The sequence below is a fragment of the Terasakiella sediminum genome (assembly GCF_033100395.1).
Classification (GTDB): Bacteria; Pseudomonadota; Alphaproteobacteria; order Rhodospirillales; family Terasakiellaceae; genus Terasakiella.
Genome location: NZ_JAWLVJ010000012.1, coordinates 1 through 115,343 on the forward strand (window position 1 = coordinate 1; position 115,343 = coordinate 115,343).

112 protein-coding genes (1 of these 112 running past the window's edge) are annotated in these 115,343 nt (G+C 49.9%); 67 read left to right on the top strand and 45 right to left on the bottom strand.

Translation table 11 applies throughout. The features are described from left to right. Positions 1-69 precede the first annotated feature (69 nt). Together RYZ26_RS10785 and RYZ26_RS10790 are read right to left on the bottom strand one after the other, a co-directional pair. The gene (locus RYZ26_RS10785; RefSeq protein ID WP_317683214.1) at positions 70-774 is read right to left on the bottom strand and encodes a fumarylacetoacetate hydrolase family protein; all 705 of its coding nucleotides are present in this window, start codon (positions 772-774) and stop codon (positions 70-72) included. 2 nt (positions 775-776) lie between these two features. Further along, positions 777-1,520 carry a dienelactone hydrolase family protein gene (locus RYZ26_RS10790; protein ID WP_317683215.1) on the bottom strand — a complete coding sequence of 248 codons (744 nt, stop codon included), beginning with the start codon at positions 1,518-1,520 and terminating at the stop codon, positions 777-779. 230 nt (positions 1,521-1,750) lie between these two features. Here RYZ26_RS10790 and RYZ26_RS10795 point away from each other — a divergent pair, with 230 nt between their 5' ends. The 4 genes from RYZ26_RS10795 to RYZ26_RS10810 all read left to right on the top strand — a co-directional run bounded on the left by RYZ26_RS10795 (position 1,751) and on the right by RYZ26_RS10810 (position 4,571). After that, entirely contained in the window at positions 1,751-2,533 is a 783-nt protein-coding gene (locus RYZ26_RS10795) for a LytTR family DNA-binding domain-containing protein (RefSeq protein WP_317683216.1), read from the top strand. 140 nt (positions 2,534-2,673) lie between these two features. After that, positions 2,674-3,120, top strand: coding sequence for a cupredoxin domain-containing protein (locus RYZ26_RS10800; RefSeq protein ID WP_317683217.1), 447 nt, complete (start codon positions 2,674-2,676; stop codon positions 3,118-3,120). A gap of 114 nt (positions 3,121-3,234) precedes the next feature. Next, entirely contained in the window at positions 3,235-3,909 is a 675-nt protein-coding gene (locus tag RYZ26_RS10805; protein ID WP_317683218.1) for a hypothetical protein, read from the top strand. 275 nt (positions 3,910-4,184) lie between these two features. Then, positions 4,185-4,571: a hypothetical protein gene (locus tag RYZ26_RS10810; RefSeq protein ID WP_317683219.1), complete on the top strand. Its 387-nt coding sequence runs from the start codon at positions 4,185-4,187 to the stop codon at positions 4,569-4,571. On the opposite strand, the gene modA is transcribed toward RYZ26_RS10810, so the two are convergent. From modA to RYZ26_RS10825, 3 genes are all read right to left on the bottom strand, one after another. Next, positions 4,568-5,314, bottom strand: a complete 747-nt coding sequence (modA, locus tag RYZ26_RS10815) for a molybdate ABC transporter substrate-binding protein (RefSeq protein ID WP_317683220.1) — start codon at positions 5,312-5,314, stop codon at positions 4,568-4,570. The genes RYZ26_RS10810 and modA overlap by 4 nt on opposite strands. After that, positions 5,314-5,979 (bottom strand): DNA-3-methyladenine glycosylase I, encoded by a 666-nt coding sequence (locus tag RYZ26_RS10820; protein WP_317683221.1) that lies wholly within the window; start codon positions 5,977-5,979, stop codon positions 5,314-5,316. Before RYZ26_RS10820 ends, modA begins: the two co-directional genes overlap by 1 nt. 76 nt (positions 5,980-6,055) lie before the next feature. Further along, positions 6,056-6,991 (bottom strand): response regulator, encoded by a 936-nt coding sequence (locus RYZ26_RS10825; protein ID WP_317683222.1) that lies wholly within the window; start codon positions 6,989-6,991, stop codon positions 6,056-6,058. Positions 6,992-7,246: 255 nt separating this feature from the next. Here RYZ26_RS10825 and RYZ26_RS10830 point away from each other — a divergent pair, with 255 nt between their 5' ends. The 3 genes from RYZ26_RS10830 (at position 7,247) to RYZ26_RS10840 (ending at position 10,767) form a co-directional block, all read left to right on the top strand. Further along, positions 7,247-9,478 (top strand): HAMP domain-containing methyl-accepting chemotaxis protein, encoded by a 2,232-nt coding sequence (locus RYZ26_RS10830; RefSeq protein ID WP_317683223.1) that lies wholly within the window; start codon positions 7,247-7,249, stop codon positions 9,476-9,478. A 234-nt stretch (positions 9,479-9,712) separates the two neighbouring features. Beyond that, positions 9,713-10,489 carry an Hpt domain-containing protein gene (locus RYZ26_RS10835; protein WP_317683224.1) on the top strand — a complete coding sequence of 259 codons (777 nt, stop codon included), beginning with the start codon at positions 9,713-9,715 and terminating at the stop codon, positions 10,487-10,489. A 131-nt stretch (positions 10,490-10,620) separates the two neighbouring features. Continuing rightward, positions 10,621-10,767, top strand: a complete 147-nt coding sequence (locus tag RYZ26_RS10840) for a hypothetical protein (RefSeq protein WP_317683225.1) — start codon at positions 10,621-10,623, stop codon at positions 10,765-10,767. An 87-nt stretch (positions 10,768-10,854) separates the two neighbouring features. On the opposite strand, the gene RYZ26_RS10845 is transcribed toward RYZ26_RS10840, so the two are convergent. Both RYZ26_RS10845 and RYZ26_RS10850 read right to left on the bottom strand, forming a co-directional pair. Then, positions 10,855-11,370 (bottom strand): KdsC family phosphatase, encoded by a 516-nt coding sequence (locus RYZ26_RS10845; RefSeq protein ID WP_317683226.1) that lies wholly within the window; start codon positions 11,368-11,370, stop codon positions 10,855-10,857. A gap of 37 nt (positions 11,371-11,407) precedes the next feature. Further along, complete coding sequence (locus tag RYZ26_RS10850; protein WP_317683227.1) at positions 11,408-14,875, bottom strand: sensor domain-containing protein; 3,468 nt, start codon at positions 14,873-14,875, stop codon at positions 11,408-11,410. Between the two features lie 153 nt (positions 14,876-15,028). On the opposite strand from RYZ26_RS10850, the gene RYZ26_RS10855 reads away from it, so the two are divergent. Next, positions 15,029-15,604 carry a helix-turn-helix domain-containing protein gene (locus RYZ26_RS10855; RefSeq protein ID WP_317683228.1) on the top strand — a complete coding sequence of 192 codons (576 nt, stop codon included), beginning with the start codon at positions 15,029-15,031 and terminating at the stop codon, positions 15,602-15,604. On the opposite strand, the gene RYZ26_RS10860 is transcribed toward RYZ26_RS10855, so the two are convergent. The 3 genes from RYZ26_RS10860 to RYZ26_RS10870 form a co-directional block, all read right to left on the bottom strand. Continuing rightward, positions 15,601-16,710 carry a threonine aldolase family protein gene (locus tag RYZ26_RS10860; protein WP_317683229.1) on the bottom strand — a complete coding sequence of 370 codons (1,110 nt, stop codon included), beginning with the start codon at positions 16,708-16,710 and terminating at the stop codon, positions 15,601-15,603. The genes RYZ26_RS10855 and RYZ26_RS10860 overlap by 4 nt on opposite strands. 80 nt (positions 16,711-16,790) lie before the next feature. Next, positions 16,791-17,231 carry an Rrf2 family transcriptional regulator gene (locus tag RYZ26_RS10865; protein WP_317683230.1) on the bottom strand — a complete coding sequence of 147 codons (441 nt, stop codon included), beginning with the start codon at positions 17,229-17,231 and terminating at the stop codon, positions 16,791-16,793. Positions 17,232-17,242: 11 nt separating this feature from the next. Further along, positions 17,243-17,710 carry a GNAT family N-acetyltransferase gene (locus tag RYZ26_RS10870; protein ID WP_317683231.1) on the bottom strand — a complete coding sequence of 156 codons (468 nt, stop codon included), beginning with the start codon at positions 17,708-17,710 and terminating at the stop codon, positions 17,243-17,245. A gap of 139 nt (positions 17,711-17,849) precedes the next feature. Between RYZ26_RS10870 and RYZ26_RS10875 the strand changes: the two genes are divergently transcribed. The 6 genes from RYZ26_RS10875 (at position 17,850) to RYZ26_RS10900 (ending at position 25,280) form a co-directional block, all read left to right on the top strand. Further along, entirely contained in the window at positions 17,850-19,049 is a 1,200-nt protein-coding gene (locus RYZ26_RS10875) for an adenylate/guanylate cyclase domain-containing protein (protein WP_317683232.1), read from the top strand. 135 nt (positions 19,050-19,184) lie between these two features. Beyond that, on the top strand, positions 19,185-20,336 hold the full coding sequence (locus RYZ26_RS10880) for an efflux RND transporter periplasmic adaptor subunit (protein ID WP_317683233.1): 1,152 nt from the start codon (positions 19,185-19,187) through the stop codon (positions 20,334-20,336). 3 nt (positions 20,337-20,339) lie between these two features. Then, positions 20,340-23,486: an efflux RND transporter permease subunit gene (locus RYZ26_RS10885; protein WP_317683234.1), complete on the top strand. Its 3,147-nt coding sequence runs from the start codon at positions 20,340-20,342 to the stop codon at positions 23,484-23,486. A 227-nt stretch (positions 23,487-23,713) separates the two neighbouring features. Continuing rightward, positions 23,714-24,265: a hypothetical protein gene (locus RYZ26_RS10890; RefSeq protein WP_317683235.1), complete on the top strand. Its 552-nt coding sequence runs from the start codon at positions 23,714-23,716 to the stop codon at positions 24,263-24,265. A gap of 173 nt (positions 24,266-24,438) precedes the next feature. Continuing rightward, complete coding sequence (locus RYZ26_RS10895; RefSeq protein WP_317683236.1) at positions 24,439-24,804, top strand: hypothetical protein; 366 nt, start codon at positions 24,439-24,441, stop codon at positions 24,802-24,804. 41 nt (positions 24,805-24,845) lie between these two features. Beyond that, positions 24,846-25,280, top strand: a complete 435-nt coding sequence (locus RYZ26_RS10900) for a DUF1465 family protein (RefSeq protein ID WP_317683237.1) — start codon at positions 24,846-24,848, stop codon at positions 25,278-25,280. Here the strand turns inward: RYZ26_RS10900 and RYZ26_RS10905 are convergent. After that, complete coding sequence (locus RYZ26_RS10905) at positions 25,277-26,437, bottom strand: M20 aminoacylase family protein (RefSeq protein ID WP_317683238.1); 1,161 nt, start codon at positions 26,435-26,437, stop codon at positions 25,277-25,279. The genes RYZ26_RS10900 and RYZ26_RS10905 overlap by 4 nt on opposite strands. 96 nt (positions 26,438-26,533) lie before the next feature. On the opposite strand from RYZ26_RS10905, the gene RYZ26_RS10910 reads away from it, so the two are divergent. Both RYZ26_RS10910 and RYZ26_RS10915 read left to right on the top strand, forming a co-directional pair. Next, complete coding sequence (locus RYZ26_RS10910) at positions 26,534-28,270, top strand: PHA/PHB synthase family protein (RefSeq protein ID WP_317683239.1); 1,737 nt, start codon at positions 26,534-26,536, stop codon at positions 28,268-28,270. Between the two features lie 383 nt (positions 28,271-28,653). Further along, positions 28,654-29,427 (top strand): hypothetical protein, encoded by a 774-nt coding sequence (locus tag RYZ26_RS10915; RefSeq protein ID WP_317683240.1) that lies wholly within the window; start codon positions 28,654-28,656, stop codon positions 29,425-29,427. Positions 29,428-29,601: 174 nt separating this feature from the next. On the opposite strand, the gene RYZ26_RS10920 is transcribed toward RYZ26_RS10915, so the two are convergent. Together RYZ26_RS10920 and RYZ26_RS10925 are read right to left on the bottom strand one after the other, a co-directional pair. Beyond that, entirely contained in the window at positions 29,602-32,787 is a 3,186-nt protein-coding gene (locus RYZ26_RS10920; protein WP_317683241.1) for an efflux RND transporter permease subunit, read from the bottom strand. Between the two features lie 13 nt (positions 32,788-32,800). Next, complete coding sequence (locus tag RYZ26_RS10925) at positions 32,801-33,775, bottom strand: efflux RND transporter periplasmic adaptor subunit (RefSeq protein ID WP_317683242.1); 975 nt, start codon at positions 33,773-33,775, stop codon at positions 32,801-32,803. 63 nt (positions 33,776-33,838) lie between these two features. Between RYZ26_RS10925 and RYZ26_RS10930 the strand changes: the two genes are divergently transcribed. Then, entirely contained in the window at positions 33,839-34,150 is a 312-nt protein-coding gene (locus RYZ26_RS10930; protein WP_317683243.1) for an ArsR/SmtB family transcription factor, read from the top strand. A 3-nt stretch (positions 34,151-34,153) separates the two neighbouring features. Continuing rightward, positions 34,154-34,357 carry a YgaP family membrane protein gene (locus RYZ26_RS10935; protein ID WP_317683244.1) on the top strand — a complete coding sequence of 68 codons (204 nt, stop codon included), beginning with the start codon at positions 34,154-34,156 and terminating at the stop codon, positions 34,355-34,357. 56 nt (positions 34,358-34,413) lie between these two features. Here the strand turns inward: RYZ26_RS10935 and RYZ26_RS10940 are convergent, their stop codons facing one another. Continuing rightward, positions 34,414-35,367: a cation diffusion facilitator family transporter gene (locus RYZ26_RS10940; RefSeq protein ID WP_317683245.1), complete on the bottom strand. Its 954-nt coding sequence runs from the start codon at positions 35,365-35,367 to the stop codon at positions 34,414-34,416. A gap of 31 nt (positions 35,368-35,398) precedes the next feature. After that, the gene (gene pdxH, locus RYZ26_RS10945) at positions 35,399-35,983 is read right to left on the bottom strand and encodes a pyridoxamine 5'-phosphate oxidase (RefSeq protein WP_317683246.1); all 585 of its coding nucleotides are present in this window, start codon (positions 35,981-35,983) and stop codon (positions 35,399-35,401) included. A gap of 78 nt (positions 35,984-36,061) precedes the next feature. On the opposite strand from pdxH, the gene RYZ26_RS10950 reads away from it, so the two are divergent. The 4 genes from RYZ26_RS10950 (at position 36,062) to RYZ26_RS10965 (ending at position 38,919) form a co-directional block, all read left to right on the top strand. Then, the gene (locus tag RYZ26_RS10950) at positions 36,062-36,544 is read left to right on the top strand and encodes an RT0821/Lpp0805 family surface protein (RefSeq protein ID WP_317683247.1); all 483 of its coding nucleotides are present in this window, start codon (positions 36,062-36,064) and stop codon (positions 36,542-36,544) included. A 70-nt stretch (positions 36,545-36,614) separates the two neighbouring features. After that, positions 36,615-37,589, top strand: coding sequence for a DnaJ C-terminal domain-containing protein (locus RYZ26_RS10955; RefSeq protein WP_317683248.1), 975 nt, complete (start codon positions 36,615-36,617; stop codon positions 37,587-37,589). A gap of 71 nt (positions 37,590-37,660) precedes the next feature. After that, positions 37,661-38,461, top strand: coding sequence for a PDZ domain-containing protein (locus RYZ26_RS10960; RefSeq protein ID WP_317683249.1), 801 nt, complete (start codon positions 37,661-37,663; stop codon positions 38,459-38,461). A gap of 11 nt (positions 38,462-38,472) precedes the next feature. Further along, positions 38,473-38,919, top strand: a complete 447-nt coding sequence (locus RYZ26_RS10965; RefSeq protein ID WP_317683250.1) for a YaiI/YqxD family protein — start codon at positions 38,473-38,475, stop codon at positions 38,917-38,919. A 206-nt stretch (positions 38,920-39,125) separates the two neighbouring features. On the opposite strand, the gene RYZ26_RS10970 is transcribed toward RYZ26_RS10965, so the two are convergent. Continuing rightward, on the bottom strand, positions 39,126-40,346 hold the full coding sequence (locus tag RYZ26_RS10970) for a YihY family inner membrane protein (protein ID WP_317683251.1): 1,221 nt from the start codon (positions 40,344-40,346) through the stop codon (positions 39,126-39,128). A 169-nt stretch (positions 40,347-40,515) separates the two neighbouring features. Here RYZ26_RS10970 and fabI point away from each other — a divergent pair, with 169 nt between their 5' ends. The 6 genes from fabI (at position 40,516) to RYZ26_RS11000 (ending at position 45,186) form a co-directional block, all read left to right on the top strand. Beyond that, complete coding sequence (gene fabI, locus RYZ26_RS10975; protein ID WP_317683252.1) at positions 40,516-41,325, top strand: enoyl-ACP reductase FabI; 810 nt, start codon at positions 40,516-40,518, stop codon at positions 41,323-41,325. Positions 41,326-41,358: 33 nt separating this feature from the next. Further along, the gene (gene aroC, locus RYZ26_RS10980; protein ID WP_317683253.1) at positions 41,359-42,432 is read left to right on the top strand and encodes a chorismate synthase; all 1,074 of its coding nucleotides are present in this window, start codon (positions 41,359-41,361) and stop codon (positions 42,430-42,432) included. A gap of 63 nt (positions 42,433-42,495) precedes the next feature. Next, positions 42,496-42,765 carry a hypothetical protein gene (locus RYZ26_RS10985; RefSeq protein WP_317683254.1) on the top strand — a complete coding sequence of 90 codons (270 nt, stop codon included), beginning with the start codon at positions 42,496-42,498 and terminating at the stop codon, positions 42,763-42,765. Positions 42,766-42,831: 66 nt separating this feature from the next. Further along, positions 42,832-43,260 carry an Sbal_3080 family lipoprotein gene (locus RYZ26_RS10990; protein WP_317683255.1) on the top strand — a complete coding sequence of 143 codons (429 nt, stop codon included), beginning with the start codon at positions 42,832-42,834 and terminating at the stop codon, positions 43,258-43,260. 121 nt (positions 43,261-43,381) lie between these two features. Next, entirely contained in the window at positions 43,382-43,954 is a 573-nt protein-coding gene (locus tag RYZ26_RS10995; protein ID WP_317683256.1) for a peroxidase-related enzyme, read from the top strand. Positions 43,955-44,247: 293 nt separating this feature from the next. Continuing rightward, positions 44,248-45,186, top strand: a complete 939-nt coding sequence (locus tag RYZ26_RS11000) for a nucleoside recognition domain-containing protein (protein ID WP_317683257.1) — start codon at positions 44,248-44,250, stop codon at positions 45,184-45,186. Here the strand turns inward: RYZ26_RS11000 and RYZ26_RS11005 are convergent. Both RYZ26_RS11005 and RYZ26_RS11010 read right to left on the bottom strand, forming a co-directional pair. Continuing rightward, positions 45,183-46,169, bottom strand: coding sequence for a substrate-binding domain-containing protein (locus tag RYZ26_RS11005; RefSeq protein ID WP_317683258.1), 987 nt, complete (start codon positions 46,167-46,169; stop codon positions 45,183-45,185). The genes RYZ26_RS11000 and RYZ26_RS11005 overlap by 4 nt on opposite strands. A 73-nt stretch (positions 46,170-46,242) precedes the next feature. Continuing rightward, entirely contained in the window at positions 46,243-46,827 is a 585-nt protein-coding gene (locus RYZ26_RS11010) for a LysE family translocator (protein WP_317683259.1), read from the bottom strand. 95 nt (positions 46,828-46,922) lie between these two features. Between RYZ26_RS11010 and RYZ26_RS11015 the strand changes: the two genes are divergently transcribed. Further along, positions 46,923-47,798 carry a LysR family transcriptional regulator gene (locus RYZ26_RS11015; RefSeq protein WP_317683260.1) on the top strand — a complete coding sequence of 292 codons (876 nt, stop codon included), beginning with the start codon at positions 46,923-46,925 and terminating at the stop codon, positions 47,796-47,798. Here RYZ26_RS11015 and RYZ26_RS11020 read toward each other — a convergent pair. From RYZ26_RS11020 to RYZ26_RS11040, 5 genes are all read right to left on the bottom strand, one after another. Continuing rightward, positions 47,795-48,562 carry a TlyA family RNA methyltransferase gene (locus RYZ26_RS11020; RefSeq protein ID WP_317683261.1) on the bottom strand — a complete coding sequence of 256 codons (768 nt, stop codon included), beginning with the start codon at positions 48,560-48,562 and terminating at the stop codon, positions 47,795-47,797. The genes RYZ26_RS11015 and RYZ26_RS11020 overlap by 4 nt on opposite strands. After that, positions 48,546-50,459: a 1-deoxy-D-xylulose-5-phosphate synthase gene (gene dxs / locus RYZ26_RS11025; protein ID WP_317683262.1), complete on the bottom strand. Its 1,914-nt coding sequence runs from the start codon at positions 50,457-50,459 to the stop codon at positions 48,546-48,548. The genes RYZ26_RS11020 and dxs overlap by 17 nt, the downstream gene beginning before the upstream one ends. A 28-nt stretch (positions 50,460-50,487) precedes the next feature. Continuing rightward, positions 50,488-51,375 carry a polyprenyl synthetase family protein gene (locus RYZ26_RS11030; protein WP_317683263.1) on the bottom strand — a complete coding sequence of 296 codons (888 nt, stop codon included), beginning with the start codon at positions 51,373-51,375 and terminating at the stop codon, positions 50,488-50,490. Positions 51,376-51,389: 14 nt separating this feature from the next. Beyond that, the gene (locus RYZ26_RS11035) at positions 51,390-51,629 is read right to left on the bottom strand and encodes an exodeoxyribonuclease VII small subunit (protein WP_317683264.1); all 240 of its coding nucleotides are present in this window, start codon (positions 51,627-51,629) and stop codon (positions 51,390-51,392) included. Between the two features lie 66 nt (positions 51,630-51,695). Continuing rightward, complete coding sequence (locus tag RYZ26_RS11040) at positions 51,696-52,634, bottom strand: histone deacetylase family protein (RefSeq protein WP_317683265.1); 939 nt, start codon at positions 52,632-52,634, stop codon at positions 51,696-51,698. A gap of 154 nt (positions 52,635-52,788) precedes the next feature. Between RYZ26_RS11040 and RYZ26_RS11045 the strand changes: the two genes are divergently transcribed. Next, entirely contained in the window at positions 52,789-53,913 is a 1,125-nt protein-coding gene (locus tag RYZ26_RS11045) for an efflux RND transporter periplasmic adaptor subunit (protein WP_317683266.1), read from the top strand. Further along, positions 53,910-57,083 carry an efflux RND transporter permease subunit gene (locus tag RYZ26_RS11050; protein ID WP_317683267.1) on the top strand — a complete coding sequence of 1,058 codons (3,174 nt, stop codon included), beginning with the start codon at positions 53,910-53,912 and terminating at the stop codon, positions 57,081-57,083. Before RYZ26_RS11045 ends, RYZ26_RS11050 begins: the two co-directional genes overlap by 4 nt. On the opposite strand, the gene RYZ26_RS11055 is transcribed toward RYZ26_RS11050, so the two are convergent. Then, a complete protein-coding gene (locus tag RYZ26_RS11055) occupies positions 57,070-57,297 on the bottom strand; it encodes a sulfurtransferase TusA family protein (protein WP_317683268.1) in 228 nt (75 codons plus the stop codon). The genes RYZ26_RS11050 and RYZ26_RS11055 overlap by 14 nt on opposite strands. A gap of 243 nt (positions 57,298-57,540) precedes the next feature. Here RYZ26_RS11055 and RYZ26_RS11060 point away from each other — a divergent pair, with 243 nt between their 5' ends. Then, complete coding sequence (locus RYZ26_RS11060) at positions 57,541-57,864, top strand: ArsR/SmtB family transcription factor (RefSeq protein WP_317683269.1); 324 nt, start codon at positions 57,541-57,543, stop codon at positions 57,862-57,864. A gap of 86 nt (positions 57,865-57,950) precedes the next feature. Beyond that, entirely contained in the window at positions 57,951-58,808 is an 858-nt protein-coding gene (locus RYZ26_RS11065; RefSeq protein ID WP_317683270.1) for a methyltransferase domain-containing protein, read from the top strand. Here RYZ26_RS11065 and RYZ26_RS11070 read toward each other — a convergent pair. After that, positions 58,805-59,014, bottom strand: coding sequence for a DUF2798 domain-containing protein (locus RYZ26_RS11070; protein ID WP_317683271.1), 210 nt, complete (start codon positions 59,012-59,014; stop codon positions 58,805-58,807). The two genes, RYZ26_RS11065 and RYZ26_RS11070, sit on opposite strands and share 4 nt — an antisense overlap. A 1-nt stretch (position 59,015) precedes the next feature. Beyond that, positions 59,016-59,297, bottom strand: coding sequence for a putative quinol monooxygenase (locus RYZ26_RS11075; protein WP_317683272.1), 282 nt, complete (start codon positions 59,295-59,297; stop codon positions 59,016-59,018). Between the two features lie 109 nt (positions 59,298-59,406). On the opposite strand from RYZ26_RS11075, the gene RYZ26_RS11080 reads away from it, so the two are divergent. After that, positions 59,407-60,297 (top strand): LysR family transcriptional regulator, encoded by an 891-nt coding sequence (locus RYZ26_RS11080; protein WP_317683273.1) that lies wholly within the window; start codon positions 59,407-59,409, stop codon positions 60,295-60,297. Here RYZ26_RS11080 and RYZ26_RS11085 read toward each other — a convergent pair. Both RYZ26_RS11085 and RYZ26_RS11090 read right to left on the bottom strand, forming a co-directional pair. Beyond that, on the bottom strand, positions 60,284-61,309 hold the full coding sequence (locus RYZ26_RS11085) for an MBL fold metallo-hydrolase (protein ID WP_317683274.1): 1,026 nt from the start codon (positions 61,307-61,309) through the stop codon (positions 60,284-60,286). The genes RYZ26_RS11080 and RYZ26_RS11085 overlap by 14 nt on opposite strands. 30 nt (positions 61,310-61,339) lie before the next feature. Next, the gene (locus RYZ26_RS11090; protein ID WP_317683275.1) at positions 61,340-62,104 is read right to left on the bottom strand and encodes a hypothetical protein; all 765 of its coding nucleotides are present in this window, start codon (positions 62,102-62,104) and stop codon (positions 61,340-61,342) included. 188 nt (positions 62,105-62,292) lie between these two features. Here RYZ26_RS11090 and RYZ26_RS11095 point away from each other — a divergent pair, with 188 nt between their 5' ends. The 3 genes from RYZ26_RS11095 to RYZ26_RS11105 all read left to right on the top strand — a co-directional run bounded on the left by RYZ26_RS11095 (position 62,293) and on the right by RYZ26_RS11105 (position 65,993). Next, entirely contained in the window at positions 62,293-63,180 is an 888-nt protein-coding gene (locus RYZ26_RS11095; protein WP_317683276.1) for an ROK family protein, read from the top strand. Between the two features lie 93 nt (positions 63,181-63,273). Continuing rightward, positions 63,274-64,656, top strand: coding sequence for a hypothetical protein (locus tag RYZ26_RS11100; protein WP_317683277.1), 1,383 nt, complete (start codon positions 63,274-63,276; stop codon positions 64,654-64,656). A 59-nt stretch (positions 64,657-64,715) separates the two neighbouring features. Continuing rightward, positions 64,716-65,993, top strand: coding sequence for a DNA polymerase IV (locus RYZ26_RS11105; RefSeq protein ID WP_317683278.1), 1,278 nt, complete (start codon positions 64,716-64,718; stop codon positions 65,991-65,993). On the opposite strand, the gene RYZ26_RS11110 is transcribed toward RYZ26_RS11105, so the two are convergent. Both RYZ26_RS11110 and RYZ26_RS11115 read right to left on the bottom strand, forming a co-directional pair. Beyond that, the gene (locus RYZ26_RS11110) at positions 65,988-67,076 is read right to left on the bottom strand and encodes a transporter substrate-binding domain-containing protein (protein ID WP_317683279.1); all 1,089 of its coding nucleotides are present in this window, start codon (positions 67,074-67,076) and stop codon (positions 65,988-65,990) included. The two genes, RYZ26_RS11105 and RYZ26_RS11110, sit on opposite strands and share 6 nt — an antisense overlap. Positions 67,077-67,088: 12 nt before the next feature. Then, the gene (locus RYZ26_RS11115; protein WP_317683280.1) at positions 67,089-67,886 is read right to left on the bottom strand and encodes an EipB family protein; all 798 of its coding nucleotides are present in this window, start codon (positions 67,884-67,886) and stop codon (positions 67,089-67,091) included. Positions 67,887-68,142: 256 nt separating this feature from the next. Here RYZ26_RS11115 and RYZ26_RS11120 point away from each other — a divergent pair, with 256 nt between their 5' ends. From RYZ26_RS11120 to RYZ26_RS11145, 6 genes are all read left to right on the top strand, one after another. After that, positions 68,143-68,847, top strand: a complete 705-nt coding sequence (locus tag RYZ26_RS11120; RefSeq protein WP_317683281.1) for a GGDEF domain-containing protein — start codon at positions 68,143-68,145, stop codon at positions 68,845-68,847. 39 nt (positions 68,848-68,886) lie between these two features. Further along, positions 68,887-69,438, top strand: a complete 552-nt coding sequence (locus tag RYZ26_RS11125; RefSeq protein ID WP_317683282.1) for a hypothetical protein — start codon at positions 68,887-68,889, stop codon at positions 69,436-69,438. Between the two features lie 79 nt (positions 69,439-69,517). Beyond that, the gene (locus RYZ26_RS11130) at positions 69,518-70,006 is read left to right on the top strand and encodes a peptidylprolyl isomerase (RefSeq protein ID WP_317683283.1); all 489 of its coding nucleotides are present in this window, start codon (positions 69,518-69,520) and stop codon (positions 70,004-70,006) included. A 12-nt stretch (positions 70,007-70,018) separates the two neighbouring features. Beyond that, positions 70,019-70,564: a peptidylprolyl isomerase gene (locus RYZ26_RS11135; protein ID WP_317683284.1), complete on the top strand. Its 546-nt coding sequence runs from the start codon at positions 70,019-70,021 to the stop codon at positions 70,562-70,564. An 18-nt stretch (positions 70,565-70,582) separates the two neighbouring features. Further along, positions 70,583-71,125, top strand: a complete 543-nt coding sequence (locus RYZ26_RS11140) for a peptidylprolyl isomerase (RefSeq protein WP_317683285.1) — start codon at positions 70,583-70,585, stop codon at positions 71,123-71,125. Between the two features lie 55 nt (positions 71,126-71,180). Beyond that, positions 71,181-71,540, top strand: a complete 360-nt coding sequence (locus RYZ26_RS11145; RefSeq protein WP_317683286.1) for a hypothetical protein — start codon at positions 71,181-71,183, stop codon at positions 71,538-71,540. Here the strand turns inward: RYZ26_RS11145 and RYZ26_RS11150 are convergent. Then, complete coding sequence (locus RYZ26_RS11150; RefSeq protein WP_317683287.1) at positions 71,537-72,340, bottom strand: substrate-binding periplasmic protein; 804 nt, start codon at positions 72,338-72,340, stop codon at positions 71,537-71,539. The two genes, RYZ26_RS11145 and RYZ26_RS11150, sit on opposite strands and share 4 nt — an antisense overlap. A 190-nt stretch (positions 72,341-72,530) precedes the next feature. Between RYZ26_RS11150 and hemN the strand changes: the two genes are divergently transcribed. Continuing rightward, complete coding sequence (gene hemN, locus RYZ26_RS11155) at positions 72,531-73,889, top strand: oxygen-independent coproporphyrinogen III oxidase (RefSeq protein ID WP_317683288.1); 1,359 nt, start codon at positions 72,531-72,533, stop codon at positions 73,887-73,889. A gap of 118 nt (positions 73,890-74,007) precedes the next feature. Then, positions 74,008-74,649, top strand: a complete 642-nt coding sequence (locus RYZ26_RS11160; RefSeq protein ID WP_317683289.1) for a hypothetical protein — start codon at positions 74,008-74,010, stop codon at positions 74,647-74,649. A 6-nt stretch (positions 74,650-74,655) separates the two neighbouring features. Here the strand turns inward: RYZ26_RS11160 and RYZ26_RS11165 are convergent, their stop codons facing one another. Then, positions 74,656-75,477, bottom strand: a complete 822-nt coding sequence (locus RYZ26_RS11165) for a hypothetical protein (protein ID WP_317683290.1) — start codon at positions 75,475-75,477, stop codon at positions 74,656-74,658. A 173-nt stretch (positions 75,478-75,650) separates the two neighbouring features. Between RYZ26_RS11165 and RYZ26_RS11170 the strand changes: the two genes are divergently transcribed. Then, the gene (locus RYZ26_RS11170) at positions 75,651-77,426 is read left to right on the top strand and encodes an acyl-CoA dehydrogenase (RefSeq protein WP_317683291.1); all 1,776 of its coding nucleotides are present in this window, start codon (positions 75,651-75,653) and stop codon (positions 77,424-77,426) included. 358 nt (positions 77,427-77,784) lie between these two features. Here RYZ26_RS11170 and RYZ26_RS11175 read toward each other — a convergent pair whose 3' ends face one another. Then, positions 77,785-79,197, bottom strand: a complete 1,413-nt coding sequence (locus RYZ26_RS11175) for a hypothetical protein (protein WP_317683292.1) — start codon at positions 79,195-79,197, stop codon at positions 77,785-77,787. 177 nt (positions 79,198-79,374) lie between these two features. Then, the gene (locus tag RYZ26_RS11180) at positions 79,375-79,827 is read right to left on the bottom strand and encodes a deoxycytidylate deaminase (protein WP_317683293.1); all 453 of its coding nucleotides are present in this window, start codon (positions 79,825-79,827) and stop codon (positions 79,375-79,377) included. A 90-nt stretch (positions 79,828-79,917) separates the two neighbouring features. Here RYZ26_RS11180 and lptF point away from each other — a divergent pair, with 90 nt between their 5' ends. From lptF to rsmA, 5 genes are all read left to right on the top strand, one after another. Further along, complete coding sequence (gene lptF, locus RYZ26_RS11185) at positions 79,918-81,048, top strand: LPS export ABC transporter permease LptF (RefSeq protein ID WP_317683294.1); 1,131 nt, start codon at positions 79,918-79,920, stop codon at positions 81,046-81,048. Between the two features lie 15 nt (positions 81,049-81,063). Beyond that, positions 81,064-82,167, top strand: a complete 1,104-nt coding sequence (gene lptG / locus RYZ26_RS11190) for an LPS export ABC transporter permease LptG (protein ID WP_317683295.1) — start codon at positions 81,064-81,066, stop codon at positions 82,165-82,167. A 66-nt stretch (positions 82,168-82,233) separates the two neighbouring features. Further along, entirely contained in the window at positions 82,234-83,502 is a 1,269-nt protein-coding gene (locus tag RYZ26_RS11195; RefSeq protein WP_317683296.1) for a peptidylprolyl isomerase, read from the top strand. Next, positions 83,499-84,497, top strand: a complete 999-nt coding sequence (gene pdxA, locus RYZ26_RS11200; protein WP_317683297.1) for a 4-hydroxythreonine-4-phosphate dehydrogenase PdxA — start codon at positions 83,499-83,501, stop codon at positions 84,495-84,497. Before RYZ26_RS11195 ends, pdxA begins: the two co-directional genes overlap by 4 nt. Further along, positions 84,494-85,321, top strand: a complete 828-nt coding sequence (gene rsmA / locus RYZ26_RS11205) for a 16S rRNA (adenine(1518)-N(6)/adenine(1519)-N(6))-dimethyltransferase RsmA (protein ID WP_317683298.1) — start codon at positions 84,494-84,496, stop codon at positions 85,319-85,321. The genes pdxA and rsmA overlap by 4 nt, the downstream gene beginning before the upstream one ends. Here the strand turns inward: rsmA and RYZ26_RS11210 are convergent. Continuing rightward, positions 85,318-86,001 (bottom strand): Crp/Fnr family transcriptional regulator, encoded by a 684-nt coding sequence (locus RYZ26_RS11210; RefSeq protein ID WP_317683299.1) that lies wholly within the window; start codon positions 85,999-86,001, stop codon positions 85,318-85,320. The genes rsmA and RYZ26_RS11210 overlap by 4 nt on opposite strands. Next, the gene (locus RYZ26_RS11215; RefSeq protein WP_317683300.1) at positions 85,994-86,668 is read right to left on the bottom strand and encodes a Crp/Fnr family transcriptional regulator; all 675 of its coding nucleotides are present in this window, start codon (positions 86,666-86,668) and stop codon (positions 85,994-85,996) included. The genes RYZ26_RS11210 and RYZ26_RS11215 overlap by 8 nt, the downstream gene beginning before the upstream one ends. Before the next feature lie 145 nt (positions 86,669-86,813). On the opposite strand from RYZ26_RS11215, the gene RYZ26_RS11220 reads away from it, so the two are divergent. From RYZ26_RS11220 to RYZ26_RS11235, 4 genes are read left to right on the top strand one after another with little or no spacing between them, the layout of a single operon-like run. After that, entirely contained in the window at positions 86,814-87,815 is a 1,002-nt protein-coding gene (locus tag RYZ26_RS11220) for a glycosyl transferase family protein (RefSeq protein WP_317683301.1), read from the top strand. Then, positions 87,808-88,560, top strand: a complete 753-nt coding sequence (gene cobA, locus RYZ26_RS11225; protein ID WP_317683302.1) for a uroporphyrinogen-III C-methyltransferase — start codon at positions 87,808-87,810, stop codon at positions 88,558-88,560. Before RYZ26_RS11220 ends, cobA begins: the two co-directional genes overlap by 8 nt. Next, positions 88,557-89,375: a CbiX/SirB N-terminal domain-containing protein gene (locus tag RYZ26_RS11230; RefSeq protein ID WP_317683303.1), complete on the top strand. Its 819-nt coding sequence runs from the start codon at positions 88,557-88,559 to the stop codon at positions 89,373-89,375. The genes cobA and RYZ26_RS11230 overlap by 4 nt, the downstream gene beginning before the upstream one ends. A gap of 17 nt (positions 89,376-89,392) precedes the next feature. Beyond that, complete coding sequence (locus RYZ26_RS11235) at positions 89,393-89,836, top strand: hypothetical protein (protein ID WP_317683304.1); 444 nt, start codon at positions 89,393-89,395, stop codon at positions 89,834-89,836. Positions 89,837-89,939: 103 nt separating this feature from the next. Here the strand turns inward: RYZ26_RS11235 and RYZ26_RS11240 are convergent, their stop codons facing one another. Beyond that, a complete protein-coding gene (locus RYZ26_RS11240; RefSeq protein ID WP_317683305.1) occupies positions 89,940-94,163 on the bottom strand; it encodes a coiled-coil domain-containing protein in 4,224 nt (1,407 codons plus the stop codon). 273 nt (positions 94,164-94,436) lie between these two features. Here RYZ26_RS11240 and RYZ26_RS11245 point away from each other — a divergent pair, with 273 nt between their 5' ends. Beyond that, on the top strand, positions 94,437-95,867 hold the full coding sequence (locus tag RYZ26_RS11245) for a S8 family peptidase (protein WP_317683306.1): 1,431 nt from the start codon (positions 94,437-94,439) through the stop codon (positions 95,865-95,867). 73 nt (positions 95,868-95,940) lie between these two features. Further along, positions 95,941-98,343 (top strand): hypothetical protein, encoded by a 2,403-nt coding sequence (locus RYZ26_RS11250; RefSeq protein WP_317683307.1) that lies wholly within the window; start codon positions 95,941-95,943, stop codon positions 98,341-98,343. 56 nt (positions 98,344-98,399) lie between these two features. Here RYZ26_RS11250 and RYZ26_RS11255 read toward each other — a convergent pair whose 3' ends face one another. Genes RYZ26_RS11255 through RYZ26_RS11265 form a run of 3 tightly spaced genes read right to left on the bottom strand, consistent with a single transcriptional unit; the run spans position 98,400 to position 100,868 of the window. Next, on the bottom strand, positions 98,400-98,915 hold the full coding sequence (locus tag RYZ26_RS11255) for a DUF934 domain-containing protein (protein WP_317683308.1): 516 nt from the start codon (positions 98,913-98,915) through the stop codon (positions 98,400-98,402). Beyond that, on the bottom strand, positions 98,902-100,560 hold the full coding sequence (locus tag RYZ26_RS11260; protein WP_317683309.1) for a nitrite/sulfite reductase: 1,659 nt from the start codon (positions 100,558-100,560) through the stop codon (positions 98,902-98,904). Before RYZ26_RS11260 ends, RYZ26_RS11255 begins: the two co-directional genes overlap by 14 nt. Positions 100,561-100,574: 14 nt before the next feature. Next, the gene (locus RYZ26_RS11265) at positions 100,575-100,868 is read right to left on the bottom strand and encodes a DUF2849 domain-containing protein (RefSeq protein ID WP_317683310.1); all 294 of its coding nucleotides are present in this window, start codon (positions 100,866-100,868) and stop codon (positions 100,575-100,577) included. Positions 100,869-101,098: 230 nt separating this feature from the next. Here RYZ26_RS11265 and RYZ26_RS11270 point away from each other — a divergent pair, with 230 nt between their 5' ends. The 4 genes from RYZ26_RS11270 to RYZ26_RS11285 all read left to right on the top strand — a co-directional run bounded on the left by RYZ26_RS11270 (position 101,099) and on the right by RYZ26_RS11285 (position 104,781). Then, positions 101,099-101,707: a response regulator transcription factor gene (locus RYZ26_RS11270; RefSeq protein ID WP_317683311.1), complete on the top strand. Its 609-nt coding sequence runs from the start codon at positions 101,099-101,101 to the stop codon at positions 101,705-101,707. Between the two features lie 6 nt (positions 101,708-101,713). Continuing rightward, positions 101,714-102,454, top strand: a complete 741-nt coding sequence (locus tag RYZ26_RS11275; RefSeq protein ID WP_317683312.1) for a substrate-binding periplasmic protein — start codon at positions 101,714-101,716, stop codon at positions 102,452-102,454. Positions 102,455-102,571: 117 nt separating this feature from the next. Then, positions 102,572-104,395, top strand: a complete 1,824-nt coding sequence (gene aspS, locus RYZ26_RS11280) for an aspartate--tRNA ligase (RefSeq protein ID WP_317683313.1) — start codon at positions 102,572-102,574, stop codon at positions 104,393-104,395. Between the two features lie 86 nt (positions 104,396-104,481). After that, positions 104,482-104,781, top strand: coding sequence for a hypothetical protein (locus RYZ26_RS11285; RefSeq protein ID WP_317683314.1), 300 nt, complete (start codon positions 104,482-104,484; stop codon positions 104,779-104,781). Here the strand turns inward: RYZ26_RS11285 and RYZ26_RS11290 are convergent. From RYZ26_RS11290 to RYZ26_RS11305, 4 genes are read right to left on the bottom strand one after another with little or no spacing between them, the layout of a single operon-like run. Then, positions 104,732-105,409: an HdaA/DnaA family protein gene (locus tag RYZ26_RS11290; protein ID WP_317683315.1), complete on the bottom strand. Its 678-nt coding sequence runs from the start codon at positions 105,407-105,409 to the stop codon at positions 104,732-104,734. The two genes, RYZ26_RS11285 and RYZ26_RS11290, sit on opposite strands and share 50 nt — an antisense overlap. 7 nt (positions 105,410-105,416) lie before the next feature. Next, positions 105,417-106,490 (bottom strand): AI-2E family transporter, encoded by a 1,074-nt coding sequence (locus RYZ26_RS11295; protein ID WP_317683316.1) that lies wholly within the window; start codon positions 106,488-106,490, stop codon positions 105,417-105,419. Continuing rightward, complete coding sequence (locus RYZ26_RS11300; protein WP_317683317.1) at positions 106,491-107,057, bottom strand: CDP-alcohol phosphatidyltransferase family protein; 567 nt, start codon at positions 107,055-107,057, stop codon at positions 106,491-106,493. Then, complete coding sequence (locus RYZ26_RS11305; protein ID WP_317683318.1) at positions 107,054-108,157, bottom strand: DUF2066 domain-containing protein; 1,104 nt, start codon at positions 108,155-108,157, stop codon at positions 107,054-107,056. The genes RYZ26_RS11300 and RYZ26_RS11305 overlap by 4 nt, the downstream gene beginning before the upstream one ends. Before the next feature lie 178 nt (positions 108,158-108,335). Here RYZ26_RS11305 and RYZ26_RS11310 point away from each other — a divergent pair, with 178 nt between their 5' ends. From RYZ26_RS11310 to RYZ26_RS11325, 4 genes are all read left to right on the top strand, one after another. Further along, positions 108,336-108,518, top strand: a complete 183-nt coding sequence (locus RYZ26_RS11310; RefSeq protein ID WP_317683319.1) for a hypothetical protein — start codon at positions 108,336-108,338, stop codon at positions 108,516-108,518. A gap of 214 nt (positions 108,519-108,732) precedes the next feature. Next, positions 108,733-109,800 (top strand): phosphoribosylformylglycinamidine cyclo-ligase, encoded by a 1,068-nt coding sequence (gene purM, locus RYZ26_RS11315; RefSeq protein ID WP_317683320.1) that lies wholly within the window; start codon positions 108,733-108,735, stop codon positions 109,798-109,800. After that, positions 109,788-110,438, top strand: coding sequence for a phosphoribosylglycinamide formyltransferase (purN, locus tag RYZ26_RS11320; protein WP_317683321.1), 651 nt, complete (start codon positions 109,788-109,790; stop codon positions 110,436-110,438). The genes purM and purN overlap by 13 nt, the downstream gene beginning before the upstream one ends. Before the next feature lie 66 nt (positions 110,439-110,504). Next, complete coding sequence (locus RYZ26_RS11325; RefSeq protein WP_317683322.1) at positions 110,505-111,584, top strand: GGDEF domain-containing protein; 1,080 nt, start codon at positions 110,505-110,507, stop codon at positions 111,582-111,584. 154 nt (positions 111,585-111,738) lie between these two features. Here RYZ26_RS11325 and ndk read toward each other — a convergent pair whose 3' ends face one another. Further along, positions 111,739-112,161 (bottom strand): nucleoside-diphosphate kinase, encoded by a 423-nt coding sequence (ndk, locus tag RYZ26_RS11330; protein ID WP_317683323.1) that lies wholly within the window; start codon positions 112,159-112,161, stop codon positions 111,739-111,741. 169 nt (positions 112,162-112,330) lie between these two features. Between ndk and RYZ26_RS11335 the strand changes: the two genes are divergently transcribed. Further along, positions 112,331-114,211 carry an ABC-F family ATP-binding cassette domain-containing protein gene (locus tag RYZ26_RS11335; RefSeq protein ID WP_317683324.1) on the top strand — a complete coding sequence of 627 codons (1,881 nt, stop codon included), beginning with the start codon at positions 112,331-112,333 and terminating at the stop codon, positions 114,209-114,211. Between the two features lie 73 nt (positions 114,212-114,284). After that, positions 114,285-115,343, top strand: the 5' portion of a protein-coding gene (locus RYZ26_RS11340) for a sensor histidine kinase (RefSeq protein ID WP_317683325.1). The gene runs 693 nt beyond the window's last position; 1,059 of the gene's 1,752 nt are visible here — the first part of the coding sequence; it begins with the start codon at positions 114,285-114,287; its stop codon lies off the right edge, out of view.

Consider the following 115,343-nt stretch of genomic DNA (forward strand, 5'->3'; position numbering starts at 1 on the left):
TATATCTTGGTTTTTTCATTTCGAATCTCCTGCACTTAATATACGAGAAAATTCTACTTCTAAGGACCACTAAAAATCGGGGGTATTACCGTAGCTGATGACTTTGGCGGGTTTGTGGATCATGTTTTGGGTGTTTTCCTGCTGGACGATCTCGCCATTTAGCCTCGTTGTGAGCAGAAGGTTGTTGGGATCAAGGCCCGTGACCACCGCCGGGCCGACGGGGCCGAAGCCGTCGCTGGCTTTGGCGCGCATCCATTGCAAGTCCCGGCTCTGCCAGCCGCGTTCACTCAGATCATTCCCAGCCGTCAGGCCGAAGATATAGTCTGGGGCTTCGGCCTCAGAAACATCCTTGGCCCGTTTGCCGATGACCAGCACAAGCTCGCCTTCAAAATGGACATTGCTGGCATCTCTCGGGAGATTGACCTTTTCTCCGCTTCCGATCAGCGAGGTTGGCAGTTTCAAAAACAAGGGCGGTGGCAGGTCAGAAGAGGAAGCAAGATGGCTTGCGAAATTCATCCCAACAGCAAAGACCTTGCGCGCATCTGTTGGCGGCAGCAGGCGCACGTCGCTTAACGCATAACGCTTGCCCGTTTTTGATGACATGGGGAATAGGCCCGCGCTCAATTCCTCAATCTCTTCACCCGCCACAATGCCGTAGCGAATGCCATTCGCTGTTTCAAATCGGACGTAGGAAGTGGTTTCCGCCTGCACTGTCCCCATGAGAAGGAACATCAGGACAGGCAGAGCCATGAAGATGCGTAGCATTTGAGACATGCTCAGCTACCGAGGTTAGTTTGCAGGAAATCGGTGAAGGCATCCCAGGATTGTTCATCCGCCACCTTGCGATACCGCTTGGAGCCGATCACGGTAAAGGCATGAGGCGCACCGGAATAAACCTGGATCTCATAAGGCGTTTTTGAGGCTTCAAGCTCCACAGAAATCTGCGCCACATCCGTCATGGGGATAGCCGTATCCGCCCCACCATGGGCAATCAAAATAGGTGTGGTAACGCCATCAAAGCTTTGACCTGCAGGTGTTTTCAAGCCGCCATGGAAGGTGGAATAGCCAACGATATCACTGGCCTTGCCGGAACGTGCGAGTTCCAGGGTCGCGGCCCCACCAAAGCAATAGCCCATTACCACAGTCGGTTGGCTGCCGGATTTGCGAGCTTCGGCTAGTCCACCGAGGATAAGAGAGCGCATACGTTCTCTGTCTTTATAGAGCTTGCCTGTTTCTGCCTTTTTCGCCCCTGTTTCCACCGGACGATTGCCCTTGCCATAAAGATCCACCGCAAAAGCATCATATCCAAGCGAGGCAAGCATTTCAGAGCGCTTCACTTCATAATCCGTCAGGCCATCCCAATCATGGATCACAAGCACCAACCCTTTGGACGGCCCGCTTGCCTTGGCCATATAGCCTTCAAACGCTTCGCCATTAACGGTATAATTCACCGTCTCGCCAGCATGGGCGACAAACGGGGTGAAGGCCAAAAGCCCTGCTGCAAAAATTGCTGTACGCATGATTTTACTTCCTTTTCAGATAAGAGACGGATCGCGTGTTTGTACGTTTATGTCATGAGGTCAGATCACAATTAACGCACAGCATCGCTTGGGAAGAAAGAGAATGCACCCCACCTTTTCATGAATGTCATTCACGCAAGGCTCCGTTTTAGAATATCTAAAATATCCTATGGATTTTCATGGGTTTATAGTAAGCTATCCATTCAAGAAGCATGAAATGATTTCATCAAATGGCCCTTACGCACGTTCTAAAACAGGAAAGCCGCCTTTTCTTTTTCACTGCCCTTTGCGCAGCGCTTTTGATTGCCTCAACCGAGCCAACCACAACCAAAGGCCTCGGCGTAATGGCAACCTATGCCTATTGGCTCCTTCGCATATTGACCGAAGCCTTCCTGTTTTTTGCCATCCGCGATGTGGTGGAAGGATACCTTCTGCCAAACAAATCCGTGATCATGACAGCGGTGGTAGCCTTCGTCCTCAGCCTCATTCCATTTGTGCTGGCAATCACGGCCTTTGATCTGATTTTAGGCTTCCCGGAACTCGGACTGGAAAATGGCGACAGCACACAACCCGGTCGCCTGGGTGAATTTGCACTGGAACTTCTGTATCTGTCAGATAACCATTTTGCCCTCTGCCTTCTGCTCTCGGCCCCCCGCCTCTTCAAAAAACTGCGTAATGAGGCAACAGCCCAACAGGGCGCAACCTTCCTGGAAACACTGGAGCCAAAACTCAAAGGCGATCTCCTCTGGATCACGGCCCAGGAACACTATGTCAAAATCACCACGTCAGAGGAAACCCGCACCGTCCTCTATCGTTTCTCCGACCTGATCCGAGACCTGCACGCCCACCCCGGCATGCAAATCCATCGCTCCCACTGGATCGCTTTTGACGCTATTACAGATGTTGAAAAATCCAGCCAATCCATGAAAGTCACTCTTTCCAGCGGCGCCATCATCCCTGTCAGCCGGACCTATCGCTCTCTGCTGGAAGACCAACTCTCCAAACAAGTTTGAGAGGACAATCCTTCACCTCTACAACTAAGGACCTAAACAAGTTCAACTAAAGTTGACTGCCCGCTTCACGCAAAAACAGATAGCCTTATCGGATCAATTAAAAAAACAACGATGACCTGATCACACAAAGGAGATTTGAGATGAAATTGCGCCATATGATGTTTGCTGCTGTAGCTTGCGCGAGCCTGAGCTTTGCGGGTGCTGCGTCTGCGCATGATCTGGGCTTTGCCGGGCTGCTTTCCAAAGGCAACAAAGGGGAAATGCCAGAACTGACACTGGCGGCAGGCAAGCCGGTTTCAGCCGAAGGTGCGATCACCCTTGAATCAGGTAAATATTACGAAATGGAAATCAAGGGCGATGGTTCTGCCGAACTGGCGCTGCATGGCTCTGGCTTCTTCCGTGCCATCTGGGTGGATGAAGTCGTGGTAAACGACCTGGAAATCCGCCCCATCGGTATCGACAGCATCGAATTTGATGATGCAGGTGAAATGGAAATCGGCTTTATCGCCATCAAGCCAGGCACCTATCGTCTGTCTATCCCGGGTTCCACAGGGGAAACACAGGGTGTTGATATCACAATCAAATGATCCCCTGCCCTGAAAATTCAAAAACACAAAACCTCGCCGGATCACTGGCGGGGTTTTTGTTTACCTTCATTCATGGTAATCTCACTAAAAAATATAATGCACGAGAACCTCGCGATGAAGAATTGGCGCTTCCTGATCATATTTTTGATACTGGGCTTCACCTCCCTGCCTGCACACGCCTGCCCTAAACGGGTTGTGGCTGTGCTGGGCGATGAAATCGGCGTTACTGCCCTGCCGATCCTGATGGCTATCTACGAAGAAATTGGCTGTTCAACCCGCTTTGACTTCCTGCCTGGGCGCCGGGGTATTCTGGAATTCAACAAAGGTCAAGTGGACGGAGAACTTTATCGCAACCCAGTTGCCGAACAATTCTATGACCGTCCCTTTGTGCGATCACGCATTCCATTGATCGAACTTTCCCAAGGTGTCTTTACTGCGCCGGACATTGCAGATTATCAAAACACGACCATTGGCTATGTCAGCGGAATCAAATGGCATGACCTTTTTGTGCAAAACAAAAGCCATGACACCAAACGCTATGTGCGTTTCAACAGTATGACGCAACTGTTTGATGCCTACGATCAGGGACGCATTAAAAGCTTTCTCTCCTCTGACATGGCCGTCGGCATCCACACCAAACAGCATGGCTTCAAGATCACCCCGCGCTTTGATTTGCTGATCGGCAAGCTGGAACTTTACCATTACCTGGGTGCAGAGCATAAAACTACCATGGAAAAGATTTCTGATTACATTGAAGCCCATAAGCCGTTTGATCAGCTTCAGAAATAGCCTTTTTTAATTTAAAAAATCTATTGAAAATTCACATACCAATCTATTGGAGATATGAAAATTATTCCGGCAAGATAAGAAGCAGATAACAACAGCTTCAAGGAATGTCGGCCATGAACCAATTCACCCACCTGCAAGTTCCATTCTTCATCCCACGCTATTGGGCCTTAAAAACGCGATATGATGCCCGTTTGTTCAAGACCTTTAAACTTCCGGCCAATCAAACCAAAAGAAAATAATTTTTCACCAACGCGTCCCGCAAACAGGAGGAACCCATGACCATGTTCATGCAGAATTTGAAATCAGACGTGCTTAAGATCAACCATAAGCTTGTGAACCATATAGAACTGGTTGCACGCCATAAAAAGGGGCTGAAATCAAAAGAGAAAAAAGCCTTTCAGGAATGTGAACGTGCCTCGGCCCGGCTGATCCTTTATGCCAACAACTGGGTCCATAATTTCGCCCAGGGCAGACCAACGGCTGAGAAAAAATCTTTCTATATCGACTCCCAAACCATCGATGACTGCTGCCAGACGCTGGAGAAAAATGCGCTCTATCACTCCACCGATATCTTTAAAGAAGTCGTCAGCCTGATCCGTAAAATGCAGCGTGCCGCAACGCCAAGGTTCGATCCGATCCGGGTCCATACCATGGCGTCTTAAAGGGAAACGCCATAGCCATAGCGCTGGATAATGGCCTTTGCCCGCTGCCCTTTCAGGAAATCAACAAAATCCTGTGCCGCCAAATTCCCCTGCCCTTTCTTGAGCAGCACCGCCTGTTGATTGAGCGCACTGTAATAGTCTTCAGGTACCAACCAACGCGAGCCTGCAGGTTCATTGATCACCTGGGATAAAGCAACGAACCCTAACTGTGCATTCTGGGTAAAGACAAACTGATAGGTCTGGGCTATATTTTCACCGCGCACGATTTTGGATTTCACCCCATCATAGGCTGACAGCTTCTTCAGTGTTTCCACCGCTGCAATACCGTAAGGGGCCGTCTTGGGGTTCGCCATGGCGAGTTTTGAAAAGCCATCAGGCTGCATCAAAATTTCCGGTGTTTCGTCAATCAATCCCTCATCCCGACTATAAAGAATGATTTTGCCGCGTGCATAGGTAAAGCGGCTATCAGCCACAATCCCCCCTTCTTCTTCCAGCATTTGCGGTCTTTCCACATCAGCTGAAAGAAAGACGGAAAATGGTGCACCATTTTTGATCTGGATATAAAGTTTTCCGGTGGAGCCATAGCTCAGGACCAGCCTGTGCCCGCTTTCTTCTTCAAAGGCTTTTTGCAGTTCTTTGGCGACCTTGGTGAAATTGGACGCAACAGCCACATAGGCTTTATCCGCCATAGCCAATGACGACGTAAACAGCAGACAGGCAAGGAGCAAGAACAATCGGCGCATCAGTCCACACTATAGGCTAAAATCTGACTGAGATGATTAAGCGGTAAGCTAGTTTCTTCCTGCCATTTATTCAAGGCACCCTGCACGCTCTTCAAAGCTTTCTTCGATGTCGGTGCTTTATCGATAATGCCTTCACGCGCCAGCCCCTTGACCACATCATCAGAAAAGATAAAGGCATCCACACCCATACGGCGTAAGAAAATCAACCCGGTATTCCCGCCCAGACGCGAACCTGCTTTTCGCATTTGTAGAATATTCAGGCAATAATCCTGGGGTTTCCAGCTTGCAAAGAAGGACCCAAGGCTGCTGTGTTCATCGACCAGGTCCAGAAAATACCCGGCGTTTTCACGCACCGTTTTGATCTTAACGTAATTCGCCACCACCTTTTTCTGTGACATGATGGTGTCGATTTCTTCATCCGACATCATACGGTTTCGAAACAGATCAAACCCGTCAAAGGCCGTTTCAAATTCCGGCCATTTCTTATCAATGATGCCCCAGTTAAATCCAGCCTGGAAAATGCATTTGGTCGCAGCGGACAGCCATCTGTCATCGGCCTGTGCTGCGATTTCTTGCGCAGAAAGGGGATTGATCAGACGGTCGTTCAGGAAAGCTTCCCCTTTACGATTAATCGCAATATCGCGAATTTCTGAAAAAGATCTCATCTTATCTTCCTTCCCCCAGTGCCGAGAATTTCTGATCTAACCACAGATCGCGGATATGCGTACAACCTGCCTCGAATTATGAATTATATTTTTTCCCAACAGTGGAAGAGATCTCGTTTGCAAGATTGCTCGACGCATTCTGCGCCTTGAAGGTGGCGGAAATCGCTGTTGAAAGTTCGGCCACCAAATTCAGGTCTTTCTTTTTCGGCTCTGTCCCACTGCTCCAAAGCGAGTGGGCAACTTTGGTCAAAGTTGCGACCAAATCAGCGATATGGGTGTAATCACTTTCTTCCAGGCGCTTGCTGATATCTTTAGAGACCTGCACCAGTTTTGCCACCTGCCCCAGACTTTCCCGGTTGATCTGACCCTGACGATAAGCCGGGACAATGCGGTCCACCAGATAGCTGATCTGAAAGGCATGGCGTTCAATCTTCTGGGCATTCATTTCCCAGACGGTTGAATTGACTTCCTGCTGGAACTCAGACGCCACAAAAGTCCCCTTTGCCTTCCCCGCAATACTATTAGGCACAGGCATAGACGGTATTTCCTGTGACCCCGGGCGGTGCCCCTTACGGCGATCCGGGCCAATATAGTCGGTTGTCACCACAAAGGGTTTGCGTTTTTCCACCAGATAAATGACCCGGTCCAGAATTTTCTGCCCCACAATCGGTTTAATTTGAAGATCATCCAGCCCGGCCTCCGAAGCCGCTGTCACCACTTCCTGTGTTGGTTCATCAATAAACAGAATGACCGAACAAAACGGGTTCTGGCCGCATTGGTTGTGACGTAGTTTACGGATGGTTTTACAGACGTTGCCGCCTTCAAGGGAGATATCACACAATAGCAGGTCAGGACATTGCGCCTTGATGCTATCTTCCATCTGTTCCACGTTGGATACGTCCTGAATACGGCGGAAACCGCCATGGTGCAGAATCCCCTTCAGACTGGAACGCAGCTGGATATTCTGATCTGCAATCAGAATATTTATCTGGTCAAAGTTATATTTTGTCATGACCCGCCCTTTTCAAAACAGCTGCTTCTCAGACAATAACAGCATATCCGGCAAAATGGAAACCTTTCATAACCGTAAGTTTTAATTACAAAAACGATTACTTGAACTCAAAGATTTCAACCTCCATATCTTATACGAGAAAACACGTAGGAGCGATACCAACTGATGCGGATTCCAATGATTGCCGTGTCAATGGTACTTTTGCACAATAAAAAAAATATGACCTAATTTCTGGGAACCTAGGGACTATTCATAATGCAAGATGCATCAAGCGCAAACGCAAGCGCCACAAATGACGAAATCGCGTTAAGCAAAAAAATACAGTTCGGCATTGGTAAAAGATTGATCCTCGCCTTTGGGGGCGTGGGGCTTTTATCTGTCCTGATCAGCTTTGTCAGTTGGAACGGCCTGTCTGAAATGTCGGAAACACAAGCCGACATCACATCAAAAGATGTACCGGCCATTTCCTCAGCTTTAACACTGGCAAACCAGACATCACAACTGGTTGCCTCTGCTCCGTTGTTAACATCGGCCAGAACCGACGAAGAACGGACAACCCAGATTAAGCAGATCAATGCAACGCTTCAGGCAACTGAAAGAGAAATTGCAGCACTCTCTCCGCTGATTAACGACGACAAACAAATTGCAGCCCTGAAAGACAAAGTTAAAAAACTTCAGCCGATTTTCAAGCGGCTTGATGAAATCGTCATGCAGTCCCAGCAATCTGAAGCGCAACGTCAAAAACTCAGTGCCCAACTGATTGATCTGCGTAGCATTGCAGAAAGAGAAGTCAGCCCACTGGCCAAAGGCATCAATCTTAAGATGCTGGATATTTCAGATAAATGGATTGAACTACTAGACCAAAGCATCGAAAAGGCAGCGACGGGTGAACAGGTTGACTACGATGCCTCTGAACTGGAAATGGCTCCACTCGGTGTTGCCCAATTCCAGACGTCCGTTCTTGGTTTCCAAAATAGTGCCAACTTGCTCATCGGCCTTCTCCTTGAAGGTTCTCAGAGCCAGGATATCTCCAAAGTTCAGGACCTTCAGGGTTTCTTCCTGCAAAACATCGCCTCTATGGCCAGCCCGATGGCAGAACTTGCCAAAGATAACGAAGTTCCCAATCTCGAAAAAATGTTCCAGCAACTTCTGGAACTGGGCAGCAAAGGTGATCAAAATACCGACATCCTCAAACTGCGCATTCGCCAGTTGGAAATGATTAAAGAAAGCGAGACACTGCTGTCCCAGGCACGTGATATCTCTGGCGGCCTGTCAACCGAGGTCAACAAAATCGTTTCCACCCTGCAAGCCGGAATGGACAAAGCGGTTGCAAGCAACAACAAGCTGGCCAAAACCACCAAGACAACCTTGTTGATCGTGGCCGTGGTCAGTGTCATCGTTGTGATCCTGGTTGGCTGGCTTTATATTCTGGGCAATGTGGTAAAACGGCTGTTGAAACTGGTTCAGGTGATGCAGAGCATCGCTGGCGGTGATTTAACCACCCGGGTTAATCGCAACGGCAGTGACGAGATCAGCCTGATGGGTTCAGCCCTTGCCTTGCTCAGAAATGGTTTGCGTGAAACAGACTTGCTCAAACAACAACAAGAAGAACAGCGCCTGAAGAACCAGCAACTACAAAAAGAACAGGCGCAAAAACTAGCCAATGATTTTGATATGGCTGTCGGTCAATCCCTATCCATTCTATCAGAGTCTGTTGGCGACATTCGTCAAAAGGCCAATGCGATGAACGAAATTTCCGCACGCACCCTTAAAGAGACACAGGAAGTGACCTCTGCCTCGCAAGTCATGTCGGAAGATATTTCAAGCGTCGCCTCCAATACGGAAGAACTGGCAAAATCCATCACCGAAATCAGCGGACAAGTCGCCAACAGTACGCAGGTCGCCGCAGAAGCCGTAACACGGGCCGCCAAGCTTAATGGCAATATTGAACAGCTACAAAGCGGTTCGGAAAAAATCGAAAGCGTCATCGGGCTGATCAACACCATCGCCGAACAAACCAACCTTTTGGCCCTAAACGCCACCATCGAAGCATCACGCGCTGGCGAAGCTGGCAAAGGCTTTGCGGTGGTCGCATCAGAAGTGAAAAACCTCGCCAACCAGACTGCCAATGCCATTGACAATATCTCCACCCTGATTTCTGATATTCAAAATGAGATTGCTGAAGCCGTAGATGCCAATGCGCAAATCACGACCATCATTGAAGAAATTGATCAGGTCTCAACCGGAATTGCAGCCGCAGTTGAAGAACAAAGTGCCGCAACAGGTGAAATCAGCCGCACCGTGCAAAACACAGCCGCCCATGTAAACACCATTTCTGAACGGGTGGTCGATGTCTCAGACGCGATCAAAGACAACAACACCATGGTCGAAGAAGTGCTGGGTGGGGTTTCTGAAATTGATGACCAAAGCTCCAGCCTGACTGAAGAGGTCGATCATTTCTTAAATGACGTTCGCAAATCCGGATAAGCATACTAAATTTGATAAAACCATATAAAACAGGAAAGGCTTCTCTTCAATAAGGAGCCTTTTCTTCTTTATGCCTGTTATGAGAAACTTTGAAAATCGGAAGTTTTTGATCATTTAATGAAAAACGCGCAGCATTAGAGATCACAAGTTTGTTTTTTAACAATCCACCTCTTTACGCCCTTCATTTGGATATATAAGATTACAAAAAATATAAAGCTTTGGGGGCTTGAAACTATGCAGTTTGATCTTGAGTCTGCTTTACAGCGGCTAAAGCAGGATTTCATCGAAGGCAGTCTGGAGAAACTGGACGACATCGATAAAATCATTGATAACATCTACAATGACCGTGGCAATCGCGGTGATCAGTTTTTCCAGTTACAGCGCGATGTGCACAGTATCAAGGGTTCTGCTGGTACCCACGGCATGCACCTTTTGACACTTGTTGCCCACCGTCTGGAAGACTTTCTCGAAGCCGCACAACGCCTGAGTAATGAGCAATGGCGCTGCGTCCAGATCTTCATCGACGAAATGCGCATCCTTGTGGACTTAGGTAAAGACCCTGTGGAGTCTGAGCGCGAAGCCGTTCTCGCCCGTCTGCCCCATGCCCAGGAAGAATCAACCGAATTTACCGAACAGAAGAAAAAGAAAGTCACCGTTCTGGTGGTCATGCCCCCGGGGGTACAGCGTAAACTGATCGGTAAAGAACTGGCGGCTTGCGGATTCGACCTTTCCTTTACCGATCGCCCGGTTGAAGCCATCCGGCTGGTCATGGACCTGCGACCTGATGCGGTGCTTTCAAATCAGGAATTTCGTAATATGACCGGGTCTGAACTGGCAAATGTACTTAAGGAAATCAAAATCACCCGCAATACACCTTTTGCCCTTCTGACCTCATCCGATGTGGATCAATCGAACCTGCCGGATGGGTCGCATATCATTAAAAAAGGCGAAAGCTTTGATTCTGATCTGACAGACTATCTGGTCGATATTGGCTTGTTTGGACGCTTATAACCATTGAATCAATAAGTTACATGACAGAAATATGATATTTAAATCCCAGCACCCGTAAAAATACTTATTTTGCTTGATTAAGCTCGTTCTTTTGAACTATTATAGATCAGTATTTCTATTGGAGGTAGGACATGGATAAACATACAGAAACACTCAAGTTTCGAACGAAATGGTTGCATCACACTGTTGAAGTGCTGAAAACCACATGTAAAAACTATCACCACGATACATGTGAGCGCATTGAGCAGTTGAACGCCAAAAAAGAAAGCGCGCGTTAATCAACATCACAAAATAACTAGCGCCAATTCGTAAATAAAAAAGCCCGCAATCCAAACCTTGCGGGCTTTGTTCGTTTCTGAAACGTTTTAGCTGTTCAACTTGATCAACAGATCACAGATTTCGCGCACAGCCCCGCAACCGCCCTTTTTCTGGGTGATATAAACCGTATGGGCTTTAACTTCTTCCACTGCATCGTCAACAGTGATGGGGGTGCCAATCTTTTCCATGATGGAAATATCGTTCAAGTCGTCACCCATGTGGGCCACATTATCCAGGCTGATATCCAATTCATCACAGATTTTCTGCAAAATTTCGATCTTGTTTTTCGCCCCTGTATAAACATGAGAAAGCCCCAGACGTTTGCCACGTTCCTGAATGGCATTTGTCGTGCTGGCACTGATGATACATAGTTCCACCCCAGCTTCGCGAGCCTTTTTCATGCCCATCCCGTCTTTGACGTTAAACTTTCTTAACTCATCCCCGGTTTCGGTATAATACAGCCCACCGTCGGTTAAAATGCCATCCACATCCAGACTTAACAGTTTGACTGTCTTTAATTGTTCTTTGAAGTCGTCAAAATTCAGTTTTTCACGTTCACACACAGGAACAGACCTTTCATTTCATGATTTTGGGTGCACCTTACAGCGTACGGCCCGATCTTAAAAGTGTTTCGAACTCATCAACCGGAAGCGGGCGACTGAAATAATAGCCCTGGATCAAATCACAGCCATTTTCTTTCAGGAAACCCAACTGGGTCTCATTTTCCACACCTTCGCCAACGATCTTCAAATCCATGCTTTTGGCAATCGCAATCACTGCCTTGGCCAAATTGCCCGTCACTCCTTCATCTTCTTCACCAATCCGCATAATGAAGGATCGATCGATTTTCATGATATCCAGTGGGAAGCGATGCAGGTAATTCAGCGATGAATAGCCCGTGCCAAAGTCATCCACACTTAATTGTACGCCCGTGTTGGAAAGCAGGTTCAACGCATCCACCACCCCTGTTTCACTGGTAGCGATAAAACTTTCGGTGATTTCAATTTCAAGCGCGCTCGGATCAATACCACTTTCATGAATAATGGCAATCAGATCATGGGCCAGATCCGGCTTGGTAAATTGTCGGCCAGACAGATTAACCGCCACATTGTGCAGGGGCAAGCCTGCGTCTTTCCACTTTTTCAGCTGCTTACAAGCCGTTTCAAAAACCCACTCTCCGATAGAAACGATCAGTCCGGTTTCTTCAGCAATCGGGATAAATTTATCCGGGCCGATCATGCCCAGTTCGGGGTTCATCCAGCGAATAAGCGCTTCTGCCCCAAAAATTTCGCCCGTTTCCACACTGACCTTGGGCTGATAATAAAGCTGGAATTCATCATTCACCAAGGCTCTGCGCAGCTTGGTTTCCAATTGCAAACGTTCCTGAGCGCGTTCATTCATATCATCAGTGAAGAACATAAACAGCCCGCGCTCCACCTCTTTCGCGCTATGCATGGCCGCTTCGGCTTTGGGCGAAAGTTCTTCCAGAGTTTCCCCGTCACGTGGGAACATGGCAACTCCGCAACTGGCAGACATCAGGATATCATCTTCATGCTGGGAAATTTTAATCGGCTGGCTGATGACCATGGACAGGTTGGCAATGGCCCGGCTGGCCGCTTCTTCATCCCCTGCCCCGATCAGCATAATGATAAATTCATCCCCGCCAATGCGCGCGACCGTATCCACACTGCGCAGGCTTTGATCCAGGCGGGCAGCAACTGTTTTAATGATCTGATCGCCCGCCTCCAAGCCCAAGCTTTCATTCAGGTATTTGAAATTGTCCAGATCCATATAGACCAGCGAAAAGGCTTTATGTTCGCGCTGTGCCTGTGCGGTGGCTTGGGTAAAACGATCCGCCAGCAATTGCCTGTTGGGCAGGCCCGTTAACAGATCATAGTTGGATTGATAGGTCAGTTGCTCCTGAGTTTCACGCTGGCTGGTGATATCGTTGAAGACCGCAACATATTCTTCCACATTGCCTTTATCATCCTTCAGGGCAGAGATATTTTGCCAGCAGAGATAAATCTGCCCGTTCTTGCGGCGGTTCCAGATTTCGCCTTCCCATTCCCCGCTCTTGTCCAGATGGGCCCACATGGTTTCAAAAAATTCTGCATCATGTTTATCTGATCGCAATACCGATGGATCACGCCCCAGAACATCGGCTTCCTGATAGCCAGTGATGCTGACAAAGGCTTTATTGACCAGAATGACCTTGCCACTGGCATCAGTTACCATCACACCTTCGACCACATTGTCAAAAACCGTTTGAGTCAGGCGGCGTTCTTTTTCTTCTTCAATAAATCGGGTCAGGTCCTGCACCACCCACATGGTGCCTGACTTGGTATTAAACCGATCCACCAGTCGCCCGGTCATTTCACCTTTAAAGCGCGTCTTGTCTGCCCGGCGGAACGTCACCTTCATATCAAAAGAATTGCGTTCCATCAATTCCATGCGTGCCATATTTTCCATGTTGCGGAAAGTTTCCACATCGTCATAAAGAATTTCAGGTGATCGCCCCTTCAAGGCATCATGATCATAGCCGAAAATTTCTTCAAGACGGCGTGAACACCATTGGATAATCCCGCCTTTCACAAAGGCCACGCCCGTTGGCACGTTGTCCATCAGACCACGCAGATGCATATTCACCTTATCCAGGCGTTTGCGAACATTTTGTTCCCCGGTGACATCCGTTGCCACACAGATCAGTCCTTCAAAACTGCCATCGCCACTGACGACAGGGGAAAAGCGCATATCCAGCCAATAGCGTCCCAGATGCACGAGTTCATGACGGGTTTCCCCGGATAAACATTCACGCATAATATCGATCAAATGCGGTTGATCTTCAAACACTTCAAAGATGGAACTGCCTTCGACCTTGCCCGGTTGCAATCCCAATGCGGTTAATCCCTTGCCTTCCCCCAGAGTAAACATCCCGGTGCGATCAACGGCAAACAGCACCACGGGCAAATTATCGACCACAAAGTTCCAACGTGCCTGGTTCATGGCCAGCACATCTTCAACCGTCCGACGTTGGTGAGCTTCATGGGCCAGTTTTTGACTGACATCATCGAGCGAGGCAATATTGCTTTTTGCATCTTTCTGTTGATCACTGATCCGTACCGCCATCAATGACCAAAGGACGGTGGAAAAAAGCCCTACAATCAGTACAACCCAATGAAAATGGGTGAACAAATTCGCATCCTGTTGCACGACATTTTCAAATCTAAACGAAACTGCCTGGCCCAGCATGTTAAACTGAATAGCGGTTGTTTCCTCTTCAATAAACACATCGGGGCGTACATCCGATATTTCAATTAGGCCGGATTGATAAATCGCATAAATCGGCTCTGTCTGCGTAGCGTTGATTTCCAGATAGATCAGCCTTTCCGGGTCACGAAACCCATCCCAACTTTGCCGCAAAGTGCGCGGCAGATCCAGCCAGACCATGACATGACCAACTGCATAGCGACGATCCGATGAGGTGTGATTTTGCTTATCAAACGTTCTGAAAAAAGGATGGGCAATGACCATAAAACGTCGTTCTGTCGTCCCCAACTGATCCCATCCCATGATCAGGCTTTCGTCCAGTACAGGAACCGATTTCTGACTGCCTCCTAATTCCTGCTGGCGTGATAGAAAGTCTTTAACATACACCTTTTCAGCCTCAAAGCGCGCCACGATCTGATCACGCAAGCTCGCATCACTGACCGCCCAGGTTGGCACCAACGACATAAAGCGGATACCCTGCTGTTCCGGGACCTGAGAGATAATATGATTTAGTTCTTTCAATCGCTTAAGAACGTCATCGCGACTGACATGTTCTTTCGCAATGGAAACCTGATGGGCAAGTGGTGCAAACAAGCGGGACTTTCGATCCAGTTCCCTTTCCAGGGCATGTATATAGTCGTTCGCCAGCGACTGTTGTGTCGCCACACGACGGCCTTCCTGCAGATTTTTCACAAACAGACTGACCGCAATGGTAACGATCACCCCCAACACCAGCACAACCAGCGCCCGCAGCCGTGCTGATTTCCGCTTCCGCGTCAAAGATGTCGTTTGTGTGGCCATCTATTTCCCGCCCCGATCGGGCAAATCATTAAAATCACAGGCAATTTTCACCAAACCACCCTAAAAACCTTACTTCTTTTTAGAAATGAGGGCACGAAAAATCTGACTCTTTATCCAGTTTCCAGTATAACGAACAAAAGAAAGGAAATTCCGATGACCAAACGCACCCCACCTGAACTTGGACAAGCTCTGCAATCTTTGCGCAAAAGCAAAAGCCTGACGCTGGATAAGCTGGCGCAATCGTCCGGAATTTCAAAATCCATGCTGTCACAGATTGAACGCGGACAAACCAACCCCACATTCGCAACATTGTGGAGCTTGACGAATGCCCTGGGTGTTGAAATTTCCGATATTCTGGAACAGTCTGAAAATGCGCAGAACACACCGATTTTGATCGAACATCTCGAAGCACATTTCACCCCGACCATTCAAAGCCCGGATGCAAAATGTACGTTAAAAATTCTCAGCCCGGTTTCAAGCGTGGCTAATCTGGAATGGTATGAGATGCGCATCCAGAAAGAAGGCTGTCTACAATCAGGGGCGCATACCAGCGGCACGACGGAACATCTGACCGTGCTGAAAGGCAGCCTGCTGGTGACATCCGGTGATACAAACATCACGTTAAAAGAGGGGGAAACCGCGAGATACAGAGCCGATTTCCCCCATTCCATCACCAATATGGCTGATGATGAAACAATGGCTATTCTGGTTGTGGCGACAAGCGATTAAGCCGCCACAGCCGTTTCTTTATGTGAAGCCAGCAGATCAACCAAATCGTCTATTTTTTGCTTTGGCGTGGAAAAACCACAGACAAAGCGCAGGCGACGATATCCCTTTTGTTCGGCCTCTTCACTATAAAAACCAACGCCTTGGTCCTGCAACCAAAACGCCACGTCTGCTGGCAGATGGACAAACACCAGATTGCTTTCAACAGGTGTTTCCACATAAACACTTTCCAGTGTGCCCAGACGTTGTGCAAGATATTGCGCCGATTGATTGGCATGTTTGGCATTCTTCAACCACAGATCATCCGTGATATAGGCCTGCAACTGGGCTGCCAGAAAACGCGCCTTTGAGATCACATGGCCTGTTCTTTTGGCCTGAAAGATGAAGTTATCCGCCAAATCCTTGTTAAAGAAGACAATGGCTTCTGCATTCATCGCACCGTTCTTGGTGGCCCCAAAACTTAGGACATCAATGCCTTTGACCAGTTCGCTTGCTTCACAGCCAAGAGCCGCAACCGCATTGGCAAAACGTGCGCCGTCCATATGGACCAGCAGGCCATTTTCTTTTGCAAAATCAGTAATTTGCTTCAGCTCTTCCAGGCTATAGACCGTGCCCGCATCTGTCGTCTGTGTCAGGCTGATACAGGCGATTTGGGAACGGTGAATACAGCCTTGTCCACTATGCCGAACAGACTTTTCCAGCGCTTCTACTGAAATTTTGCCGTGATCCCCCGCCACACCGATCAGTTTCGCCCCGCCGGTGATGAATTCAGGTGCGCCGCACTCCATGACTTCGATATGGGCTTTTTCGTGGGTCAAAATAGCTTGCCAGGGTTGAACGCAGGCGCTTAAAGCCAAGGCGTTTGCTGCGGTTCCGGTCACAACCGGGAACACAATTGCATCACGTTTAAACAGATAGGAAAACTGATCATTCAGGGTCATGGACATCGCATCCGCCCCATAAGGTGCAGCTGCCTCCGCCTCATTGGCGACGGACAGTGCAGCCAAGATTTCCTTGCTCACACCGCATATATTATCGCTTGTAAAGTCCATGACTTCCTCGTTTGTTAAATATTTAATATATTTTGTTTGATATATTAAACTTTCCATCCAATCAAGTATTATTTTGCACAAAGCAGCTTATCCCGCACAAGGCAGGACAAGATCAGATCAACAACAAGAAAGAAGAATTAGTCGTTGGCCGCTTCGCGTTCTTCACGCTCTGTGCGCCAGCGCATTGTTTTTAACAAGGTACCGATGGTCACGGAACCCAGTGTAGCTATGGCGATTTCATCGATTTCGGTCAGCACCATATTCAGCGCTTTCCCGATATCCGTATCCACCTGCGCGTCACGATTACGTTCATTTTCCCCACCCACATCTTCAAAACGGTGGATGACATCAAACAAGGTTGTGCGTTTCAGATTACCGGAAAAACGATAGCCGCCCCCCGCCCCACGTACAGATTCGACCAGACCCGCTCGACCCAGGTCACGTAAGACCTTTGCCAGATGGTTGGCCGATATATTGTATTTTTCGGCAATGTCTGTTGCGGACAATTGAACTTCCGGATCCCGGGCCAGTTCAAGAACCGCATATAAAGCGCAGTATGTTGCTTTTTGCAATTTCATCTCAAACCGTCCTAATCCAATGGCATTTCAAGTTCAATATAGGGTCCACCCATCATCCCCTGACTTCTGAAGAAACTGAGGTTCAGGTTGTCTTTACGGTGCAGCATGGTGCGGATTTGTCCAACACCGGCTTTGGTAAACTGTTCCTTCACCGTATCAAACAGACGGGTGCCCACCTGTTTCAAGCGAATTTCGGGGTTCACCCCAATGGTATAGACCCAGCCGCAAGGCTCAGACCCGAATTCCCAGGCGCGAATTTCACCAATAATAAAGCCCGCAAAGTCACCGTTGATTTCACAAACATAGAAAAAACCTTCGTTGGAATCCCCATAGCGATGATATGTTTCATTCCAATAATCCGGTTTATGCTGGCCTGTGTTATAGGCATGCAAGTCAGTGACGTAGGCGAGGTCTTTCTCATCCGCATCACGGATAATGCAGGTATCGCCATCAATCTGCGTTTCTTTGCAAAATGCCATTTCTCAACTTCCTGTAAATCCATGTCTCTTTTGTAGGGACATTTACCGATGGATATAAAATACGCATTTCGGTACCAATTTGTAAAGACTCCGATAAAAAAACTCGTAAAAAGTTTCTTTTCTGCCTATCCTTTTAACCATGAGCATAGATAACACCGCCATAGATACTCTTATAGATGAGCTGATAGACCGGACTCTGCTAAGTCCTGTTGAACCGACTCTGCTGAAAGACACATGTAATCGCCTGCAGGCTGCGGGCTTATCTATCCTGCGGGTGAATATGTCCTGGACCACCCTTCATCCCACCATTGGTGCGCTGACATTAAAATGGTGGCGCGACCAAACGTTCGATGATGCCATCCGCTATGCCCATGCTGATGGCGACAGTGATGAATGGCTGTTAAGCCCCGGCTATCATCTGGTCACCAATGAACTTAAAGAACTGGATATCCGCCTGGATGGCAAAGACACCAATTATAACTTTCCTTTACTGTCCGAATTAATAGAGGCAGGCGGGACACATTATATCATCCGGCTGTTCGCTTTTTCCAAACCCGGGGAGACCACCCATGATGATGACGGGATGATTCTGTCGTGGCTGTCAGATCGCGAAGGTGGATTTAATGATGACGAAATCCAGATCATCAACCGGATTGAACGTTATATCGCCCTGGCCCTGAAAGTCGCGTTACGTGAACGCATCGCGCTGAACACCCTGACAGCCTATCTGGGGCAGAACGCCGCCCAACGGGTGCTGAAAGGCGCGATCAAACTGGGCGACGGGGAAAATGTGCCTGCCGTCATCTGGTATAGTGATCTCAGAAACTCCACCAATCTGGGCGATACGCTGGACGGTCCGGAACTGCTGGCAACACTGAATGAATATTTCGCCTGTACCGCAGGGGCGGTGATGGATCATGGCGGCGAAGTCCTGCGCTTTGTCGGGGACGCGGTGCTTGCCATCTTCCCGTCCGATCAAACCGATCTTGCAATAGCATGTAAAAAAGCAACCGCTGCAGCAAAAGACGCGCTTAAACGATTAAACGACACCAACACCCAGCGTCTAAGCCAAAACAAGGCACCCCTCGCCTTTGGTCTTGGCCTCCATACGGGTGAATTGATGTTTGGCAATATCGGTGTACCGGAACGACTGGATTTTTCCGTCACCGGACCAGCGGCCAATGAAGCTGCGCGCATTGAAAGCATGACCAAAGAACTGGGCCAGCCGATTCTTGCCTCCAGCGACTTCGCCCAGCAATGTTCAGATGACTGGAAAGCACACGGAACATATCCCTTGCGCGGCGTTTCAAGGTCAATTGAGCTCTATACCCTTAAATAATTAGGGCTTTGTGAGAGACTTCACATAACTTTAATCGAAGATGGATTATCAATGTGCAGCGTCCAATTTAAGGATGTAGTACAATCTAAAATAAATTCAAACGGCGCGGGCCGTTTTTTCTTAAGGCACATGGCGATGACACTTCCACAGAACAAATCCATTCTGATTGCGTTCTCAATTGCAGTAGTAATTTCTCTTTGGCTCGTTTCCGGTCAATTCGGCGATGACAGTGCGGCTGACGAAACAGCAACCAACCAGACAATTGAAATGCCTGAAACGCAAAAAAGCACGGCTGTAACGGTGATGATCAGCTCGCAAACCGCAACGGATCATGCTGATGTCATCAGCCTGTTTGGCCAGACCCATGCGGATCGCTCTGTTGATATCAAGGCGGAAACAGTTGGCAATATTAAGGAAGTGCTGATCGAAAAAGGCAGCTTCGTTAAAAAAGGTGACGTGATTGCGCGCATCAATATTGATGATCGCGACCGCAGCCTTAAAAGCGCACAGGCGCTTGTGCGTCAACGCCAGTTGGAATTTGAAGCTTCGCGCAAACTGTCGCAAAAAAGTTTCCGTTCCCAAACCAAACTGGCCGAAGCAGAAGCCTTGTTGAACGCCGCACGTGCCCAGTTGGAAAGCGCCCGCCTTGATCTCGCCCATACCGAAATCAAAGCGCCTTTTGATGGCAAACTGGAAGATCGCACCATCGAAGTCGGTGACTATGTGGAAAAAGCGACCATGCTGGGCCAGATCGTTGATCTTTCCCCCATCGTTGTGCGTGCCGAAATCTCCGAAAATGATATCTCCAAAATCCAGGATGGTCAGCCCGCAAGCGTCATTTTAAATGACAAACGCAAACTGGACGGAATCGTACGTTTTGTTGCCAGTACAAGCAATAGCACTACACGCACCTATCGCATCGAAATTGAAAGCGAAAACCCAAATAACGAAATCGCCGCCGGTCTGACAGCACAAGTCCGTCTGGAAGTGGGATCCAACAAAGCCTATCTGGTGTCACCAGCCATCCTGACCCTTTCTGATGAAGGTGTCATCGGGGTAAAAACCGTCAATGATGACAATATCGTTGTCTTCAACCCGGTAAAACTGCTGGAAGATACCGCATCCGGCATCTGGGTTTCCGGCCTACCGAACGAAGCACGCATCATTGCACGTGGTCAGGAATATGTAAGCCCCGGACAGACCGTGCAAACAGTCGAAGAGGGGCAACAATCAGAAGCTCCGGCTGAAAAAGAAGCCCCGGCTTTGGTTAAAGCGCAAGGAAACTAAATCATGAAAAACGCCATCGAAGCCGCACTGGGCCATGCGCGTACCGTGCTGTTGACCCTTGCCCTGATTTTGATCACAGGCACCGTTGCTTATAACAATATCCCCAAAGAATCTGATCCGGACATTAACATTCCAATCATCTATGTCGTCGCAAGTCATGACGGTATTTCCCCCGAAGATGCCGAACGTCTGATCATCCGCCCCCTTGAACAGGAACTGCGTACCATCGAAGGCATCAAAGAAATGCGTTCAACCGGGTACGAAGGCGGCGGCAACGTCACCCTGGAATTTGAAGCCGGTTTTGATGCAGATAAAGCCTTGGATGACGTGCGCGAAAAAGTTGATCTAGCAAAATCTGAACTGCCAGATGAAACCGACGAACCCACAGTGCATGAAGTCAACTTCAGCCTCTTCCCTGTGCTGGTTGTCACTTTGGCGGGTGATGTGCCCGAACGCACTTTGGTAAAAGTCGCTCGTGATCTGCAAGACTCCATTGAATCGATCCCAACCGTTCTGGAAGCCGAAATCGCAGGGGACCGTGATGAAATGGTTGAGATCGTGATTGATCCGGCCAAAGTGGAACTTTATGGCCTGACCCCGGCTGATGCCATCAATGCAGTTGGCGGATCCAACCGACTGGTTGCTGCGGGTTCACAAGATACTGGGCAAGGGCGTTTTGCTGTTAAGGTTCCTGGTCTTTATGAAACTGTGTTCGATATCATGAACCAGCCTTTAAAGGTCGATGGCGATGCGGTTGTTACCCTTGGTGATATTGCCGAAGTGCGCCGTACCTTTAAAGACCCGGTCAGCTTTGCCCGCGTCAACGGCTCCCCCGCTATTGCCCTGGAAGTTTCCAAACGTACAGGCGAAAACATCATTGAAACGATTGAGCGCGTGCGTGAAATCGTTGCAGTGGAACAAGAAGCCTGGCCGGACACATTGAAACAGAACATCGACGTTTCATTCTCACAAGATCGATCCAACCAGATCCGTACCATGCTGCTGGACCTGCAAAACAACGTGCTGAGCGCTATTTTGCTGGTGATGGTGGTTGTGGTTGCTGCCCTTGGCATGCGTACCGCAGGCCTTGTGGGCATGGCGATCCCGGGCTCATTCCTGGCCGGTATCCTTGTGCTGTCTGCTATGGATATGACACTGAACATCGTTGTTCTCTTCAGCCTGATTTTGGCAGTGGGTATGCTGGTTGATGGCGCGGTTGTTGTGACCGAATATGCAGACCGTAAAATGATCGAAGGCCTGCATCGTCGTAAAGCCTATGGCCTTGCAGCTCAACGGATGGCCTGGCCGATCACAGCTTCGACCGCAACAACATTGGCTGCGTTCCTGCCTTTGCTCTTCTGGCCGGGGGTTGTGGGTGAGTTCATGAAATTCATGCCGATCACCCTGATTGCCACCCTTTCGGCCTCTTTGTTGATGGCACTAATCTTTGTGCCGACACTGGGCTCGCTGTTTGGGAAAGCCTCTGCCGCTGTACCGGAACTAAGCGAAGTTTCTCCTGAGAAAGAAACTGACCTGTCCAACCTGCATGGCATCACCGGAACCTATATCGGTCTTTTGCAAAAAGCGCTGCGACACCCCGCAAAAATTCTGTTTGCAGCTTTTGCCATGCTGATCGGTGTGCAGATCACTTATGCAAACTTTGGTAAAGGTGTTGAATTCTTCCCGGAAATCGAACCAGAAAATGCCATCGTGCAGGTTCGTGCACGCGGTAACTTGTCTGTATGGGAACAAAAAGAAATTCTGGAAACTGTGGAATCCCGTATTCTGCCGATGTCCGAATTTAAAACCATCTACACCCGCATCGGCGCGCCTGAACAAAGCGAAGAAGCCGAAGATATCATTGGAACAGTGTCGCTTGAATTCAAAGAATGGCATGAACGCCGCCCGGCAAACGTCATTCTGGCTGAAATCAAGGATATGACCGCCGATATCCCCGGTATCGAAGTTGATGCCCGCAAACAGGAAGAAGGCCCGCCAACAGGCAAGCCGATCAACCTGCAACTTTCGTCGCGCAATACGGAATTGCTGGCACCAGCCGTTGCACAAATCCGTGCAGGCCTGGAACAAGTCGATGGACTGCTGAACCTTGAAGATTCCCGTCCGCTTCCTGGTATTGACTGGGAACTGGATGTAGACCGTGCCCAAGCGTCCAAATTTGGTGCTAACATTGGTTTGGTGGGTGACTTTATCCAGATGACCACATCCGGTCTGAAACTGGGGGAATATCGCCCGGATGATACCGATGATGAAGTTGAAATCCGTGCGCGTTTCCCAAAAGAAAACCGTACCATTGATCAGCTGCAGAACATCCGCATCAATTCCGAAGCTGGCACGGTGCCGATTTCAAACTTTGTATCACGCACAGCCGAACAACGCACTGGCAAGGTCAACCGGATTGACGGGTTCCGTGTCATGGCGGTCAAGGCTGATGTGGAAGCAGGCATCAATGTGGATGCCAAACTGAACGAGATCAAAGCCTGGCTGAAGGATCAAAACATTGATCCGCGCATCAAGATTGAATTCAAAGGTGAAGATGAAGAACAACGCAAGGCCGAGGAATTCCTCGTCAATGCCTTCGGGGTCGCGCTTTTCATCATGGCGATTATTCTGGTGACACAATTTAACAGCTTCTATAGCGCCTTCTTGATCCTAAGTGCCGTCATCATGTCCACCATCGGGGTCTTTATTGGCCTGATGATCACCGCTCAACCCTTTGGCATCGTCATGGGCGGCGTCGGTGTAATTGCCCTGGCCGGGATCGTGGTGAACAACAACATCGTTTTGATCGACACGTTTGATCGCTTAAAACATGAAACGGGTTCCGCCTACGACGCCATCGTTTTGACCGGGGCCCAGCGTATGCGTCCGGTCTTGCTGACCACCGTCACCACCATGTTAGGTCTGTTGCCCATGGTGTTACAACTGAACATCGACTTCTTCACCCGTGAAATCACATCTGGTGCGCCATCCACACAATGGTGGGTGCAACTGGCAACGGCCATCTTCTTTGGCTTGGGTTTCGCAACAGTGCTGACATTGGTTGTCACCCCGTCTGCCCTGATGCTGCGTGCCAATGTGCAGGACTGGTTCAGAAACAGAAAAGCTGCAAAAATAGAATTGGCTGAATAATTTAAACCAATCATTCAATCAACTTCTCCCCCTTAAAAACCGCAAAGTTTCAACCTTTGCGGTTTTTTCTTTGACTGTGCGCGCCGTCATACTCCTTTTGGGTTACGCCTATTATATTAGAAACGTAAAGGTGATTTTTAACGAAAGTTTTCTACGCGATGGCAAGCCCTTATAAGGTAAAATATAAACCCTCCAGACCACCCTCAAGCACCAGAAAAATCTCTGTTATGCTGGCGCTGTTCTCTCTCGTTCTTGGTGGTTTTATCTATGCGGCCTTGCTGAAAGACCATATCAACCCCAGCAAAAAATCACACATTTCACCCTATCCAGAAATCAAGGTTGAAGACCTGGGCAAACGGGTGGATGACCTTAAAAGGAAATACCCGGATTTGCTTTTAACGCAGAACCGGGACGGGTGGGTCGTGGGACGCCATAAATTTGAAGGCGCACATTATACCGTCTGGTTTATCGCAGAAAATAAGGAGTTTGTTGCCTTTCGCATCAAGGCGACACAGACCTATAGTCACTTGAAAGAAAAAGAAACGCTGAAATTTTTCGGCACCCTCTTTGGTCGGCCCTTTGACAATTACTGCAAAGGCAAAAGCACTTATGCCATTGAAAGCTGCCATTATAAATGGTGGGTGCGCGATGCTGTCTCCCTAGACGTTTATACCCGCACAAAGAAAGATCAGTCCGTTGTGCTGGATGCCATTACGACTGATACGTATCTTACGTCCAAACATCACAAAATTATCCGCACTTTCCTGCCCATACAATAGTACCCAGCAGTAGAAACCTGCAGATTTCAACCCTAGAACACGTATTAGGGCCATACTACTATGGGGGCAAAAGCTTAATATTTGATGACTCTTATGCACATTTGATTGGTTCGAAAGAACCTATAAGATGAAAATTAGAAAACCTTTTTAGCGTTCTTTAAAAGGAGAGTGCCATGCAAACCGATCTTTCTTTTTTCATCGCCATGGATGGTGCGCCTTATCCTGTGCGCTTTGATCCGACCGTGCTGGATGAATTTGAACGCGACCACGCTGACAATATGGATTTGGAACTGCGCAAGTTTTCAGATGCCTGGTTTGGACCGACCTTTTTCCTGGAACGCGAAAACCGCCTGGGCGTCATTGCACAGTTGATCCGGGACGCCATGCGCGACGAAGATGGCGTGCTGGTTGCCAAATATGTTCTCTGGATGGTGGCACGCTATCCAGAAATTTCTGGAATTCGCATCCACGAAGACACATATGAATTTATGGCGGATGCGTTCGACGACTTTGACTGCACAAGTCAAAGCATTCATTAACCAAACAACATCCGCCATGTACCAACTGGCGGAGACATCGTATGGGGACGGCCGACACCACGTATTTATGGCTCGAAAAAACCTTTGATGAAACACTCAGGTTATTAGAAGAAGCCGAATATTATCATATGCATAAGATACGACGCCAAGTCCGCCACCTGGTGCCCGTAAAGCGCTTAGAAGTAACAACAGAATCATTGCGCGTTACCTCCCGGCTGTCCCATACGATGGCATGGCTTATGACCGAAAAAGCGATCCTGAATAACGAACTGAATCGCGGTGAAGCAACCGACCTTCACCAACCTTTATCCGAAGAAACAACCTGCCTGAAAGCGCGCACAGAATGTCTGGACCTATGCCCAAAAGGATTAATCAGCCTGATGGATCGCAGCCTGGATTTATTTATGCGTGCCTCCCGCCTGGAAGCCATGTTACGTAATGACACAACCGTTGTGGCAACACCAACGCTTCATTAAGCTTTCAGGATATCTTCCACCAGATTGACCCAATAGCTCGCCCCGATGTGCAGCACATCATCATTAAAATCAAAACCGGGGTTATGCAGCAGACATCCCCCCGGGATCCCCCCGGTGCCGAGCCACACATAACAGCCCGGCTTGGCCTGCAGCATATAAGAAAAATCCTCTGCCCCCATACTCGGGACCGGGTCGAAATCAACATTATCTTCCCCGACAGTCTGAATAGCCGCACGCGCACAAACCTTGGTTTGTTCCGCATCATTCAACGTCGCGGGATAGCCGGGCATATAGTTAAAGCTATAACTTGCCCCATGGGCTTCACAGATGCCTTTGACAATGCGTTCCATCTTTTCAACGATGGTTTCATGGACTTCGGTTCTAAAAGACCGCACCGTCCCGCGCATGGTCACATCTTCCGGGATCACGTTCCAGGTATGACCCGCGTTGATCTGGGCAACCGTCACCACGGCCGCATCCAGCGGATTCACTACACGCGCGGGGATGGTTTGCAAGGCCATGACCACTTCGCTGGCAATCACCACCGGGTCACGTCCCAAATGCGGCATGGCCCCGTGGCAACCTTCGCCCACAATCTTGATCTCCATGGTTCCAGCTGCCGCCATCAATGGCCCCGGCTTCATCGCCATGGTACCAGCCGGCATTTCCGGCCAGTTGTGCATGCCAAAGACCGCTTCGGCTGGGAATTTGTCAAACAAGCCTTCCTGCACCATCACACGTCCGCCGCCTTTGGTTTCTTCAGCAGGCTGGAAGACAAAATAGATAGTGCCGTTAAAATTCCGATTTTCAGACAGGTACTTCGCCGCACCCAGCAACATCGCCATATGTCCATCATGGCCGCAGCCATGCATCTTGCCGTCATGGGTTGAACAATGGGGTACGCCTGAATGTTCCACCATATTCAGCGCATCCATATCGGCACGAAGTGCAATCGCGGGACCATCGCCATTTTTAAGCGTTGCCACAACACCAGTGACAGCCAGGCCTTGATGAACCTCCAGGCCAAATTCTTCCAGACGGGCTTTCACAAAGTCCGAGGTCATGACCTCTTCAAAGGCCGTTTCCGGGTAGGCATGGAAGTGGCGACGCCATGTCGTCATTTCGGCTACCAAAGGACTATCTTGTGAAACTTTCATGAATTTGACCCTAATCATTTGAAGGTGAAGCAATCTGTGCTTATATTGCTGCAATGCAACGTGCACAAAAATAATCTCGCTGGAGTTTAAATAATCATGACAAAAATGTCAGTCCCCAACGTAAAAAATAGTATCGATCGCGCTATCCACGCGCTTGAAGGTCGCATGACCAATGGCCTGTCGCCTGCATCGATCATGGTTGCCTATTTCGACTGGCTGGTCCATATGGCCCATTCACCGGGCAAGGTCAGCGAGATGTCAGAAAACTTTGCACGCAAAACCATCGATTTCAACATCTGGGCAGCGCGTGCCACCATGGACCCGGACATCCCCGATTTCATCCAGCCTCTGCCGGAAGATCGCCGTTTTCGCGCCGATGAATGGAAACAGTTTCCGTTTAACGTGATCGCCCAAGGCTTTTTGATGAAAGAACAATGGTGGCATTACGCGACCATGGGCATCCCGGGTGTGTCCAAGCACCACGAAAATATGGTGTCCTTTGGCGCGCGTCAGTGGCTGGATATTATTTCCCCCACCAACTTCTTCGCCACCAACCCGCACGTGCTTAAAACCACCATGGAACAGGGCGGCCAAAACCTGGTGAAAGGGGCTGAAAACTTCTGGAACGAGGTGATGAGCAACATCACCGATGAACATAACGCGGCGGAAAGCAAATACAAGGTCGGTGAAAACCTCGCCTGCACCAAAGGGAAGGTGGTCTATCGCAACCGTCTGGTGGAACTGATCCAGTATGAACCAACCACCAAAAAGGTGGATGCAGAACCCATCCTGATTGTGCCTGCCTGGATCATGAAATATTACATCCTTGATCTATCGCAATATAATTCACTGGTGAAATATCTGGTCGATCAGGGCCATACGGTCTTTATGATCTCCTGGCACAACCCGACAGCAAAAGACCGCGACCTGACCATGGAAGATTATGTCACCCAAGGTGTCATGGAATCTCTGGATGCCGTCACCACAATCGTGCCGGATCAAAAAGTCCATGGTGTGGGTTATTGTCTGGGCGGCACGCTTCTGACCATTGCGGCTTCTGCCATGGCGCGGGATGAAGATGACCGCCTGAAAACAATTTCTCTATTCACCACCCAGACCGATTTCTCCGAAGCTGGTGAACTGATGCTCTTTATCGATGAGAGCCAGATTTCCTACATGGAAGACATGATGTGGGATCAGGGTTATCTGGATACCAAACAAATGTCCGGTGCCTTCCAGCTGTTACGCTCTTTTGACCTGATCTGGTCGAAGATGGTCAGCGAGTACCTTTTGGGCGAACAACCCCGCGTCAATGATCTCATGAGCTGGAACGCCGATGCCACCCGCATGCCCTACAAAATGCATACGGAATATCTGCGTCGCCTGTTCCTGAATAACGATTTGGCAGCAGGTCGTTTCGAAGTAGGTGGCAAAGCGATTGCCGTTTCCGACATCCGCGTGCCGATCTTTGCTGTTGCCACAGGCAAAGACCATGTGGCCCCTTGGAAATCAGTTTACAAACTACACCAGATCGTGGATACCGACGTCACCTTCGTTCTGACCAACGGCGGGCATAACGCCGGGATTGTGAACGAGCCCGGCCACCCGCGCCGTCACTACCAGATGGCTACCAAACTCGACAACGACCGCTTCATCCCCCCTGCTGAATGGGCGGAAAGTCAGGAAGTCGTTGAGGGCTCCTGGTGGGAGCCATGGCAGAAATGGCTAAAAACCAATTCCTCCAAACAAATCACCCCACCCAAAATGGGCACAGAAGGCGGGAACTACTCGCCAATTTGTGATGCACCCGGGACCTATGTGTTTGAAGAATAAGTTCTTCGGTTTTAAGAAGATGTGAGAAAGGCCTTTCCCAGCGGGGAGAGGCCTTTTTTGTTGGTTGGCACCAAGGCGAACGCACACCACACAATCTCATCCCGCACCCCGTTGCGGGATAAGGGGTGGAAGAAGGGTACAATTATTTAATGAAGACAAAATCCATACTATGTATAGTAAATTCAAACAACAAAAACACAACACATGGGGGCCAGCATTCATGAATCGCAAGTCATTCCACATTGTAAAAGCATCTACTCTTTTTTGCCTTCTATTGGCATTGTCGGCCTGTAGTTACTCACCCGGGCCTAAACTGAAAACTCAGTTCACCCTTTCCAAGGAAACGCTATACTATATCGAAGAAAAAAAATGATAAACGCCATATGGTTCAATGGAATACAAAGTCAGGAGAAAAACAACGTTCAGAAATTCCGCCCGGTGCGAATATTCAACTCCCACAGTTTTCTCAAGATGGAAAATATGCCGCTTTCGCCGTACAAAATTATCACAGACACCTCTACGACATCCAAATCATAGCAGATGAGAATCCAAAACCAATCGAAATCATAAAATCTGACAATCCCATTTACTCCCCCAGTTTCTCTCCGGGTGGCAACAAGATTGTTTATAAAACTCTTCGAAAATCAACAGGCGTGCCCAAATTTCACAATTTTGCCTTTGCGATCTATGACCGTAAAACACAGACCCAAAAACGGATTACGGATTATGCATTCGATTTTACAGGAGCACCTTATTTTTATGATCCTGAGCACATTGTCGTGGCAGCAAGGTATAACAACTCAAAAGAACTAAAACGTAAACTGTGGAAAATATCAATAACCACAGGAAAGTATGAAGAACTATTCGATATAGAAGAGGAAGATGCTTATTCGCCCACAGTTATGCCCAATAGGACAATTCTGGTCCAAAAGACCAACCTAGAATCACACGACGGTATCTATATCTACGAATTTTATACATTTGACGGAAAAGACTTTAAACAATTAACGGATCACAAGACGTTCATCGAACACTTTGCACTTTCTGCTGATGGATCAACACTGGCATACCGTATTAGGGAACGCACCAGCGGAGATTATAAAATCTATCTAAGAGATTTGGTTTCCGGGCACATTCAGAAGTTCAATAACTTTTAAATCCCATTTGTATTGCTATAACTGAATCAAAACCAATCATGTCTCATATGTCGCGCCATAATGAGTTAAAGCAGGTGACTGACTTCCACCCCTTATCCCGCAGCGGGGTGCGGAATGACAGCGAGAGGAGTGCGAGATGAAAATAAAAAAAGTGGATCACAGGTCCCCTTCCCCTCAAGATATCTCCTTGCCGTCATCCCTCAGCACCACATAGATCGCCGGGATCACCAGCAGCGTCAGTGCCGTCGATGAAAACAGCCCAAACACCAGCGAAATCGCAAGGCCCTGGAAGATCGGGTCCGCGAGGATAAACGCAGCACCAATAATCGCAGCCGCAGCGGTCAGGAAGATCGGTTTGAAGCGGATCATGCCAGCCTCTAACAAAACATCACGCATGGGACGACCTTCCCCCAGTCGATGGCGGATGAAATCGACGAGCAGGATAGAGTTTCGAACGATGATGCCTGCCAGCGCGATGAAGCCGATCATGGAGGTTGCGGTAAAGGGCGCGTTGAACATCCAGTGGCCGAGCACGATGCCGATCAGGGTCAGCGGCACCGGGACCAAAATCACCAGCGGGAGTTTGAAGCTGCCGAACTGACCGACCACCAGCAAATAAATCGCCAAAATCGCCACGCCAAAGGCCGCGCCCATGTCGCGGAAGGTGACATAGGTGATTTCCCATTCCCCATCCCAGAGGAAGGTCACATTGCTTTCGTCAATGGGTTGGCCGTGGTATTTCATCATGGGCGTACCCAAGTCCCCCCAATCAACCGCTGCCAAGGCGTCTTCCACGGCGAACATGCCGTAAATCGGGGCTTCATAGGCACCAGCCAGTTCTGCCGTGACCATCTCTGCCCCATAGCCATCACGGCGGAAAATGGGGTGGGACGCGGTTTCTTTATTCAGGGTCACGACCTCGCCCAATTCCACATTGCCTTTCAGGGACGGAATGGGGGTGGAGAGCAGGCGTTCAGACATATGCAAATCCGCCTTGGGCAGGCGCACCATGATCTCCATCGGGTCCACGCCAGATCCGCGATGAGAATATCCCACACGCACGCCACCCAGCAAGGCACCCAGCGTGTCAAACATCGCATCTTCTTCCACCCCATGGAATTCGAGGCGTTCCTGATCAATGGCGATGCGCAGGCGTTGGCTGGGGGCACCGAAGCTATCGTCCACATCAACGATGAAATCAATCTCTTCAAACACACCGCGCAGTTTTGCAGCCGCGTTACGACGTGTTTCGGCGTCTGGGCCATAAACCTCAGTCAGCAATGTTGCCATCACCGGTGGGCCGGGCGGAACTTCCACCACCTTTAACGACGCCCCCTCTGGCAGATCAATGCCCTTTATGAGTTCACGCACTTCCAAAGCAATCTCATGACTTTCGCGGTCGCGTTCAGCTTTGGGCAGAAGGTTCAACTGCACATCAGCATATTCCGGCTTGTCACGCAGATAATAATGACGCACCAACCCGTTGAAGTTAAAGGGCATGGAGGTCCCGACATAGGCCTGCATATTCATCAGTTCCGGAATATCCTTTAACTGCCTGGCAACAGCCATGGTTACCCGCTCGGTTTCTTCCAGACTGGCCCCTTCTGCCAGATCGATCACCACCTGAATTTCCGATTTATTGTCAAACGGCAACAGCTTGACCGTCACGCTTTTGGTATAGAACAAACCGCAAGAGGCAATAGTCGCCACACCGACGATGGTGAGGAACTTTTTGGATCGGGAACGTCCTTCCAAAAGGGGTCGGGCAAAGCGGGCATAGAACTGCCCCATCTTGCCGCCATCTTCTGCTTCCACATGATTGACGCCCTTACCGCGCAGTTTCATCAACAACCAGGGTGTGATAATGACAGCGACGAAAAAGGAAAACAGCATGGCGGCAGAGGCATTGGCCGGGATCGGGCTCATATAAGGTCCCATCAGGCCGGAGACAAACATCATGGGCAAGAGCGCCGCCACGATAGTAAGCGTCGCGATAATCGTCGGGTTGCCGACTTCGGCCACCCCTTCGATTGCCGCCTGCAAGGGGGTGCGGTCATCATCCATATTCCAGTGACGCACGATATTTTCCACCACCACAATGGCGTCATCCACAAGAATGCCGATGGAGAAAATCAGCGCAAACAGGCTGACCCGGTTGATGGTATAGCCCATCAGGTAAGAGGCAAAGAGCGTCAACAAGATGGTCGTCGGGATAACAAAAGCCACCACGATGGCTTCACGCCAGCCCACGGTGAAGAAGATCAGCACCACAATGGAAATGGTGGCAAGGCCGAGGTGGAACAACAATTCATCAGCTTTTTCCGTCGCGGTCTCCCCATAGTTTCGGGTGATGTCCACCTGCACATTATCGGGCAGCAACTTGCCTTTAACCGTTTCCAGACGCGCAAGGATTTCGTCCGCCACGAAGACCGCATTAGCCCCTTGTCGTTTGGCAAAAGCAAGGGTGACAGCGGGCTTTTGAACCAATGTGCCGTCTTCTGCCTTTTCCAACTGCCAGACCCGTTTTTCTGCAGGCTGCGCGCCCATAATCACATGAGCAACATCTTTCACATAGACCGGACGACCATCATAAGAGGTCAGCAACAACAACCCGATATCCGGCACGCCCTGCAAAGTCTGCCCCGCCACAACAGGCACGGATTTATTCAAATCACGCAAACGCCCGATCTGGAAAGAACGGTTGGCATGTTCGATCTTGTCGATCAACTGATTGAGCGCAATGCCATAAAGGGCGAGCTTTTCCGGGTCTGGTTCCACCCTGATCTGATCATCGCGCCCGCCAACGATATAAGACAGACCAACGTTATTCACCTTCACCAGTTCGTGCTGCAATTCATCGGCCACATTATAAAGCGCGTGATCATCCCAGCGATCCAGATTGCCGTCTTTAGGGGAAAGTGTCAGGGTGACAATCGCCACATCATTGATGCCACGCCCCACAATGACAGGTTCCCCCACCCCATTGGGCAGGCGTATTAAATTGGCGCGGATATTTTCATGCACCCGCAAGATGGCATCATCTTCGCTTGTGCCCACAAGAAAACGGGCGGTCACAACGGCCTGATCATCCTGAGTCTGGGAATAGACATGTTCTACCCCATCAATGGCTTTGATGATATCTTCCAGTGGTTCGGTCACCAGTTCCACCGCATCGGTCGCTTTTAAGCCATTGGCAGCAACCATAATATCCACCATGGGCACACTGATCTGTGGTTCTTCTTCACGCGGCAGCATGACCAATGCCACCATCCCGACAACGAGGGAGGCCAGTAGCAATAAAGGCGTTAAAGGCGAGGTGATAAAGACCTTGGTGATATGGCCGGAGATACCGAGTTTCATATGCCCCCTCCCCTTATTCAACCGCAGCGGACAGCAAAAGCTCATCCCCATTGCGCAGACCAGAAAGGATTTCACAGACATCTTTTTGAAGACTGCCAGGCTGAACAACCACATCGGTGCCATCGGCCAGTTTTACGTAATGCAGCCCATATCGCACCTTGATCAAATCACACGGGATCAGCATGGTTTCGCGTTTTCCGGTCGCAACATAAACCTTGATCCGTTCCCCGATAAAGAGATTGTCCAGTTTATCCATATTTACATCGGCAACAACCCGGCCCTGTCGCATTTCAGGATAGACCTGACGGATGATACCAATGCTCATCCCGTTTTTAGTATCTTGACCCAAATGCACCAAATCTCCTTTCTGGATAAAACGGGCGTGACGTTCGGGAATTTGAATGCGCAGGATATAGGTTTGGTCTGCAATATCGGCGATGGGCTCACCGGGCATCACAACTACGCCTTTTGCGCCCTGGACCAAAATAACCTTGCCATTGGTCGGCGATAAAACAGCGCCTTCACGCATACGCTGTAACACCAGGTCACGTTCACTTTCCATGGCCTTCAGGTTTTTGACCACTACATCCAGATTGGTACGCGCTTCATCCAGTTTGGCTTGTGATCCAGCCCCGCTTTTGCGCAGACGCTGGGCACGGTTCAATGCAATCTCTGCTAGCTTGCGTTCCGCTTTCAGGGAGGCGGTTCGCGCTTCAACAGCCTGCATTTCCAAATCGAGCTTTTCATCCTTGATCCGCGCGATGACTTGGCCTTCTTCAACATCCGTGCCTTCATCAACCAGCAATTCGGTGATGGTCCCGCCGATACGCGCACGTGCAGAGGTCATATCCACACTCTGCACCGTTGCCAGCACGGCCTTTCGATCCTCAACCTGTTCTGTGGTGACCATAAAGGTGTCTGCGGCCTGTGCCGAGAAGGCAAAGCCACTAGCCATGAGAAAGGTGAGAAAAAAACGCTGCGCATTCATTGGATAATCCCATTTGCCATAAATCATTTGACAATAATATCAATTATTACTAAATTAGCAACTATGAATATTGATGGTTTTGCAAACAAGGCACTGGCGGCGGCTGAGTTGCTCAAGATGATGGGGAACGAACGACGCCTGATGATCTTATGTCAGTTGGGCAACGGTGAAAAATCCGTTGGGGAGCTGGAAGGACTGGTGGGATTAAAGCAATCCGCCCTGTCCCAGCACCTTGCGAAACTGCGCGCTGAACGACTGGTCGCCACACGCAGAGAATCACAAACGGTTTATTACTCCCTGGCTTCAAGTGAAGTCACGGCATTGATTGAAACACTTTATGGGCTTTATTGCCCCACATTGGAAAAGCAAGGATAGAACATGGCTATTGATCGTATCGTTATGGCATTTGCAGGCGCTGTTGTCCTGATTTCACTGGCGCTGACTTTCTATGTCCACCCGAATTTCTGGTGGCTGACAGCCTTTGTGGGCGCAAACCTGTTTCAGGCGGCCTTTACCGGCTTTTGCCCGCTGGCCACGATCCTGAAAAAGCTTGGCGCAAAACCGGGTGAAGCGTTCAGTTAAGGAATAAGGCGACCTTACTTCAAGTTTGCCTCCCCCAGCGCACTAATCGGCCCCTCTTACTTACTTCGCCGGTTAGTGCGCTTCTTCACTTTTACATACTTGGCAAAGTTCGGTGGATTTTCGACCACATCGTGTGGGTCCTGATGGATCAGGATTTCAGCATCCGGATAAGCTTCGCCCAGTTTAAATTCCACCTCATCAGCGATGGCATGGCTATCGCGCAGGGTCAGATTGCCGTCCAGCACCAGATGCAGCTGGATAAAGCTCTGTGGGCCACTGGAACGGGTGCGCAGGTCGTGTCCACCCAAAACGCCCGGATGTTCCAGCACAATTTTCATGATATTGGCGCGTTCTTCTTCTTCGAATTCCCGGTCCATCAACAGGTCCATGGCTTCCACAGCAATTTCACGCACGCTGTAAAGGATGTAGATGGCAATCACGCCTGCGACCAGCGGATCAAACCACAGCCAGTCCGTATAAGCCGCCACCACAAGCGCCACGATCACCCCGACATTCACCAGAATATCTGTGGTGTAATGAAGCGAATCAGCAGACACCGCCACCGATTTGGTTTTACGAACCACATATTTCTGAAACAGAACCAACGCAACGGTCAACCCGATTGAGATCACCATGACGATAATCCCCATCTCGCTATTTTCCACAGCGCTTGGGTTTAAGAAACGATTGCCTGTTTCAATGATCAGGAACAATGCAGAAGCAAAAATAAAGCCTGACTGCATCAACCCTGCCAGCGGTTCTGCCTTGCCATGACCAAAGCGATGCTCGCTATCGGCTGGCTGCAAGGCAAAATGGATGGCAATCAGGTTCACCAGTGAAGCCCCCGCATCCAACACAGAATCAACCAATGTGGACAGCAGACTGACAGAATCCGTTGCCAGCCAGGCATAGAATTTCACGACGATCAAAATCACCGCCACACTGACAGAGGCATAGGTTGCAGCACGCATCAACTGCGGCTTGCTTAATTCCTGTTGGCTGATATTCACGGTTCAGGCCTGCTTGGTTATCGTGTTTTCTTTAAGGGAACAAACGCGTTGTTTCCCATCCATTTTCGCCCATCTTATACACGATACGATCATGAAGTCTAAATTTTTGATCCGACCAGAATTCAATCACACGCGGGCGCACCAGAAACCCACCCCAGAAATCGGGGCGTGGAATTTCACCGACGCCAAATTTGGCGGTATATTCCGCCACACGTTTTTCCAGCTCGAAGCGGCCTTCCATTTCCTGGGACTGTTTGGATGCCCAGGCACCAATGCGGCTGACACGCGCACGGCTTTGGAAATAAGCATCCGCTTCTTCATCACTGACAGGTTCTATTTCCCCTTCAACACGCACCTGTTTGCGCAGGGATTTCCAGTGCAGACACAGGCCAACGTTTTTATTTTCCTGCAATTCAGCGGCCTTGCGGCTGCCGAGGTTGGTGTAAAAGACAAATCCGCGCTCATCTGCACCCTTTAACAGAACCATGCGTACAGAGGGCACACCGTCTTTTGTTGCCGTTGCCAAAGACATGGCAGTTGGATCGTTGATTTCGCTTTTTTCTGCTTCGCTCAACCATTCGTGAAACAGGGAAATGGGATTAGGGCTTTGCGTCACGGGTCTGGTATCCTAAATTAGTAAGAGATAAGAATTCATTACATAGTCTTTTATCACCCTTTGGGGAAGGTCAAACAGATGTCTTTATCAAAATTCAGTTGCATGATTGCGGCAACCGCCATGTTAACAGGCTGTGAAACCACCATGACAGATGGTCAGAAAGAAACCATCGGCACCATTTTGGGGGCGGTTGCTGGTGCGGTTGTAGGCTCGCAAGTTGGCAAAGGCGATGGGCAACTGATTGCGGTTGCGACAGGCACACTGGCCGGGGCCTGGTTGGGCAACTCCGTCGGTCAGTCCCTGGATGAAGTAGACCGCATGAAATATGAAGATGCGGCACAAGACGCACTTGAAAATAATTCTGCCGGGGAATATTCCGCCTGGAACAACCCTGAAAGTGGGAATTACGGCCGCGTCACCCCAACGGCCGCCGTCGAAGAAACCGCCACTGGGGAACAATGCCGCGAATATACCAGCACGGTCACCATCGACGGCATGCTGGAAACCATCAACGGCATGGCATGCCGCCGCCCCGATGGGACGTGGCGCACCGTTGACTAATTGCCCTAAGCAGATTAAATCTATGCCCGCATAAACGCCTAAAAGATGTAACACAGGATAAAAAGAATAAATGAGAGATCCATATAAAGTTCTCGGCCTTTCAAGATCAGCCAGCCAAGACGATATCAAAACCGCATATCGCAAACTGGCTCGCCAGAACCATCCTGACTTGCATCAAGGCGATGCGCGTGCAGAAGAACGCTTTAAAGAAATTCAGTCCGCCTATCAGCTTCTGTCTGACGAAGACAAACGTATCCAGTTTGATCGCGGCCAGATCGATGCAGAAGGCAACCCGACATTTCGTTCCGGCGGCTTTGCAGGCGGCGGACGCCGTCGCGGCGGTGCTGGCGGTGGGGCTGGCGCGGACTTCCATGATATTTTCAGAGATTTTGCCAATCAGGCCCGTGGCGGCGGGTCACGCGGCGGTGGCCCCTTCGGTGGGGGCGGCTTCGGCGGTGGCTTTGGCAGCGGTGGTTTCGGCGGCTTTGGCGGGGATGAAACCCATCCTCAGCAAAAAGGCGCAACCGTCAACTGCTGGCTGGAACTGGATTTTTCAGAAGCTGCGCGCGGCTGTAAAAAGACCGTGCGCCTGCCAACTGGCAAGGAACTGAGCGTCAATGTGCCCGCAGGCTTTGAAGACGGCCAATCCCTGCGCCTGAAAGGCCAAGGCATGCCGGGCTTAAACGGCGCGCCATCCGGGGATGCGATGGTGGAAATCCACATCAAGCCGGACCCGAATTTTTCGCGCAAAGGCAACGACATTCATCTGGACCTACCCATCACAGTGCCAGAAGCCGTTATGGGTGCCAAAATCGAAGCCCCGACCATTGATGGCGCGGTCAACGTCAAAGTACCTGAAAACGCAAACTCCGGTACCACCCTTCGTCTGCGCGGCAAAGGGATCAAAGGCAAGGATGGCAAACAGGGCGACCAATACGTCAAACTCCGCGTCATGCTGCCCGAAAAATCCGACAAGGAATTCGCTGACTTCGTCAAAAAATGGTCGAAGAAGAACCCCTATTCTGTGCGTGCGAAGAAAAGCTAGTTTTCACTTCCAATCTCATAACCTACTCTATAAACTCCCCAAAAGTGTATAGATTAAGTAGGAATATAAATATGAGAACCTTGGCGGCCCTGTGCCTCGCACTTCTTTTGTCAGCCTGCGTGAACAATGTAGATAAATTCTATAAATCGCACGGAACCCAAATGGACCCGCGACAAGTTATTCTGAGTAATGGACCAGCAGAAATCATATACACAAACAAAGAAAATTTTGTTGAAAATTTCTGGAACATTGTTGAACAAGGATATGTAACGACTGGAAACTCAACCTTCTGGGCTGAAGGGGCGAATGAGAATCAGGTTCAAGCCGTCGCGCAAAAAGTTGGTGCAAGCAAAGTTCTCTTCTGGAAACAATATAAACGCACAGATGACAATTCCTTCGTCATGCAAATGCCAGATACAACAACAACCTATCATGATGGCAGCATCATGGCTCTGAATAGCAATACAGGTAATTTGAACACAGCGTACCTATCCGGGACATCCACCACATACGGGTCAACACCTGTCCTGATCCCAAATAAAGTCAATATCTTCGATCATGATGTCATCTTCTTCGTCAAACGCAAACCAGGTGGGGTTGGTGTCAGTGTACGAGATTTAAATACAAAAGAGCGCAAGGCAATTAACAGCAACTTTGGAGCTGCCATTCAAGCCGTTGTTAAGAGATCTGCGGCCTTCAAAGCGAACCTCATGCGCGGAGATATCATTTTATCATTTAACGATGTTAACGTTGAAGACTTCCAGCACTTTTTAGACTTGGCGGGCCAGAAAATTGGCCAAGACAATATCCCCATGACCATATATCGTGATGGAAATGTCTACACGACGACAATCAGTATTGATCCGATTTAGAAAGTTCCCAATTGGTCGAAATTTATATAGATGCAGATGCCTGCCCGGTTAAGGATGAAACCTTGAAAGTGGTGGCGCGCCATAACATCAGGGTGCATTTTGTCTCCAACCAATGGCTGCGTTTGCCCCAAAGTCAGCTGATCAACATCGTTGTGGCCCCCGAAGGCCCGGATGAAGCCGATAACTGGATTGCGGATCATATTACCGATAAGGACATCTGCGTTACAGGCGATATCCCGCTGGCGGACCGTTGCGTTAAAAAGGGCGCTCTAACGCTTAATCACAATGGCAAGGAATTCACCCCCGACAGCATCGGTATGGCCCTTGCCACTCGTGACCTCATGACCCATTTGCGTGATAGTGGACAGATTGAAGGCGGCGGCGGGAAGTCATTTTCGAAGAATGATCGCTCGAATTATTTAAGTGCGCTTGAAACGGCTGTTCAGAAACTGAAGTGATACCGACAAGCACCGTCATCCCTGCGAAGGCAGGGATCTCAATCAACATGTCCGTTTAGATTCCTGCCTGCGCAGGAATGACCGCGGCACAACCACCCGCCCAACGTCACCCCGTATGTATTGCGGGGTTAGGGGAAAACTCAGTGCTCAGGCTTCCACCCATTATGGCGCAACTCGTGCGCCATGACGTCTCTTGGGGGAACAGCCTACCCCACAACCTCGGCCAAAGCCTTACTCATGGCCTGAATGCGGGCTTGTTCGGCGGCCGCGATTGCTTGTTGTGGCTTTTCATGGACATAGCTGGCTTCGGTCAGATCAAGCCCCAGGGTCTTGTGAAGTTCAGCGAGATTTGTTTCAGTCAAATCACGTGCCAGCACCCATTGTTCATCTTCGGTGACCGCAACGAACCCTGCTTCATTCAACAGTTTCATCACATCGGCCGCAATATGGCTACCGAGTTCCTTGGTAATCACATGATCTGAGAGTGACCCGCCCGCCACATGCTGCACCTTTAACAAACGCAGGGCCTCCAGCGCCCCCATCATACGATCTGCTGGCGTGACCTCTTTCTTTTTGGTCTGATCCAAACGTTCAAAATCTTCCAGTGATGCCGTCAATAACGCGCCCATCAGCACCACCGCCCAGGTCAGATACATCCAGACCAGAAAGATCGGAATGGCCGCAAGCACGCCATAGATGGCCTGATAGGATGGGAAGTTGGAAACATAAAGACCAAACAGTTTTTTCAAAACAGCAAAGAGAATGCCGGCAACCACCCCGCCGATCACACCATTTTTCCAGGAGATATTGCGGTTCGGCACAAAAATATAAAAAAACGTCAGCGCCGCCATCACCATGACGTTGGGCAGAACGAAACTTAGAAAACCAGAAACGCTGACGCCGCCCAGGCCATCCTGTTCCACCCAGTTCGTCAGCGCATAAAAATAGGTGGAAAGCGACAGGCTCACCCCCATCAGAAGCGGCCCCAAAGTCAAAACCGCCCAGAACATCAACAAGCGCGAGACAAACGGGCGTTTGACCCGCACGCGAAAGATTCGGTTGAGCGCATCTTCAATGGTCGCCAGCAGCATAATGGCCGTCACACCCAAACCAACAATCCCCAAGGTTGTCATACCGCCCGTTTTTGCCATGAAAGTATTCAAGTAACTGGAAACTGCATCCCCTGCTGCAGGCACGAAATTTTCAAAGACATAGGCCTGAATTTCATGCTGAACGCCTTCAAAGGCAGGAAAGGCCGCAAAGATCGCAAAGCTGATCGCCATCAACGGAACCAGCGATAAAAGCGAGGTATAGCTTAGGGATGCTGCGATCCGCATGCATTGATCTTCCCCAAATCTGCGTATGATGATTTTCCAAATTTCGCCCAAGGCCTGCTTGTCGAAGGGCTTTTTTTCAGCGTGATCCATGTTTTGTTACCAAATATTTCCAAAAACTTGCAAATTGTGAGGAGAGAATCCTTTCCCCTTTCTTGATATTATCCTATACAAAGTTCAAAGAAATATTGAACCCTTCTTTGAAAAAATGCAAAAAAGGGAACAATTCAATCAACCGCGTGAATATTTAAGTGAGGATGTCATGACTGCAGCTGGGCTAATGGCTGGTAAAAAAGGTCTGATCATGGGGGTCGCCAACGAGCGTTCAATCGCTTGGGGTATTACAAAAGCATTAAAAGAACAAGGCGCTGACCTTGCTTTTACATATCAAGGTGATGCGCTTCTAAAACGTGTGGCACCACTTGCTGAATCTGTTGGTTCTGACATTCTGTTGCCATGTGACGTAACAGACCAAGGCAGCATCGACGCTGTTTTTGATGCACTGGAAGAAAAATGGGGCAAAATCGACTTCGTTCTTCACGGCATTGCCTATTCTGATAAATCAGAACTCAAAGGCCGCTATGTGGATACAAGCCGCGACAACTTCCTGATGACCATGGATATTTCCTGCTATTCCTTCACAGCTGTTGCCAAACGTGCAGCTGCGATGATGAACGAAGGCGGATCCATGCTGACACTGACCTATTATGGTGCAGAACGTGTTATCCCGCATTACAACGTCATGGGTGTGGCCAAAGCTGCGCTTGAGGCTTCCGTTCGTTATCTGGCAGAAGATCTGGGTAAAGACGGCATTCGTGTAAATGCGCTGTCTGCTGGCCCAATGAAAACACTGGCAGCTTCCGGCATTGGTGACTTCCGCTATATCCTGAAATGGAACGAGCTGAACTCCCCGCTTCGTCGCAACACATCCATGGATGATGTTGGTGGCAGTGGTCTTTACCTGATGTCGCATCTTTCTTCTGGTGTCACAGGCGAAGTTCATCATGTGGATTCCGGTTTCCATACGGTTGGTATGAAGGCCGTGGACGCCCCGGATATCGCAACATCATAATAAACGCATTAATCTAGACGAAGGCACTTCATAATGTCCGGTAACCGTTTCGGTCACGTTTTCAGCTTCACCACCTTTGGGGAAAGCCATGGCCCTGCCATTGGATGTATCGTCGATGGCGTTCCCTCCCGGATTGATCTGAAGGAAGAAGACATCCAGTTCTGGCTGGAAAAACGTAAACCCGGAACCAGCCGCTTTACCACCCAGCGTAAAGAACCGGATGAAGTGCGCATCCTGTCCGGTGTGTTTGAAGGTAAAACAACAGGCACACCGATTGGTCTGGAAATCATCAACCAGGACCAGCGTTCCAAAGATTACGGCGACATCAAGGACAAATTCCGCCCCGGTCACGCCGACTATACCTATTGGGAAAAATATGGCATTCGTGACTATCGCGGTGGCGGACGTTCCAGTGCCCGTGAAACCGCCATGCGCGTTGCCGCAGGTGCCATTGCACGTAAAGTTCTGGGCGACGGGATTGATATCAAAGGCTATCTGGTTCAAGTCGGCCCGCATAAAATCGATCGTTCTCGCTTTGATGCAGCTGAAATCGACAACAACCCGTTCTTCTGCCCTGATCCGATTGTGGCAAAGGAATGGGAAACCTATCTGGACGGTATCCGCAAGGATGGCTCCTCCATCGGTGCAGTACTGGAAATCGTAGCCAAAGGTGTTCCCGTCGGCTGGGGTCAGCCAGTTTATGATAAACTGGATGCGGACCTTGCCAAAGCCATGATGTCCATCAATGCTGTCAAAGGCGTTGAAATTGGTGATGGGTTCGATGCAGCAAGCCTCAGCGGTGTTGAAAATGCCGATGAAATCCGCATGGGCGATGATGGCAACCCCGTCTTCCTGTCCAACCACGCAGGTGGCATCCTGGGCGGCATTTCCAGCGGTCAGGATATTGTGGTGCGTGTGGCAATCAAACCGACCAGTTCTATCCTGGTGGAACGCAAAACCATCGATACCAATGGCAACGAATGTGACCTGATCACCAAAGGCCGCCATGACCCCTGTGTCGGCATTCGCGGTGTTCCGGTTGCCGAAGCCATGATGGCTTGCGTGCTGGCCGATCACATGATGCTTAACCGTGCCCAGCAAGGTTAAGGCTTCCCTCCCCTGTCTTTCTGCGATAGTCTTTCCCTATTTCAGTATCGGGAGACTCAATTTATGAAAAAGATCATTTTGGCAGCCGCCTTCGCACTCAGCGTAACCGCCGTTTCAAGCCCTGCGAAAGCCAGCGATGGCGATGTAGTTGCAGCCGCTGTTCGTGCCGGGGAAAATATGAAAACACTCTGTGCAGGCGGGCAAACGGCTGTGACACAAGTTGCGACCAACTACGCCATGAACCTGCTGACAGCAGGCAAGATCACCGATCCACGTGGTGCCATCATTGATGCGACCAAAGCTTTGATGGCTGTGTGCTTGGGCGGGCGCTAATTCCCCATTTACATTACGCGTGCTTGTTTTATAGTGTGCACTCAAAAGTAATATTGGGTGCACACTATGAAAAAAATAAAACTCGCTCTGACCTTCTCAATTCTCATTGCGGCGACAAGCTTAAGTGCTTGTGCCATTCAGCAAAATGTCCGTTCGGTACAGGGCCACGGCATTGAAGAAGTCTGCATTCGCAACAATCCCAGCACGAAGATGAGTGCGTATCAGCCCATGCTTCAACGCCTGATCGAGGCCAAACGCATCTCCACCCGCATCTATGACGGCCGCCTGCCGGAAGATTGTGAATATAACCTCAGCTATACCGCGAACTGGAGCTGGGACGGCGGGATGTATCTTCGCTACAACAAAATTGATGTTTTCAAGGGACGCACCCCTGTGGGCAGCGCGGAATATAAAGCTGGCCTGATGAGCCTTGCCAAATGGGGAAAGACCGAAACCAAGGTCGGCCCGCTAATCGATCAGCTTTTCCCCAACTAAGGGATTTAGCCTAAGCCCTCTTGGCTTCACAAATCTTTACAATCTGCTTCTTTCCCTATTTTAGCGAACTATGATATTTGTTAGGTAACAAAACATATTTCAAAAGATAGGGAGAGAAGAGATGCCACAGCCAGACCATATTGTAAAAGTTGCCCTGCCCGACCAGGACAAGCTGGACGATGACATTCAGGGATATTTTGACAAATGCCAGGAAAAACTGGATATGGTGCCCAATGTGCTGCGCGCCTTTACTTTCAACCCCGATAAATTCCGCACCTTCACCAAATTTTATAACCAGCTGATGCTGGGTGACAGCGTGCTGTCCAAGCTGGAACGCGAGATGATCGCAGTTGTGGTTTCTTCGTGTAACCGTTGTTATTACTGCCTTGTCGCCCATGGTCAGGCCATCCGGGAACTGTCCGGGGACCCGCAACTGGGGGAAATGATGGTGATGAATTATCGTGTGGCCGATCTTTCAGATAAACAGCGCGCCATGCTGGATTACGCCTGGAAACTGACCGACACCCCTCATGATATCACCGATGCGGACCGCACGGCCCTGCGCGATGCGGGATGGGGCGATGATGCCATTTGTGATATCACTGATACGGCAGCCTTTTTCAACTATACAAACCGCATGGCCCACGGTCTGGATATGATGCCGAATACAGAATATCACGCCATGTCACGCTGAATGACATTAGATTTAACTAATTAAAATTCAGTAAGCTATTGATATTGAACGAAGGCAGTTACAAATTTTAATTATTATAATTTGTATTGACAGATAACGATCCAAGCCTGATAATGGTTCTCACTAAGTTGATGAAATCTGAATATGAATTATTCAATATTTAGATTGAGACAACCACGTTTCCTGCCGTCCCGAGCGACTTCCCCCCCTGTTCCTACCCCACGCTCGGGACGGTTTTTATTTTCCTGAAATTCTGATACAAGTGCGCTCCAGTCTCTAAGGGGTTTTTCGTCGTGGGTGAATTCGCCAATATTATTCTTCATGCGGGCCGCGCAGGTGTAGAACTTGCGCTATTTGTTTTCCTGCCTGTCATGATCGTTATGCTCAGTTTCATGCGTCTTCTTGAAGCCAAAGGCATTCTGGATCGCATCGTTATCTGGGTTACCCCGATCCTGCGCCCCTTCGGCCTGCCCGGCCTTGGTGTCTTTGCCATGTTCCAAGTGCTGTTTGTCAGTTTTGCTGCACCCATGGCCACATTGGCAATGATGGATAAGGGTGGATCACCGCGTCGTCATATTGCCGCAACGCTCGCCATGGTATTGGGTATGGCACAGGCCAATGTCACCTTCCCGATGGCTGCCCTTGGCCTGAACGCACCTATGACCATGCTGATCTCCACCATCTGCGGATTGATCGGGGCGGGTCTTACCTATCACATTTTTGCACGCAATCTCCCGGACCGGGATGATGAAAACCCCATGGTCGTCAAACACAAAGATGCAGATGGCCCCAAAGGTGTACTGGATGTCATCAACAAAGCAGGCGCTGAAGCGCTGAAGATCAGCCTCAACGCCATCCCCATGCTGGTGCTGGCTCTGGTCTTTGTTGCGTTGATGCGCGCAGCTGGTGTCATGAGCTTTCTGGAAGAACTGCTCACGCCGATGCTCAATGCCTTCAACCTGCCCGGCAGCTTTATCATGGCAACCATCACCAAATATATCGCAGGCGGTACGGCCATGATGGGTGTGGTCAAAGAATTTATGGATCAGGGGCTTATCAACGTGCAGGAATTCAACCGCCTGGCTGGCTTCCTCATTCATCCTTATGATGTGGCTGGGGTTGCGGTCCTGATCTCTGCTGGTAAAAGGGTGGCTGAAGTCCTCATGCCTGCCCTATACGGGGCCGCCATTGCCATCATCCTGCGTACCATTGCCCATGGGATGCTGTTTTAATCCGTCCGGCAATCAACGCCATTGTCTTCGCGGCAGTAAAAGAACCCAAGATAGTTGATCTCTTTCTCAGGCATTTTGTTGTGCTTGATCACGTCATAGAGTAACTCGGCCCCATAGCGTCCCATTTCAAAGGGGCGCTGGCCGATATTGATGGTGGAGAGGTTCTGCTCCAGCGCCTGCAGCTGCACTTTTTCCGCATCCGCAGAAATAATCACAAGCTCACCTGATTTGATCTGATCACGATAAGGCAACATGGTCTGAATATAGTTGGGTGAGAATTGCGCAAAGCCCGCAACAGCCAGAAAAATCGGGGCTTCCTTGCGCGAAAGCAAATGTTTGAGCTGATGAACCGCGCGGTCACGCTTCCCCAGCGAATAAAACGGACAACGCACATATTCGACCCAGCCGTTTTCACCCGTCAGCTTTTGATTACTGTCATTCCCGGACAAGGCAAAACGCACACCGCGGATACGTTCATTCAGATTGGGTGTACTGTCACTGCCAGACTGGATACAGATTTGCGTCTCTCCGTCTTTTTTAAACCGCTTGGCATAATCCCCAAGGGCGACACCGAAGTCAAAATTATTAGTCCCCACATAAGCAATGCGATAATCATGATGTTGATCCAAAAGATCGGAATCAAAGGTCATCACCTTGACACCTTGTTCTTTTGCGCGTTTCAACACGCTATCGACCAAAAAATCTGAATTTGTTGTGGAAATCAGAATGCCATCCACATTCTGTTTCAAAACCTTTTCAACCACATAGACCTGTGAGCGGGTGTCCTGATAATCAATCGGACCGTCATAGATGCATGTAAGGTCATTCTGTCTGTTGGAAAATTCTTCGCAGCCTGCGAAGGTCTGTTCATAAAACGTATCGTTCTTGGTCTTGCCAATCACCGCAATGGTGATATCTGCAAAAGCGGGCAATGCCCCCACAGAAGCAAACAAAATCAACAAACTGACAAGAACACGTCCCATTGAAGCATCCAGAAATCAACACCTCTTATATGTATGGAACTTTAAACCATAGATTTCAATTCATTAGTATGACTTATATCAAAAAAAGATAAACTGCGACCGCGCACAAACAACCGCCCATAATGATATTCAACAGGCGAAGACGTTCCGGACTGGTCAAAAAATTCTGGGTAAAAGCCCCCATCACGGCCCAAAATGACACCCCTAAAAAGCACATCACCAGATAGATCAGACAGAAGACCAAAATGGTCCCCCAGCCTTCGCCCGTTACGAAAGCAGCCACACCAATCAGGCAAGCAATCCAGGCTTTCGGGTTCAGCCATTGCAGAATGGCACCTTCAAAAAATTTTGGCTTTGGTTTCTCTTCAGAAGACACTTCGCCTTTTGCCGTCATCAGTTTCCAGCCGAGATAGAGGATATATCCGGTACCCAGCACATGCATCACCGACATAACGGTGGGATAATCTTTTACCACGCTTTCCCCGACCATACCGACCATATATAATAGAGCGGTAAAACCAAGCGCCGCGCCCGATACAAAAGGCAGGGTGCGCATAAAGCCATTGTTCACGCCCGACGCCAGCGCGATAATATTCACCGGGCCGGGTGACGCAGAAAGCGCCAATGCAAAGGTCGTCATTGCCAGAAGTAGTGTCATCAGATCATCCTTTCATGCTTGCAAAAAGGATACAGGCGACTAAATTAATTTATTATCCCGAATAATTAAAATTCACTGTATGAAAATTTTACATAATGATTGAAGACCTGCGCGCCATCACCCTGTTCTGCAAAACCGTTGAATGCGGAAGTTTTCGTCAATGTGCGACACACTTCAACCTGTCGCCCTCCATCGTGTCCCAGCAGATTTCAAACCTGGAACAGAAATACGGCATCACCCTGCTTTATCGCAGCACCCGCAAATTAAAACTGACGTCTGAAGGCGCAGCCTTTTTTGAAAAGGCGCAAACCATGGTGGCATCCGCACAGGATGCTTTATCCGTCCTGTCCGAAAAATCAGATCATCCCAGCGGCACGCTTCATCTGACCATGCCCGCAGGCTTGATCAAAAGCCCACAGATGGCCCAGATTGCACAATTCAGTCAGGATCACCCGGATATCAAACTAGACATTCATTTTACCGACAAACGCCTCGACCTTATTCAGGAAGGTATCGACCTTGCCATTCGCGCAGGGCAGTTGGATGACAGTTCCTTGAAGTCCAAAAAGATTGGCGAATTACATCGCACCCTCGTCTGCACCCCTCAATATGCCAGCCGTCACCCATTGCCCACCCATGGGGATGATCTGAAAAACTGGGACTGGATCAAAATGAAGATGATGCCGCCTTATCGCACCCTGTGTGATGAAAAGGGCATCAGTCATGACATTCACTTTACCCCCCATGTGGAAGTGGACAACACGGATGCCATGTGTGAGATGACCCGCCTTGGCCTGGGCCTGTCAACGCCACCGGATTTTCTGGTGGAACGCGACATCAAAGAAGGGGCACTGGTAGAAATTCTGCCCAGCTGGCGCGCCAGTTCCATGAACGTTTATGCCCTCTGGCCGGAAAACAGCGTGCGTCGGAAGCTCACGGCCCTATTGCTGGAAAAAGCTTTTTCAGCTTAGGCTTTCTGCCCGCAGATCAAAAATTCGATATTGCCTTCAGGCCCTTTGATCGGACTTTGGGTAATGCCCTTGACCGTCCAATCTGAAAGACCGTCCAGCCAATTCTCAATCGTATCGCAAACTTCCTGATGTAATTCCGGTTCACGCACCACACCGCCTTTACCGACACGACCTTTGCCAACTTCGAACTGAGGTTTGATCAGGGCCATCAGATAACCGCCGGATTTCACCCGGTCCATGGCCGCAGGCAAGACCGTTTGCAGGCCAATAAAGCTGGCATCACAGACCACGATATCGACCATGTCCGGGATATCTTCGTCGGTGAGATGGCGCGCATTCGTGCGTTCCATCACTACAACGCGGTCATCGCTGCGTAGTTTCCAGGCAAGCTGACCATGCCCCACATCGACACTGTAAACTTTATCCGCGCCGCGTGTGAGCAACACATCGGTAAAGCCGCCCGTGCTGGATCCTACATCAATGCCGATAAAGCCTGTCACATCAACGCTGAATTCATCCAGCCCCTTGACCAGTTTCAGCCCCCCACGTGACACCCACGGATGGTCCTGCCCTTTAAGTTCAATGGGGATATCAGCCGCGACTTTCTGCCCCGCCTTATCCATGCGTTTGGTGTCGGAATAAACATTGCCCGCCATGATCATGGCCTGGGCACGGCTGCGGGTTTCAATCAATCCACGGTCCACCAGCAACTGGTCGAGGCGCAGTTTTTTGACTTTTTCTTTTTTCTCAGGCGTGTTGGGCATCTTCAACCGCGCGTCCCAGCGCTTTCAAAACCGTATTCACCATACCGGATGCATTGATCCCGGCAGCTTCATACTGTTGATGCACATTGCCCTGATCGATAAATTTATCTTCCATGGTCAGGCAACGCACTTTCAGCGATCCATCCAACAGACCATTCATCATCAAAAACTGGGTGACTTGTGATCCAAAGCCACCGATGCAGCCTTCTTCCACTGTAATCAGCACTTCATGGTTATTGGCCAGATCACGGGTCAATTCCGTATCAATCGGCTTGGCAAAACGGGCATCCGCCACAGTAGTCGGCAGTCCCATACTTTCCAGTTTTTCCGCCGCCAGCAAGGCTTCTTTCATGCGGGTGCCGTAAGACAAAATGGCAACCTTGCCCCCTTCTTTAACAATGCGGCCTTTACCGATTTCCAGAACATCACCTTTTTCCGGCAGTTCAATGCCAATGCCTTCGCCACGCGGATATCTGAATGCACTGGAACGATCATCAATGGCAGCCGATGTTGCCACCATATGCATCAGTTCCGCCTCATCACTTGGGGCCATCACAACGATGTCCGGCAAGGCCGTCAGATAAGCAATATCAAAGGTCCCGGCATGTGTCGGACCATCCGCGCCTACCAGACCAGCGCGGTCAATAGCAAAACGCACGGGCAGATGCTGCAACACCGCATCATGGACCAACTGGTCATAGCCACGCTGCAGGAAGGTCGAATAAATCGCACAAAACGGTTTATAGCCTTCCGTCGCCATCCCGGCGGCAAAGGTCACTGCATGTTGTTCGGCAATCCCCACATCAAAACAACGGTCCGGGAAACGTTCCCCAAACTTATCAAGACCTGTGCCTGATGGCATGGCGGCGGTGACACCAACGATCTTGTCATCGGTTTCCGCTTCTTTGATCAACGCTTTAGCGAACACACCTGTATAGCTGGGTGCATTGGATTTCGCTTTTTCCTGCTTCCCTGTCACCACATCAAATTTGGAGACACCATGGTATTTGTCCGCTGACTGTTCCGCCGGGCCATAACCATGACCTTTTTGGGTTTTAACATGCAGCAAGACAGGCCCCGGATCTTTATCATCACGCAAATTTTCCAGCACGGAAACCACATGTTCCAGGTTATGCCCATCAATGGGACCCACATAATAAAAACCAAGGTCACTAAAGATGTTTGATCCGCCCGTCACCATCTTGCGCGCCGCACTTTCCGCCCCCTTAACCGTCTGGGCAATGGTGCTTGGCAGCTTGTTCACAATGTCTTTTGCACTGTGACGGAAAGATTTCAACGTCGTGCTGGTCAGAAGTTCGGACAGATAATAGCTCATCGCGCCAACGGGCGGGGCGATGGACATGTCATTGTCATTCAAAATCACGATCAGGCGACTGTCGAGTGCCCCCGCATTATTCATCGCTTCATAAGCCATGCCCGCCGTGATGGAACCATCCCCGATCACCGCGATCACATGGTTGTTGCCGCCCTTAAGGTCGCGCGCAACAGCCATCCCCAGACCAGCAGAGATCGAGGTCGAGCTATGGCCCGCGCCAAACGGATCATACGGGCTTTCTTTTCGTTTGGTAAAACCGGACAGACCATCAGCCTGACGCAGCGTTGGCATTTCACCGCGACGCCCGGTCAGGATTTTATGAGGATAACACTGGTGACCCACATCCCAGATGATACGGTCATCCGGTGTGTTAAACACATGGTGCAGACCAACCGTCAGTTCCATCACCCCAAGGCTGGCCCCCAGATGCCCCCCTGTGCGCGACACATTACGCACCACGTCGTCGCGCAGCTCGTTCGTCAGCTGCTGCAGTTGGTCCATATTCATCCCCTTAAGATCAGCTGGGGATTTTACGGTATCAAGCAATGGTGTGTCAGACACGACGGTTCATCCTTAAGTCTTATTTTTCTTAGCTTCTGCGGTTTACCACATATTGGGCCATCGCGCGCAATAAATCGGTATTTTTATCGAACACATCCAAATGCTGGCAGGCTTGGTCTGCAACAATATGGGCCTGGTTGCGCGCCCCTTCAACACCCATCAGGGAAACAAAGGTCGATTTTCCGCGATCTGCATCTTTATTGACCTGCTTTCCGGTTTCTTCAACCGTTGATTCCACATCCAGCAGATCGTCCGCGATTTGGAACGCCAGGCCCAAGTCACGGCCATAATTGTTAAGCGCCTCACGTTTTTCCGCATCCGCCTTGCCCAAAATGGCCCCGGCGATAGAAGCGAACACAATCAATGCGCCTGTCTTCAAGCTTTGCAGGCGGGTAATTTCAGGAATATCCAGCGTCTTGCTTTCAGCCATCAGATCAATCATCTGACCACCGACCATCCCGTTCATGCCGGACGCTTTGGCAAGTTCCGCCACCAGCTGGCAACGCACGTTCGCATCCGGGTGTGTCTCTTCATGGGCCAGCACTTCAAAGGCGCGAGTCAACAAGGCATCGCCTGCCAAAATGGCCGTGGCTTCATCAAATTCGATATGGCAGGTCGGACGACCACGACGCAGGTTATCATCATCCATGGCTGGCAAGTCATCATGGATCAGGGAATAGCAATGCACCATTTCAAGAGCAGCCGCCACACGCAACGCACCTTTTTCATCCACATCAAACAGATTGGATGACATCATCACCAGAAACGGGCGCACCCGTTTGCCGCCACCAAGCGCGCTGTAACGCATGGCGTTAACCACCTGGCTTTCGTCACCTTCGGGGACCACCAGTAATTCATCCAGCATTACTTCAACAGCGTCTGCCTGAACTTTCAGCGCATTCTTTAAATCAGTCATAACAAGGCGACTTCTTAAGAAATTTCGGTTGGCTGTGCGGTGACGCTGCCATCCGGGGCCAATGAAATTTTATCCACCTTGGCCTTTGCTTCAGCCAGTTTTGCTTCGCAGTGACGCTTTAGGTGCGCGCCTTTTTCGTAAGCTGTGATCGCATCATCCAGTTTCCCGGACCCGCTTTCCAGTTGACGGACAATTTCTTCCAACTGGGCGAGGGCTTCTTCGAAGCTGAGATTTTCAATTTCAGACTGAGACATGTTCATACTCAAAAAGGAATAAAAGTGGGCCACAATGTAGCCCCCAGTCCCAATAAGGGCAACCTTTTAAGCATGCATCAGGGTTTTTACATGGGCGGCCACACTGGACGCCAGCGCATCCACATCATAGCCCCCTTCCATGACAGAGACCACGCGCCCATCACAGCATTCATTGGCAACCTTGAGCAATTCTTCCGTCACCCAGATGAAATCCTGTGTAGAAAGACGCAAATGGGCCAGTGGATCACGCGCATGGGCATCGAATCCGGCAGAAATAATCAGGAAATCCGGATTAAATTCCCGCAAGGCGGGCAGGATTTTCTCTTCATATGCTTTTCTAAACAATTCTGGCTTGGATCCTGGTGGCAGTTCCACATTACAGATATTGTTGGCAACCCCGGTTTCACTTTCTTTCCCCGTTTCCGGATAACCTGGGGATTGGTGGCTAGACCCGTAAAACAGGTTCGGGCTGTTATAGAAAATTTCCTGCGTGCCATTGCCATGGTGCACGTCAAAATCGATGACAGCCGCGCGTTCGACTTCGGGATATTTCGCAACCGCATGGATAGCACCAATGGCCGCATTGTTAAAGAAACAAAAGCCCATGGCGCGTGAGGTTTCCGCATGGTGTCCCGGCGGACGGGTGGCACAAAACGCATTGCGCGCCTTTTTCTCCATCACTTCATCCACACCAAAACACACCCCACCAACTGAACGCAGCGCAGCTTCCCACGTGCCCGGTGACACAATGGTATCGCCATCAATCGCATTTAAATGCCCACCCACTTCGGGCACGGAGCGTTCAATGGCTTCGATATAATTGGTAGGATGAACCAATTCCAGTTGGGAATGGGTCGCTTTCGGGGCCTGATCACGATGCAGGAAATGGAATTCTTCTCGATCCAGATGACGCAAAACCGTTCGCAATCGTGCGGTTGTTTCTGGATGATGTTCCCCGGTGTCGTGTTTCAAACAAGCCGGATGTGTCAGCAACAATGTGGTCATGATGTCCCCCTTCTTCCCAAACGTCCCTTATCCTTTTGTAGATGCATCATATGAAATAATTCTAAAAAAGCCACTTTTTTATCGCCGACGCCTTTACCTTTGCGTAAATCGGGATAACTATATGACGTTATAAATATTTCCAGAGGTCGGCCCGGTGATCAGATCAAAAATTCTCCCCGTCTTTTTTGCAACGACTTTGAGCGTTCTCAGTCTCCCGGCCTTTGCACAGGATAAACCCGCTGCCCCCGAAGCTACAATGGTGGGTGCGGACACAGTTCGTTTTGTTGAAGTTTCCCAGACAGTGCCTGTATCAGGCCGTTTGGTTGCGCGTCAATCCAGCGTGGTTGCAGCGCGCATCAATGCACCTGTTCATGAAGTCCTTGTAGAAGTGGGCGACAATGTTGAACAGGATCAGGTCCTGATCAAACTACTGGCAGATCGCCTCACCCATAACAAAGAACTCGCGATGGGGGAGCTGGAACGATCCATGGCCGCCCTTCAAACCAGCAAGGCACAATTTAATATTGTTAGCCAGGAACTGAAACGTCTCGCCCGTCTTCGTAAATCCGCAGCCTTCAATCAGGCGCGATATGACGATAAAAATCTGGAACGTTTAAAGGCCCAAAGTGCGGTGGGAGAAGCCGAAGCCGCTGTGCGTAAAGCCAAGGCTGACCTGGCTTTGGCAGAACTGGACCTTGACTATACTGAAATCAAGGCCCCCTTCCCCGGCACCATCACCCAAAGGCAGGTCGATCGCGGGAACTACGTCAGTGTTGGGCAAACGGTCTTGAACATCGTGAATGCCAATAATCTGGAAATTGAAGCCGACGTGCCTGCCGTTTACGCACCAAACCTTGAAACAGGTATTTCCGTACAGGCAATCCTGACCAATCAACAGAACATCCCACTTAAGGTCCGCGCTGTCATCCCGGAAGAAAACCCGCTGACGCGCACACGTGCCGTTCGTTTCACTCCTGATTTTGACCTCAAAGACTATAAGCTTGCCAGCAATCAGACCCTGAATGTGCTGATCCCGCAGGATAAAGCACGCAAGGTCTTGAGTGTTCACAAAGATGCGGTTCTGTCCAAAAAAGGCGGCAATATTGTTTTTGCGATCAAGGAAGGCAAAGCGACCATTACGCCTGTAAAACTGGGCAATGCCCATGGGCCCTTCTTTGAAGTACTGGGCGGATTAGCCGAAGGCGATGTTGTGGTCGTGCGTGGTAATGAACGCCTGCGCCCCAACCAACCAGTCAAGGCCATGAGGTCTGACACATGAATATTATCCATCATTCCATCTATCGCCCCATCGCGGTCATCGCCGCAGTTTTGATGATCCTGATGTTCGGCCTCGTGGCCTTACAGACAATCCCGATCCAGCTGACACCGGATGTGCGAAAGCCTGTGATCACCGTGCGCACAAACTGGCCGGGTGCTGCACCTGCCGAAATTGAACGCGAGATTACGAACCGACAGGAAGACGTGCTTCGCGGCCTTGAAGGACTGGACGAAATGACCAGTAATTCAGAAGAAGGCCGTGCCAGAATCACCCTTGAATTCGCCGTTGATCAGAACATGGATCGCGCACTTTTACTGGTTGCCAACCGTCTGGACCGTGTCTCGGGCTACCCGGAAGAAGCGGACGAGCCCACGTTTGATACATCCGGCAGTGAAGACAGCCCCATTGCCTGGTTCATCATGACCCGCACGGATGGCAATGAAAACCCGATCCATACCTATGGAGATTTTGCAGAAGATGTGATCAAAACCCGGATTGAACGCGTCAACGGCATTTCGCTCGTCAATATCTATGGCGGATCAGAACGCGAAATGATCATCAAGGTCGATCCGGTCCTGATGAGTCAATATCAACTGACTGTGCCCGAAGTGGTCAGTGCCCTGCGCGAAGCAAACGCATCGATTTCGGCAGGTGATGTGGATGAAGGCAAACGCCGTTATGTGGTGCGAACCGAAGGGGAATTGACCACCACCCAACAGGTCAGCGACATCGTGATCCGCAGTACCCGTGATAATGCCAGTGGGCGACTGGCCCGGGTTAAAATCTCTGACATTGCTGAAGTCACATTTGATTACAAAGAACCGCGCGCCACCATTCGCAGGCTTGGTCAACCCGCCATCGCCATGAATGCGGTACGCGAGACGGGCGCCAATGTGATTGAAACCATGGAAGGGCTGAAAGCGGCCTTGGCGGAGTTGAATGAAACTGCCCTGCCTCAGGAAAACCTGAAGATCACACAAGTCTACGACGAAACCATCTATATCAATTCCGCCATCGAACTGGTCCAGCAGAATATCTATATCGGTGGTATTCTGGCCGCCATTATCCTGCTCGTCTTCCTAAGGTCCACACGGGCAACGCTGATTATCTCGCTCGCCATTCCTGTTTCCGTGATCGGGTCCTTCGTTGCCATGGCGGCAATGGGACGATCAATTAATGTGATTTCACTGGCCGGGATCGCCTTTGCGGTCGGCATGGTTGTGGATGCTGCCATTGTGGTGCTGGAAAATATCTACAGGCTGAGGCAGGAAGGAAAATCAAGGGCAGAAGCCGCTTATCTTGGCGCTTCACAGGTTTGGGGGGCTGTGCTGGTTTCTGCACTGACCACCGTTCTTGTATTCCTTCCCCTGTTGATCATGAACCTGGAAGTCGGCCAGTTGTTCCGCGATATTGCGGTGGCGATTTCGGTTTCTGTATTGCTATCCCTGATCGTTGCCATCACAGTGATCCCGGCCCTGTCCAATCGCCTGTTAAAGGCGGACTATGTAGAACATGGTGATGGGTTGAAGCTGCCTGTTATTGACAGTTTTGCGAGCAAGTTTGTGTCTTCGGTTATGAGCTACATCGAATTGGTGACCAAATCACGCCTGATCTCTCTAGGGATTGTGGGGGCCGTCAGTTTAAGCGCCCTGATGGCAAGCTGGGCCTTTTTGCCCAAAATGGAGTATCTGCCGCAAGGGAACCGAAACCTTGTCTTCGGCATGACCTTCCCGCCACCTGGATATAATCTGGATACCACAACCGGGATCGCGAACACGGTTGAAGGTGCGGTGAAACACCTTTGGGTCAGTGAAACAGGCGAAGAAAGCGTTGAAGGTGAACCACCCAAGATCGACAACTTCTTCTTCGTTGCCCTGCCCACCCGGACCTTTGTCGGTGCCAGCAGTGTGGAACCGGAACGGGTGTCTGAACTGATCCCGGTTTTAAGCGAACCTGTTTACCGAGAACCCGGCACGTTTGGTTTCTTCTTCCAGCCGTCCCTCTTCGGGCGCACCATTGGGTCTGGTCGATCTATCGATCTGAATATTTCCGGGCCTGACCTTGAACGGGTGCTGGATGTGGCATTGCGCGCGACCGGTAAAATCATGGCGCTTCTGCCCACGAATGAAGGCAACCAGTTCCGTCCCAATCCGGGTCTTGAACTTGGTGCACCGGAAGTGCGTGTCTACCCCGATCCTCTAAAACTGGCCGACAACGGGGTCAGTGCGCGTGAATTGGGCCAAACCGTCGATACCTTTAACGACGGGCTGCGGGTGGCCGAAATCACCGTGGATGGCAAACGCATCGACCTGACGCTGAAAGGCAGTGCCAATAAGGTCACCCAAACGCAAGGGATCGGTCATCTTCCGGTCGTGACCCAATCCGGGCAAATCCTGTCGGTCAATGCTTTGGCAGATGTGGTCGTCACCTCTGGCCCCACCAACATTCGCCATATTGAACGCCAGCGCACCGTCACCCTGGAAGTACGTCCCAGCCAGAATATCGCCCTTGAAAGCGCCATGGATATCCTGCGCGAACAGGTGATGATGGAACTACAGAAAGAAGGCATCCCCGCAGACATTTCTATGCATATGTCCGGGACTGCTGACAAGCTCACCCAAACCTGGGAAGCCATGGTCTGGGAAATGTTGCTGGCCATTGCCATTGTCTATCTGACCATGGCCGTGCTGTTTGAAAGCTTTGTCTATCCCTTCGTCATCCTGCTGTCTGTCCCACTGGCAACGGCTGGCGGGATTGCAGGCCTTGGCTTGCTGAACGTCTTTAGCGCACAGCCGCTGGATATGCTGACCCTGCTGGGTTTTGTCATTCTGGTGGGGATTGTGGTGAATAACGCCATCCTTCTAGTGCACCAAAGTCTATACCACATGCGCGAAGAAGCCATGAAGGCGGCGGAAAGTATTCGCATGGCGACCAAAAGCCGCATCCGTCCGATCTTCATGTCGACCCTGACCAGTGTCTTTGGCATGCTGCCGTTGGTCCTTTTCCCCGGTGCGGGATCGGAACTATATCGTGGATTGGGGTCCGTTGTGGTGGGCGGCCTGATGCTGTCGGCCATTCTGACTCTTGCGATCATTCCGCCGCTTTTGACCATTGTGCTGAAAGATAAAGAACCAGAAGAAGAAAAAGAGGCTGAAATCAGCCTTTCTTAATAACGATGATATAGGTGCCATCGACCTCTTCATTCTTTAAGAGGTCATGGCCCATCTCGTTACACATGTCGGTAAAATCACGTGGGGCCTGGCCGTCAGAGGCTTCCACCAGCAGAGTCTCACCCGCTGACATGGCGCGAAGCTCTTTTGATGCGCGCAATACAGGAATTGGGCATTTCATGCCGATCGTGTCAATTTTTCGATCTGTTTCCATTTTAATTCTCATATTAGACTTATCTTTAAAGTGTTTATACCCAAGTTTACGCTAAAACTAAATACAGATCAGCAGCTATGTTCCGATAAATTGAAATCTTCTACGTCTTTTTTACGTATTATGTGTATTTTTGTATGGAATTAACAGGGGTGATTGCTTATATTCCGTTTATGAAATCTTCTTATATGATAATTTTATCATACAAGAAATCCCCTAGAGAAACAAAACTAGAGAACTACTCCAATGGATTTAGAACTCCAAAAATTAGAAGAAAATGCACGCCGCGCTAGTGTTTTGCTGAAAGCTATGAGCAACCAACATCGGTTAATGATCTTGTGTCAAATCTCCGATACCGAAAAATCGGTTGGTGAACTTGAAGAAATTATCGGCTTAAGCCAGTCGGCTTTGTCCCAACATCTTGCACGTCTGCGTCGTGACAATCTTGTTCAGACACGCCGTGACGCTCAAACTATTTATTATTCCCTTAAAGGTGAAGAAGCTTCGACCATCATCCAGACACTATACAATCTTTATTGTGCAGATGATGAAGCCAGCGCTTGCGCCTAACATCACACAAACTATTTAAGTAACGTCAAAAGCCGAAGTTTCTGGCTTTTGACGTTATGTGATTTTACCGACTAACGGGACGACCAATGACCAACCTTTCACTTGCGCACAATCAAACGATCATGCAGGCCGTTGAAGCTGCTGAATCCTATTATGATGGTACCGCAGATGATATCTACCGCAGCATTTGGGGCAACAGCATCCACCTGGGACTGTTTGAACGCAAGGATGAGGCCCTGCCTTCAGCCATGCAACGCGCCAAAGACACCATGATTGACGGTATCGCGCTTCATAAAGAAAGCAAGGTACTGGAAGTTGGTTGTGGCTACGGCACATTGGCCCGTCAATTGGTGCGCAATTTTGATTGTTCCATCCTTGCGACCAACATCTCGCAAAAACAACTGGACCGCGCGGCCGAGCTGACCGAGGCAGAAGGTCTGTCCGATAAGGTCCGATTTGAAAAATGTGATTTCCATCACCTGCCCTATGAAGACGACAGTTTCGAGGTTTACTGGAGCCAGGAAAGCTTCCTGCATGGCGGTGACCGGGTTCAAGTGCTGAACGAAGCCCACCGTGTGCTGGAACCTTTTGGCCTGCTGGCTTTTTCAGAAATCACCCTGCGCCGTTCTACCCCGCCTGCCTTGCGTGAACAGATTTTGAAACGGGTCAAATCACCTTCCATGTGGTCCAAACATGACTATGAGGTCCAGTTAAAAGCCTGTGGTTTCCAGGTGGAAAAATGGGAAGACTGGTCTGAAAACGTCGCGCGCACCTATGGCTGGACCATGAAACAGCTGGAACGCAAACAGGACGTCATCATCCCGCGCATTGGTCAAGATGCTTATGATCATGCCTATGACGGGATGAAGCTTTGGAAACAGGCCGCCGAAGATGGCTACCTCGGCTGGATTCATGTGATTGCGGCCGCAACGCAGGCAGACTAATCCGCCAGTTTTGCACTAAGTGTCTGAACAAAAGGTCCTGTCACAAAAGACACCACCGCAGCAACAGGCCATGCCAGACCAAAGGCACGCAACCACTGCAGGATAAAATCCGAATTGAAGCCCAGATTTATCCAGGTGACCCATAACGTCATAAAAAAGCACAAGGTCAAAGACATGACAGCAGTAAAGATCAGGCGCTGTTTCATCTTATAGCCCCTGTAGTTTTTCAACATAACGTACCTGCGTCCAGTTTTCGGCCAAGTAGGCTTTGGTATGAGGATATTGGAAATGCTTGGTCAAATCCTCTTCTTTTTCCCAAATCTCCCACAGCGTAAAGTGATTTGCATTTTCCAAATCCTGACGCACTTCAAACAGAATACAGCCCGGTTCAGTGGCTGTTTGTTCAACCAGTTTGGCCATGGCTTTGACGGCATCTTCCTTGCGGTTTGGATCGACAACTTCAATTCCGGCACTGATACAAAAGGTCATCTTAATCTCCATTACATTTGATAAATCACTTCTGGAATTAAGATTTATATGATTTAATATTTGAAATTAAGTTGGTAAATTTGAACATTTAAATTTCAAAATTAAAATTATGATTGATGACATTGCCCTCTTTATCAAGATTGTTGAATGCAATAGCCTAGCCGCTGCTGCCCGACATCTGAACATCCCAACACCAACCGTGACACGTCGCTTGAAAAAGCTTGAAGATAACCTGGGTTGTCAATTGCTTCATCGAAATGCTCGCAAACTCACGCTCACAGCGGATGGGGAAACCTACTATCAAGCCTATGGTCCATTGATGGTGCAGTTGGAGGAAATCACCCGATCCTTAAGCGATCAGAAAGATCAGATGAAGGGGCCGTTGATTGTCCAGGCGCCGACCAACATATCACTGGGCTTCCTGCGACCCATGTGGACCGAGTTTGTAAAAAAATATCCAGATATCGAACTGGACCTGCGGCTGAATAACGCCATTGAAGACATGGCCTCCAGCAAATCCGACATCGCCCTTCGTGCCGGACCACAAGCGGATTCATCTCTTTTTCAGAAAAAACTGGGGGCCATCAGCACCTTATTAGTCGCCGCCCCCGCATATTTGGTTGAATATGGCCCCCCCCATGATTTACGTGACCTTGCAGATCATCGACTGATCATGACAAAAAATCTGCCAACCTGGGTCTTACATCACAGAGACACCAATGAAGAAAGAGAATTGATCCTGAAAGCTACCACACACCTGAATGATGTGACCCTTGCCAGCCACATGGCAATTGCGGGACGGGGCATTGCCTTGCTGCCCTTAAGCGAGGTTTCTTCCGCCCTTAAAACCGGACAATTGCGTCGCATTCTGCCCAACTGGTCCGGCCCTATACGTAATCTTTATGCGGTCTGGCCCAGCGGCCGTCTGTTAAATGCAAAGGCAAAATCACTGCGAGAATTTATGGAAAGCTATATCCCCAAAGCCCTTAAAGCTGACTGAAGAGATAGACACCGTCATCCTGTTGAGTTCTCTTTAAACGCCCCTTAGCTTCCAGATGATGCAGATGCGCCAGCGCTTCACCGATGGCAAAGAAGACCTGGTGGCTGTCCAGCTTACGGGTAAAGAGACCTTTTAAAACCTCATAGGCACTAACAGGTTCTTTACACAGATCATATGTCTCTTCCAGACGATCATCATGATGATGGGCCAAATCGTTCAGACGTGCGTGCAGTCCGCGAAACGGTGTGTCATGGGATGGCAAGATCAGGATATCTTCCGGCAGATGCCTGTAGAGATCGAGGCTACCCAGGAATTGGGACAACGGATCAGCCGTTGGTTCCTGCGGCCAGATGCTGATATTGGGGCTGATGCGCGGTAAAATCTGATCACCTGAGATCATCACGTTCAAATCTTCGCAATAAAGACAGGCATGTTCCGGGCTGTGCCCTGTGCCGACGATGACCTGCCAGTCGTGGCCACCCACATCAATCTTTTCCCCATCCACAATACGACGAATGCCTGCAGGCGGCACGGCAATGCGCGATGGATAGGACACACTGCGTTCCGGGATCAGTTCCATCAGTTCATCATCAAAGCCCGCGCTATGATAGAAACCTGTCAGATATTCAGAAGATCGTTCGGTCGTTTCCAGCTTGAGGTTGCGGGCCATGCCCCATTCCCCCAACGTCATCCACAGCTGCAGACCAAACTTTTCTTCAAACCATCCAGCCAAACCGACATGGTCGGGATGAAAATGGGTGACAATCATACGTTTGATCGGCTTGTGGGCGAACTGGTCAGCAAACAGCATTTCCCAACGTTCACGCACTTCAGGCAGATTGATCCCGGTATCCACAATGATCCAGCCATCGCCATCATCCAAAATCCACAGATTAATATGGTTCAGTTTAAACGGCAGAGGCATACGCACCCAAAATACACCGGGAGCGACTTCAATAGCTTTGCCTGCATCAGGCAAATGATCGAAGAGGTAAGTAATTTCTTTTGTCATGTAAGCAGACGCGTTAATCGCGTGTGGCCCTTAGTGATATTTAAAGGAACCGCCCTTTTCATTATTAACGATCCAGGCGAGTTCTTCCTTGATCACTTCGGTATGATGATTTTCAGGCGCATTCAGTACGTCTTTGATGATGGTCATACGCACCGCTTCGGGCAGGCGATCAAAATTTTCCAGGAACAGGAACTTAATGGACGGACGCATGGTCGTGGACAGCAACAGGCTGGTGACCAGACGCTTGCGGATGTCGTGACGCAGGTTGCCGTTTTCTGTCAGGTGGAAAAATTCCTGCACAAAATGGCGTGGAGCCATGTCGCCTTCAAGCAAGGCATGCAGGTTCTGACGCAGCGCAGAAGAAAACTGTTTACGCGTCTGCACAATAACACGATTGGTCTGGCGCACCACTTCGCCAATGGCTTTGGGGTGAAAGTCATTTTCATGCAGCATGTTAATCGCGTTTGCCACATTGTCATGCTTGCTGGCATCAGCCACAATGCGCATGACTTCGCCGACGAATTTGTTTTTACCCGCTTGCGGGCTTAGACGTGCTGCTGCCGCCATGGACATGGGGGATTCAGGGTCACGTGTCGCCATCAGAGAAAGCGGCATCGGATCTTCCAGCGTTTCGAGGTCCAGATTAATGTTGAGCAGATGTTCCGGCATCAAGATTTTGGTCTTTTCGCCGGGCACGCAAATCGGCTGGCTGTCCTTATATTTTTCTTTAAGGTCCAGTGCGCACGAAATTCCAGCTTTCGTGATGCCCAGTTTAGATTCAACGTTATCAACCATGAACGGTTTCCCCGAATTCGGTCCGAATATTTAACAATTTCTCGAACCACCAATTTACCCATAAACCCCATGATCTGCAAAGGAGTTTCGCATTTTCCACAGTAGGCAAATTATGCCCATTGACAGATCGGAACTTGTGATACAATGCACTCAATAGATTAACACTTCGTAACTTATTGGAATTTCTTATGCGAATCGGAATTGACCTCGGCGGCACGAAGATTGAAATCCTCTGTCTTGGCGATGATGGCCAGGAACTTCTAAGAAAAAGAATTCCCGCCCCAAAAGGCGATTATCAACAAACAGTTGATGCGATTCGCACACTGGTTTTGGAAGCCGAAGCCGAACTGAGGCAAAAAGGAAGCGTCGGCATCGGTATCCCCGGCAGCATTTCCCAGCACACAAATCTGGTTAAAAATGCCAATTCCGTCTGGCTGATCGGCCATCCTTTTCAGCAAGATTTATCCTATGCACTAGATCGTGAAGTCCGCATGACTAACGATGCCAACTGCTTTGCCCTGTCCGAAGCAACCGACGGGGCAGGCAAGGATGGAAAATCCGTTTTCGGCGTTATTCTCGGCACCGGGGTCGGTGGCGGCCTAGTGGTGGACAAAAAAATCCTAAACGGTCTGAACGGGGTTGCCGGTGAATGGGGACATAATTCAATGCCCTGGCCCGAAGATGGTGAACGCCCGGGTCAGCCCTGTTATTGCGGCCATTCCGGTTGTATCGAAACCTTCCTGAGCGGGCCAAGCCTTGCGCGTACTTTTGAAAATATCTGCGGCACCAAAATCGAAGCCAAAGATATCCCCACCTTCCCCCACGATATCACCGACCCGGTCTTTGCCATTTATGAACATCGACTGGCCCGTGCGCTTGCCAGCGTGATCAACCTGTTTGACCCCGAGATCATCGTTCTGGGCGGCGGTGTTTCGAACATTGATCGCTGGTATCAGACGGTTCCCACCCTGTGGCACAAATGGGTGTTTGGCGATGAATGCGACACAAAACTGGTTAAAGCCCAACATGGAGATTCAAGTGGCGTGCGCGGAGCCGCCTGGCTTTGGGAAAGTTGAGTAAAAACACCTAAAAGATATAAAGGCTCAACAAAAGTAACCATTTCGAGTAAAATGCCCTTAAAAATTGTTAATAGTTAACGGGGTAATGGCATGGTATTCTTTAAAAAAATACAGCATTTGTTCATCATCTGGGCAGCAGTTACTTTCATTTCTGCCTGTGCACCACACCAACAATTCAGAACAGAAATAGAAAAAATCTGTGCTTATACAAAAGACGAAAACAACTGCATCACTTCTGCACGACAGTCACATTTTCCAGTTGAAGACAACATCAAAGACGGACAATATTTTCTCAATTTCGTTGAATTAGACGACCAAGGCCACCTATGGGACAAAGAACAACTAGAAAAAGTCATCGCTCATGCAAATAACATTGCCGCTAACGAAGACATTGTCATTGTCACCTATGTTCATGGCTGGAAGCATAGCGCACAAAGTAAGAAAGACAAACCGGACACAAACATTGCTTATTTTCGTCAAACGCTGCGTGAACTAAGTCAGGTTGAATTTGCCACACGAGGCAAAGATGCCCGCACCATTTTCGGCGTTTACATCGGATGGCGTGGTGGCTCAGTTACACTTCCGGGCCTAAAAGAACTGACCATCTGGGACCGTAAATCAACAGCAAAAGAGGTCGGGCATGGTGCCTTAACCCAGGTCCTTTCGAAACTCAATCATGTAAAACGCGTCAGACAAGCTATACACGGGCCAACGGTAGACAGTCGTTTTGTCACAATCGGTCACAGTCTTGGCGGCGTCGCCCTGTATTCGTCGGTATCCCAATTGCTGCAAAACAAATTTGTCGAAACGACCGACGCTAGTGTATCAGATTACGTTCAAGGATTTGGCGACCTGATTGTATTAATTAATCCTGCTTTTGAAGCCAACCAATACAGCGCCCTCAAAAACCTTGCCGGCACACGACCAACATATCTTGAAGGGCAACGTCCTGTTCTGGCAATCTTAACCTCAGAAGCGGACTGGGCCACAAAATTTATTTTCCCCCTGGGTATGACATTCTCTACAGCCTTTGAAAACCATCGCACAACTAAAGACGGATACAATCAACACGCAGGGGATATTACCACCGTCGGGCATTTTGAAGGTTACATCACCCATAGATTAAAACCGCTATCAGACACCCCCATTGATCCTGAAGTTGCGACCTGCGACCGGGCGTTTGGTGATAGCGTAAAATTTATGAACAACAATCTGAATGCTATTAAGGACAACATTTCTTCCTTGGCAACTGCGTGGGACAAAAAGACCGATAAACTTCAGACTCTGCCCTTCACCGAAACAAAACTTGAACCAACTGAAAATGCTGTTCTGAGACACCCATACCTCAACATCATGGTTGAAGAAGAGCTTATGAAAGGACACAACGAGATTTGCGATCCACGTGTAGCAAACTTCCTGAAAGAACTGATCGTTTTATCGACACCCAAACCGAAACAGAAGAGAAAACCATAAAAGATTAACACACTAAATATTCTCTTTTTGTTCTCGCGCGCCTGCGCTAATATGCAGGCATGACTGAGACCCTGCCCACCCTGTGCCGCGATTGCGCCCATAGTTTTGATGACAGGCCGGAAACCGAAAGGTGCCCGGTCTGTGGGTCCGTGCGTCTTTTGTCTCACCCGGAACTCAACGACCTGCACATTGCCCATATCGATTGTGACAGTTTTTTCGCCACAGTGGAAAAGCGCGATAACCCAAAATTAAAAGATAAGCCCGTCGCCGTTGGCGGACGTCATCGTGGTGTGGTAGCAGCAGCCTGTTATATCGCGCGTATCTATGGGGTGCGATCTGCTATGCCGATGATGCGGGCATTAAAGCTGTGTCCCGACCTGGTAGTGGTTCCCCCGTCAAAAGGAAAATATGGCGAGGTCGGTCGGGAAGTTCGCAACCTGATGATCGAAGCCACCCCGATGGTAGAACCGCTTTCCATCGACGAAGCCTTTTTGGATTTAAGCGGGACAGAAGCGTTGCATGGCGGAAGCCCCGCACGCACGTTGGTGCGGCTGATCAACCGGATTGAAAAAGAGATCGGCATCACCGCATCGGTGGGGCTTAGCTATAATAAATCGCTCGCCAAACTCGCATCAGACCTGGATAAACCACGTGGATTTGCCATCTTGGGCCGGGCAGAAGCCAGGGATTATCTGGCCGATAAACCAGTTAAAATGATCTTTGGTGTGGGCGCTGCCATGGAAAAGAAATTGGCATCCGACGGGATCGCCACCATCGGGCAACTTCGTCGCTTTGAAAAAATCGATCTGATGCGTGAATATGGGGCGATTGGGGCCAGGCTTTATCATTTCTGCCGCGCCGAAGATGAACGCAAAGTCAGCCCGGAATCAGAAACTAAAAGTGTGTCCAACGAAACCACCCTTGATGAAAACCTTCATAGCTTTAAGGACCTGAAAGACATCCTTTATCCCTTGTGTGAGAAAATCTCTCAGCGGATGAAAAAGTCCAATCTGGCCGGGCGTACGGTGACCCTGAAAGTCAAAACAACAGGCTTTCGCAACATCAGCCGATCGCGACAACTGCCGCGTCCTACCCAATCAGCCCAAGAACTTTACGACTGTTCCTGTGAATTGCTAGAACCTTTGTGTGACGGACGCAGTTATCGTTTGATCGGCACAGGATTTTCCATGCTGGAAGAAGCCGACAAAGTCGCCCCCGCCCCACCGGACCTATTTGAACTGGCCGAACAACAAAAGGATGAGCGATCCGAAAAAGCCATCGAAGAAATCCGCAAAAAATATGGTGGCGAAGCAATCTATAAAGGTCGTTTGCTATGATGCCGTGTTCAGATTGCCCAAATGACGCTTCAGCAGTTCTTTCCAAAGCGGGCTTTCGATAAACTGCAGGATCACAGTATTCACCTGCGCGGGAAGGTCGCTCCATTCAGGGAAGGCCAACGCATAATATTCCGTTTCCAGATGAACCGGGATAACTGATAGTTTCTGTTCGGCATGTTTGCGCACGTAATAGCGCAGTTCAACTTCGTCAGCCACAACCGCATCCACCCTTTTTTCAGCCAGTGCCGTCATCGCGACGCCCAGTGTTTCATATTGATTGTGTTTAAGATGATGTTCATCCAGATATTCTGAGGCACGGGAATCACTTAATGAGGCCACCTTGATATGCGGTAAATCTTCTGCCCCGCGCACGGTGGCCGTCATCTCACTGACCGTCAAAGATGATGTGATCAAAGCAATGTAACTGGCAGAAACCGTCACGCCAATCACCAGCACCAACATGCCAACGATCCGACCGATAAAGCTTTTGTTTTTAAAAACATCCGGTTCCTGCGCCGTGATCAGCAACATGGCCCAGAGCGCGCCATTGAAGAAATTGAACTTACGATGTCTGTCATCGTAAACCTCATCATTTTGATGACGTTCCACCACCCAGAAAATCCCGGCGGTCAAAAAGACGATCAACAACATAACCGCCATGACTTTTAAGACTGTTGGCGACGTCAGCGTATCCAGCACCTGCAATACCGTGGACCCTGCATCCGCCCGACTGGCAATTGCCAGATCAGAGTGAAAATAAGTGCGCGAATATTCAAAAAATTCTTCAAAATCATGATCCGCCGGGATATCGGCGAGGCCGACATCCACATCGCCCTTTTTGACTGCCTCCAGAAGACCATAATGATCATAGACGACATAGTGGTAATCAAAGCCTAATTCGCGCGCGACTTCTTCCCAGACTTCAATGGCGAGCCCCGTCCAGTCTCCGTCCGGGCCTTTCATGACGAAAGGCTCAATTTCCCACAAGCCTACTTTCAGCCCTTTATCTTCATCAGCTGCGACAACCGGGCTTGTCCATAAAAAAAGGCCGAGGAAAAAGCTAAGGAGAATGCGTCTAATCATTGAAGTAACTGCCTAATTACATTGAGGTTCGTCGGAGTATGCAAATTCCACCAACTGACCTTCAAGTACAAAATCACCAAAATCCTGAATTAATCGTGTAGCGACCCCGTCACGGCGATAGCGCGCGGTAATTTCCATATCTGCAATGCTTTCCTGTGCCTTTGGGTCAAAGAAAGCAAGCTGCATATCCCAGGATTTGACGTTGGGCAGCACCTGATCTTCCACCTTTACCAAAGGCTTGCCTTTGTAAGGCGTCATCACCGCATTCAGGTCGAAATCCAGTTCTTCCCCACTGCCGTCAAAATAAGGGCTATTAAAAAAGGTTTCGCCTTTTTCCGCCATCTCCAGACTTTCACGCATATGGCGGGTGGGAAAATAAGTATTTGCGGGCATATCTGCGCGTTTTCCACTTGGCCGGCTATAGGTTACGGTCGTTTTATCCGCCTCGTGCCTCGCTTCCCCGCTGAATTTGGAAATCACTTCGTCATTGCGCTTCATTTGTGTCCGAAAGCGCAAGTGTGACCCATCCATAGCTTCCCAGCTGGTGTAATTCCACACCATATTCGCCTGCTGCCCATTTTCATATTCCATCTGCATGGCATTGTAATGTTCAACCGTCCAGCCATCACAAGTGCGGCGAAACTTGTAACGCAACAATCCTGTGGCACTTTCCAGCGGAGACCAGTCGCGATCATACTGTACCACCTGTTTCATCAGATAAGTGGCATCGTGAGATCGAAGCGGGCTGTCTGCGGCCTGAACATCAATTGCGACAATCAACCCAAGGCCGATCAATATTTTCTTTAGCACTCTCATAAAGACACTATGGCCCACTAGAACCTTTTTGCCTAGCCCGGCATTTTTTACCTAGGCATTTTTTGCCACCTCCACCTCCTAACCAACTGCGAATCCTAACAAAATCATAACCACAGATACTGGCACAGGCCTTGCGGTGTAACCATGGAATAACTGGCACCAATGATCAGTTAACAATGATCGCTTTGATGAAGAAAAGAATTGGCCATAGAGGAATGTTTGGAATTTAAACGAAAGCGGAGAACCGCCCATGTTTGATAATACGAAGCAAACCGACGCCCAAGTTAGTGAACTTGTCGGAGGAATCTGCAAGCTTGCTGGATGTCTTGAAGGACGCGCAAGTGCAACGGACAGGGAAATTGCCCTGCACGATACGCTCAAGCTCGCCTACAAGATTGAAGAAATGCTCAATCTCCAGAATGAACGCATCGCCTATCTAGATCGACTAGCCATGACCGACAGTCTCACAGGGATTCTGAACAGACGGGGCTTTCAGGCAGAACTGCAACGCGTTCTGGCCTCAGCACGACGTTTTCAGGAAACAGGTGTTCTTGCCTACATCGATCTGGATGATTTTAAACCCGTCAATGACACCTTTGGTCACACATGCGGAGACGAAGTTCTCTGCCATGTTTCACGCGTTCTTGAACGCATGACACGCGGCATGGACTATGTGGCTCGCCTTGGCGGTGATGAATTTGCGGTCCTCCTGGTGCGCAGTGGCTGGGATGATGGACAGGTGCGGGTTGAAAAAATAGCACAGGAACTGAACACAACCACCATGCGGTGGCAGGATCATCTCATTTCGCTGAAAGCCAGTGTTGGTCTGCAATTCTATGACAAAGACAGCATGACCCACAATTTGCTGACGGCTGCTGATGAATCGATGTATGCCATCAAGAAATTTAAAAACGATAAAAAGCAGGAAGAATGTACATTAAGCGCAGCCGAGTAGGCTCATTCAACAGTCATAAAGATTTCGGAGGTTTGTATCATGCATATTGATTCAAACCTTTCGCACGTCTTGTTGCATGAACAGGAAAACCTGTCGCGTCAGTCTGCTTATACCCAAACCCGGGCCTTGGTCACCCCACCCCCAAGCGATCAGGACCTTGAACGAATTGAAGAAACCAAACGATCCGCCCCACAGGATATCGTTGAATTCAACGGTATCGAGATTGATCTTGATGATCTGAACAATCACGATGAGATTGACGACGAAGATATCCTTGATGTCCGCACCACCACACCCCGTGAAATGGCGGACCTGAGCCTTGATCTCTATATCGATGGATCGTTGTCTTATGACGAATATTCCATGCTGGCCTTTCAGCCCGAGCTACACCCCGGATATGAAGGCACAATAGGGGCGCTGACAGGGGACCGCCCCGATCCTGACCGCCCGCGTGATTATATTGCTGAATGGGAAGACCGCTTTGATTTTGAGCGACGCTATCCATCGGGCAATGAAAAAACACTGAAACAAATTGATCGTATCCTCAGTGTCTTACACAGCCTTGAACGACCAATGGATTTTGTTGCCTAAAATTCGGCCTTTCCCACAATCAAAATTATGTTAATCTGTGCGCCATTTTTGAATTTTAACTCAATAAGGCAGCCGACACATGGTCGATATTAAAGATCCTGAAAACACCCTCTTTCTTGACCTCAAAGACGGGCGCGTCACCATCGAACTTCGCCCCGACCTCGCCCCAAAACATTGCGAGCGTTTGAAAATGCTGGCACGCGAAGGGTTCTATGACGGTGTGGTTTTCCACCGTGTCATCGACGGCTTTATGGCGCAAGGTGGCGATCCAACCGGGACAGGCATGGGCGGCAGTGACCACCCGGACCTGCCTGCAGAATTTTCTGATGAACCACATATCGAAGGTTCCTGTTCCATGGCGCGTTCCATGGATCCGAACAGCGCAAACAGCCAATTCTTCCTCTGTCTGGATGCCGCGCCCCACCTGGATAACCAGTACACTTTCTGGGGTCAGATCATCGACGGGATGGAACATGTTCATGCCATCAAAAAAGGCAGCCCGTTTGACAACGGTTCCGTAGAAGACCCGGATAGCATCATCAAAATGCAAGTTGCCGCAGACGCTTAAGGACCAAAGCCTATGAAACGCCTTCTCGTTAGTCTTTTTATTCTGGTGGGCCTTAGCCTGTCTGCACAAGCCGAAGATTATGATAAAGAAAACACTCTTTTTCTTGATCTGAAAAATGGCCGTGTCGTCATCAAAATGCGCCCGGACATTGCGCCACGACATGTGGAACGCATCAAAAAACTAACACGGGAAGGCTTTTATAACGGTTTGAAATTCCACCGGGTCATTCCGAGCTTTATGGCCCAGACGGGTGATCCGCTGGGTACCGGCATGGGCGGCAGTAAATATCCCGACCTGCCAGCAGAATTTTCAAACGAGCTGCATAAGGCTGGTACCGTTTCCATGGCACGTTCCACAAGTCCAAACAGTGCCAACAGTCAGTTTTTCATTATGTTTAAAAAGAATGCCAGCCTCGATGGACAATATACCGTCTGGGGCCATGTAGTGGATGGCATGAAATATGTCAACCGCATCCGCCGGGGCAGCAAATATAATGACGGCAAAGTCAAAAATCCGGATACCATCATTAAAATGCAAGTCGCTGCAGACGTACAATAAATAAAGGACCAACCTTTCATGAAACGCTTCGTACTCTCTTTCCTGGTCGCGCTGACCATGGCTTTTACCGCTCAGGCCCAGGATGTTGATAAAGAAAACCTGCTCTATCTCGACCTCAAAGATGGTCGGGTTGTCATTCAGATGCGTCCGGATCTGGCCCCAAAACATGTGGAACGCTTCAAGATGCTGTCGCGTAAGGGTTTTTATGACAACACCCCAATCCACCGCGTAATCCCCGGCTTTATGGCCCAGATGGGTGATCCAACGGGACGCGGGACAGGCGGCAGTGACTATCCAGACCTGAAAGCTGAGTTTTCCAGTGAACCCCATGTGCGTGGTACTTTGTCCACAGCACGCACTCGCAACCCAAACAGCGCCAACAGCCAGTTCTTCATCATGTTTGACCGTGCCTCACACCTGGACAACCAATATACGGTTTGGGGCCATGTGATCAAAGGCATGGAATTTGTCGATATGATCGCCCCCGGTGAAGGCCGTGGCGGCATTGTTGAAGTCCCGGACAGAATTATCAAAATGCAGGTTGCAGCTGACGTAAAGTAACCCCACCTTAAAAGCCCCGCTGATCTGAGTGGGGCTTTCTTATTGAGGATATCTGATGAAGTTTCTTTTTACCCTGATCACAAGCCTGTTTTTTACAACCGCAGTCTTTGCCGATGAACCTGTTGTTACAGGCGTTCAAATCTCTGAACCGGATGCATCGGGCAAACACACTTTCCATGTCAGCGTCAAACATGCGGATACAGGCTGGGATCATTACGCAGATAACTTCGAAATCCTAAGCCCCGATGGCACCATCCTCGCCACCCGCGTGCTTCATCACCCCCATGTGAATGAGCAGCCTTTTACTCGATCAAAATCCGGGGTTGTCATTCCTAAAGGATTGAAAGAAGTAGACGTGCGCGCCCATGACAGTGTTCATGGCTATGGGCCTACAGTGCGGGTGGAGTTGCCCTAACTCTGCATCTTCATATAGTAACGATCCAGAATTTCTTTCAGGCGACCTGATTTTTCCATGCGCAAAATCCCGTCATCAATGATCCCTTTCAATTCTTCACTGTAAGACACATTGCGCGAAATCAACATATAGAAATCGTCTTTCTTCGCCTTTGGGATCGCGGCAAAGCCGATCTGGCGGCTGTCAAACAATTCTTTCCCAATCAGTTTAAAGCCCAGAATGATGCTGGGACGCCCCAGAAAGAAGGCGCAATCATCATTCATGGTACGTAACACAAGGGCTGTATAGGATTTCGCCGCCATATTAACCTGATCGTTTTTGATCACGCCTGTGCCTTCATAGTTATAGGCATAACGCCCACAAACCTGACCATATAAAAAAAGATCGCTTGCCGATTTGATATTCGGCTTTTCAGAAAAACGTCGCTTGGAATAAAAGAAGCTTTGTACAGATGTATAATATTTACGCGTATATAAAAATCGTTCCGCACGCGCATCGCTGTAAGAAGAACTCAGCGCCACCTGATAGGCCTTGCCTGCGTCAGTGCGTTCCAGACACTGTTTCCACGACGGCATCGCAAATTCAGCCTTGATGCCATGGGGTTCCAGAATTTCTGTCAGCACATCAACATCATAGCCTTTGACGATACCGGGTTCTTTCGGATCAATATATGTATAAGGCGGCCAGCCCGAACCATCGCCGCAAAAGCGGATGGTCTTGCCTGTCAAACTGCCTGCCTGGGCAGAGGAAACAAAAGCAGCCCCCAAAAGCAGAACAATAATACTTATACAAAAGCGCAACACGCATACCCTCAAGTCTTTACACATATGGGTACATCTTAATGCAGGAAACCATATAGGTCCAGATAGTACCTTAGTATGATTCCATCTTTTCAAACAGGCGGAATGATGGTCTACTGCCCAATAATGACCACAATTAAACGGCATACAGCTATCAAGTTAAAATAGACAAGAATTCAAAGGCTGCATCATGAGTGTTTCCATCGCCGAAAAATCTGAAAAATACGACCTGCGTGTGCCGCGCTACACAAGCTATCCCACGTCGCCGCATTTTCTGGCGACCGAAACAGATGCGGACTATCGCGCCTGGCTGAAAAACCTGGACCCAAGCGTCGGTGTTTCGCTTTATATCCACATCCCTTTTTGTGATGAGATGTGTTCGTTTTGCGGCTGTTACACCAAGATTGTAAAACGCTATGATCCGATCACGGAATATCTGGAGTATGTGCTGAAAGAAATCGATTTGCTGGCCGAAGCCTTGCCTGCGCGCATGCTGGCAAAGCATGTCCATTGGGGTGGTGGATCACCGACTATGTTAAAGGCTGAAGACTGGGTCACCATCATTGAAAAGCTGAAAAGCGTCTTTGATATTGATGACAGTTCAGAGCTTGCAGTTGAACTTGATCCGCGTACCGCCACAGAAGAATATGTCAAAGCCATTTCAGAAGCCGGGATCAATCGCGCATCCATCGGCGTGCAGGATTTCCACGAAGAAGTCCAGGTTGCTATCAACCGTATCCAGCCTTTCGAGGTCACTAAAAATGTGGTCGGCTGGCTGAATAAATACGGCATTACCTCTATCAACTTTGACCTGCTTTATGGCTTGCCGTTTCAGACGACTGAGCGTGTGCTGGATATGGTGGACAAGGCTGTCAGCCTGAACCCCAAACGCTTTGCTGTCTTTGGCTATGCCCATGTGCCCTGGATGAAATCCCACATGAAGCTGATCCCGGAAGAAGCCTTACCCAACGCCATGGAACGCTGGGAACAGATGGAAGCCGCCGCCAATCGTCTGGAAGAACATGGCTTTGTTAAAATCGGACTGGATCATTATGCCCGCCCTGATGATGAAATGACCATCGCCATGAAAGAAGAAACCCTGCACCGGAATTTCCAGGGCTACACGGTCGATAACAACCCGGTCATGCTGCCCCTTGGTGCCTCCAGCATTGGGCAGACACCCGAAGGGTATGTTGCCAACGTTCAGCCGCTTCGTGATTACAAGCGCATGATTGATGCAGGCACCCTGCCCATTGGTCGGACCCGTGGTCTGGAAAATGAAGATATTCTGCGCCGTGCGGTGATCGAACAAATCATGTGCAACATGAAGGTGGACCTACGCGCCATGTGTCGTGAACATGGTGTTAGCGAAGATCATTTTGCCGCAGAAGAAGAAAAGCTGCAGGCTCTGGTCGAAGATGACATCTGCACGCTGGAGAACGGTCTTCTAATTCTGCCCGAAGAGGGACGCCCCTTGATGCGGATGGTGGCAGCGACCTTTGATACCTACCTGCAACAGGGGCAGAAAAAACACTCCCGCGCGGTGTAACGGACAAGGCATGAGACGCGTGAGGAAATCCTTATTTGCTTTCTTGTGCGTCTTCTGCCTCCTCCCCATCAGCAACTCAAAAGCGAACAGCACACAGGATACACTTATAAAAATAGGTGTGTCCGGCCATAATCTGTTCTTTCAATCCATCCTGCCGGAATTCTTCAAACGAGCAGACCTGGATTACGCCCCTCAACAGATGCCATTTAATCGCGCCATCTGGGCCTTGTCCAAAGGGGAACTGGATGTGGCGGGTCCCTATTCCATGGATGCGCTCGGCAAATATGCGATTTCCACAAACTTTCAGCTTAAAAACCTCACCCGTGTTGAAGTCGCAATCGACAGATCGCCCATTTTTGCGCTTTTCACCGATCCAGCTTTACACAAAGGCCTCCTGAAAAAACTGGAAAACCGACGCGTTGCCATCCTGCGTGACCTGACCCTCAAGCTGTCGGTCAGAGAAAAAAACACATTCCGTCCCAAATCTTTAGATCAACTCGTTAAATTACTTCTGTCCAAACGTGCAGATATCGCCACCGTGACAAAAAAGGATCTGGATCTCGTGCGCAAACTCTATGGCGACAAAGCGATCTACAGCACGCCGCGCCCTATCCTGTTTCAGGAACAATTCCTCTTTGTCAGATCAGATGCACCCTGGCTAAAAGAACGCTTGGAAACCACCCTGCACCGTTTCACAAAATCCGATTACCATCAGGTTCGCTGGGAAAAATATAGTGTAGAAAAAGAATGGCAGGACTAACGCTGCCTATTTTAAAATCATATCGCGTGACTTAACAATCAGATCAAACAAATAAGCCGTATCCGCCGACCCGGTCTTATCCGGATGCAGGGCCTTCATCAGAGTTTTGGCGCGTTTTTCCACTTCATCCGGATAGCCTTCTTTCAGGCCCAGCATATAATGCGGATCGCTTGGCACCAGCACCAAATTGGCTTCCTGTGTCTTATGAAGTTCGGCCTGTAAACGCTCGAGCTCAGCCTGCGCAACATCGCGATCATTCTTTGCTTCCGACAGGGCTTGTTTCAGCCGTTTGATCTCATCTTCACAGTCTTTGATTTCCTGCTTGGCGAAATCACCGAGCTTATCTCGCAAAACCTGCTTTTCCGTCATGCGTTGATATTGGGTTTGCAGACAAGCCTGACAAAAGGCCACTTCACGTAATGCCCGTTCATCAAGCTGCCCCCCTGTCTTTCGATATTTTTCATTCCAGAAGAGATCAAGGTCGGCGAAGAACTCCGCAAAGGATCCGGCATTCTCTTTCAACAGGTTTTGATGTGTCTGATAATTCAGCGACAGGACCTTGCCAAAAAATTTATGAATATCCGGCCCGCAGATCAGGCGGATATAGGGGCTGCGCACATATTCTTTTTCGTATTCTTCACTGAAAAACTTGTTCTCGCTCAAGAACTTGTCTTTGGCTTTATGGTACTTTTCCTTCAAGTCCTCCGGCAGGATTTTTTCAAAGACCGCAGACGTCACAAAATGTAGATAAAGCGGAAACGGCAGATGAACCGACATCGCTTTTTTCTTCTGATGGTCGATGGACAGGGCCAGCCGGATGATATGCATAGTCGAGTTTCCTGTTTTAAGGACAAGGCCTTATACATTGATTTACATCTACGTCACAAAAAATTAATTCGTAGACCGAACAATTATCTGGCGCTTGCGCGGGCATATCGACTATAGTCGCTCCAAATTGGAAAATCACGACTTTAAGATCATACGTTCAGGAGGTTAAAACCATGACAGTTTACAACGCACCGATCACAGAAATGGAATTTCTGATCAAGGATGTTTTTGACCTCGATACCATCACGGCCCTTCCCGGTTATGAAGAAGCCACCGAAGATATGGTGGATGCCATTCTGGAAGAAGCGGGCAAGCTGGGCCGCGACATCATTGCCCCACTCGCACGCACATCAGACGTTGAAAACCCGATCTGGAAAGACAATGACGTCACCACATCGCCCGGCTTTAAAGAAGCTTACGCCCAGTTTATCGAAGGCGGCTGGCAGGGCATCGGCTGTGACCCGGAATTTGGCGGCATGGGCCTGCCGTTTGTGCTGTCCAACGCGGTCAGCGAGATTTGGAACTCTTCCTCCATCGCCTTTGGTCTCTGCCCCATGTTGACGGGTGGCGCGATTGAAGCTTTGGAAACACATGCTTCAGACGAGCAAAAAGCCATCTATCTTGAAAAAATGGTCACAGGCGAATGGACAGGTACCATGAACCTGACCGAGCCTTCTGCCGGTTCCGACCTCGCCGCTGTCAGCACCAAAGCTGTGCCACAGGATGATGGCACTTATAAAATTTCCGGTCAGAAGATTTTCATCACCTTTGGTGAACATGACATGACCGACAATATCATCCACCTGGTCCTGGCGCGCACGCCGGATGCGCCTGCAGGGTCACGCGGTATTTCCCTCTTCATCGTACCGAAATATCTGGTCAATGAAGATGGCTCCTTGGGCGAACGCAACCCGGCTTACTGTATCTCCATTGAACATAAGATGGGTATCCATGGCTCCCCAACTGCCACTATGTCTTTTGAAGAAGCCACAGGTTATCTGGTGAAAGAAGAAAACAAGGGGCTGGCCTGTATGTTCACCATGATGAACAACGCGCGTCTGAACGTGGGGAATGAAGGGTATGCGGCGGCCGAACGTGCCTATCAGGGCGCACGCGAATATGCGCGTGAACGTATCCAGAGCCCGCTTTTGGGATCCAAAGACAAAACATCTGTCAGCATCGACAAACACCCGGACGTGCGCCGCATGCTGCTGACCATGAAGTCCAAAACAGAAGCAGCCCGTGCGATTTCTTACTTTGCTGCACGTCAGCAGGATATCTTTGCGAAATCCGACAATGATGATGCACGCGCCAATGCAGATGCGCTGATCCAGCTTCTCACACCCGTTGTTAAAGCCTACAGCACCGACATCGGTAAAGAAGTGGCGGACGATGGCGTCCAGGTCCATGGCGGCATGGGCTTTATTGAAGAGTCCGGCGCACCACAATGGCTGCGCGATGTGCGCATTACAGCGATCTACGAAGGCACCAACGGCATTCAGGCCAACGACCTGATCGGCCGTAAAGTCGCCATGAACGGCGGGGCGTATCTGGATGTGCTGCTGCCACTGGTGAAAGCTGATGTCGAAGCCGTCAAAGGCACCTTCCCCGACATGGCCTCTGCCCTTGAAGTCGGTATCGAAAACGTCGAAAAAGCCACCGCCTGGCTGGTTGAAAGCTTCAAGGAAGACCCGAAACAGGCTGCTACAGGCTCTGTCCACTACCTGCGCCTCCTCGGCAACGTCTGCGGCGGCTGGCTGCTGGCAAAATCGGCTTTGATTGCACAAAGCAAACTGGATGCGGGTGAAGGCGATCCAACCTTCATGAAAGCCAAGATTAACACCGCTCATTTCTTTGCAGAACAAATCCTGCCAACCTCTTCAGCCCTGAAAGCCATGTTCACCAGAGGCTATGGTGCGACACTAGCTTGCGAGGATGACTGGCTGTAAGCTTGGTTCCTGAAACGATAAAAGCCCTGCCTCTTAACTGAGGTGGGGCTTTTTTGTGTCCAATTCTTACGTCATTCCTGCCACTCTTTCCGTCATCCCCGCAAAAGCTGGGACCCAGAAACCGGGCTATTTGACTGGGTTCCCGCTTTCGCGGGAATGACGACAGAAAAACACCCCCCAATCCTGTCATCCCGGATTTATTCCGGGACAATCCGTTGAAGCAAACTCACTCCCGACCGCTTTCTAATCACCCGATTGTCCCGGCACACGGGCCGGGATGACAATAAAGGGAAATCATCATCAAGCGCACGCCTTCCACCCTGATGCCGCAACATGTGCGGCATGACGAGGATATCAATCAAGCATCCTGTTGATCAACTGAACTCTTCTTTAAATCATCAATTTGCTCAACATCATTTTCAAACGGTTCAGACTGCGCAGCGTTTAATCCCTCAATTACCAACTCTCTCAAACCAACTTGTAATCCTTCGCCAATACCAACAGATGCATACACAACAATAATTGCAAAACCGAAAACAAAAACGGCCCTCACCGGACTTTTCTTCTTGCCGCCAAATGTAGCAACAAGTTTCGGTGCCAACTTAGCCAGCCCTTTTAAGGAGATAATTGACGGCGGGGAACGCTCATAAATGACAAATTCTTCATGCCAGAGTTTAGCAATAAATTCATTCACACCTTCTTCTGTCGCATTTGATAGATCAAGCTGAAAGACTTTTTGAAGCTGTTGAAACATACAAGCTTCGATATCATCCACTTCCAAAGTTTCACATTTAATCACGTCTTCCAAATCAAGAATTTTGGTAAATAGATCGATATCGAAGAAAGCATCAGCATTTGCATTCTTGCCAAAAAACGCAGCAGAAAATGTAAAATCACATTTCTCTAAATATGTTTCACTTACAATAATTCGCGTTCGTTTTGCCTCTATAGTTAACGGTATAGATTCATTGTTGTAAGGTCTTGATTTCTGTTCAAAAAACGGCTCAATTGGGTTAGTTCCCTCATGATCATGGTATCTATCTTCCAGCTCCATAATCAGGCCGTTTACGTGTAATGCTCCTTTTTTCCACTCACTGTTTGGAATCAACACACGTTTACGTTCTAAGTCATTTATAACATTACGGCCATTAGGACTGTCACCACCGACAACTCTATCCTCATACCAATTGGTCCATACTTGCCAATTTTCATCACGGGCCAGAAGTAACCTCTTTAAAGTCTTCCAATATTTATCATACTCAGAAGGCATTCCCTCGTTCCATAAGGGACGTAATAGAAACTCATCAACATTATTATTTTCTTCATAAGCTTTAATATCAAATAAAATTTCTTTCCAAATTCCAGTATCAAGTGACGTCGCAAAATCCACAGCTGCAATAGCAGTTGACCTACTCGTTGCGTATGATGCTTTAGCGGAAGCAATATCGGACGCTGCAGTAATAGATACACTATCTCCGGCAGCTGAGGTTTTTAACGCCGCTGAAGCAGCCATAACCACTACTGAAGCAGGTGGAGGTAGCCTTCTTGCTGCAGAGTTCACAGACCTTACTGCCGTAAAAGATGCACCTAAGCCATACCAAGAAATTGCCAAAGAACGAAAAACAGGCAAGATTACTGTGTCCACAGGCGTTTCAACTTCTCCGCTCACCCCTTCCGAAAGAAATGGTAAAATACGCAATGCGTTTCTTGAAGCAAAGCTAGCACAAATGAAGTAATCTTGATCCTCTAACCATTTAACTAGCTCTTCCATTGACAGTCCCCCCAACAGCGCCCCCTTTCTCAATTAGATTTATGCAACTACTTTTTCAATCTAAATCAATAAAAACTACCTACTTTCTATCATAAATCACTTAAGATTGTGCATATTATTGACGTGAAAGTTGAAATAATGTGCGTAAATCACATTAAATCGTGAGATAAAACTAAACTACTCGTGGATCACAACCTCAACCCCACCTTCGGCGAACATCTCCTTCGACACGCCCATATCTTCTTCCCAGCGACTTAAAAAATCCTCAGACATGGAGACAGCATCGACGACAACCCGGGCAATACCGGCCTGGATGATTTTGCGCGCACAGCCCGAACAGGGAAAATGCGTCACATATAAGGTCGAGCCCATGGCCTGCTGTCCGGTCCGGGCCAGATTGGCAATGGCGTTTTCTTCGGCGTGGCTGGTCCATTTGTATTTTTCGGGGCGTTCGTGGCGCGCAGGTACGTCGTCGTCAACGCCGCGGGCAAAGCCGTTATAGGCGAAGGTCAAGGGGGTGCCGTCTTCCATCAGGACCACCGCGCCGACTTGCGTGCTTTGGTCTTTGGACCATTTGGCGACGGTTCTGGCGACTTCGATACCGCGCATGTTCCATTTATTTGTAGACATGGATGACTCCCTGCTTGCTTTTTTCACCACACTGATCATATTGCTTTCTTTTGTTCCATCAAGGATTATACTTCCCCAATCATGAAAAGTTTGGACAGATATCTTTTTCGACAGCTTTTTGTCGGCTTTGTACTGGTGGCCCTGGCGCTTGTTTGCGTGCTCTGGCTGACCCAGTCGCTGCGCTTTGTGGAAATGATTGTGAACCGGGGCCTTGGCATCGGCATGTTTGTCTATTTCACCGCCCTGCTGCTGCCGAACTTTCTAAGTATCATCCTGCCCATTGCGCTGTTTGCTGTGGTGACCTTTACCTATAGCAGACTGAATATGGACCGGGAACTTCCGGTCATGCGTGCCTGCGGCATGAGCAACTGGGCCATTGCCAGCCCCGCCCTAGTGCTGACCACCTGTGTCATGCTGGCATCCTATGCCTTAAACCTTTATCTCGTGCCCAAGTCTTATCAGTTATTCCGCGAACTGCAATGGGAACTGCGCCACAGTATGTCCCACCTGTTGCTGCGCGAAGGTGCCTTTAACGAGCTGGGCAGCAAAGTCACCGTTTATGTGCGTGAACGTACGCAGGAAGGCCAATTGCTGGGCATTCTGGTCCATGATGAAACCGACCCGGAACGCCCGGTTTCCCTGATGGCACAGCGGGGTGCCTTGGTGGAAGTTGACGGGTCCGCGCGTGTGATCATGTTCCAGGGCAACCGTCAGGTCGTTGAACCGACCACAGGCAAATTCTCCATGCTGCATTTTGATCGCTACACCCATGACGTACCGATCCAGAAGGGCAATAATTCCGCCCGCGTCCCCGAAGCACGTGAACTGATGGTGCTGGAACTTTTGCATCCAGAAACCACAGAGGGCCTAAGTATCCATGACTTCGGCAAACATATTGTGGAAGGTCATCAACGTATGATTACGCCTTTCCTCTGTCTTTCAAATGCCTTGGCTGCCCTGATGTTCCTGACTGCGGGGCAATTCAGCCGTCGCGGACAGGCCAAACGAATTTTGCTGGCAATCGCGGGTGTGATCCTGTTGCAGGTTGCCTCCCTGGGCATGGCGAACGTTGCGGCAAAAAACCTCACGCTTCTGCCATTGCTCTATGTCGGCACACTCCTGCCCATCCCGGTCTGCAGCTTCTTTATGAGCTGGCACCCCAAACGCAGTGCCAAAAAAGAAGCACGCGAGCTTGAATTTGCCGCGCAAGAACAGGCGTAAGGGAGGACATATCAGATGATTAGATTAGCCCCGACCCTGTCCATTTATATAGGTCGTCACTTCCTGACCCATTTTGCCATTTTGATGGTGGTTTTTCTCGGCCTGATCTATCTGATTGATGCCATTGAACTGCTGCGCCGTTCTGCCAGTCGCGAAGGTGTATCCGCCCTGATCGCCCTGCAAATGGCCTTTTTAAAATTGCCGCATCTGGGACAGGAAACCTTCCCCTTTGCCGTTTTGTTTGCGGGCATGTCCGCCTTCAGCCGCCTGACCAAATCTCACGAACTGGTGGTGACGCGTGCTGCTGGTGTTTCCGCCTGGCGTTTTATGACCCCTGCTCTCCTGGTTGCTTTTGGATTGGGTCTGTTTCAGATCATGGTGATCAACCCGCTGGGTTCTGCCGCCCTCAGCGCATTTGAACAAATGGAAAGCAAACATTTTGATGGACGTTCCAGCTTACTCAGCCTATCGGCCAATGGCCTGTGGCTGCGTCAAAGCAATCTGGAAGGTCAATCGGTTTTGCACTCGCGCTATGTGTTGCAACAGGGGGAACATGTGGATTTGAATGACGTGTCTATCTTTGTTTATAAAGACGCGGATCATTTTTCTCATCGGATTGAAGCGGATCGCGCCTCCCTCGAAGATGGCTTCTGGCATCTTTATAATGTGCAGGTCCATATCGTGGATAAACCAACCGAATATAATAACGAGCTTTGGTTTGAAACCGACCTGACGCTGAATAAAATTCAAGACAGTTTCGCCCCGCCGGAAACCATGTCTTTCTGGTCCCTGCCCAGCTTTATCGACACGATGGAAAAAGCAGGTTTCAGCGGGAAGCGGCATAAACTGCACTGGCACAGCCTGCTTTCTGCCCCCTTCCTGCTGATCGCCATGGTTTTGATTGCCGCTACCTTTACCCTGCGTCATACGCGAAAAGGCGGCACAACCTTTGTAGTCAGTGGCGGCATGCTCTGCGGCTTCGTTCTTTATTTTTTCACAGATATATCCATGGCATTGGCATTATCAGGCAGTATTCCCGTTCTACTGGCCGCCTGGGCACCTGCATCTATTTGCCTTCTTTTGGGCAGCACAATGATTTTACATTTGGAAGATGGCTAAGGGCTGTACTTTGTGTAAAATCTGTATACATTGATAGACCCTTTGGACATCACAAATTGATCAGACATGTTTAAGTTTCTTCCTTTGAAAAATCGTCTTGCCTTTTTTCTCGTCGCAACACTTTTCATCCTGCCCAATTTAGGCCATGCCCAAGGCGTGATGCGTATCGCTGCCGTGGTCAATGATGATGTCATTTCCGCCCTTGATCTGGCCCAGCGTGTACGCCTGACCATTGCGACAACACGCCTTCCCAACACACCGGAAGTGCGTAAACGTCTGACCTCCACCATCCTGCGCACCATGATTGATGAACGGCTGAAAACACAAGCAGCCGAAGAAGCTGGGGTCGAAATCACAGAACAACAGCTTCAAAACGGTCTGAACCGATATGCTCAATCCCAAAAGGTAAAGCCGGAAATGCTGGAAAAAGCCCTTGGACAAATTGGCGTTGATCTGGAGGTTCTTGAAGACCAGGCCCGTGCAGAACTGGCCTGGGGCTTCCACATCCGCAGAAACAGCCGTGATCGTCTGAAAGTGGCAGACAGCGAAGTGACCGCCGCCCTGCAGGCCATTGAAGCCAACAAGGGCAAGCCAGAATATCTATATTCAGAAATCTTCCTGCCTGTTGATGTCCCCTCTGAAGAAGCCGGTGCCCGTCAGATGGCAGAACGTCTGGTCGGTCACATCCAGAACGGATCCCCTTTCGCAGCACTTGCACGTGACTTTTCCAAAAGCCCGTCTGCGGTAAAAGACGGTAATCTCGGCTGGGTCCAGTCCGGCAATATGAACCCCGACATTGAAGCCATACTTGGCCAGTTACCGCTTGGTGGCTATTCAAACCCGATCCGCACAGCAGCTGGTTTCTACCTGCTGCATCTGCAGGATAAACGTATTTCAGGTCAGCAGGACCGTGATGAACTGCTGGACCTCGGTCAGATCATTCTACAAGCCACCCCAGCTGATCAGGAAGGCAAGCGGGAGCTCGCCCGCACACTGGCGTTCCAGGTAAAGGCCTGCGGGGAAATGGAAGGCATCGCAAAAGGTCTTCCGGGCGCAAATCATAGTATGGTCAAAGACCTGAAACTTTCTACCCTTTCCGGCGAGTTGCGTCAGGCCTTGACGAATGTGGGTCAAGGGCAAACAACAGTCCATGAACGCAAGCAAGGCTCCATCATCGTGATTATGGTATGTAAACGTGAAAAGCTACCCGCCCCGCCGGAAGTTAAAGTACGCAAAGACCTGAAAGAAAAAATCCGCCAGGAAAAGATCGCACGTGAAGACCGCCGCCTGCTGCAGCAAATCCGCCGCGCCGCTTTCGTGGATATCCGTTTATGATCAGCCCCCTTGCGCTGACTATGGGGGAACCGGCGGGCATTGGTGGAGAAATCACTATGAAAGCCTGGCGCGATCATCGTGACACCCTGCCTACCTTTTTTGTCATTGATTGCCCGCATCGATTAAGCAACCTTGCCAATCGTTTAAAATGGACCATTCCGATCTGCACCATTGATGACCCATCCGAAGCTACGGACGTTTTTAAAAACGCGTTGCCCGTGCTGGAACAACCCGTCACCAATGGGGACCCCGGGGTCATCAGTAAACATACAGGCAAATCGGTCATTGCCTCAATTGAACGCGCTGTTGCCTTGGCCCAAGCAGGTGACGCAGCCGCAGTCGTCACCAATCCGATCCACAAACATGCCCTGCATCAATGTGGATTTGACTTTCCCGGCCATACTGAATTTCTGGCTGACCTGGCAGGGATCGACACTCACCCGATCATGATGCTGGCCTGTGATGACCTGCGCGTGGTACCCATCACCGTGCATGTGTCCTTGCAGGATGCCATTCATCAATTAAGCGAAGACCTGATCGTTGAAAAATGTCTGATCACCGCAGAAGCCTTGAAACGTCGCGCCGGGATCGAAAACCCGAAACTGGCACTGGCCGGACTAAACCCCCATGCAGGTGAAGATGGCGATATGGGATCGGAAGAGATCGATATCATCACCCCTGCGATTAAACGCCTGAAAGACTACGGCATTGACGTGATGGGTCCTATGCCACCGGATACCATGTTCCATAAGGCCGCGCGGGACCGGTATGATGTCGCCATGTGCATGTATCATGATCAGGGGCTGATCCCGATCAAAACACTGGCCTTTGACGAAGGCGTCAATGTGACCCTTGGCCTGCCGTTCATCCGCACCTCTCCAGACCACGGCACGGCCCTAAACATTGCAGGCGCAGGGACAGCAAGTGAAACAAGCCTTGTTTCCGCCATCAAAATGGCAGGCAAAATGGCAGAAAGACAACAGGCACATTCATGACCACAGACAACCTTCCCCCTTTGCGCGATGTGATTGCCAAATATGACCTGGCCGCTAAAAAATCATTGGGCCAGCACTTTCTGCTGGATTTAAACCTGACAGGTCGTGTGGCCCGTGCCGCAGGGGATCTTTCCAACTGTACCGTCATTGAAATTGGTCCTGGCCCCGGTGGATTGACCCGTGCCTTACTGGCTGAAGGGGCCAAGAAAGTCATCGCCATTGAACGTGACGAACGCCCGATCGCAGCCCTAAAAGAAATTGCTGCTGCTTATCCTGGTCGTCTGGAAATCATCGAAGGCGATGCCTTGGAAATTGATCCGGCTAGCCTGTGTGATGGCCCGCGCAAGATCGTTGCGAACCTGCCTTATAATATTTCCACACAGCTGGTTTTAAATTGGCTGGAAAATATCACGGCTTATGAACGTCTGACCTTGATGTTTCAAAAAGAAGTCGCTGACCGACTAGCAGCTCAACCACGCAGCAAAGCCTATGGCCGTCTTTCCGTTCTGACCCAATGGCTGTGTAGTGTACGATCAAACTTTGATATCAAACCAAGTGCCTTTACCCCGCCGCCCAAGGTCATGTCCACGGTCGCAAGCCTGGTCCCCCGAGAAAAACCCTTGGTGGACGTCGCCCAGAAACAGCTGGAACATGTCACACAAGCCGCTTTCGGGCAACGACGTAAAATGCTGCGCGCAAGCCTGAAAACACTGGGGGTAAATGGGGAAGAACTGGCAATTAAGGCCGGGATTGAACCGACCAAACGCGCAGAAGAATTGTCCGTTGAAGACTTCTGCGCCTTGGTCAAAGCACTGGATGCCTAAGCGCCACAGAAATCGCGCAGCTTATCCAGATCAGCCACGATCACTTCATGCTTTTTACAATCCACCCCGATATCGCGCAAACGCCCTAGGGCGCGTGACAGGCTTTCCGGTTTCATACCAACGCGTGCGGCAATCAGATGCTTATCGTACGGCAGTTCAACACCAACACCTTCCTGATCCCCGGCCAGAGACAGGAACAACGCCGCGAGACGTTGGGCGGGTGATTGCGTTTTAAGCTGGATCAAATCCCCCAGCAGGTCCCGATAACGGCCCGCCATCTTTGCCAAAATGGTCTGGGAAATCCGGCTATTGTCTTCCAGCGTTTTCAAAAACGGCCCGCCATCAATACGCACCAGACGCGATTTCAGCAAGGTTTCGCAGTTCACCGGAAAACGGGCGGAGGCAAACATCGCAGCTTCGGCAAAGCTCATTTGATTGGAGAAAATCTCAACAATACTTTCTTCACCTTCATCATTGGCCGTGAACAGCTTTACCCGACCTTCCAGCAGGATATAGAAACGATCCGCCTTGTCGCCTTGAGAAAACAAAAGACTGCCTTTGTCTTCATCCACAACAACCGCCTGTTTTAACAAAACGCCCAGATCATCCATATCCAATCCTCTGAACAAGGGAATATTGGAAACCTGATCAATATCAGCTTTGCTTAAAGACTTACTCATAATCTTCTTCTCCGCAGAAATCGCGCAACAGGTCCAGGTCTTTGATCCGGATAATATTGCGATCTGTTTCCAGACCAACAGGCCTAAGCTTTGAAAGCGCACGTGACAGGCTTTCCGGCTTCATTGCAAGACGGGCGGCCAGCAGGCGTTTATCATATGGCAGTTCCAGTTCCACACTTCCTTCTTCCACATTGGTCATCCCCATCAGGAATGTGCCCAAACGTTTGGAAGTATTTTTGAGCTTCAGATCATTGATCTCTTTCACTGCACCGCGCATTTCACCGGAGATATTGGCAAAAACAGCCATCTGAAAGCCGAAATACTGACTCAGTAATTCCTGAAAATCATCCTTTGCCAGTTTGAAAAGCAAGCTGTCTTCGATGGCCTGGGCAGAAACGCAATAAGTGCTACCTTCGCAAACTTCCACCAGTCCAATCTTGCCCTTTCGTGATAAAATATCGACGACGATCTCATGATCCTGCAAGGTAACGAAAGTTTTGCAGCGCCCGGAAATCATCCAAAAGACTGAATTGGCGGGCTCATCTTCATGGCAGAAAACAGTGCCGCCTTCCAGATTTACAAGGGTGCCTTTTTCGAAGACAGGCTGCAAAACCTCAGGTTTAAGACGGTTTAAAACAGGTAGTCCGGCTAGCTGCTGTGAACTCATATTTATCTCTTAGCAAAAGTGGGCTTGGACTTTAGTATTAGAAATGATTTTATATCTTTTGCAAGGTTATTAAGAAAATTTCTCGACCTCCTTTTATTGCACCTGCTAAAAGTACATAATGAATAGACAAAGAAAGAAGTAATTTATGCCGCTAGAACATCCCTTTGCGCCCTACATCAGAATCATTGGAAAAGGGCCTCGGCTGTCACGTCCCCTGACCCGTGAAGAGGCAAAAGAAGCCACAGGCATGATCCTGCGCGGCGAAGTCGATTCTGTTCAGCTGGGTGCCTTCCTCTGTATCCTTCGGGTTCGCACCGAAGACCCGGGTGAAGGAGCAGGTTTTATTGATGCAGTACGCGACGAATTAAAGCGTCCAAACTCTATACCCGCGGTTGATTTGGACTGGCCAACCTATTCCGGCAAGGTCCGCCAATTGCCTTATTATGTTCTGGCTGCCCTCGCGCTTGCACAAAGCGGTATCAAAATCTTTATGCATGGGGTGGAAGGTCACACCGACGGCCGCCTGTTTACAGCCCAGACCTTACGCCTTTTGGGGATTGAGGCAGCAACATCCATGGAAGATGCGGCCAAGAAACTGGAAAATACAAACTTCGCCTATCTCCAGCTGGAACAGATCAATCCGGTTCTACAAGATATTATTGATCTCAAAGCAACGCTTGGTGTACGCACCCCGGTCAATACCTTTGCCCGTATGATCAATGCGTTCGATGCCAAGGCTGTGATCCAGTGCATCACTCATTCCGCCTATCGAGAACTTCATCGCGATTGCGCCAAACTTCTGGATCACAAACGCATGTGCGTGATCAAAGGTGAAGGTGGGGAGATTGAACGACGCCCGGCCAAACCTGTGAACGTACAGTACCTTATCGACGGTCAAAAGATCGATGAAGAATGGCCTGCCTTCCTGGATAGTGAACATGCTGCCCATGATGAAGTGATGGATCAATCTCGCCTGATGCAAATCTGGCAGGGCACAGACACGCATCCTTATGCGATGGCAGCGATTACGGGCACCATGGCGGTGGCCTTGAAATTACTGGGCAAGGCCGACACACCGGATGCCGCTATGGACCTGGCACAAAACATCTGGGATGGGCGCAACAAGGACAAGCTGATCAATGACTGAGCCTGAGACACAAAAAGGCCATGTGGTTCTGGTCGGTGCGGGTCCGGGTGATCCTGACCTTTTGACCTTGCGGGCCCTGCGTTATATCCAGAGCGGTGACGTAATTGTCCATGACCGCCTGGTCAGTGATGAAATTTTAAATCTGGTGCCAGAGGGCGTCAAAAAAGTCTTTGTCGGCAAAGCACCCGGTCGCCATATCCTGAAACAGGAAGAGATCAACGACCTGTTGGTAGAACTGGCCGATGAACATAAACTGATCGTCCGTTTAAAAGGCGGTGATCCGTTCGTCTTTGGGCGCGGCAGTGAAGAAGCCGAACATCTGATCAAGGCAGGTATCAGCTATGATGTGGTACCAGGCATTACCGCGGCGGCTGGCTGTGGGGCGGCTGCGCGCATTCCCCTGACCCATCGCGGCATTGCACGCAGCGTGCGCTTTATTACGGGTCATCATAAAGAAGGCCATGGCCTTGATATTGACTGGGCATCGCTGAAAGACCCGGAAATGACCGTTGTGATCTATATGGGCCTGAAGAACCTGGACAATATCGTTGAAAAAATGATTGAGGCCGGACGTGATGGCAATACACCTGCCGCCATCGTTGAAAATGGCGCGACGGATAAACAACACATTGCCTATACAACACTTGAGGGTCTATCGCAGACCCGCACGGATGGTGATTTCAAACCACCGTCCTTGCTGATCGTCGGTGAGGTGATCGAAGTTGCAAAGTTCTTAAACCAATGAGCAGCACGTTTAAAGATACCACCCTGATTATTGCCGGACATGGATCATCCAAAAGCCCGAACATGGCCCGCCCGGCACGCCGCCATGCAAAATATATCAGGGATAAAGATATCTTTGCAGACGTGCGCACCGCCTTTTGGAAAGAAGAGGTGCAGTTAAAAGACGCCCTCACGGGTGTGGAAACCGAACAGGTCGTGATCGTGCCGAACCTCGCGTGCTCCGGTCATATCAACCGGGTTGTGATCCCGCGCGAAATGGGGCTGGATGGCAAAGTCACCCAGCGCGGCCACCAAACCATCCGTATGTGTGAACCTGTCGGCGATCATCCTGATCTCCCAAAACTGATCGCGGATCGTCTGAAAACCGTGATGATCGAGCGCGACCTTCACCCCAAAGACACCACCGTCTTTCTGGTCGCCCACGGCAATCCCAACCCGGAACGCCCTGCATCCCATGACACCACCGTGATGATGACGACAAAGATTTATCAGCATTATCCGACACACGCGATCCTGCCTGCCTTTATCGAAGAAAAACCCTTTCTTCATGGCTGGAAAAATCGAACCGACAGCCCCAATGTGATCGTCCTGCCTTTCATGATTGCCGCTGGCACCCACGGGGCCAAGGACATCCCCAACTTCATCGGTGTCACCCCAACTGAAGAACAAGCCGAAGACATGCGCGAAAACGGCACCCCCGCCGGACCGTTTAATGTAGATGGTCAACAACTCTGGCTCATGCGCGCCATGGGGTCCCACCCCGGCATCGCTGATTTCATTATTGATATTGCGAAAAAACAACTTTCACCCGACTGATTGAGCAAGAGGATGACATGTTTCGAAAAAAAGTAGTTGATCCTTTTTGCTGGAAACAAAAAACCATGAACGTTGTCATGGGGGAATCATTTGAACTCCGCGTCGCCCATGGCATTGGGCAAGCTTTTGCTCGTCGGCCTTTTTATTTGAACGAACTGATTGTCCATACCTCCAATAAGATCAAACAGCAGGACTATATTATTGGTCGGGAAGAAACCTTATTCGGTCGCATATACAATCACTTCGCAGAAACGGAAGTCTATCTCATCGAAATGGATGGTGTTGCTGTGATTCAGCTTTATGAAATCATTGAGCACCACCACCCGATCAAAATAGAAAAAGGTGTGGTTTATCAAGTTTATCACGAAGATTTGAAAATCTTATACAAGCGTGCCAAGCAAACCATTACCGAGAAATACCCGCTTCTTTTCGATAAAGAAACACTGAGGCAGCTTTATTAACTTTCCTGCAAACACCGTGTCCCGGCGCAGGCCGGGACCTCTGAAACAGCGTACTTGTTATTAAAAAGGTCCCGGCCTTCGCCGGGACACAATGCGTTATAAATTACTTCGGCTCCCGCCCCAGGCCCTGACAAAGGGAAAGATAGACCTTACCGACATCCGATCCATAGAACGTATTCGCCAGAATGCCGTGTGGGTCTTTGTCTTTGGCCTGAACGATCAGCTGTTCAAATTCTTTAAAGTAACGGTTGGTGTAGGTGCGGAAAGCTTCATGGTCGCGATACGCATCTTTCAGGGCGTTCAGCTTGTTGCGGTCTTTAAGGGCAGCAAGTTTACGTACAAAGATGGAACGATCCCCACGGGTGAAGCGACGCCATTCTTCTTCGGTAATGCCGATTTCAAGTTCACGGGTAATATCCACACCCAATGACTGCAGCGATTCAACAACAAAGGCGTGGCGGCGCATAAATTCTTCCGTACCCACCTTGCCGTCAACTTCTGACAGGTCTTTTTTAAGGTCGCGCGCATGGCGGTTAAGGTCGCCCATTTCCTTGGTCTGTTTTTCCATCGCTTTGGCCGCATCATGGGCCTCATGGGCCGCATCTGACCAAGTTTTGCGAAGAAGTTCTGACCGTTTCTTAAGGTTTTCATCCCAGGCACCAAGTTTTTCCATGGCAAGGTCAGAGACCTGCTGCACATCCTGGGCCCGCGTTTCCAGACTGTCGGTGGCGTTATTGATGTCCTTAAGGGATTTATTCAGTGTGCCAGACAGCTCATCCATTTGCTGGCGAACAGCCGCGCCTGCCACTTCAAAGCCTTTGCGCACTTCCTGTGTGCCAGCTTGGGCTGCTTTGGTTTTACGTTCCAATGCCTTCCCGACCGCATCAAGCTGCAACGCGCTTTTCTCCCCAACAGCCATGACTTCTTTGGTGCGTTCTTCCAGTTTGTCCGCAGCTTGCGTGATATCGGCATGGATTTGCTGAGCAGCCCCCGCCACCATGTCGGAACGTTCGCGCACCATTTCGCCAGCTTTGTTTAAGCGATGGGCCGCTTTTTCAGAACGACCTTCCAACTGACCGACAAAATCCTGCATGGCGACGATGGCTTCTTTCAATTGCGATACTGTCTGGTGAGTGACCTGTTCCACATGATCACCGCTGCGTTCCATATTATGGGTCACACTGGTCAACTGACTGTTGGCCTGCTCAGACGCGGCTTGTGCATCCCGGCTGGCTTTCTGCATATTGTCTGCGATCTGCGCCATCATCTTGGCGGCACGATCCATAGACGTCGCAACCGTGTCGGTGCGTTCATCCAGCGTATCACCCAACTGGTTCACACGAGACAGCGCATAATCGGCCACATCATTCAGTTTCGTCGATTGACGACTGAGTTCTTCGCCCACCAGCTGCACCTGATTGCGCGCATCACCTGCCGCGCGTGTCATCTCATCTCCACGTTTGGATAACAACTCACCCATATCAAACAGGGTGCCTTGGGCATTTTCCGTCACCCCATCCAGGGTGGCCACATGAGATTTTAGCGTATCACCGATTTGATCCAGGCGGTCTGCTGTTTTCTGTGTTTCGACTAACGCCTGACGCGACGCTGACTGGGTCGCTTCGCCAACCGATGCGATTTCCTGATTGGCAAGGATTGCCTGTTCACCCAGTTTCGCAGCCTGATCTTCCAGTGCTTTGGATGCCTGATCCACCGATTCAACAACCGACTGCGCCTGCGTCCCCACACGCTGAACCCGTTTGGTCAGGTTCATGCCCGCATCTTCAACGCGGTGTTCCATTTCCGTAACCGTATCAGCCAGCGTATCACCAGCCTTATCCGCCACTTCATTCAGGCGAAGTGCATGGGTTTCCAAATCTTCCCCAATGGCAAAGACTTTCTTGCCTGCTTCGTCCGTCGCCGTCATCACCGCATCACGTTGACGCTTAAAGCCGGACCCCACAAGTGCCATCAGCTTGGCGGCACGATCAGACGCGCTTGCCATTTCAACGCCACTTTGACGAATAGCCGCCTGTGCCTGATCCAGCTGGCTTGCCGCCTGATCAGCCGTGGTGCTGAGAACAGAAGTCTGTTGATCCAGACGTTCGGAATAGTTTTCCATCTGACGTGCGGCTGCATCAGCGGTATTTTTCAAAGATCGGGTACTGGTCTGCAACGTGCCATCCATCTGATGAAGCCGTTCTGCGGTGCGTTGGCTCACCTGATCAAGTTCATCTGTGCGATCATGAAGGGTGGAACTTACCGTCTCCATTCGCTTGGCCGCTTCACCCGAAGCCTGATCCAGACTGGCGGCATGGTGCGACAGACGACGCCCGGCTTCGGCCAAAGCATCGCGCGATGCAAGTGACGTTTTCTGCAGACGTTCATGCTGATCAGAAAGGGTTGCACCCAAAGCGTTAATCGAGGTATCGGCGCTATCAGCACTATCGCGCATTTCATCCAATCGTTCGACCAATTGATCGCTCTGGCTCTGTGCCTTTTCACCCAGCAATGTAACTTCCTGGGCACTACGGCGCAGGCTTTCGGTCGCCTGATCAATGCTCGCCACGCCTTTATCAGACAGCACCGTGATCGTTTGCGATCCATCATGCAGCGCAGCCGTCACATTCTGAATACGGCTGGCTGCATTGGTTGCAGAATCAATCAGATCAAGTGAGCGTTTTTGCAAGCGGATACCCGCATTCTGCAAACGTTGTTCAGACAAATTGGACAGCTCTTCCAGTTCATCCATGCGGCTGCGCAGAACCTGACCAGTGCCTTCCATCTGCTGGCGGGCCTCACTACCGATCATCTCAACGTCCTGTCCAGCCTCTTTCAACTGATCCTGCGCCTGTTTCATTTGTTCGGCCGCTTTTTGTGCAGAGGTTGCGGTCTGCTGGGCGGCCGTCTGCATAGCATCGGTCAGCTTGCTGGTCCGTTCCATCCCGCGTTCGGTCGCCGCATCCAGTTCACGGGCCTGCTGGCGGAAACCATCAGACGTGCTGCGCATGCCCATCATGGAATTGTCGGTCGCATTCATCAAATCCTGCGCGCTGTCTTTCAAGGTGTCGCGCATATCACGCACGCGATCACTAACCTGGTCTGCCGTCTGGTTCAGATGATTGGTCTGTGTGGTGAGGTTTTCCTGAATTTGCCCGGTCTGAGCCTGAACCAGTTCAGATGTCGCGTTCAGTTCTTTCAGCTGACGGTCAAACGCCTTGCCCATAGCCTCGCCCTGGGCTTGAGCTTCTTCCGTCTGCCTTTGCAAAGTGATGGTATGACTATCCAGCATCTGGGCATTCTTCGCCAAACTTTCGGCTGCTTCTTCAGCCACTGCACTGACCCCGCCCATGGTAGTCGCCAGCAGATCACTGATTTCGCCACTGCGCACCTTGGCGTCTTCGTAAATCGTCTGCAGCGCTTTACTTTCACGTTGGAAAATCGATGCGGTTTCTTTGGTTTTGCCAACAACCCCATCAGAAACCCGTTCCAGGTCCTGCGATCGACGTTTCAGGGTTTCTGCAATATCTTCCGTGCGACTGGAGGCACGCTCAGACACATTGACCAGATCGTGGGCCTGATGGTGCAACACATTGCCGACTTCGCGTGCCCGATCAATGGCGCGATCAGACACATCCAGCAAACCTTCGGCCTGGCGGCGGAGGGTATCTTCGGCTTCCTTGGCTTTGATGTCGGCTTCATTTGACACCTCGGCCAGATCAACACTGCGTTCACGCAACATGTCGTGAATGGCACGTGATCGCACCAGTGCATCTTCGGAGGCCTGCGTTAGTTCCCGCGTTTGTCCACGGATGGCATCGGTGATGGAACGCACACGTTCTTCTGCTGTTTCAGATGGATAAACCATGCGCTGCAGATACCAGCGCAGGGCCTGACTTTCATTTTGGAGAACCCGACTACGTTCAAGGTAAGCCGCAACCAGCCACAACAAAGCCAATGGTGTCACAAGCCCTGCCGCCAGTCCGCCAATTTCATGCGGCATCAACTCGCTCAGGGTCGTCCAGCCAAAATAAGTCTCGATATAATCATAGGCGCCATAAATCCAGCCAACAGACAAGACAGCCGCCAGAATGGTCAGCAGGCGATAGCGGATATAGGCAGGCGGCGTCCAGTCTTCAGACGCCAGCGCTTCGATATCGACCATGCGGTCACCACCATCGATCAGATAATCTTTCTGCAGCGGCGACAGTTCCGGCATGCCTTTTTTGGCTTTCTCCGGTCTTTCAGAGGATTGTTCTGTTTGATTTTCTGCATCAAAGGCAACTTCAATTGAAGGGCCTTCACGCTTGGAACCATCATTGCTCATGTCGACTACTCACATCCAAAACCGGATCGCCAGATAAAAATTCGCCACACCTTTCCATAAACCTTTTGCGAGCAAGCAATGTATCAATTACGATCACACCAGACCCGCAGAACAACCTATGCAATAGCAAAAAGTTAAAGAAAAATGCGAACATTAAGAAAATATACAGGATTTTTAGCAAAAATACACAGTTTTGCACTCATTTTTTCATTTTTATTTTCCTATGCGACTCCGCAGATTCCCAAGGCTTTTGCGCAAAACGATTCAGATGGGATGAAAGTCCTTGAAGCCCCGGGCACACCCGAGGCTATTGAAGGAGAGTTTCTGGTTCAGTTCAAAACCGACAAATCATTGAAAAATATAGAAAATGGTAAAAATCCAGCCTGGCTGGAAAAACTTGGCGTCGGAACAAAAGTTGACACCCAACTCAGTCAGTTTAACATCGGGCGCGTGCGAACAAGCAACCCCACCGCCACCGGACAATGGGAAAATCTCGCCAACATTTTATCGTCTGATCCTGACATCGATTTCGTTGAACCCAACTATGTTGTTCATAGTTTTGAAAATGGAACGCCGAACGACCCCCTGATCGACAACATGTGGTTTCTAAAGAATATTTCGGCCTTTCAGGCATGGGATAACAATCGGCCAAAACAGGATGTTATTGTTGCCGTGATTGATAGCGGCACTCACGTCCTGCACGAAGATTTCAAAGGTCAGATCTGGGTTAACGAAGGCGAAAAGCCAAACAACGGTATCGATGACGACCAAAATGGATTTATTGACGATATATTTGGCTGGGATTTTCATGACTATGACAATGCCCCCGTCCCAAACCTGTATCCACGGGGCTATCGCAAAAAAGGTCGATGCATCACAGACGAGAGCGTGAAACATTATGAATCACACGGTACACATGTTGCCGGTACCATCGCCGCCATGTCCAACAACAACAGAGGCATTGCAGGCATTGCCCCCAACGTCAAAATCATGAGCATCAAAGCTCTGGGCGGCCCGTGTGGCGGGGGTGGAAGTTACGGCATTCTCAACGGTCTGCTTTATGCCGTAGACAATGGTGCCAAAATTGTAAATATGAGCCTGGGAGGATACTTTCACTCCCGTATTGCCGCCTCCATTTATCAACAGCTCAGTGACAAAGGCATCCTGATTATCGCTGCTGCTGGAAATCACGCTCATGACAACGACAGCCGTTATCGCTCCTATCCGGCAAGCTATCCTTTTGACGGAATTATCAGTGTTGCAGCCAGCGATCAGAATGACCATTTGGCTGACTTTTCAAACTACGGCGCGCATAATGTCGATCTGGCCGCACCAGGTGTACAGATCCTTAGCACAGTTCCCTCAGGGGATGGTAACATTCCAGAAGATGCGTACGTTTCAAAGAAAGGCACCTCCATGGCCGCTCCGGTCGTCACAGGCGCAGCCGCCTTGTTGCTTGCCAATAACCCTGATCTGACCAATTTGCAAATCAAACAAATGCTGATGAACAGCGTGAATAAAGTACCGGCCCTTGAAGGCAAAGTCGCAAGCGGTGGTCGTTTGAACATCGACAACGCCCTGTCACAAAGAGTACCGCGTCAACACCCCCCAGCGCGTCGAGCACGAGAAAGAGACAAAGAAGCTTCCGGTTCCGTCGGGGGCATTCGCATCTTTGACAACCGCAGCAATCAGCCGAAATGGTAGGTTTTTACTTGCATCCGCCCTTGTGAAATCGCAATATCTGGACTTACGGGATTTTTTCATAGGGCTTTAATATATGAACATCGGGCATACAGGCAGCATTCGAAAGATCAGCTTTCGGTTCAGCTTGTTAATGGGCATGTGCGTGCTGGCACATCAACCATCAATGGCGCAAACGAACACCTTTGATCCGTTTGCCCCCACAGCAGTTGCCCCGACAGAACCAACAGCCGTGCCAACAGCCCCCACACCAGTTGCACCCAAGCTACCGCCGCGCCCAGCGCCTATGCCTGAACCTGTCGTGGCAGAACCGATTGCGCCTGCCGCAGCCCCCGAACCCGTTATGGCAGAACCGGTGGTGACAGCCGAGCCTGTGACACCACCTGCGTCAGTTGAAACAACACCAGCGAGTGAGCCATCTTCTTCCTTCTTTGATCGCCTTGGGAAGCTGTTTGAAGACGACGAAGAAGAACAACAGAAGAAAGTGGAAGAAAAGCCAGAGCCCGAAGTTGTTAAGGAAGAACCTGTTCAGCAACCCGAAATCGCCACACCACCCAAGCCAGAACCTGTTGTGGAAAAATCTAGGGTGGTTGAGGTTAAACCCGCTGCGCCTGTTGCTCCGGTTGTTCCAAAATCTGTTGCAGCCCCAAAACCAGAGCCCGCACCAGTTTTGCCAACGGTGGCTGCTGATCAAAACAACACCGATCCGTTCGCCAGCACCAGCGTCGCCCCGCATTTACCAACGGCACCACAGGCGGCCCCTACTGTGCCTGCACAAATCGTTCAACAGCCTGAACCCGTCATCATCAAAGTGCCGGAACGCCGGATGGTTGTTGCACCAGAACCAGCACCAACGCCGGAGCCAACCACCAAACCCGTTATAGAAACTGAGACAGAAGTCGTTAAACCTGTCGAGCCACCGAAAGAGGAAAAAGCGGTTGTTGCCGAACAGGCACCAGTACAAGAAGAAGACAGCCCGTCTTTCTTTGAACGCTTAGGCAATCTCTTTTCCAGTGAACCGGAAGAGCCAAGCCCTGTTGTTGAAACGGCAAAACCAATCAAAGAAATTGAACAGATACCAGAACCTGCAGCTAAGCCTGAGCCCGAAACGTATCAGGTTGTTGAAGATATTGAATATGAACTGCCGGGTGAGCCTGAAGAAACCACCCTTGTCGAAGCCAAACCTGAACCGGTCCCAGACGTAAAAGCTGAACCCGTTGCAGAGCCCGAGCCTGTGCCGGAAGTGGTCGAAAAAACCGTTCCAGAACCCGTTGAAGAACCTGTCGCACCCGCGCAACCGACAGAGCTTGTCAAACAGGTTGAACCGGAAACCCTCGCCCCTGAAACAGACACCACCGATACCCCCGGCTTCTTTGAGCGTATCGGGAAAATGTTAAGCAGTGAAGAAACCAAGGCAGCATCAGAAAAAATCACAGAAGCTGAACCTGCGGCCCTTGAGCCATCCCTGATTGAAGCAGCAAAACCGACGCCATCGGCAGAACCGTTTGATCTGGGCGCGGTTGCCCCCAATACACCTGTGGAAGCTCCAAAGGCCGTCAGTCCGATTGAACCGGCAAAACCGAAAGCAGAAACACCGAAATCCACGGGTGGCTTCTTTAACTTCCTGACAGGCGGTGATGATCCCGAACCCAGCAATGCCGAATTGGTACAACCGGAAGAGCGCGTGATCGTTGTTGAACCAGAACCAACCCCCGAGCCTGCCGTTGTGGTCGAAGAAAGAACACCGCGTCCCCTGATCGCCAAAACCATCAAGGAAGAGCCCGGTTTCTTTGAAAGCATCGGCAATTTCTTCTCCTCGCCATTCTCTTCAGAGAACGACAAAAAAGAAAAAGCTCAGACTGTAAACCCAGCACCTGCTGTTGAGGCCCCAAAACCTGAAGAAGTCACGCCACCTGAGCCGCCCAAACCCGTGGATCCAAGACTGGTTCAGGCAAAATTAGGATTGGGTCGTGACATCAAGCTGGGACAAAGTGACAATGATCTCAGCCGTCAGGCACGCTGCTTTACCAAAAACCGCGGCACCGTTGCCTATTGCCTGACGCCAACCCGTTGGCCTGTTGAGATTGCCACCCATTTTGATGTTTCCACCCACCTTTATAAAGGCGCACAAGGCATTACCCAATATGACGGAGATATCGCCACCCGCCTGTTTACCCTGTTTAATGAAAGTGGATTTGACGACATTATCGCTTATTATGAAAAAGCTTACGGTCCGGCCACCAACCAGTTTGTGCGAAAAACACGTACCTTTAGAAAAGGCTATCTGGATAACCCAACCTACGTCTGGCGCAAGGAAAACACAGACGAAGGGCTGACAGAAGTTTTTGAGATTAGAAAGATCGCAGACACACGCGGCGGCGTTCCTGATCTCCAGCGCGGGTCCGTGCGGGTTTATTTCGAAGGATCACGCGAAATTTTCGCCCTGACATCCGATCTGGATTACATGGATCTAAATTAAAAAAAGCCCCTGAGACCGTATCATCTCAGTGGCTTTTTCTTGTTTTCTATCGACTTTTAAGAAGCCGCTTTGGCCAGGCGTTTGCGCTGACGCAAGGACATAACCGTTTTACGACCATCGCCTGTTGGCTGATAGAAAGTGGTCATTTCGTTCTGCGCGTTCAGCCAGATTTGAAGCGCCTTGTCATCTTCTTCATTGATGCTGAAAGCGTCGAAACCGCAACGGTGCATCAACAGAATTTGATCACGAAGCACATTGCCAACAGCGCGCAATTCACCATCAAAATTGTGACGTTCACGCAGCAGGCGGGCATAGCTGTAGGCACGACCATCAGTGAAAGCGGGGAATTCCAGTTCAATCACCTGGAAGAAAGACAGGTCTTCCAGAATGTGTTCAGGATTTTCATCACTATTGAGATGAATACCGATCTGGGAAGAACGGGCCAGCAATGTTTCGCGTTCCGCATTCCACCGGGTCAAAGAAACGATGATATCACCTTCAGGCAACGCTTCGTCGTCATCAACTTTTGTCCAGACGTCAACGATGACCAGATTATTCTTAACGAGTGCCATAGAGTGCCTCCTTAAATGGGGTTTCGCCAACGCGATCCAAAGCTTCCAGGAATGTTTCCTCCGGACTGTTACGCAAGCCCAGATAAACATTGATAATCGTTTCTACCGCATCGACCACTTCGTCAGAGGACAGACCCGCACCGATGATTTTGCCAACCTTGGCATTTTCGTCCGCACGACCACCCAAAGTGATCTGATAGAATTCCTTGTTTTTCTTTTCCAGACCCAGAATGCCGATATGACCAACATGATGGTGGGTACAAGCATTGATACAGCCAGAAATTTTCACCTGAATGTGACCAATATCATGCTGACGCTCCAACTCACCAAAACGTTCAGAGATACGTTGGGCCAGCGGGATAGAACGAGATGTGGCAAGCGCACAATAATCCATACCCGGGCATGTGATCAAATCGGTGATCAGACCAGAGTTCGGGTTCGCCAGGTTATATTCATCCAGTTTTTGCCAGACTGCATAAAGATCATCACGCTTCACATGCGCCAGAACCAGGTTCTGTTCATGTGTGGATCGGATTTCACCAAAGCTGAACTGATCTGCCAAGTCGGCAACCGCATCCATTTGCGTATGGGAAATATCACCCGGAATGCCGCCAACCGGCTTCAATGTGATATTTACGATGGCGTAGCCTTGTTGCTTATGTTCACGCACATTATTTTTCACCCAATTTGCAAACTTCTGATCTGAGCCAACTTTTTCTGAGAAAGAAGAACTCAGAGCCGGCAAGACTTCAAAGGCAGGTGGGTTGAAATGCGCCTGAATTTCAGCGATCTCTTCAGCAGGCAAATGCAGCGCACTGTCGCGGATTTCTTCCCACTCTTTTTCCACCAGCTCGCCGAATTTTTCCGCGCCGATTTCATGAACAAGAATTTTGATCCGGGCCTTATATTTATTGTCACGACGACCAAACTGGTTATAGACGCGCAGGACGGCTTCCAGATACGACAGCAGGTCTTCTTTCGGCAAGAACTCACAGATGGTTTTGCCGATCATGGGCGTGCGGCCCAAACCGCCACCAACCTTGACCTCAAACCCAAGCTCGCCGGTTTCATCACGACGGATGCGCAGACCGATATCATGGATACCAATTGCCGCACGGTCGTTTGATGCGCCGGTTACCGCCATCTTGAACTTACGTGGCAGGTAGGTGAATTCAGGGTGCATGGTTGACCACTGACGGATGATCTCACACCAGGGGCGCGGGTCTTCCAGTTCGTCAAAAGACGCACCAGCGTACTGGTCGGTTGTGGTATTACGGATACAGTTGCCACTGGTCTGGATAGCGTGCATCTGGACTTTGGACAGGTCTTTCAGGATATCCGGAATATCAACCAGCTTGGGCCAGTTGAACTGGATGTTCTGACGTGTGGTAAAGTGACCAAAGCCTTTATCATAATTGCGCGCAATATAAGCAAACTGACGCATTTGGGCAGAATTCATGGTCCCGTAAGGCACGGCGACACGCAACATATAAGCGTGCAATTGCAGATAAACACCGTTCATCAGACGCAATGGACGGAATTCTTCTTCACCCAGTTCACCACTTAAGCGGCGGTTTACCTGGTCACGAAACTGTTCGATACGTTCATCAACAAGCTGCTGATCATAATCGTCATATTTATACATGGATCAGAATTCCTTTATTTAACCTGATTGCCAAGGTCTGGACGTATAGACGGTCCGGTCGTGCGAATCTGTTCACGGTAACGCACCGGAACGATTTTGCCTTCGACTTCATCGACATCAATAAGATATGGGCCAACAACAAGAAGCTGGTTTGCATCATCAGATGCCTGTGCCAAAAGTTTGTCCCCGTTTTCACCACTTTCTACGCTGGCAGCCTCGCAAATGGAGGAATTCCACTGGCCGTCCTTGTCATAAAAAACCGCCAGACCATCATCCAGACGATTGGCTGTAACGACTTGCTTCGTCATGCTTTTAAGCCTCTATCCTTAAATTTTCTTTCTCGCGCTGTGCGCCTAACTGCACCCTATATGATCCTTTCAAACTAATTAGTCAATATTTTTTGTTATTTATTTTTATACTACAATTTTTGAATGTTAATATTATTTTCAACTCTAAACGCATAAGAAACTTGATTAATGGATCATTTTATATGAATCTAAAACCTACCCTTAAGGATAAATACTGAGGACCGTTTTTCGTGAGCCAGAACACAATCTATCTTGTCGATGATGATCAAGACCTTCTCGACTATCTTGCAACGGCAATGACTAATGACGAACGCAAGGTCGTTACCTACCCGTCGGCAAAACAGTTTTTAGATCAGGTAGACGATATCTCCGGGAACGGCTGCGTCGTTCTGGATGTCAACATGCCAGAAATGTCAGGTCTGGAACTGCAGGAAAAACTCAACCAGATGAAATTCTCTCTGCCCGTTGTCTTCCTGACAGCCCATGCAGAAGTCCCCATGGCCGTGAAAGCCATGCAGGCAGGTGCTGTTGATTTCATTCAAAAACCGGTCCAGCCCGATGAACTTTCCGCTTGCGTGGAACGCGTTATGAACACACCGCAAACCAACCTGCCTTCTGCGGAAGAAGCAGAAGTGGTGAAAAAGACAGTATCAGAATTGACACCGCGTGAACGTGAGGTGATGAACCTGATTGTTCAGGGGGCCTCTAACAAAGAAGCAGCGCAATCGCTGGACATCAGCCCGCGCACGGTTGAAATTTACCGCGCAACCGTCATGCGCAAAATGGATGCCCCTAACCTTCCTGATCTGGTTCGCAAAGCCATTGCGATTGGAATGTAATCCAAAATGAAACTGCTTTTCATCCTTGCCTGCGCCCTTGGCATATTCATGACAGGAGCCGCACAGGCCGGGAAAAATGAAAAACTTGTCTTTGGATCCATCCACTTCCCACCCTACACAATTGTAGAAGATGACAAATCTTTAAGCGGCTTTGATGCGGAACTTGTAATTGAAGGCTTTAAACGTCTGGATATTCCGGTCGAAATTAAAATCTTCCCATGGAAGCGGGTGATCCAGCAAGCAGAAAATGGGGAAATCACGGGTGCTATTTCCTGCAGCCCGCGGCCGAAAAAATTCTACATCACCCAACCGACTAGCCGGGCAACCGATGCTTTTTTCTTTCTAAATGATTTTGATTTCGAAAAACACCCAATTGCAACAGTTTCGGACCTGCGTAACTCCCCAGACCTCACAGTAGGCGGGGTTAACGGTTATAAACACCTGCAATTGCTGGAAAGCAAGAATATCCAATACGATTCTTCCCCCGATGATGACACCGGGTTCAAGAAACTGTTTGCTGGTCGAATTGACATTTTCCTGACCATTCAGGAGTTTGGCAATTATACGCTGAAACAGCTGGACCTCAGCGATATGGCGACTTCGATTCCCCTTCGGACCAAACGCTATCATCTCTGCATCAGCAAAGCCTGGCCCGGGGCGAAAGAAATCCACGAAAAATTCGATCAGGTGCTTAAAGAAATGCGTGAAGACGGCACATACGACAAAATCCACGCGAAATATAAATAATCCGCGCCTTTTCTCACCATATTACTTGACATTCGCCCCCCTAAAATGCGATTTCACGCTGTCCAAGTCTACTGCTTAGACGCCCCTTTGAAATTCTTGTAAAGAGACGAGCGAAAGATGCATCCCTATCGCACACATAAATGTAACGAACTGCGCACTGAAAACGAAGGTGAAGTGGTTCGCCTATCCGGCTGGATTCACTCCAAACGTGACCACGGCAACCTGCTGTTCATTGACCTGCGTGACCACTATGGCATGACGCAATGTGTGATCGACGTTTCTTCCGATCTCTTTAAAATCGCAGAAAGCGCACGTGTTGAAAGCGTCCTGACTGTGACAGGTAAAGTAGTGAAACGTACTGCTGAAACCATCAACCCAGATTTCCCAACCGGTGAAATCGAAGTCTATATGGACGAACTGATCCTCGAATCAGCTTGTGAAGTTCTGCCGATGCAGGTTGCAGGTAACGAAGAAGCCGGCGAAGAAATCCGCCTGCGCCACCGCTTCCTTGATCTGCGCCGTGAACAGTTGCACAACAACATCATCCTGCGCTCCCAGGTGATCTCTGAAATCCGTCGTCTGATGACCGCACAGGATTTCATGGAAATCCAGACACCGATCCTGACGGCGTCTTCACCTGAAGGTGCCCGTGACTATCTGGTGCCTGCGCGGAACCACCCGGGCAAATTCTACGCCCTGCCACAGGCACCGCAGCAATTTAAGCAGCTGCTGATGGTGTCCGGCTTTGATAAATACTTCCAGATTGCCCCATGCTTCCGTGATGAAGATGCGCGTGCTGATCGTTCACCGGGTGAATTCTATCAGCTCGACTTCGAAATGGCTTATGCCACACAGGAAGATGTCTTCCAGGCGATTGAGCCGATCATGCATGAGATCTTCACCAAATTTGGTGGCGGTCGCGAAGTAACGCCAATGCCGTTCCCACGCATTCCGTACAAAGAATCCATGCTGAAATATGGTAACGACAAGCCAGATCTGCGTAACCCGCTGATCATCACGGATACAACCGAACCTTTCCGTGGTTCTGACTTTGGTCTGTTTGCCAAACTGGTGGATCAGGGCAACGTTGTTCGCGCAATCCCGGCACCAGGTGCTGCGGGTCGTCCACGTTCCTTCTTTGACAAGCTCAACAACTGGGCACGTGATGAAGGCAAAGGTGGCCTGGGTTACATTGCAATCGCTGAAGACGGCACGCAAAAAGGCCCAATCGCCAAGAACCTTGGTGACGAGCGTGTTCAAGCTATCCTGGATGCTTGTGGTCTGGGCAATGGCGATGCGGTCTTCTTTGTTTGTGGGAAAGAACATGACGCAGCATCATTTGCTGGCGTTGTTCGTACCCGCGTTTGTGACGAGTTGGAACTGCTGGATGAAAACAAGTTCAACTTCTGCTGGGTTGTTGACTTCCCAATGTACGAACTGAACGAAGACACCGGCAAGATCGACTTCTCTCACAACCCGTTCTCTATGCCACAAGGCGGCATGGAAGCACTGGAAAACATGGACCCGCTTGAAATCCTGGCATGGCAGTATGACATCGTATGTAACGGTATTGAGCTGTCGTCCGGTGCGGTTCGTAACCATAAGCCAGAGATCATGTACAAAGCCTTTGGTCTGGCGGGTTATGACGCTGATGTTGTTGAAAAAGAATTTGGCGGCATGCTGCGTGCGTTTAAATTTGGTGCGCCGCCACACGGTGGCTGTGCCCCGGGTATCGACCGTATGGTTATGCTGCTGGCTGATGAGCCAAACATCCGTGAGGTTATCGCCTTCCCGATGAACCAGCGTGCAGAGGACCTTCTAATGCAGGCACCTTCAGAAGTATCCATTGAGCAGCTGCGTGAACTGCACATCAAGCTCAACCTGCCAAAAGAAAAAGTAAAAGTGGAAAAATCAGAAGATAGCGCCGAAGCTTCTGAATAAGAATAATTCCAAAAATTAATAATAAATTAAGATCGCGCGGTCATCATAATTGGTGACCGCGTTATCTTTTATAAGGCGAGAAAAAAATGACTAATAAAAACAAGCCGACCCCCTACGTATGTCTTTTCATTTCCACATTCATGCTCAGTGGCTGTGCAGCCCCTCCTGCCCTGCAGGTGCTGTCTTTTGCCCTTGATGGAATTTCGTATATCGCAACGGACAAATCCGTTGCTGATCATGGACTCTCTGTGGTTGCCCAACGCGACTGCAAGATGCTACGCACCCTTCAGGGTGAAGAAATCTGTCAGAAAAATGAGCCTGAAAGTGATGAAATACTTACGCAGGCACAGATTGATCCTGCAGAACCGAACGCACTAGCGGAATAGTAATTTTCCGCTTCTGTGACAGGGATTGTCGATCAATCTCAGCGACCAGTGTCCTGGCCTGATCAAAGGATCGTTCCATGCGTGACAGCATGTAAGCACTGACGTCCGGTTCAATCTGTAACTGGCGATCAGAAAACAGCTTGATCACGACCGCCTCCATCAGGCGATCATCGGGCTGCCCGATCTCAATGGCGGGGGCTGTACCCATGCGCGAACGTAAATCAGGTAAGTTCACCTGCCAATCTGCAGGTGCAGATTTGGATGTAATCAGAATCTGCGCACCATTTTCCTTGGCGAAGTTATAAAGATGAAACAGCGCCTGTTCATGGTTTGCGAGAATACCGTCAATGTCATCCACCACGCCTGTGGTTGCTTGCCCCATCTGGGCATATGGGTCATTATCAGCCAAATCCAGCAGGACGGCACCTGTAGCCTGCCTGAACACTTCCGCCAGATGGGTCTTGCCGCAGCCCGCTTCACCATAGATCACCAGGAAGGGTGACGGCCAGTCCGGCCAGCGATCCAGCCACTGCACAGCCTGTGTGTTACAGTCACTCACCAGAAAATCGTCGCCCGACATGGACGGGCGAAAATCAAAATTCAGCGGCAGTTGCGGGTTCTGACTCACGGATGGGTTACTCGGACTTCTGTTTTGGTTGGCCGGAATATAGCGCACTTTCCAGATATTGCGAGAGGGCAAATCGCACCAATACTCCAATTACTGCGGCGACAGGCACTGCCAACAAAACGCCTGTAAATCCGGCAAAGCTGCCGCCTGCCATCAAGGCAAAGATCACCCAGACCGGATGCAAACCAACTTTTTCCCCCACAAGCTTGGGTGTCAGGAAATTACCTTCCATCACCTGACCAATGGCAAAAACACCCGCCACCAGCGCGATTTGCGTCGGATCACTAAACTGCACGACCGCAATGGCGATAGAGACCCCAAAGCCGACGATGGAGCCGAAATAAGGAATAAAAGAGATCAACCCCGCACCCAAACCAACCAACAGACCGAATTCCAGCCCCAGAATCGTCAGGCCTATGGCGTAGAAGGTGCCGAGGATAAAGCAGACACTTGCCTGCCCACGTACAAACCCGGCCAGAGTTTGATCAATCAACACAAACTGTTCACGGATCACCGGGGCATGTTTGACCGGAAGCCAGCCATTGATGCGCGCCACCAGCAAATCCCAGTCACGCAGCATGTAAAAGGTCACAAGGGGCGTCAGCACGAGAATAGAGATCACATCAAACAGGGCCGCCCCGCCACTGATCAGACGCTGGAAGATTTTGGCCGTCACATTAAATGCATGTTGAGCAAAAGAGGCAGCCGTTGCGCCGATCTCTTTCAAATTACTTTCAGACACGCCGGAAAACAGCTGGTTGATGACCGGTTCACTTAAAGAACGCAGATGATCCAGATAAGTCGGCACACGGCCCGCAAACCCAACGATCTGGCTGGTCAGGATGGGCAGAATTGCCGACAAAAGCCCCAGGGTGACGATAAAGAAAACAACTGTGATCACACTGGTTGCCCAGGTGCGCGATAGGCCCCATTCTTCCAGCTTATCTGCCACCGGATCAACGAAGTAAGCAACCAGCATCCCCGCAATAAACGGAGTCAGCACATCATGCAGCACATAAAGCAGTGCGATAAAGACAAGAAGGCCAATTCCCCAGATTTGTAACTGTCGTGTCGCCGTCATTTAACTGTTCCCATTTGCCTGACCAACTGTGATACCCCATTGATAGAGATAGATTGTTCCAGACAGCAAGGTGGTCATCGCTGTGACAAAAACCAAACCATCCACAAACAACTCCATCCCGTCAACCTGCAAACCATGCACGCCCAGCACACTGGACGCCAGTAAAATCTGAAAGGTTGTATTAATTTTACTGCTAAGGTTCGGTGCCATTTCGAGTTTGTGGGTCAGAACCTCGATCAAAAAGGCCCCTACCACAATGGCCAAGTCGCGAAATACCACCATAATTACCAGCCACAGGGGCAGGAAATCCTGAACGCCCAAGATCACAAACACACTGACCAGCATCAGCTTGTCCGCAATCGGGTCAAGAAAAGCGCCGATCTTGGTAAAAGCGTTTAACTTCTTTGCCAGATACCCGTCCAGCCCGTCACTGATCCCGGCAATGACAAAGACCCAGAAGGCCCAGTCCAGCTTGTGGATCAGCACCAGCCACACCATGAACGGCACGGCAATGATACGCCCCAATGTGATGATATTGGGGATATTCAGCCAGAAGACCTGACTCACGAACGGCTTCCCTCACCCAGATTGACCAAAGCCCAGCTTTCGCCCTGCACGGTCAAATCAAGGTCAACCTGACGCAAGGACCCGATTAATTGTTCCAGGTTGCCAATATAATGCAAATTCAGCTGCACCGTATCACGTGACAACAGGGCCAGTTCGGTACGTCGAACAACCGCCACCGTGCCCAGTCGTTTTTTCACATTGATCCATTCCTGCAGATTGCCAATGGTCAGATTAACAGGCAGCACATCAGCCACACCAAATTGCAGCAGATTATCCTGTTTCCAGGCTTCTTCAATGCCTTCGGATACCAGCATAGCAACCCGTTTCAAAAAAGCACCTGACGTTTCATTTTCAAGAGCAGTGATGCCGAGGTTTGTGGACCGTCCTGCATTTTTGCCGCCAATGCGGTTCACCACAAGGTCAATATCGGTTGGTTCCCCCGCAGTGTTGCGTCCGACCACAACCAATTGGGCAACCAACACGCCATTTACATCATAACGCGTCGCCATATTCTGCAAGGCTGCCTGATCCCCCGTTGCAGCCTGCTGTGCAGAAAGGCCGGAAATATCAGCCAGATCCCCCAATGGCAAGGCAATCGGCACCAGGCCGTTGTTCAAAGACAAGGAACTCCAGGCCGCGCTCCAGGGGTTTGGTTCATCCCAGAGGGACAGTTGTCCCGCATCATCAAAAAGCGGCAGAACCAAAACTGGCTTACTGATGGTTTCTGCAAAAGGAATGCCGCGCGCTTTCAACAGATTACGAATCGCATCCGGCTTAAAGTGATAGGTCAATGTGGCCAGATAGCGCACAGCCGATGTTTTTTCACCAGAAACCGAAAAATCACGGATATATTGCGGTTGATTGGCAGGTTCCACCCAGGGCAGGAAATCTTTATCTGCGCGCAGGGTCAAACGTTTCAACAGAATTTCAAAAGCACGGTTTTGACCGTCGCGTAGGGCCTGTTTACGTGCCTTTGTCACATTTTCCGCTGTGACATCCACATAAACCCCACTGATTTCGAACGGGCTTGCCGCATTTGCCCCGATTATCCCTAAAAACAGGGCAGAAATCACCACCATAAAACCGAATAACTGTCGCATTTTCTTATCATCTTTTGTCGTTTATCAACGCATATGACTGTTTTGCCCTGTTTTTCCAAACGATGCAAGGTATTGGCACCTAAGGACCCATTTCGTCATAAAACCATCATCACATCAGACTTGACTACCGCAGCGCAACATGGGACTATCGCAATGCAACATAAAAAGGAACTTTGCCATGAAAATGAGTGTAACACCTAAAGAAATTGCAGAACATCTGATTGACGAACTTGGTCACCAGCAAGCGATCGAAGCTTACCGTCATCACCTGAGCCGTTGCCGCGATTCCGAAACACAAGGGATCTGGACAAATATCGGTCAGGTTCTCGAATCGATCAATCCTGCGGAAAAGCGTCACTAAAAACGCGACACAATGTTGTAATGGACCAATCCTCCCCCCCTTTTTTGGGGTTCGGTTCATACATCAAGACAGCCGATAGAAACTTATTTCCATAAAGCAGCGCCACAGCGCGTTTTCTTCGTTGCAAACAAACTGTAATTCAGTATGTTCGGGGCGTTCAACATCCTGTATGTTGGACGCTCTTTTTACGTCCCACCAGAAGAAGGTTTAGGTCATGTCCGATCAAAAAGGTCTCACCTATAAAGATGCAGGCGTTGATATCGATGCCGGTAACGATTTGGTCGATGAGATCAAACCACTTGCGAAATCCACAAAACGTGCTGGCGTCATGGACGGCCTTGGCGGATTTGGGGCGTTTTTTGACCTGCGCGCTGCTGGCTATCAGGACCCGGTCCTTGTTTCCGGCACCGACGGCGTGGGCACAAAATTGAAAGTCGCCATTCTGGCCGACAAACATGACACCGTTGGTATCGACCTTGTGGCAATGTGCGTGAACGATCTGGTCGTTCAGGGTGCCGAGCCACTGTTGTTTCTTGACTACTACGCGACAGGCAAGCTCGATGTGGCTGCCGGGCGCGACATCATCAAAGGCATTGCAGAAGGCTGTAACCAGGCTGGCGCTGCCTTGATCGGCGGGGAAACCGCTGAAATGCCGGGCATGTATAGTGAAGGTGACTATGACCTTGCGGGTTTCTGCGTTGGCGCGGTTGAACGCGGCGAAGAACTGACAGGGGCAAACGTCAAAGAAGGCGACGTTGTTCTGGGTCTGGCGTCCAACGGTTTGCATTCCAACGGGTTCTCTCTGGTGCGCCGTGTTGTGGAAGCAGCTGGCCTTGATTACGCGCAACCTGCGCCGTTCGACAGCAGCCGTAACCTGGCAGAAGCTCTGCTGGACCCAACAAAAATTTACGTTAAATCCACACTGGCTGCGATCAAAGCAGGCGGCGTGAACGCATTGGCTCACATCACAGGCGGTGGTCTGGTTGAAAATATTCCACGTGTCCTGCCAGACGGTCTGGGTGTGGATATCGATGCTTCCACATGGAAGCTCCCGGCTGTCTTCAGCTGGCTGGCCGAAGCGGGCGGCATTGCCAACAACGAACTGGCGCGTACCTTTAACTGCGGCATCGGCATGTGTGTGATCGTAGATGCAGATAAAGTCGATGCGCTGACCAAAGTTCTGGAAGACGGTGGCGAGAGCGTCACCAACATCGGGACGGTTGTAAAGCGTGATGCAGGTGAACTGGTTGAAATCTCAGGTATCGAGACATGGCAAAATTAAGAGTCGCCGTTCTCATTTCCGGCAGTGGCAGTAACCTTCAGGCCCTTTTGGACATGTGCGGGGATGAAAATTCCCCGGCTGAGATCGTGCGCGTCATTTCAAACGTACCAAGCGCTTATGGGCTGGAACGTGCGAAAGAAGCGGGCGTTTCCACTATGGTCATTGACCATAAGAAATATGATGGCCGCGAAGCCTTTGAAGATGCGCTGCATCAAGTGCTCGATAGCGAAAATATCGAACTGATCTGTCTGGCTGGATTTATGCGTCTGTTGACCGACGGCTTTGTGCAGAAATGGAAAGATCGCCTGATCAACATCCACCCTGCCCTGCTGCCGTCTTTCAAAGGCCTGCATACCCACGAACGTGCCATCGAAGAAGGCGTGAAGTTCCACGGCGCGACCGTGCATTACGTGCGCCCGGCCATGGATGAAGGCCCAATCATCGTTCAGGCCTGCGTTCCGGTCATGCCGAACGATACCCCGGAAGACTTGGGTAAACGCGTTCTGAAACAGGAACATAAGATTTATCCCCTCGCCCTGAAACTGATTGCGGAACGCAAGGTGCGCGTTTCCGGCGAGAAAGTCGTTTATAACGGCGTGGATAATCTGATGGACAGCGTGATCAACCCGGAAGGCTGATCTTTAAAGCTTGAATATTTTCTCCCTCCAACACACTTTAACTAAAGAGTTTGTGTTGGAGGAAGAATGTTAATCGCACCGATCCCTGAAAATGAAGCCGAACGGCTTAAATCACTGGAAGATATGGATATCCTCTCCACCGCGCGTGAAGGAGATTTGGACCGTATTACCCGGCTTGCACAACAGTTCTTTGATATAGAAATCGCGCTAATCTCCCTCATCGACAAGGACCGCCAGTGGTTTAAATCCCGCGTCGGGCTTGATGCGACAGAAACAGGGCGTGATATCTCTTTTTGCGGTCACGCCATCATGGAAGACCGTGTTCTTCTGGTCGAAAATGCATTGGAAGATAGCCGTTTTGCCGATAATCCACTGGTCACAGGCGGGCCAGAAATCCGCTTTTATGCCGGACACCCACTGACAAACGCCGAGGGCTTTCGCATCGGTACGCTGTGTATGATTTCGCCAGAAGCAAGAAAGTTCAGCCTTGGCGACCAAGATGCCTTAAAAGATTTTGCGCGCCTCGCCGAACTGGTCATGGAAAACCGATCTTTAAGCGAAACACAAGCTGCACTTTTGAAAAAGCTCAAGAATGCCGAACGCGATAACCTGATTGATCCGCTGACAGGCCTTTGGAACATGCAGGGCTTCGATTTGTTTTATGAGCGGGAGTCCGAGCGTACGTATGACGAGGATAAATCTTTCGCCGTCGGCCTTATTAATCTGGATCAGGCCCAACAGGTCAAAGAAGAGTTTGGCGACGAACTGCTGGAAGAAGTCATCAAACACGGCGCGAGCGTGCTGGTTTCTGCCACGCAAGTCTATGATACGGTCGCAAAGTTCGATGATACCACCTTCATCATCATCATCCCTGATGTGCTGGAAACCGATCTCAACAAAACCGCCCAAAAAATCGTGCGCACCTTCAAAGAAAACGACAAGTTCACCCTGTCTAACGGCGAAAGCGCCTTTGGGGCCAGTGTGGGGATTACGTTTGTGTCTTCATCACTTAAGGCTGCAGACTTAAAAGCCAGCGTCCTGAACCAAGCCCAATCCGCCCTCCATCAAGCCATTGAAAAAGGCGGAACGCAAGCTGTGATCAACAATATGGATGATCAGGTTTTGAAGAGTTTGTCTTTGAGCTGACGCACCTCACGCCTTCCACCCTGATGGCGCAACACGTGCCCCATGACGAATTGAGTGGTGTGCAGGGATGAGGGCAGTCTCCAAACAACAAAAAACGGCGCCTCCCCTTTGGGAAGCACCGTTTTTCTATTCGTCAGGTATCTGAAAGATCAGATTAGCCAACCAGTTCGCATTTGGAGAAGAAATAAGCGATTTCTTCTGCAGCGGTTTCTGGGGCGTCAGAGCCGTGAACACTGTTTTCCTGAACGTCGATAGCGAAATCTTTGCGGATTGTGCCTTCGTCAGCGTTTGCAGGGTTTGTTGCGCCCATGATTTCGCGGTTGGCGAGGATAGCGTTTTCGCCTTCCAGAACTTGTACAACAACAGGTTCGGACATCATGTACTCAACCAGTTCACCGAAGAAAGAACGCTCAGCGTGAACAGCGTAGAAGCCTTCAGCCTGTTTCTTTGTCAGGTGGATACGCTTGGAAGCAACAACGCGAAGACCTTTTTCTTCGAAACGTGCAACGATTTGACCAGTCAAGTTGCGACGCGTTGCGTCCGGCTTGATGATAGACAGTGTTTGTTCGATAGCCATAACAGGGTAGCCCCTTTAAATATATTGAATCTCTGTGAAGTCTCAAAACGCGAAGCCATGAGACAAAAGTGCGCGCCTTATACAGTGTCGAAACAAATATTGCAACTGCACAATTATTAAATCGAACTTTGATGGTGAATTGCCTAGAAAATATGCTAAAAGCTGGGCCATGTTACATATCAACGATCTGACATACCGCATTGGCGGGCGTATGCTGTTTGACCAAGCCACCGTTGTGGTTCCGGCGGGTCATAAGGTGGGGCTTGTGGGCAAAAACGGCACGGGCAAGTCCACTTTGTTTAAACTGATCCTGGAAGAGGTCTCTCCGGACGATGGCGTGCTCAGCGTTCAACGTCGTGCCCGTGTGGGACGAGTCGCACAGGAAGCCCCAACAGGCAATGACAGTCTAATTGATACCGTCTTAAAAGCCGATCTTGAGCGTGACAGCCTGTTAAAAGAGGCCGAGACTTGCATCGAACCAAACCGCATCGGGGAAATTCATGCCCGCCTCGCCGATATCGATGCTCATACCGCGCCTGCGCGCGCCGCCACCATTTTGGGTGGCCTGGGGTTTGATCACGAAGCCCAGCAACGCCCCTGTTCTGATTTTTCAGGCGGCTGGCAGATGCGTGTGGCATTGGCAGCCGCCCTTTTTGCCAAGCCTGATCTGTTGCTACTGGATGAGCCCACCAACCACCTGGACCTCGAAGCCGTCATGTGGCTGGAGGAATATCTGAAACGTTATCAGGGTACCATTCTGGTCATCAGCCACGAACGTACACTTCTAAATAATGTGGTGGATGAGATCATTCATCTGGAACATTGCAAGCTGACCCGTTATGGCGGCAATTACGATACGTTTGAGAAAACACGGCGCGAAAAGCTCGCCCTCGTCGCCAAGGCGCAATCCAAGCAACTGGCTCAACGCAAACACCTGCAAAGCTTTATTGATCGTTTCAAAGCCAAGGCAACCAAGGCCAAACAGGCCCAAAGCCGGGTCAAGATGCTGGAACGCATGGAACCTATTGCGTCTGTGATGGAGGAAAAGACCTATTCCTTCAACTTCCCGGACCCGGAACCGCTATCCTCCCCCCTGATTTCTATGGAAGACACAAGCGCAGGCTATGAGCCGGGCAAACCGATCCTGAAAAAACTGTCCCTGCGCGTCGATATGGATGACCGGATTGCACTTTTGGGGGCAAACGGCAATGGTAAATCGACCCTGATCAAACTGCTGTCGTCCCGCCTTGCCCCGCTGGAAGGACAGGTGCGTAAATCTTCCAAGCTGAAAATCGGCTATTTCGCCCAGCATCAGACCGATGAATTAAACGTCAGCAAGACCCCTTATGATCATATGGCTCAACTGATGCCTGATGCGGTGGAATCAAAAGTCCGTGCCCAGCTGGGCCGCTTTGGCTTTGAAGGCGATAAAGCAGATAGCAAGATCGAAAAACTATCAGGTGGCGAAAAAGCACGTCTTTTGTTTGCACTGATGAGCTTTGAAGCCCCGCATCTGATGTTTCTGGACGAACCGACCAACCACCTGGATGTGGATAGCCGCGAAGCTTTGGTTCAGGCTATCAACACTTATGATGGCGCTGTGGTGATGGTCAGTCACGATCCGCACTTGCTGGAACTGACCTGTGATCGTCTGTGGATCGTTGAAAATGGCGGCTGTCGTGCGTTCGAAGGTGATCTGGAAGAATATAAACGCCAGCTGATCGAAAGCCGAAAACCGGAAAAGAAAACACCTTCGTCAGGGGACCAAGGTTCAACCAACCAGAAAAAAGCCAGCCGTCAGGACCGCGCCGCCCAACGTGCTGCCCAGGCCCCATTGCGCAAAGCCGCGAAAGAGGCAGAGAAAAAGGTGGAAGCATTCACCGCAGAGAAAGAAAAGCTGGAAATCAAATTGGCTGATCCCAAAATATACGAAGGCCCGAGTGAGAAACTTCAGGCCCTGCAGATCAAATTAGGTGAGGTTAATTCCGCATTGGAAGAAGCCGAAATGGAATGGCTGGAAGCTGCAGAAGCGTTGGAAAATGCTGATTAAACAGTGGATTTCTTTGTCGCTTATGCATACTATATATAAATCAAAGAGTTAGTTTTAATTTCGAATTAATTTTATGAACTCTAATGTACGAGAAACAGAAGGCAAACCCATGCCTTCCAGAGGTGTCTCTGCTGGCACCATATATGTTGTCTGGGCACTGCTGTTATTGGCAGTGATTTTTGTCACGTTTCATATCCTGAAAAGTCAGAAACAGGACATTTTCGACAGGCACATCGAAAAAACCGGACAGATCTCACGCTTTTATGCGGAACATTTCAATGACACCGCCAGATATGCCGATGATTACATCAAAACCGTTCGCCGTATCTTTCTAAAAAATAATGACCTTAACGCCGTTCGCGACTATATGGCCGCCATTGCGCCCAACACCAACATTCTATCCCATATTACGATCATGGATAAAAATGCTGTTCCCATCCTGATCTCCAACGGGTTGAAAGAGCGCAAGATCAACCCCGGCACCCACGCACGTGATCGAACCTATTTCAAGCATCAAAAAGAACATTACGCCGAAGACCGTCCCTATTTTTCCGATGCGAAAAAGGGCCGCAACACCGGCCTGGTCACCATCCGACTGGTGCGCCCGATTGTTGACCGCAACGGGGACTTCAACGGCTTGATCTTTGCGGCGATCAAAGAAGAACAGCTTTTACAATTCTATGACCAACAGCAACTGGGCGATCAAAGCACAGCTTCCCTCGTCGGGATGGATAAACGCCTGCGGTTTCGCAAATCAGCCGAAGGGCTATTGGGCGTTGGTCAGGATATCTCTCAATCCCAATTGTGGGATAAAATCAAAGCATCACCCAGTGGCGTCTATAAACAAAAAAGCGTGGTCGATGGCATTACCCGCTATTGGGAATATAACCTGATCCCCGAATACGATCTTGTCGGCGTGATTTCTATTGCTGAAAGTGATCTTCTGAAAGAAACACAGGACACGCAGCAACAGACCCTGTTTATCGCTCTTCTCGCCGTTTTGGTGATCTGCGGGCTTTCATTTTCCGTCCTGCGCGGCATTAAAACGACCGAGCTTTACGCCGAAATTGGCAACCATATCAAGATGGAAGAAGAACTACGCCATGAAATGATGCTGGCAAAAAAGGCTCAT

Bases quoted from the DNA above. Each gene is read 5' to 3' on its own strand.
- RYZ26_RS10785 (WP_317683214.1), bottom strand. From the start codon at position 774: ATGTCTCAAATGCTACGCATCTTCATGGCTCTGCCTGTCCTGATGTTC.
- RYZ26_RS10790 (WP_317683215.1), bottom strand. From the start codon at position 1,520: ATGCGTACAGCAATTTTTGCAGCAGGGCTTTTGGCCTTCACCCCGTTT.
- RYZ26_RS10795 (WP_317683216.1), top strand. From the start codon at position 1,751: ATGGCCCTTACGCACGTTCTAAAACAGGAAAGCCGCCTTTTCTTTTTC.
- RYZ26_RS10800 (WP_317683217.1), top strand. From the start codon at position 2,674: ATGAAATTGCGCCATATGATGTTTGCTGCTGTAGCTTGCGCGAGCCTG.
- RYZ26_RS10805 (WP_317683218.1), top strand. From the start codon at position 3,235: ATGAAGAATTGGCGCTTCCTGATCATATTTTTGATACTGGGCTTCACC.
- RYZ26_RS10810 (WP_317683219.1), top strand. From the start codon at position 4,185: ATGACCATGTTCATGCAGAATTTGAAATCAGACGTGCTTAAGATCAAC.
- modA (WP_317683220.1), bottom strand. From the start codon at position 5,314: ATGCGCCGATTGTTCTTGCTCCTTGCCTGTCTGCTGTTTACGTCGTCA.
- RYZ26_RS10820 (WP_317683221.1), bottom strand. From the start codon at position 5,979: ATGAGATCTTTTTCAGAAATTCGCGATATTGCGATTAATCGTAAAGGG.
- RYZ26_RS10825 (WP_317683222.1), bottom strand. From the start codon at position 6,991: ATGACAAAATATAACTTTGACCAGATAAATATTCTGATTGCAGATCAG.
- RYZ26_RS10830 (WP_317683223.1), top strand. From the start codon at position 7,247: ATGCAAGATGCATCAAGCGCAAACGCAAGCGCCACAAATGACGAAATC.
- RYZ26_RS10835 (WP_317683224.1), top strand. From the start codon at position 9,713: ATGCAGTTTGATCTTGAGTCTGCTTTACAGCGGCTAAAGCAGGATTTC.
- RYZ26_RS10840 (WP_317683225.1), top strand. From the start codon at position 10,621: ATGGATAAACATACAGAAACACTCAAGTTTCGAACGAAATGGTTGCAT.
- RYZ26_RS10850 (WP_317683227.1), bottom strand. From the start codon at position 14,875: ATGGCCACACAAACGACATCTTTGACGCGGAAGCGGAAATCAGCACGG.
- RYZ26_RS10855 (WP_317683228.1), top strand. From the start codon at position 15,029: ATGACCAAACGCACCCCACCTGAACTTGGACAAGCTCTGCAATCTTTG.
- RYZ26_RS10860 (WP_317683229.1), bottom strand. From the start codon at position 16,710: ATGGAAAGTTTAATATATCAAACAAAATATATTAAATATTTAACAAAC.
- RYZ26_RS10865 (WP_317683230.1), bottom strand. From the start codon at position 17,231: ATGAAATTGCAAAAAGCAACATACTGCGCTTTATATGCGGTTCTTGAA.
- RYZ26_RS10870 (WP_317683231.1), bottom strand. From the start codon at position 17,710: ATGGCATTTTGCAAAGAAACGCAGATTGATGGCGATACCTGCATTATC.
- RYZ26_RS10875 (WP_317683232.1), top strand. From the start codon at position 17,850: ATGAGCATAGATAACACCGCCATAGATACTCTTATAGATGAGCTGATA.
- RYZ26_RS10880 (WP_317683233.1), top strand. From the start codon at position 19,185: ATGACACTTCCACAGAACAAATCCATTCTGATTGCGTTCTCAATTGCA.
- RYZ26_RS10885 (WP_317683234.1), top strand. From the start codon at position 20,340: ATGAAAAACGCCATCGAAGCCGCACTGGGCCATGCGCGTACCGTGCTG.
- RYZ26_RS10890 (WP_317683235.1), top strand. From the start codon at position 23,714: ATGCTGGCGCTGTTCTCTCTCGTTCTTGGTGGTTTTATCTATGCGGCC.
- RYZ26_RS10895 (WP_317683236.1), top strand. From the start codon at position 24,439: ATGCAAACCGATCTTTCTTTTTTCATCGCCATGGATGGTGCGCCTTAT.
- RYZ26_RS10900 (WP_317683237.1), top strand. From the start codon at position 24,846: ATGGGGACGGCCGACACCACGTATTTATGGCTCGAAAAAACCTTTGAT.
- RYZ26_RS10905 (WP_317683238.1), bottom strand. From the start codon at position 26,437: ATGAAAGTTTCACAAGATAGTCCTTTGGTAGCCGAAATGACGACATGG.
- RYZ26_RS10910 (WP_317683239.1), top strand. From the start codon at position 26,534: ATGACAAAAATGTCAGTCCCCAACGTAAAAAATAGTATCGATCGCGCT.
- RYZ26_RS10915 (WP_317683240.1), top strand. From the start codon at position 28,654: ATGGTTCAATGGAATACAAAGTCAGGAGAAAAACAACGTTCAGAAATT.
- RYZ26_RS10920 (WP_317683241.1), bottom strand. From the start codon at position 32,787: ATGAAACTCGGTATCTCCGGCCATATCACCAAGGTCTTTATCACCTCG.
- RYZ26_RS10925 (WP_317683242.1), bottom strand. From the start codon at position 33,775: ATGAATGCGCAGCGTTTTTTTCTCACCTTTCTCATGGCTAGTGGCTTT.
- RYZ26_RS10930 (WP_317683243.1), top strand. From the start codon at position 33,839: ATGAATATTGATGGTTTTGCAAACAAGGCACTGGCGGCGGCTGAGTTG.
- RYZ26_RS10935 (WP_317683244.1), top strand. From the start codon at position 34,154: ATGGCTATTGATCGTATCGTTATGGCATTTGCAGGCGCTGTTGTCCTG.
- RYZ26_RS10950 (WP_317683247.1), top strand. From the start codon at position 36,062: ATGTCTTTATCAAAATTCAGTTGCATGATTGCGGCAACCGCCATGTTA.
- RYZ26_RS10955 (WP_317683248.1), top strand. From the start codon at position 36,615: ATGAGAGATCCATATAAAGTTCTCGGCCTTTCAAGATCAGCCAGCCAA.
- RYZ26_RS10960 (WP_317683249.1), top strand. From the start codon at position 37,661: ATGAGAACCTTGGCGGCCCTGTGCCTCGCACTTCTTTTGTCAGCCTGC.
- RYZ26_RS10970 (WP_317683251.1), bottom strand. From the start codon at position 40,346: ATGGATCACGCTGAAAAAAAGCCCTTCGACAAGCAGGCCTTGGGCGAA.
- fabI (WP_317683252.1), top strand. From the start codon at position 40,516: ATGACTGCAGCTGGGCTAATGGCTGGTAAAAAAGGTCTGATCATGGGG.
- aroC (WP_317683253.1), top strand. From the start codon at position 41,359: ATGTCCGGTAACCGTTTCGGTCACGTTTTCAGCTTCACCACCTTTGGG.
- RYZ26_RS10985 (WP_317683254.1), top strand. From the start codon at position 42,496: ATGAAAAAGATCATTTTGGCAGCCGCCTTCGCACTCAGCGTAACCGCC.
- RYZ26_RS10990 (WP_317683255.1), top strand. From the start codon at position 42,832: ATGAAAAAAATAAAACTCGCTCTGACCTTCTCAATTCTCATTGCGGCG.
- RYZ26_RS10995 (WP_317683256.1), top strand. From the start codon at position 43,382: ATGCCACAGCCAGACCATATTGTAAAAGTTGCCCTGCCCGACCAGGAC.
- RYZ26_RS11005 (WP_317683258.1), bottom strand. From the start codon at position 46,169: ATGGGACGTGTTCTTGTCAGTTTGTTGATTTTGTTTGCTTCTGTGGGG.
- RYZ26_RS11010 (WP_317683259.1), bottom strand. From the start codon at position 46,827: ATGACACTACTTCTGGCAATGACGACCTTTGCATTGGCGCTTTCTGCG.
- RYZ26_RS11015 (WP_317683260.1), top strand. From the start codon at position 46,923: ATGATTGAAGACCTGCGCGCCATCACCCTGTTCTGCAAAACCGTTGAA.
- RYZ26_RS11020 (WP_317683261.1), bottom strand. From the start codon at position 48,562: ATGCCCAACACGCCTGAGAAAAAAGAAAAAGTCAAAAAACTGCGCCTC.
- RYZ26_RS11030 (WP_317683263.1), bottom strand. From the start codon at position 51,375: ATGACTGATTTAAAGAATGCGCTGAAAGTTCAGGCAGACGCTGTTGAA.
- RYZ26_RS11035 (WP_317683264.1), bottom strand. From the start codon at position 51,629: ATGTCTCAGTCTGAAATTGAAAATCTCAGCTTCGAAGAAGCCCTCGCC.
- RYZ26_RS11040 (WP_317683265.1), bottom strand. From the start codon at position 52,634: ATGACCACATTGTTGCTGACACATCCGGCTTGTTTGAAACACGACACC.
- RYZ26_RS11050 (WP_317683267.1), top strand. From the start codon at position 53,910: ATGAATATTATCCATCATTCCATCTATCGCCCCATCGCGGTCATCGCC.
- RYZ26_RS11055 (WP_317683268.1), bottom strand. From the start codon at position 57,297: ATGGAAACAGATCGAAAAATTGACACGATCGGCATGAAATGCCCAATT.
- RYZ26_RS11060 (WP_317683269.1), top strand. From the start codon at position 57,541: ATGGATTTAGAACTCCAAAAATTAGAAGAAAATGCACGCCGCGCTAGT.
- RYZ26_RS11065 (WP_317683270.1), top strand. From the start codon at position 57,951: ATGACCAACCTTTCACTTGCGCACAATCAAACGATCATGCAGGCCGTT.
- RYZ26_RS11070 (WP_317683271.1), bottom strand. From the start codon at position 59,014: ATGAAACAGCGCCTGATCTTTACTGCTGTCATGTCTTTGACCTTGTGC.
- RYZ26_RS11075 (WP_317683272.1), bottom strand. From the start codon at position 59,297: ATGACCTTTTGTATCAGTGCCGGAATTGAAGTTGTCGATCCAAACCGC.
- RYZ26_RS11080 (WP_317683273.1), top strand. From the start codon at position 59,407: ATGATTGATGACATTGCCCTCTTTATCAAGATTGTTGAATGCAATAGC.
- RYZ26_RS11085 (WP_317683274.1), bottom strand. From the start codon at position 61,309: ATGACAAAAGAAATTACTTACCTCTTCGATCATTTGCCTGATGCAGGC.
- RYZ26_RS11090 (WP_317683275.1), bottom strand. From the start codon at position 62,104: ATGGTTGATAACGTTGAATCTAAACTGGGCATCACGAAAGCTGGAATT.
- RYZ26_RS11095 (WP_317683276.1), top strand. From the start codon at position 62,293: ATGCGAATCGGAATTGACCTCGGCGGCACGAAGATTGAAATCCTCTGT.
- RYZ26_RS11100 (WP_317683277.1), top strand. From the start codon at position 63,274: ATGGTATTCTTTAAAAAAATACAGCATTTGTTCATCATCTGGGCAGCA.
- RYZ26_RS11105 (WP_317683278.1), top strand. From the start codon at position 64,716: ATGACTGAGACCCTGCCCACCCTGTGCCGCGATTGCGCCCATAGTTTT.
- RYZ26_RS11110 (WP_317683279.1), bottom strand. From the start codon at position 67,076: ATGATTAGACGCATTCTCCTTAGCTTTTTCCTCGGCCTTTTTTTATGG.
- RYZ26_RS11120 (WP_317683281.1), top strand. From the start codon at position 68,143: ATGTTTGATAATACGAAGCAAACCGACGCCCAAGTTAGTGAACTTGTC.
- RYZ26_RS11125 (WP_317683282.1), top strand. From the start codon at position 68,887: ATGCATATTGATTCAAACCTTTCGCACGTCTTGTTGCATGAACAGGAA.
- RYZ26_RS11130 (WP_317683283.1), top strand. From the start codon at position 69,518: ATGGTCGATATTAAAGATCCTGAAAACACCCTCTTTCTTGACCTCAAA.
- RYZ26_RS11135 (WP_317683284.1), top strand. From the start codon at position 70,019: ATGAAACGCCTTCTCGTTAGTCTTTTTATTCTGGTGGGCCTTAGCCTG.
- RYZ26_RS11140 (WP_317683285.1), top strand. From the start codon at position 70,583: ATGAAACGCTTCGTACTCTCTTTCCTGGTCGCGCTGACCATGGCTTTT.
- RYZ26_RS11145 (WP_317683286.1), top strand. From the start codon at position 71,181: ATGAAGTTTCTTTTTACCCTGATCACAAGCCTGTTTTTTACAACCGCA.
- hemN (WP_317683288.1), top strand. From the start codon at position 72,531: ATGAGTGTTTCCATCGCCGAAAAATCTGAAAAATACGACCTGCGTGTG.
- RYZ26_RS11165 (WP_317683290.1), bottom strand. From the start codon at position 75,477: ATGCATATCATCCGGCTGGCCCTGTCCATCGACCATCAGAAGAAAAAA.
- RYZ26_RS11170 (WP_317683291.1), top strand. From the start codon at position 75,651: ATGACAGTTTACAACGCACCGATCACAGAAATGGAATTTCTGATCAAG.
- RYZ26_RS11175 (WP_317683292.1), bottom strand. From the start codon at position 79,197: ATGGAAGAGCTAGTTAAATGGTTAGAGGATCAAGATTACTTCATTTGT.
- RYZ26_RS11180 (WP_317683293.1), bottom strand. From the start codon at position 79,827: ATGTCTACAAATAAATGGAACATGCGCGGTATCGAAGTCGCCAGAACC.
- lptG (WP_317683295.1), top strand. From the start codon at position 81,064: ATGATTAGATTAGCCCCGACCCTGTCCATTTATATAGGTCGTCACTTC.
- RYZ26_RS11195 (WP_317683296.1), top strand. From the start codon at position 82,234: ATGTTTAAGTTTCTTCCTTTGAAAAATCGTCTTGCCTTTTTTCTCGTC.
- pdxA (WP_317683297.1), top strand. From the start codon at position 83,499: ATGATCAGCCCCCTTGCGCTGACTATGGGGGAACCGGCGGGCATTGGT.
- rsmA (WP_317683298.1), top strand. From the start codon at position 84,494: ATGACCACAGACAACCTTCCCCCTTTGCGCGATGTGATTGCCAAATAT.
- RYZ26_RS11210 (WP_317683299.1), bottom strand. From the start codon at position 86,001: ATGAGTAAGTCTTTAAGCAAAGCTGATATTGATCAGGTTTCCAATATT.
- RYZ26_RS11215 (WP_317683300.1), bottom strand. From the start codon at position 86,668: ATGAGTTCACAGCAGCTAGCCGGACTACCTGTTTTAAACCGTCTTAAA.
- RYZ26_RS11220 (WP_317683301.1), top strand. From the start codon at position 86,814: ATGCCGCTAGAACATCCCTTTGCGCCCTACATCAGAATCATTGGAAAA.
- cobA (WP_317683302.1), top strand. From the start codon at position 87,808: ATGACTGAGCCTGAGACACAAAAAGGCCATGTGGTTCTGGTCGGTGCG.
- RYZ26_RS11230 (WP_317683303.1), top strand. From the start codon at position 88,557: ATGAGCAGCACGTTTAAAGATACCACCCTGATTATTGCCGGACATGGA.
- RYZ26_RS11235 (WP_317683304.1), top strand. From the start codon at position 89,393: ATGTTTCGAAAAAAAGTAGTTGATCCTTTTTGCTGGAAACAAAAAACC.
- RYZ26_RS11240 (WP_317683305.1), bottom strand. From the start codon at position 94,163: ATGAGCAATGATGGTTCCAAGCGTGAAGGCCCTTCAATTGAAGTTGCC.
- RYZ26_RS11245 (WP_317683306.1), top strand. From the start codon at position 94,437: ATGAAAGTCCTTGAAGCCCCGGGCACACCCGAGGCTATTGAAGGAGAG.
- RYZ26_RS11250 (WP_317683307.1), top strand. From the start codon at position 95,941: ATGAACATCGGGCATACAGGCAGCATTCGAAAGATCAGCTTTCGGTTC.
- RYZ26_RS11255 (WP_317683308.1), bottom strand. From the start codon at position 98,915: ATGGCACTCGTTAAGAATAATCTGGTCATCGTTGACGTCTGGACAAAA.
- RYZ26_RS11260 (WP_317683309.1), bottom strand. From the start codon at position 100,560: ATGTATAAATATGACGATTATGATCAGCAGCTTGTTGATGAACGTATC.
- RYZ26_RS11265 (WP_317683310.1), bottom strand. From the start codon at position 100,868: ATGACGAAGCAAGTCGTTACAGCCAATCGTCTGGATGATGGTCTGGCG.
- RYZ26_RS11275 (WP_317683312.1), top strand. From the start codon at position 101,714: ATGAAACTGCTTTTCATCCTTGCCTGCGCCCTTGGCATATTCATGACA.
- aspS (WP_317683313.1), top strand. From the start codon at position 102,572: ATGCATCCCTATCGCACACATAAATGTAACGAACTGCGCACTGAAAAC.
- RYZ26_RS11285 (WP_317683314.1), top strand. From the start codon at position 104,482: ATGACTAATAAAAACAAGCCGACCCCCTACGTATGTCTTTTCATTTCC.
- RYZ26_RS11295 (WP_317683316.1), bottom strand. From the start codon at position 106,490: ATGACGGCGACACGACAGTTACAAATCTGGGGAATTGGCCTTCTTGTC.
- RYZ26_RS11305 (WP_317683318.1), bottom strand. From the start codon at position 108,157: ATGCGACAGTTATTCGGTTTTATGGTGGTGATTTCTGCCCTGTTTTTA.
- RYZ26_RS11310 (WP_317683319.1), top strand. From the start codon at position 108,336: ATGAAAATGAGTGTAACACCTAAAGAAATTGCAGAACATCTGATTGAC.
- purM (WP_317683320.1), top strand. From the start codon at position 108,733: ATGTCCGATCAAAAAGGTCTCACCTATAAAGATGCAGGCGTTGATATC.
- purN (WP_317683321.1), top strand. From the start codon at position 109,788: ATGGCAAAATTAAGAGTCGCCGTTCTCATTTCCGGCAGTGGCAGTAAC.
- RYZ26_RS11325 (WP_317683322.1), top strand. From the start codon at position 110,505: ATGTTAATCGCACCGATCCCTGAAAATGAAGCCGAACGGCTTAAATCA.
- ndk (WP_317683323.1), bottom strand. From the start codon at position 112,161: ATGGCTATCGAACAAACACTGTCTATCATCAAGCCGGACGCAACGCGT.
- RYZ26_RS11335 (WP_317683324.1), top strand. From the start codon at position 112,331: ATGTTACATATCAACGATCTGACATACCGCATTGGCGGGCGTATGCTG.